A 113858-nucleotide genomic window follows, 5' to 3' on the forward strand; every position below is an offset into this window, starting at 1 on the left:
GCCACGCGCAGGATTCCTTCGTGGTCACCGCCGGTGACCTTCCCGACCTCGACGGCGCGGTGGACATCTCGAATGAAGAGGGCACGGGCATGGAGCGCCTTGAAGACGTCGTCCAGCAGCACGTGCTTGCCGTCCTCACGCGGTGCGGAGGCAACAAGGTTCGCGCCGCCGAGATCCTCGGCATCAGCCGCTCGACGCTCTACCGCATGCTCGAATCCCGCGGCGGAACCGGCCTCCTCGAGTACGAAACCCCCTAGCGCCAGTCGAACGCAGTAGACTGGAACGCTACGGGAGCCCTACGTTTTGATCACCTCTGGAACCAGCAGCATCGCCGCACGCCTCGCACGACACACTGCGCTCGCACTCTGCGCGATCACCCTCACCGGCCTCGCGCCCGCCCAGCCTCCCGCGCCTGCGGCAGCGGCGTCTCCTGCCGCACGCGCCGCCGCGCTCGACAGGATCTTCTCCGACTACTGGCAGGAGAGGATGAAGCACGAGCCCGAGTTTGCCTCCACACTCGGCGACAAGCGCTACAACGACCAGCTCTCCGACCTCTCGCCCGCCGCCGTCAACGCATCGCTGCAGCGCGGGCAGGTGTTTATTCAGAGGATCTCCGAGATCGATACCGCCGGCCTGCCAGAGCAGACCCGCCTCTCAGCCGAACTTCTCCTGCGCACGCTCATCGACGACCAGGAAGGCGCACGCTTCAAAGAGTGGGAGATGCCGCTCGATCAGTTCGGCGGCTATCACCTCCAGCTCCCAATGCTCGTCGCGCAGCTCCCCTTCGACACGGTGAAGGACTACGACGACTACATCACCCGCCTGAAGAAGGTTCCCGCGCAGTTCTCGCAACTGATGACGGATCTTCAACTCGGCGTCGACGAAGGCCGCGTCCCGCCGAAGTACATCATCGAAAAGGTCGCGGTGCAGATCCAGTCCATCGCCGGTCAGACCGCCGAGGCGAGCCCCTTCTCCGGTCCACTCAAAAAGTTTCCCGCCGCAATCGGCCCCGAAGACCGCAAGCGCATCTCCGCTGACCTCTTGGACGCCGTCTCGACCTCCGTCCTGCCCAGCTATCAGCGGCTTGGAAAGTTTGTGGCCGCTGCCTACCTTCCCGCGGGCCGCAAGGATCCCGGCGTCTGGGCTCTCCCCGATGGCGATGCCTACTACGCGTTCCGCATCCGCCAGAGCACCACGATGCAGAAGAACGCCGAGCAGATCCACCAGATCGGCCTCGATGAGGTGAAGCGCGACGAGACCGAGATGCTCGCCATCGCGAAGAAGCTTGGGTTCGCAGATCTCAAGAGCTTTGGCGCGGCCCTGAAAGCCAATCCGAAGGAGCATCCTACGAGTGGCGAAGCTCTCCTGGCGACCTACCGCGCCTACCTCGGCGCGATGCAGGTGAAGCTACCCGACCTCTTCGGACGTCTTCCTAAAGCTCCGCTCGAAGTCGTTCGCGTCCCGGAGTACGCCGAGAAGGACCAGGCGCCCGCATATTACGAGCAGGGTACGCCCGACGGCAAACGGCCGGGCCGCATCAACATCAACCTCTACCATGCCACCGACCGTTCGCTTGCCTCGGTCGAGGCCATTGCCTATCACGAGGGCATCCCCGGCCACCACCTGCAGATCTCCCTCGCGCAGGAGATGACCGGCGTTCCCGAGTTCCGCAAGCAGAGCTACTACACCGCTTACACCGAGGGTTGGGGTCTCTACAGCGAGCGCCTCGGCAAGGAGATCGGGTTTTACCAGGATCCGTACAGCGACTATGGCCGCCTCGAGGCCGATATTTGGCGCGCCATCCGCCTCGTCGTCGATACCGGCGTTCACTCCAAGCATTGGACCCGCCAACAGATGGTGGACTTCTTCCACGATCACTCCTCGATCGACGAGACCAGCGTGCAATCCGAGGTTGATCGGTACGTAGTGATGCCCGGGCAGGCACTCGGCTACAAGATGGGCCAGCTTAAGATCCTCGAAGTTCGCGCCAAGGCTGAGAAAGCGCTCGGTCCGAAGTTCCGGATACAGGACTTCCATGATGTCGTCCTCGGAGACGGAGCGCTCCCGATGGACACCCTCGAACAGGTCGTCGACGCATGGATCGCGCGCGGCGGAGGCCCACGCAACCCGGCCAGCTAACCTCCCATTCTGGTAGCGTTATGGCATGAGCGAGACCGTAATTGAAGCAGCCGTGCCAGCCCCTGTAATGCCTGGTATGCGTGTAGCCGTGTTGGGCGCGGGAAAGATGGGCGGCATCCTCCTGCAGGCGTTCCTGAAGAACAATCTCCTGGCCGCCGACCAGATCGTCGCCACCGTGCAGCATCCGGAGCGGGCACAGGCCCTCTCGGCGCAATTCGGCGTCGAGGTCGGCATCGACAACCTCGCGGCGGCGGAGCAGGCGGACGTCATCCTGCTCGGCGTGAAGCCGATCCAGGTCCCGGCTCTCGTCAACCTGATTCGCCCGGCGCTGACCCCGCAGAAGCTCCTGATCTCGATTGCCGCCTCGGTCAAAACCCGCAGCATCGAAGATGCCGCCGGATGCGATCTCGGCGTCATCCGCGCCATGCCGAACACCCCTGCCATGATCTCCGCCGCGGTCACCGCGCTCTGCGCCGGACGCTTCACCACGCCCGAGCAGATGGCCATCGCGATGCGCATCTTCCAGACTGTCGGCCGCGCCGTCGTCGTCGACGAGAAGCACATGGACGCCGTTACTGGCCTCTCCGGCTCCGGCCCGGCATTCCTCTACATCATCATCGAGGCACTGGCTGAGGCGGGCGTGAACGTCGGCCTCCCGCGCGACGTCGCCACGCTCCTCGCCGCGCAGACCACCCTCGGGTCGGCACGCATGGTGCTCGAGACCGGCTATCACCCCGCGCTCCTCAAGGACGCTGTCACAACCCCGGCCGGATGCACCGTCGACGGAATCCTCGAGCTCGAAGAGGGTGGCCTCCGGGTCACGCTGATCAAGGCCGTCAAACGCGCCACGCAGCGTGCAAAGGAACTCGCAAACGGCTAAGACGACGCCATGCGGGAGCCTATAATTTCCGCATGGCGACCTCAGCAGCGGCGATCCCTCTCGGCAGACCATCGACAGGCACAGCCTCGAAGGGCCTCGTGCGCTTCGCGTGGGCCGTCGTCGGCTACAACGTCCTCGTGATTCTCTGGGGAGCGCTCGTCCGTGCCACAGGATCCGGCGCAGGCTGCGGAAACCACTGGCCGCTATGCAACGGGCAGGTCATCCCTCTCGCGCCGCGCATCGACACCGTCATCGAGTTCACCCACCGCATGATGGTCAGCGGAGCCACCTTCGCCATCCTCGGCCTCCTCGCCTGGACCTTCTACGCAACCGTCAAGGGCTCCGCCGCCCGTGTGATGGCAGTCGTCTCGACCATCCTTCTTTTCAACGAGGCCTTTCTCGGCGCGCTCCTGGTCAAGCTCGGCTACGTAACCGGCAACCAGTCCGTTGGACGCGTCGTCCTGCTCTCGATCCACCTGAGCAACACCCTTATCCTCCTGGCCGCCCTCACCGTTACCGCTGTCGTTCTCGGCACGGGCCAGATGTGGAGTTCCCTCCGCAATGGCCGCAACAGCATCATTGTCCTCTTCGGCATCCTCGCCACGCTGATCGTCGGCGTCAGCGGCTCACTCGCGGCCCTCGGCGACACACTCTTCCCCTCCACCTCGCTCAGCGCCGCCATGGCCCAGGACTTCGCCACCGGATCGCCTTGGCTCCTGCGCGTACGATGGGTTCACCCCGCAAGCGCCGTCCTCGCCGGAGCCTTCGTCATCTGGCTCGTCGCCAAAGCATGGACCACCCGTCGCATCCCTGCCCTCTGGGTCGTCGGCCTCCTGGCCTTCCAGTTCGGGCTCGGCCTCCTGGACATGCTTCTCCTCGCCCCCGTCTGGATGCAGATTATCCATCTCCTCGGAGCCGACCTTTACTGGGTCGCAATAGTCATGATGGCGACGGGCTGGGTCTGGCCTGCGTCTCCCGCGCGACAGGCAATCTGACACACATCGTCAAAGAGCCCTGTACCCTCCGTGGTCCATCGCGCTCGCTCGGTCCATCCACACGCCGTCAAACGCTACACTGAAGCTAGCGCCAGGAAAGAACGGCCGACCTCTCTGATGACCATGCCCCTACTCTTCGCCCTCGTTCTGTTGCAGGATACCGACGCAACCGCCGCACCGCCTGCCGCCGCCGCATCCTCAAACGCCCTGCTGGAGATGGTGCATAACAGCGGCCCCGTCGCGTTCGCTGTCCTGATCCTTCTGGCCTTCGCGAGCCTCTTCTCCTGGACCATCATGATCTCCAAGTGGCGCAGCTTCGGAGCCGCCCGCAGGCGCAGCTCCGGCTTCCTCCGCGCCTTCCGCAAGTCGGGCCGCCTCTCCGAGATCTCCGCCATCGCCGACCAGTTCAAGCCCAGCCCGCTTGTCTCCGTCTTCTCCGAGATTCACGACGAGTACGCCCGCCAGAACAACGGCCGTGGCCTCCCCCGCAATCCCATCGCCCTCGAACGCGCCGCCGCCACTGCCTCGAGCGAAGCCCTCACCGCGATGGAACAGCGCATGACCTGGCTTGCCACCATCGCCGCCATCGCGCCGTTCATAGGCCTCTTCGGCACCGTCTGGGGCATCATCGACGCCTTTCACGGCCTCGGTACCGCCGGAGCCGCGACCCTGCGCGCCGTCGCCCCTGGCATCTCGGAAGCCCTCATCACCACCGCCGCCGGTCTTCTCGTCGCCATCCCCGCTGTCGTCGGCTACAACCAGCTCACCGCGCAGCTTCGAGACTTCGGCTCACGTATGGACGACTTCGGCCGCGAACTCCTGAACGCCATCGAAAACGCCGCCATGCTCTCGAATCCGAACGAAGACGCACGGCCAGCCGAGCCGCGCCGCAGGGGTTTTTAGCATGGCCTTCTCCGCCAAGGGCCGCACCCAGACCGCGCTCGCCGAGATCAACATCACGCCTCTGGTGGACGTCGTGCTCGTCCTCCTGCTCATCTTCATGCTCACCGCGCCCGTGCTCCAGTCTGGCGTCGAAGTGGCCATTCCGAAGACCCGCACCGTCAACCAGCTCACCGAGGAGCGGCTCGTCGTCACCATCGACAAGGAGCAGAACGTCTTCCTGCAGGACAAGCCCGTCAACGTCCACGAGCTTCCCGCGCGCCTCCGCTCCGGCCTCAAAGCAGACGAGGACCCCGCCAAGAAGGTCATCTATCTCCGCGCCGACGAGCGTGTTCCCTTCGGCGCCTTCGCCTCCGTCATGGACGCGGTCAAGCAGGCCGGCATCACCAACATCAGCATCGTTACCCAGCCCCTGAAGCAGTAAGCATGGCGACGCAACCCTCCAACTGGTCCCGCAGCAGCCCCATCCCCCGGCCCAACACCGGCGTCGATCTCGCGTGGTCGATCGTCCTGCACGCCGCGATCGCCGGAGTGCTCGTCGGCTATGCCTACCTGCACATTCCGCACGGCAAGACATGGGGCGACTCAAGCCCCACTGCTGGTGCCATCCAGGCCACCATGGTGGCCACGCTTCCTCTCCCCCCGAAGCAGCCGGTGAAGGAAGACAACGTCCTCGCCTCCGAGACGCCGAGCCCTGCCCCGGTTGTCGAGAAGGAAAAGACGATCCCGCCGCCGAACCCGAAGGACATCCCGGTCGTCGTCAAGACGCCACCGAAGACCAAGCCCGTCAAGGTCGCCGAAAAGCAGGCTGACCCCATCAAGCATCCTGAACTGAAGCCCCCGCCGCCGACCAAGGCCACCACGGGTGAGACCTCCGGCATGCGCATCGCGCAGGCGACCATTCAACTCAAGAACGGCACCGCCAGCGTCACCGTCCAGGACCGCAGCTTCGGAGCCCGCTTCGCCTATTACGTCGAAGCCGTCAACCGCCGCGTCTCGCAGAACTGGTACACGCAGGAGGCCGACCCACGCGCCTCGCAGGGCAAACGAACCACCGTCCTGTTCGACATCGACCGCGAAGGCACCCCATCGAACGTCCGCGTCGAGAACCGCAGCGGCTCTCCGTCGCTCGATACCTCCGCCGTCCGCGCCGTGCAGCGTGTGGACGGTTTCGGTCCCCTGCCCCAGGGCGACCACATCACCGTCGAGTTCTCCTTCGACTACAAGCAGTAGCCTTCTGAACCAAGCCCGATACTCACACCAACATTGATCCCCGTGCAGCGCATCCACCACCCTTTGCGTCTACGATAGGTAAGCATGCAGAATCCGGTACGTGTCGCCTCCCCCGTGAAGTTCTTCCTGGCCATCGTCCTCACCCTAGCCGCGACCACAGCGGCCCACTCACAGGATTGGTTCAAGACCGAGACCTCGACCGGCGCCGGAAGCATCCGGCTCGCGGCAGCGAACTTCAAGCCGCAGTCCGGCGACCAGCAGACGGCAGACTACAAGCGCACCTTCGACTCGGTCCTCTACGCTGACCTGGCCAGCGCGGGCATCTTCGACCTCGTCTCGAAGTCCCTGATGCCTACCAGCACCCCAGGCGCTCCCGGTGAGATCCAGCTCGCCACGTGGGCCGCCGCGCCTGCATCCGCCGCGATGGTGGCCTTCGGCGGCATCGCCACCCAGGGCGACCACCTCGTCGTCAACGGCTTCCTCTTCGACGCCAAGAACACGCAGTACCCGCAGGTCCTCGCCAAGCAATACAACGAGGCCGCGAGCGACGACTCGGCCCGCCAGATCGCCCACCGCTTCGCCGACGAGATCATCCTGCGCCTCGGCGGAGGCATCAACGGCATCGCAGAGACCAAGATCTACTACGTCCACGTCGGCGGAGGCTCGAAGGAAATTTGGGAGATGGATTACGACGGCGCTAACCAGCACGCCGTCACAAAGCTCGGAGCCATCTCGCTCTCGCCCCGTGTCTCGCCGGACAACAGCCGCGTGGCTTTCTCCTCGCTCGGCAAAGACGGCTTCCAGATCAGGATGTACTCTCTCCTGCTTAGCCGCGTCGTCGCCTTTCCGGCAGCTGGTGGAACCAACCTCTCGCCCGCATGGAGCCCGAACGGCCACGACGTAGCCTTCTCCTCCTCGCGCTCGGGTGACCCCGAGATCTGGATCGCCGATGCAAGCGGATCGCAGCCACGCCGCATCACCAGCTTCAAGGGTCCCGACGTCTCCCCTGTATTCAACCCACGTACCGGATCGCAGATCGCCTGGATCAGTGGCCGCACCGGCCTCCCCCAGCTCTACATCATGGATGTCGACGGCTCGAACGTGCAGCGCATGACCGACGGTGGCTATGCCACGTCCCCCTCCTGGAGCCCCAACGGCCAGTTCCTCACCTTCGCCTGGAACCGCAAGTACGGTCCCGGAGCACCCGGCGGACAAGACATCTACGTGATGGAAGTCGCGACAAAGAAGTGGATCCAGCTCACCCACGATAGTGGCCGCTGCGACTTTCCGTCCTGGTCGCCCGACGGGCGCCACATTGTCTACGCCAACTCGACCGACGGCCGCGCCGAGCACTCCAAGGTCTACTCCATGCTGGCGGACGGAACCCAGCAGCGCGCCCTCAGCACCTCTGGCGGAGATATGCCTAATTGGAGCTGGAAGTAAGTCTTCCGCCCTACCGCCTTCGTGAATCAACCATTTAGAATCGTCACTGACAAGACCGCGGTCCGCCCGGTTGGATCCATGAGCCCCAGGAGACTATGAACGCCACCCATCCCTCGCACCGCACTCTGCTGAACCTCGCCGCCACCGCCGTCGCCGTCGCCGGCCTCACCTTCACCACCGGCTGCCATAAGAAGTCCACCGCACCGCCTCCCTCCTCGTATACCCCCACTGTCACGGCTCCCGCCCCCACCGCAACCATCACCGCGGATCCTGCGGCGATCGATCTCGGCCAGTCGACGGCCCTCAACTGGCGCAGCCAGAACGCCACCTCCGTCACCATCGACGGTCTTGGCCCCGTGCCCGTCAACGGCACCCAGATGGTCACGCCGTCGAACTCGACCAACTTCCATCTCACCGCCAAGAGCGATGACGGTCAGACCACCGAAGCCAACGTTCGCGTCACCGTCCGCACCGCCGCCGCACCTGCGCCCATGGGCGACAACGGAGCCGGCAACATGGGCACCGACGCTGCCTTCCACCAGAATGTGCAGGACGCCTTCTTCGACTACGACAGCTACGAGCTTCGTCCGGATGCCGTCACCGCATCGGCGCACGCTGCCTCCTACCTGACCTCTCACCCCGCCATCCGCGTCCTCGTGGCCGGCTATTCGGATGAGCGTGGATCGGCCGAGTACAACCTAGCCCTCGGCGAAAACCGCGCTAACGCCGCACGCACCGCGCTGATCAACGCCGGCGTCTCCGCAAGCCGCATCCGCATCGTCAGCTACGGCAAGGAGAAGCAGTTCTGCACCGAGTCCGACGAGAGCTGCTGGCAGCAGAACCGCCGCGCACAGTTCACCATCGACCGCTAACCGAATCTGGCACGCGCCCCGTCAAACCGTAACCTAAGTTCCGCCCGGCAGATCATCGCCGGGCGACTTTGATCGAAACCACAATTTCTGCGCATTCGGATATCGAAAGACAGGCACACGCCCATGATCCTCAAGTCCGCTCGTCTCGCCGCCGTCGCGATCCTCGGAATCGGCATCGGCCTCACCGTGCTCCCCACCCCGGCTTTCGCCGTGAACAAGGATATGGTCCAGCTCCAGACCCAGATCCAGCAGCTTCAGGACGCCGTCGCCCGCCTTCAGCAGTCGAACGACGAGCGCATGGGTGTGCTCAAGGATCTCGTCCAGCAGTCCGCCGACTCCGTCAACCGCATGAGCCTCAACATGGACGCACTCCAGAAGCAGATGCGCACCCAGGAAGAAGCCCAGGGCACGAAGCTCGACCAGGTCTCGACCCAGGTCCAGGCGCTCAATGACTCGCTGGACGAGATGAAGGCGCGCATCGCCCACCTCGATAAGGCTTTGCAGGACATCCAGAACCAGCAGCAGGCCATCTCCGCGCAGGGCGCCGCACCTGCTGGCGGATCTGCCCCGGTAACTGCGGCCCCAGCGACCCAGCCGGATAACACCACGCCGCCCCCATCCGACCTCGCTCCTCCACCTCCTAGCCGTCGCGGAGGCAAGCCAAACGCCCGCATTCCTTTGGGCGGCAACCCCGCACCCGCCGCAAGCTCGGCTCCACCCGTCTCCGACCTCTACAAAACCGCCCTCGGCGACTACATGGCCGCCAAGTACCCCCTCGCTTCGGCCGAGTTCAACGACGTGATCCACGCCTACCCGGAAGAATCCCTCTCCGGAAACTCCTGGTACTATCTCGGCGAAATCGACTATCGCGCCGGCCATTACCCCGCTGCGGTCAAGGACTATGACCATGTCCTCGAGCAGTTCCCCGGCAACCCCAAGATACCCGCCGCCCAGCTTCATAAGGGCCAGGCCCTCATCGTCCAGAAGCAGAACGAAGCCGGCATCCGCGAGTTCAAATCGCTGATTGCCCGCTACCCCAACTCGCCCGAGGCCACCCAGGCCCGGAGCAGGCTCAACGGGATGGGCGTCAGGCGCTAGTCAGAGAATCCCCGTCCGCGAAGTCATAAGTAAACTCGTACCGATGTGCCCCACCCTCGATCTGGATCGTCATCTCCCCGTAAAGCCCCTGTAACTCCCCCGTCCCCGAATCCGGCACGACGCGAATCGAAAGTCCCGGCTTCCCGCGATCCATCGTCCCGTTGTGCTGCAGCACGAACGAGCCGTGCCGCCCGCCAAGCTCACCCACAACGCGCTCCATCGCAACGTAGCCTGCCGACCCCTTCGTTTCGGTCATCGCACTCAGCATCTGGCCTTTGCTCGTCGCGGTCAGCTTCCCATGGAACTGCTTGTCCAGCGACATACGCCCAAGCGAAGGATCACCAACACCCTCCACCTCTTTCTGAGGTACGACTTTCACTTCAAAACTCCCAATCGCCTGCGGCATCCCGATCCTCTTTTCGCCCAAGAATGAGAGACGCTAGTATGGCACCCCAAGCGCCCTCTCGGCTTTGAACGCCCGCATATACCAGTCGAACTCCTTGAAGAACTTCCCGGACTTTTCGGCAAGCTCCTGCGTCAGCGGCACGCCAGCCTCGCTCAAGGCCGTTCCCACCGACGGGATCGGCTGCAGCGAGGGAATCGTCGGCATCCCCACCTCGGCAAGCAGCGACCGGAGCCCCATCGCTCCACGCACTCCGCCAAACGGCGTCGCCGAATAGCAGACGATTGCCGACGGCTTGAAGAAGTAATCCTGTAAGAAGTAGTCGATCAGGTTGATCAGCGCCGGAGGCGCCGTGTGGTTGTACTCCGCGCTCACGATACAGAACCCATCCACCCGCGCATAGAGATCCGCCAGCGGCTTCAGCTTGGCCTTCAGAGCCGAATCCTCTGCCGAGTCGCTATCCTTCACTTCCTTCCACATATTTGCCAGTAACGGAAGCTCCACCTTCGCCGGGTCCACCACCACGACCTCATGACCCGCCTTCGTCAACTCAGCCTTGACCCACTTGGCAACCCGTTCGCCCATCCGCTCCGGCCGTACCGATCCAAGCAACACCGCAACAACCATGACCTCACCTCAGGCTGGTCAGATGCGCGCCTCGCGACGAAAGCTGCTAGGTCATACAGAAGTGAGACAAAGCAAGGGCACAGGCGAAGCTGTGCCCTTGCCCGCAATCGATATTCGACTAGCGCTTCTTGGCTGGAGCCTTTGCAGCCTTCGCCGCAACCTTCACTGGAGCTTTGGCAGCAACAGCCTTTGCAGCCACTGCCTTTGCCGCTACGGCCTTCGCTGGAATGGCCTTCACCCCAACCGTTCCCTTCGAAGCCGACGCCGGCGCCTTCGCTGCAACCTTCTTTGCCGCGGCTGGAGCCACCGGCTCCTTCTTCTTCACCACAGGGACCTCAGGCTCAGGTTCCGGATCTGGAGCGGCCTTGGCCTTCCCCTTCGCCGCCGCCTTGGCAGGCTTCGCGGGTGGTGCTTCCTCTTCCTCGTCGTCGTCCTCGTCATCTGAGTCGCTATCGAGGTCGTCGTCGTCACTCATGTCGCCCAGGGCCTCGCCAACGAGATCCGGCACATCCGGAAGCTCGATAGCATCCTCAGCGTCGTCGTCATCGTCGTCATCATCCGCCCCGGAGCCCTGGTTCTCTTCGAGTTCATCGTCATCCTCATCCTCGGAGACGGCGGCTTTCTTGCCCCTGCCCTTCGCGCCCTTGGCATCCTTCTTGGTTGCGCGCGCTCGCTTCAGGTTCACCGGCGGAGGCGGCGCGGGAGGAGAATACGGCTCGAGGAATGCCTTCATCTCCTCGGCCGTACCCAGCCTGCCATCCATCAGCTCGAAGAACAGCTTTTCGACAAGTTCTTTATATTCTGGCAGTTCCGGAGTAATCCGCATCTCGAGCATGAGCGTGTACGGAATCGTCTGCCGCACCTGCTGCCACTCCCCGAAGAAGCTCTTGAACTTCGCCTGGATTGCGGTGCTCTTGCTCGTGTACGCGACGTACAGCACAACATCCGCCTTCGCCGACGTGATCAGCTTGTAAGCCGCCGAGGGAGCCGCCGAACTCTTCCCGCCAAGCTGCGTCGCAAACTCCTTGCCCTCCGCCTCAAGCCCGTCAATCTCCGCCACGAAGCCCGGACGCGGGAAGCTTGCCTTCAGCGCCTCGACTTCTTTCGCGTTCATCTTCGCTGTCAGCAGCGGAAAGTTCACGGCAGACGGATCAGGATGAACGCTCTGCAACTGCAACTGCGTCTGGATCTCCCGAACCTTGTCCAGCTCCGCGACGTTCGCTTTGGCTGAATTCCAGGCCGGAGAGACGATCTGCATCCAGCCTTCGCTTTCGAGGCGCTTCATCACGCGCAGCGGATCTTCCTCGTGAACGATCTCCTCGGCTTCATACCCGCGCGACCAGTCCTGCATCGCGCTGATGTAGCCCTCTTCCTTGCCGGTGTCGTACCGTGTCTGCGTCTTTTCCTCGAGCGTCCAGCCGAGACGCGCCGCGAACCGGGCCGCCCGGATCATCCGGACAGGATCCTCGATAAACCCATAGTTGCTAGCCAGCCGAAGCTGTTGGTTCTCGATGTCCGCCACGCCATTCAGCGGATCCATCAGGAGCCCATAGGATCCTTCGTTCAGCGACAAGGCCATCGCGTTCGCCGTGAAGTCCCGGCGACGCAGATCGTCCAGAATGGTCGACGCCTTCAGCACCGGCTTACCAGGCTTCGGGTGGGTCGCTGTCATCGTCGCCGCAACCTCGACCCGGACACCACCAGGAAACGTCAGGTAAAGTGCCTGCGCCGTGTCATGCGACCCAGTTACGACCGCTCCGGCGGTCTCAAGCTCTTTCCGCAATTTCAGCGCATTGCCCTGCACCGCGAAATCCAGGTCACGCACCGGTGACCCGCTGGTCAGATCGCGAACCGCGCCGCCAACCAGAAATAGTGTGAGCCCCTTGGCCCGCACAATTTCGCGCAGCGAGCTAAGTGCATTCTTTTGTGCTGTCGAGAGTCGATTCTCGAGCAGGTAGATATAATCGGCCATGGGTTCTGCTTCGCTCCTGCCCTTGCTTTCTGGGCTCCGCCTATCGCCTAAATGCTGACGAATCAAGCCTTTACGCGGACTTTTTCGACCGGCGCAAAACTCGAATGTATCATAGAATGCGTTGTCTGACTACTCCGCGACGCACTGTTTCTGATGCACCGAACTGCACCGCAGTCACACAACGACCCCAGTCTCATGGCCTCATCCCGCAAGAAAGTTATTGTTCGCCTCCTCTCGGGCGACCTCCTCCACGGCTACCTCCCCGCCGCCGCCTTTGTGCGTCACGAGCCGCCCGCCGCCGCGCTGCTCGACCTCCTCGATCTCGCCGGTCGCATCCTGCCTCTCGCATTGCAGGACATCAAGCTCATCCACTACGTCCGCGATTTTAATCTCGACGACACCCGCAACCCCGAGCGCCTCACCCGCACCGCCTTCCTCGCCCGCCCACGCAACGAGGGCCTCTGGCTCTGCATCACCTTCGCAGCTGGAGATCAGCTTGAGGGCCTCGCCCCCCTCGACGTTACCCTCCTCGACGGCCTCGTCGAAGACTCCGGACTCTTCCTCACCCCACCCGACGACCGCACAAACACCCACCGCGTCTTCGTCCCACGCCCGGCGATCGCAGCGCTCCAGCTCCTCGCCGTCGTCACCACCCCATCCCGCAAGGTTGCGAAGCCCTCCGCCGACCCTCAGCCCAACCTCTTCCCCGAGACTCCCTAGCCCGGCAGCTAAAATCACCCCATGAACCTGTCCGACCTGGCCCGCCACCTCGACGCCACCCTCCACGGCGACCCCACCGCCAATATCACCGGCATCGCCGGTATCGAGGACGCGGGCCCCGGCCATCTCACCTTCGTTGCCAACCCGAAGTACGCCTCCCTCGCCCGCACCACCAAAGCCTCCGCCATCCTCGTCGAGCCCGAGTTTCCCGAGATCGCCACCTCGACCCTCCGCCTCGCGAACCCCTACCTCGCCTTCGCCCGCGCCATCGAACTCTTCTACACCCCACCCGCCTACGCCCCAGGCATCCACCCCACCGCCGTCATCGACCCCACCGCCGTCATCGGGGCCAACGCCCACATCGGCCCCTACGCCGTCATCTCCGCGAACGTCATCCTCGGCGACGACGCCATCATCCTCGCCCACGCCGTCCTCTACCCCGGCGTCCGCGCAGGCTCGCACCTCTTCCTCCACGCCCACGCCATCGTCCGCGAGCACTGCGTCCTCGGCGACCACATCACCATCCAGAACGGAGCAATCGTTGGTGCCGATGGCTTCGGCTTCGCCCGCCAGCACGGCCCCAACCAGCTTCCCGGCGGTCCCTGGTACAAGATCGTCCAATCCGGCCCCGCCGTCCTCGAGGACAACGTCGAAATCCAGGCCAACGCCTGCATCGACCGCGCCAGCATCGGTGAGACCCGCATCCAGGCCGGGGCAAAGATCGACAACCTCGTCCAGGTAGGCCACGGCTCGAACGTCGGCCCCGCGACATTACTCTGCGCCCAGGTCGGCCTGGCCGGATCGACCACCATCGGAAAAAACGTTATCCTCGCCGGCCAGGTCGGCGTCGCCGGTCACTGCACCATAGGCGACGGAGCCATCGCCACCGCGCAATCCGGCATCCCCAACGACGTCGCCCCCGGCAAAACCGTCAGCGGCTACCCCGCTATTGACAACCGCCAGTGGCTCCGCTCCGTAGCCATCTTCAACAAGCTCCCCGACATCATCCGCGAGCTCAAGCGCCGCCCGACCAACGAATGAACCGGCCATCTGCTCCCCACCCCCTACTCCCTCCCTCACCCCGCCCTGCTACCCTAACCGAATGCGTCTCCTGCCCCACCTGGCCCTGGCCGCTCTCTTGCTCCCGCTCGCCGGCTGCCACTCCGCCTACATCGAAGCCGACGTGATGAACCACACCACGCAGCCCATCCAGCTCCTCGAAGTCGACTACCCGAGCGCCAGCTTCGGCACCCAGAACCTCGCGCCCGGCGCCATCTATCACTACCGCTTCAAGGTCCTCGGCTCCGGCCCCACCAAGCTCCTCTACACCGACGCTTCGCACAAGGACCACACCTCATCCGGCCCTGCCTTCAAAGAAGGCGACGAGGGCCGCCTCACCATCGACCTCACCGAATCCGGCCCCACCTGGAAGTTTCAGACCCACACAAACCCATAATTCGCGAACGTTCTTTCGGTAAACTCACCCTTATGGCACGCGGTTTCTTCATCACCTTCGAGGGCCTCGACGGCTCCGGCAAGACCACCCAGCTCCGCCGTCTTGCCACCTACCTCACCACCGCCGGTCATACGGTCGTCACCATGCGCAATCCCGGCTCAACCTCCCTCGGCGACCGCATCCGCACCATCCTGCTCGACTCCCGCTCCGAAGCCGCTCTCGGTCCCATCGACCCAATCGCCGAACTCACCCTCATGTTTGCCGACCGCGCCCAATCGATCGCCGAGGTCATCCAGCCCGCGCTCGCCGCCGGGGCCATCGTCCTCTGCGACCGCTTTACCGACTCCTCTGAGGCCTACCAGGGCGGAGGCCGCCAGCTCGGCGCCGAGCGCGTCCTCGCCCTCCACGCTGCCGTCTGCGACAACCTCCAGCCCGACCTCACCCTGCTCCTTCTGCCATCCCTCCACACCTCGCTCGCCCGGGCCCGCCGCCGCAATCAGCGCTCTCTCGCCGTCACAGGCACCGACGAAAACCGCTTCGAGCGCGAGTCAGACGAGTTCTACACCCGCATCCACACCGCCTACATGGCCATCGCCGTCCGCGCACCCGACCGCGTTCTCACCCTCACCGACGACTCCTCGATCGACATCATCGAGCTCCAGATTCGCGCCGCCGTCGAAGCCCGCCTCGAAGCCCAGGCACCCTTGCTCCAGCCCGAGGAGACCCGGTAAACCCGATGAGCCAGCAAGCCACGTTAGCCGACCGCGAACTCGTTCTCGTCCGCACCCTCAACGCCCCACGCGCCAGTGTCTACCGCGCCTGGACTGAGCCCGCTCTTCTGAAGCAGTGGTTCGCACCCCTGCCCTACACCACGCCTCTCGCCGAACTGGATGTCCGCGCCGCCGGCTCCTCTGTCATCACCATGCGCGGCCCCGACGGCACGGACTTCCCCAACCGCGGCGTCTATCTCGAGGTCATCCCCAACCAGCGCCTCGTCTTCACCGACGCTTACACCACTGCCTGGGAACCGTCCGAAAAGCCCTTCATGACGGTCACCATCACGCTCGAAGACGACGGCGACAAGACGATCTACACCGCCCGTGTTCTGCACTGGTCCACAGCCGACCGCGACATGCACGAGAAGATGGGCTTCCACAAAGGCTGGGGCCAGTGCGCCGACCAGCTCGAAGCCGTAGCCGCGAAGCTCTGACGGCAAGCGCCTCAGTTGTTGATCCCGCCATCACCCGCCCCCGTCCTCACCACGTCATGAACTGTAAGGGTTCGTCGCTTGCGTCTCCACCAGCGATCTCCCATCGTCTAAACGAGAGGCTTATCCGTACCCGCCCATGACCACTCCCCCCGTAGTCGAACTCGACCCGAAGCTCGCCCCGCCAGACGAGGCCGAGTGGAACATCCCCCCCGGCCTCCGCTACTCCCTCCCCATGTACGCCTTCAAACCGTGGGTCCGCATCGGCCACCCCATCCTGCTCTTCGAGTACCTCCATAAGACCTTCGGCAACATCGCCTGCTACCGCCTCTTCAACACCTACATCATCTTCGTCAACGAACCCGAGTACATCCGCGAGATCCTCATCAACCAGGCTCCCTCCTTCATCAAGGAGCGCACCCTCAAGCGCATGAAGATCCTCCTCGGCGAAGGCCTCATCACCTCCGACGACCCCATCCACATGCGCCAGCGTCGCATCGCCGCCCCGGCCTTCCATCGCCAGCGCATCGCCGCCTACGGAGAGCGCATCTCCGCCTCCGCCGCCGCCCAGCGTGACCGCTGGCAGCCCGGCCAGGCCCTCGACATCGCCGCCGCCATGATGGACCTCTCGCTTGAAATCGTCGCTCGCACCCTCTTCGACACCGAGGTCACCGACGAGATCCGCAGCATCAACGACGAGGTCAACACCATCATGGGCCTCTACAACTACCTCATCGGCCTCCCCGCCCTCGAGTCCTACCTGAACTGGCCAGTCCCCGGCGTCATGAAGTTCCGCCGCTCCCGCAACCGCCTCAACGCCACCGTCGACCGCCTCATCGCCGCCCACAAGAAGGCCGGCGTCGATAAGGGCGATCTCCTCTCCATGCTCCTCAGCAGCCGCGACGAAGAAGCCGACGCATCCGGCGAGCACACCGGCATGTCCGACACCCAGGTCCGCGACGAAGTCCTCACCATCTTCCTCGCAGGCTACGAGACCGTGGCCAACGCCCTCACCTGGACCTTTTACCTCCTCAGCCAAAACCCCGAAGCCGAAGCCCGCCTCCACGCCGAACTCGACGCCGTGCTCGGCACAGCCGACGGCACCCATCGCCTCCCCACCCTCGCCGACTACCCGCAACTCCGCTACACCGAGCAGGTCTTCGCCGAAGCCATGCGCCTCTACCCCCCCGCCTGGGCCATGGGCCGCATGTCGACCAAGCCGGTCACCCTCGGCCCCTGGCGCATCCCACCCGGAGCCCACTTCTTCTTCTCCCAGTACATCGTCCACCGCAGCGCCGAGTTCTTCCCCGACCCCCTCCGCTTCGACCCCGACCGCCACTCCCCCGAGAACAAGGCCGGCCGCCATAAATTCGCCTACTTCCCCTTCGGCGGAGGAGGCCGCCAATGCATCGGCGAAGCCTTCGCCTGGATGGAGGGCATCTTCTCCATCGCCACCCTCGCCAGCCGCTGGCGCATGACCTACCTCGGCACCGAACCGCCCATCCCTCAGGCCAAGATCACCCTCCGCCCCCGCGACCCCCTCATGATGCGCCTCATCCCACGCACTTAGGTTCTTACTACCACTATCCTTACCCCCTGAACCGAACCCGTCGCCCGAAATTGCCGAGAATTAAGCCTTTCGGGAAACGTCGGTGCCTATGTTCGATAAGCAGAGGTATGGTGGGCCTAAACGGCCAAACAAGCAAAGAAACCCAACACCAACATGGGTATCGAAACCTAACCTGTCTGCTGATCGCAACTCCCGAGTGACAATAGAAGCCTCTGGCCACGCAGGCACCGAGCATGTTATTTACGATGGCGATCGACGACGAAAGACTCGTCCCTAGTAACTTGGAGACTGGAGCGGCAATGACATCAAAGCGAATTTGGATAGGCCTGTTGGCCGGAATTCTACTTAGCCACATATTGCACGCGCAGTCAGTGGACAAAATCGATGCCGGCCTGAAGAGCCAAATCGACCGCATCGCCGAAGGTGTGCTGAAGCAGCGCGGCGTTCCCTCAGCCTCGGTCGCGGTAGTAAAGGGCGGCAAACTCGTCTACACGCACGCCTACGGTCTGGCCCACATCGATCCCAACACACCCGCGACACCGGACATGCGCTACTCCATCGGGTCCGTCTCGAAGCAGTTCACGGCGGCGGCGATCCTGCTGTTACAGGAACAGGGAAAACTGAAGCTCGACGACGCAGTAGGCAAGTACGTCCCGTCCCTGACGCGAGGAAACGAAGTAACGGTCCGCCAGATCCTCAGCCATACCTCGGGATACCAGGACTACTGGCCGGAAGACTACCTGATGACCCCGATGATGAAGCCGGAGACAGCGCAGCAGATTCTCGACACCTGGGCGAAGAAGCCGCTGGACTTCGATCCGGGGACAAAGTGGCAGTATTCCAACACCAACTATGTGATCGCCGGTCTCATCGTGGAGAAGGTGAGCGGCCAGCGGCTCATGGAGTTTCTTGGCCGGCATATCTTTCATCCACTCGGCATGAAATCCGTATGGGATTCGGATGAAGCAAAGCTGACCTCGACCGACGCCACGCCCTATATCCGCCACGCACTCGGTCCTCTTCGCCTGGCCCCTAAGGAAGGCCGCGGATGGATGTTTGCCGCGGGAGAGCTCGCAATGACGGCCCATGATCTGGCCCTGTGGGACGAGAGCCTGATCGCCCAATCGCTGCTGAAGCCGGAGAGCTACAAGCAGATGTTTACCGAGGTCAAACTCAAGGATGGCAGCGGCACGCAGTACGGACTTGGTGTGGACGTCAAGATGCGGGACGGGCATCGCTCCATCGAGCATGGTGGCGAGGTAACCGGCTTTGTCTCGGATAACGAGGTCCTCGTCGATGACGGTGTCGCCGTCGTCGTACTCACCAACCACATGGCCGGTGGAGCGGAGACGATTGCGCAGCTTACGGCGGCGACGGTTGCCGGGACTGGGGTGCAGTCCGACGCGGAAAAGCAGACCCTGGCGATCTATCGCGGGCTGCAACAGGGAAAGATCGATCGCTCCCTGCTCGCTCCAAATCTGAACGACTACTTCTCCGAGCAGACCGTGGCGGACTTCAAAGACAGCCTCGGGCCCTTGGGAGAGTCGCTGACGTTCAGGAAACAAGGCGAGCAACTGCGCGGCGGGATGACGTTTCGCTCGTTCCAACTGGTGTATCCGGACAGGCGGCTCTACTTGTCGACCTACACCTATCCGGATGGGAAGCTGGAGCAGTTCCTGGTCGATCCCGCCAACTAAGGCAACCTTGCTTACGGGCGGTTTCCTCCCGTCGCTATCGTCTCGATTGCGGAATGCGACCCAGCCGCGGATCGTGGCTCAGGATGAGGTCACATGCGCGAAGAGCTTCCTTCTCGAAGTCCGCGCCATCAGCCGGAATGAGAAGCCAGTGACCTATCTTGCCGCCCAGACCCTGGATAGCGCGAAGCGAAGGTAAATCTTGGCGAAGCTTCTTGTCCATTGGGTCGGTGCCTTCGGAAAGGACGAGCCACACGCCGTTGTCCAAAGGATGTTTCGCACGATCCAGCAGCATCAGGAAGAGGTGGTCGCCGACATAGACCGCCCATCCCGAAAACATCCGGCGCACCTCGGGATGCAACGCCTCAAGGGCCTCCAGAACAAACGGATGTGGCGGTCTCTGCTTGGGCTTGGGCTCGGAAAGACGCGGCATCTTGGTCCTCATACAGCGATTCTTACATTGCTCTATCCCGGGCGGTAGGTCGGGAAAAGCAGGCAATGGTGCCGAAACAACCTCGGAGATGTTCGATACTAAGAGGGTCATGGTTACAGTCGCGGCTTTTTATCGGTTCATCGCAATAGAGGATCCTGCGGCATTGCAGGCGGAGCTGAGGTCGGCTTTCACTGAGGAGGAGCTGCGTGGCACCCTGCTGATCGCTCCGGAGGGAATCAACGGAACCCTCGCTGCTTCTTCCGAAGTGATCGAGCGTCTGCTGACCCTGCTCGCGGAACGCACTGGCTTGGAGCGGCCAGCGGTCAAGTTTTCAAGGGCGGCGGAGAATCCATTCGGCCGGCTCAAGTTCAAGGTCAAACAGGAGATCCTGGCATTCCGCCGCGCGGTGGTGGACCCGTCGAAGGCGGGAACGTATGTCGCGCCGAAGGACTGGAACGCGCTCATCGCCGACCCGGAGGTCCTTGTACTCGATACGCGCAACACGTACGAGACGGAAGTTGGCACATTTCGTGGTGCCGTCGACCCGAAGATCGAGACGTTCTCCGAGTTTGCAACCTACGCCCGGAACGAACTCGACCCGGCCAGGCATACGAAAGTAGCAATGTTCTGCACGGGCGGAATCCGCTGTGAGAAGGCCTCGGCGTTCCTGTTACAGGAGGGATTCGCCGAGGTGTACCACCTGGAGGGCGGAATCCTGCGCTACCTGGAAGAGATTCCAGTCGAAGAGAGTACGTGGATCGGGGAGTGTTTCGTCTTCGATCGGCGTCGCGAGGTCGGGAGCGAAGATCTGGGCCTGGACCAGGCCGACGCGCATCTGGCTAGCCCTACCGATCCGTCCGCATCCGTTCCTTCACACTCTTAGCCAGAAGCTCCACCGCCTCGGCTTTCCGCACCACATCCAGCGACAGCTCATTCTTATTGCTCTTCTCGACGCTGACCTTCAACTCCGCCGCCATCTTCACCAGCTTCTCAGTGTCCTCCAGGAGCTTCTTCTGCTTCTCGGACATCGGAGGCTTCTCCCCAACCGCCCGCGTCGCCAGCCCCGCCGCCGGAGCCTGCACGCCCGCCGGCGCAGCCGCCTGCCCCAATCCGGCAGCCGCCAACCCCGCCATCATCAGCCCCACCAGCCACGCATGCCGAATCATCGCGACCCCTTCATCCGGTCCTTCACATTCCGCGCCAGCTTCTCAATCGATTCCGCCTTGCGAAACGTATCCTCCCGCGATGGGTCTGCGCTCCCGCTGACGCTCGCCTGCAGCTCCGCCGCCGACTGCAGAATCTGATCCGCCTCCTTCATCATCATCTTCTGCCGCTCCGAAATGATCATCTTCGCGCGTTTCTCTTCCATCGCCTGACGCCCCGCCGTATCGAACCCATAATCGGATGAAGACGCGCCCCCGCGGCCGGAGGCGTCCGAAGCCGAGGGCAACGAGCTTCCCGGCATAATGGATCCGGAAGAAGCGCCTCCACCGTTATTCCTCTGCAGACCAAACCCCGCCCGCCCAACCCCCACCCCAAGCAGGCAAACGAGCAACCCCAAGCAAGACCCCAGACCGACCCGACCCGACCGTCCCATGCCCCTTACCCTCGCCTTCGTGTTCCCTTCCGTCCCCCATCCAACACAACCGTCGACCACATCCCAGACACCCGGTGCCAAGGCATCCTGCTACCCTTTAGGCCTACTCACGCATCCATCAGGAAGCACCTAAAACAAGATTCGAGCTCCGCTCGGACAGATCGAGATACGTCATGATGCTCCTTTCCCTATTTATCCCGCAAGATGAACCCGTCATTCGCACCATTGAACGCGACTGGCACCAGGACATTCTCGTCATGCTCCGCGACCGCCTCCCCAAGGTGGTCGTCGCCCTCATCTTCCTCTTCATCCTTCAGCGCGTCGTGCATTTCTTCGTCAAGCGCATGCAGCATCTCGCCGACCGCAACACCAGCAACCTCCATCGCGCCGCCCAGCTCCGCACCGTGGCCTCCATCGTCCGAGCCACCTCCTACGGCATCCTTGGAGTCTTTGCCTTCCTGCAGATTCTCGTCCTCTTCAACATCTCCTATACCGGCCTTCTCGCTCCCGCAGCCACCCTCGGTGTCGGCATCGGCCTCGGTGCGCAAAGCCTCTTCAAGGACATCATCAACGGCGTATTCATCCTCATCGAAGACCAGTACAACGTCGGCGAAGTCGTTAAGATCGCCGCCCTCCAAGGCACCGTCGAAAGCCTCACCCTCCGTGCCACCACCCTCCGCGACGGCGACGGAACCGTCTACATCGTCCCCAACTCCCAGGTCGCCACCGTCGCCAACCTCTCCCGCGACTACTCCGTCGCCACTCTCAGCATCTCCGTCGACGCCTCCGCCAACCCCGACAACGTCATGGAGGTCCTCAACCGCCTCGCCGAAGCCATCAAATCCGACGCCGCCTTCGCCAGCGTCATCCTCTCCAATCCGGCCGTCCTCGGCGTCAACGACATCAAGGGCCGCGAGGTCATCTACCCCATCAACTTCCGCGTACGCGCCAACCAGAAAGACGGCGTCCTCCGCGAACTACGCCGTCGCATCATCCTCGAGTTCGAAAAGCAAGGCATCCCTCTCGGTGTCTCCGCCGACATGCTCGTCATGCAGCGCAAGGTCGACCCCACCGCCCCACCCGCACCCCCATCCATCGGTGTCTGATGAACAAACATCGATGCCTCCCGAAACCACCAGGAGGCATCGATGCTAAACCGCAAGCCTACTGCTCCAGCGGTGCAGAAGCCCCCCAAAGCGCAGTCGACCCAGCCACCGCGCTCGAAGCCCCCCACAGCGCCGTCGACCCGTTGACGTCTGAAGCGCCCCAGAGCGCGGTCGCCGCCTCAGGCGTCCCGGCGCCCCATAGAGCCGTCGCGCCCCAGAGAGCCGTGAAGGCCTCCGGATCGTCCGCGCCCCAAAGTGCAGTCGCCCCCCACAGGGCCGTCGAAGCCCCGTTGGGCACATCGAACGCGTCCGCTCCATAGACATTGCTCGCACCCCAAAGAGCTGTAGCCCCCCAAAGCGCCGTCTGGTCCGTCACCAGCGTCACCCCGTTCGAGGGGTCATACGTCGCGACAGGAGACATCGCCGTCCCCGCCGGCACGGTCGCCGCATTCGCCAACGCATCCGTCAGCGTAGCCGCCACATCCAGGTACCCCGCGCCAATCGTGAACGGATCGTAGTGCGCGTTGTACGTCGTCCCCGACGCCGGATCGGTCACGCTGCTGCTCTGCGGAAAGTAGCTCTTGTTCGAGTCCCGCATCAGCAATGCCTTCACCTGGTCAGGATGCAGCGATGGCTGCGCCTGCAGCAGAAGCGCCACCGCCCCACTCGCAACCCCCGTCGCCATGCTCGTGCCGCTCAACGGAAAGTAAGTCGTGGATGCCTTCTTCACATCTCCATTCGTCATGTAAAACGAGTTCAGCGTGACGAACGTCGGGTTATTCACCGCAAGCGGATCGTTCGGGAATTGAAGACTCGTCACCAGATTCCCCGGCGCGACGATATCCGGCTTCGTGAAGTGATCGATGAACGTCGGCCCCTTCGAGCTGTAGCTCGCGATCAGGTCGTCGGTCATCGCCGCCGTCGCCATCGTCCGCATCGCCCCAACCGTCAGCACGTAAGGATCGTTGCCCGGGGCCTCGACTGTCCCATAGCCCTCTGGATTGAGCGCAAGATCGCGGCCGTTGTTCCCCGCGGCCGCGACAACCACAATCCCCGCCTTCCACGCCTGCTCGACAGCCAGGCAAAGTGGGTCCTGCGCATAGCTCTCCCAGATCGGACGTCCCAGCGAGAGATTGATCACCCGGATATTGAACATGTTCTTCAACGCAATCGCCCGCTCGATCGCCGCAATCACCGACGAGTCGCTTCCCGAGCCCGTCGCATCCAGCACCTTCAGGTTGATCAGGTTGGCATTCGGGGCCGCCCCGGAGAACGTGCGGTAATACTTCTTCCCCGTCGAGTCCGTCCCGTTCCCCGCGATCAGCCCGGCGACATGCGTCCCGTGGCCATATTCATCGAACACGCTCGAATCACCCGGCACAAAGCTCTGGCTGTAAAGGATGCGGTACCCCACCGTCAGCCCGCCGACCTTCCCGGTCAGATCGTCCACCGGGTTGATCCCGCTGTCGATCACCGCGACGCCGATGCCCGTTCCGTCATACCCCTTCGCCCACACCAGCGGAGCATTGATCGGCTCGGTCGTATACTCAGCGGCTGTCACCGACACCTGCCGCGCACTCAGGCGTCGATCACGCGACACGTAGGCGACGTTTGGGTCGTTCGTTAGATCCTCAAGAGCGGTGGCCGGTACATTGGCACTGACGGCATGGATGGAGTGCAACGTCTTGCTGAGCAGTCCGCCTCGGGCCGTGATCGCACTGCCTTGCGTCGTAGTGGGATCCTGCACATAGCGGATGATGACGGGAACCGTCGAACCTGGCGCGGATTCGGTCAGATCCTTGGAGAGTTTCGGGTTATGCGGGGCCGGGGGAGCAGCAAAAGCGTGGACCTGCAGGCAGGCGAAAAGACCCAGCGTAGGGCTGAGGAAGCGAAACAAGTGCTTCATGGGGTGAGACTCCCGAATGTTGGTAAACGCACGTCTCTGCGTGCTTCCTGAACATCATGCAGGCTAACGAACGCGCCCACCATCTCTCCAGATCTCCTCCTGACCTTCTCAGGGGGCTATGCCTCTTGTCTGGCATAGCCTACTCCCGCGGAGGAATCTCTGCGTCTGGAAACACCACCCTATTCCCCGAATTAAAAAATAACTACGCATCAAAAGTTGTACTGAACACACCGGACCTCCTGCCGATACACGGCAATTCGACCTTGTTCGATCGAGATAGGTCCGAAGCACAACGCAATCTATCCCCGGGGTCCACTACCGGACACCATCCTCCGTATCCGGACAGACGCCCCGCCCAACGAAGGAAGCCGGAACGGCTTTGCTTGAACTTGAGTACGTTTCATTGGCCAACAACATGCAAAGGATGTGCCATGACCGCTCTGTTTCGTGACCTGAGAATCGCCGTCCGTCACCTCCTCAAAGCTCCGGGCTTTACCGCGACCGCCGTCCTCATGCTCGCGTTCGGTATCGGCGCCACCACGGCCATCTTCTCGATCGTCGAAGGCGTTCTCCTCCGTCCGCTTCCCTTCGCCGAACCCGGCCGGCTCATGGTCCTCTCCGACATCATCGAAGGGACCCATGTCAGCGCATCCAATGAGGTCGGCGTCACCGCGCCCGACATTGTCGACTATGCCGGAGGTACCCATAGCTTTGCCGCGCTTGGCGGTTACAACGAAACCACCTTCGAGCTCTCCGCTGGAGCTGACCCAGCCGTCGTCCACGGAGCCTGGCTCACTCCCGGCGTCTTCCCCACCCTCGCCGTCCAGCCCATCCTGGGCCGCGTCTTTACCCAACAGGAGGACGAGCAGCACCAGCAGGTCGCCGTCCTCAGTTACTCCACCTGGCAGAGCCGCTTCCACGCCAGTACAAACATCATCGGCCAGAAGATCCTCCTCGACCGTAAGCCCTACGTCGTCATCGGCGTCATGCCTCGCACCTTCGAGTTTCCCCTCGCCACCGGCCACCTCAACCGCACCGAAGTCTGGGTTCCCACCAGCTTCACCGCCCAGCAGCTTAAGAACAACATCGGCAACTGGAGCTACCACATGGTCGGCCGGCTCAAACCCGGTGTCACCCCGGCGCAAGCCACTACCGACGCCACCGCGACCGCAGCCGAAATCATGCGGAGCTATCCCGCCTTCCTGTCCAGCTTCCACATCCACCCGGTCGTCCGTCCTCTTCAGGAGGAGACCATCGAAGAGGCCCGCCCGCTCATCCGCACGCTCTTCTTCGCCGTAGCCGTCGTCCTCCTCATCGCCTGCGCCAACCTCGCCGGTCTTCTCCTCGTCCGCGCCATCCGCCGCCGCCGCGAGATGGCCGTCCGCCTCGCCCTCGGAGCCACGGCCGCAACCCTCCTCCGCCAGGCCATGCTCGAAAGCCTTGTCCTCAGCATCGCCGGAGGTCTTCTCGGTCTCACCCTCGCCTCGGCGGCCCTGCGCGCCGGCATAGCTTTCCTCCCCGAATCCCTGCCCCGTATCGGTGAAATTGCCCTTGACGGCCATGTGGTCGCGTTCGCCCTCACGCTCGCCATCCTGACCGGCATCCTCTGTGGGATCGCCCCCGCCTTCTCCGCGGCAAACGCAAGCGTCAATGAAGCTCTGAAGGAAGGTGGTCGCACCGGAACCTCCGGGGGCAGCCATGCCCGCCTCCGCTCCACCCTCGTGGTCGCCGAGATCGCTATCGCCATGGTCCTCTTGGCCGCCTCCGGGCTCCTCCTCCGCAGCTTTGAGCGCATGCGCGCCAGGTAGACCTCGGCTTCCGTCCCGACCATACGCTCACTGCCTCGTTCAACCTCCCGGAAAAGCAGTACGCCACCCAGGCAGCCGTCGACTCTTTCAACCGCGAACTCCAGCGCCGCCTCCTCGCAACTCCCGGAGTCACCAACGCCGGCATCTCCAACTACCTGCCCGCCTCAGGCGACGGAGGAAGCACTCAGGGCTTTCTGCCCGAAGGCTACGTAGCTCCCCAGGGCACAACCCTCGACCTCGCCACGAGCGTCCGCGTCGAGGGCGACTACTTCCGAGCCATGGGTATCCCGCTCCTTCGCGGACGCTTCCTCAACCAGGACGACCGCCTCGACTCTCAGCTCGTGGTCGTCATCAACCATCGCATCGCCGAGCAGTCCTGGCCGGGGCAGAACCCTGTCGGCAAGCGTCTCCGCATTGGCTCCGAGAGCATGAAGACCCCATGGCTGACCGTGGTCGGCGAAGTCGCCGACGCGAAAAACGCGGGCCCCGACGAGCCAACGAAACAGCAGTTCTACATTCCCCTCTCGCAGGAAGAGCCCAGCAAAGGACAGCGGAAGACCGCCGGCGACGTAGACGGAAACTTTGGCTACATCGCGATCCGCACCTCCATCCCACCCGAGCAAATGGAGAACGTCCTCCGCGCCGCCGTCCGCGAGATCGACCCGCAGCTTCCCCTCGACCAGGTCCAGACCATGGAGCATGTCGTAGCCGCCAGCGAAGCCCCCCGCTCCTTCAACACGGCCCTCATCTCCGCCTTCGCCGCCGCCGCCGTGCTCCTCGCCATCCTCGGCATCTACAGCGTCATCGCCTTCTCGGTAGCCCTCCGCATGCAGGAGATCGCGATCCGCATGGCGCTCGGTTCCCAACGAGTCGGCATCGTCCGGCTCATCCTCAGCTCCGGAGCAAAGCTGGCCGTCATCGGCTGCGCCATCGGCCTCGTCGGAGCCCTCTTCGCCTCCCGCCTCTTAGGCTCGATGCTCTTCGAAGTAAGCGCCTTCGACCCCCTCGTCCTCACCGCCGCCACCCTCTCCGTTCTCCTCCTCGCTCTGGGCGCAACCTTCCTCCCCGCCCGCCGCGCCGCCGCCATGGACCCAATCACCACCCTCCGAGCCGAATAGCCGGCCCATCGCGGGTAGCAGTCACGGCTGCCGTGGCACCTAAGGCTGAGGTCGCAGTTGTCCTTGCCGTTCTGCTTGTAATTCCCGAAGGGAATCTGCGTCTGCCGTTGCCGTACTGGTTGTCATTCCCGAAGGGAATCTGCGTTTGCCGTTGCCGTTCTGGTTGTCATTCCCGAAGGGAATCTGCGTTTGTCTTTGCTTTTGCTGTTGCTTCCCTCCCACCATCACCCCAAAAAAGCTGTCAAGCCCCTAAACCCCGTATCCCAAACAAAACAAAGCGAAAAGTCGGTGTCCTTTTAGTTATGGCCAATCCGCTACAATTAAAGCCAGAGGAAAGAAAACAAACCGGAGCCCAATCCGCTCACGGTCTTTCCTACCCTCCGGAGCCGCTAAGTCCTTTATCAACTAATATTTAGGACTTAACCTCTTTGGAATGAGAGACTTACAGCAGGCAATCTGCCGCATCTCGTTGACAACAATCGACTTACACCCCGGCAGTGGGGAGGGGGGGGGGCACCCGTCCAAACACCTACTTCTTGACGCCCGGAGCACCACTCAAACTCTCAAGCTTTCGCAACCCCGGAAAAACCCCCATCCAGATCAGCGCGATCACGATACTCCCGACTCCACCAACAATCGTCGCCGGAACGATCCCGAACCACGAAGCCGTTACGCCAGACTCGAACTCGCCAAGCTGATTCGAGGTCCCGATAAACAGCGAATTCACCGCGCTCACCCGCCCACGCATCTCGTCCGGAGTCTCAAGCTGCACCAGCGACGACCGCACCACAACGCTCACAACATCAGCCGCTCCAAGCACCGCAAGAATCCCCATCGAGAGCCAGACCGACCGCGAGAGCGCAAACGAGATAGTCGCCAGCCCAAAGACAATCACAGCGGCAAACATCCTCTTCCCCGCCTGCCGCCGAATAGGATGATGAGCAAGAATCACGGAAGTAGTCAGCGCCCCAAGCGCAGGCGAAAGCCGCAAAAGTCCGAGTCCCCACGGTCCCGTGTGCAGAATATCGCGCGCATAAGCCGGAAGAAGCGCTGTCGCTCCACCAAGTAAAACGACGAAGAGATCCAGCGAAATCGCTCCAAGAATATTCTTCCGCGCACGAATGTAATGGATCCCCGAGAACAGCGAGTTCGCCGTCACCGGACCTTTCCCCGACGCTCTTCGCTTAGTCCGAATCGTCGACGACAGAACCGAAGCTGTCCCGAACAGGCAAGCGCAAAGCGCGTACGGCACATGCGCTCCAAGCGCATAAAGCAGCCCACCAAGCGCCGGTCCAACGATCGAAGCCGTCTGATTCGCCGAAGCCGACCACGCGATCGCCGTAGGAACCATCGACTCATCCACCAGCCCCGGAACCATCGCCTGTGTCGAAGGACTCTCAAACGCTCTCGAAGCCCCGATCGCCGCAACCGCGCAGTAGATCCCAACCGGATGCAGCCACCCAAAGTAGCTCGTCACAGCCAGCGTAGCGACGGTTGTCCCCTCGATCACCTGGCAGATGCTGACGATCGTCTTCCGGTCGAACCGATCCGCGACATGTCCCACCACAAGCGTCAGCAGGAGCATCGGCGTGAACTGCACCAACCCAACCATTCCAAGCGCGAACGTACTATGCGTTAGAGCGTAGAGCTGCCACCCAACTGCGACCGCCACCATCTGGAACGACAATGTCGAACAGATCCGCGCGAACCAGAACCGCGCGTACGATTTCTCTTTGAAGATAGATCTCGGACCCAACTGCCGCGGCGATTCAGCCATCTCTCTAGGCTACCGGATCGATCGGGCTAAAGCGTGCGATTGAGCTGCTCCATCAGTTCCTCAGCGCCAGAAACCGGAGGCTGACAAACGTTTCCACTGCAGACCACAGCGAAGCTTCCAGCCATCGGTGGCAGAAACGGCAATGTCTGGGCGAGCGCAGGAGGCAGTGCATCAAGCTGATCCTTCCGCAGTCGGACAACGCTCTTGTTCACTGCGAACCGAGAAAGCGCAACTGACTCCAGCCGTCGCGCATCCTCGTCATCCCCGATCACGCAGACTTGAATCGGATCCTGTACCAACCTCTGCAACGCAAGTCCATAGCTCGCGGCGAACAGCCCAAAGTGCTCGACAACCCCTGCGAAGTTCTCGATCGTAGCCTGAGCCTTCGCCGCATACTCTTCCTTGCCGGTAAGAGACTCCATGCGAAGCAGAAGCGCAGCCGCAACCGAATTGCCCGCTGGAGTCGGCGAATCCTGCAAAGGCTTCCTCCGCGTCGAAAGCGCTCCAAGCACGCGCTCGCCATCCTTCGGAGCCTGGGTATCGAAGAACGCGTCTCCGCTGTGGTCATAGAAGCGATCCAGAGCAGCGCGCAGGATCGCCTCCGAGACATCGAAGTACCGCATCTCCCCAGTCAATTCCCAAGCATCAAGCGCCGCGTGGCCAAGGAACACATAGTCCTCAAGGGTCCCGGCAACACGCTTCGAGCCTTCCACGCCCTCTCCATAAGCCACAACATGTGCCATCGCGCCATCCACCCAGGCCGAAGCAAGCACACGATCGAGCGTCTTAAGCGCGAACGCAGTCGCCTCATCCGCGTGCAGCACTCGACCCACAAGTAGGTAAGCCGAGATGCACATCCCGTTCCAGCCGACGTAAACCGTCTTATCGACGTACGGAGTCGGACGAAGCTTCCTAGCCGCGTACATCTTCGCCTTCGCTGATGCCAGCAGCGTCTCCGCATCTCCAACAGTCACGCCAGCGGCCCTCGCCGCAGCCGCAAGTGTCTCGGTGACATGAAGCACATTCTTGGCAACATTATGGTGCATGTCGCCAATCTCACCAATGTCATAGAACGACGCAGCGACGGCAAGCTCTCCTGCAGTCAGGACCTCGGCAGCCTCATCCCGTGTCCAGGTAAAGTAATCGCCGTCGTCGTCCAGGGAGAAGTCCGCATCCTGCGAAGCATAGAAGCCGCCAAGATCCCGATCGGTCAGCCACTCGTCCATCCATCGCATGATGTCACGCGCCACGCGATCACATTCAGGCTCTGCGAAGGTTTGGAAGCCATGAACGTAGTTCTTCAGGAGTTCGCTGTTGTCGTACGCCATCTTTTCGAAGTGCGGCACGATCCACTGCTCATCGACCGAGTAGCGGTGAAATCCACCCGCGAGGTGGTCGTAGATACCGCCCTTGGACATCTTGTCCAAGGTAACCATCACGGCAGTCTTCGCCCGCGCAACTAATCCCGCGTTCGCCGAAGTGCGCGAGGATAGGTCAATCAGGAGATCGATGGCTCCGGAATGCGGGAACTTCGGTTGCGAGCCAAATCCCCCGCTGCGTCCATCGAACTGCTGCAGGGCCGAGAGAACAAGCTTCTCGACCAACTCAAGTCCCGGATCTCCGGATCTACCCGAGAACGATTCGTTGTGCTCAATCGCCGACACCGCGCTTCCAGCAGACTCCTCCACCTCGCTCCGGCGATTCTGGAACGCCTCCGCCATCGTGAGCAGTACACGCCGAAAGCTCGGCCGTCCGTGACGATCCTGCGGAGGAAAGTACGTTCCACCAAAGAACGGCTTACCCTCAGAAGTGAGAAATGCCGTAAGCGGCCAACCACCCTGCCCGCTGATCGCCGCGACCGCAGCCTGATAACGTGTGTCCACATCCGGCCGTTCGTCCCGGTCCACCTTTACCGCGACAAAGTGCTCATTGATGAGTTCGGCGGTCGCTGCATCCTCGTAGCTCTCGCGGTCCATGACGTGGCACCAGTGACACCAGACAGCACCAATGTCGAGCAGAATCGCCTTATCCTCGCGCAGCGCACGGTCGAAGGCTTTCTCGCCCCACTCCATCCAATCCACGGGCTGGTGCATCGCGGACCGAAGATACGCCGACGCTGCCCCGGACAGCAGATTCTTCCTTGATCCAAGGGGACCAGTCACTACCTCTACGTCATCGTGCCGCTGCTTATTGCTCATCCATACAAGTTTAGATCACGGCGAAGGGATCGCCCTGCCACAAAAGGGGAACGGACGAGAGCCGTCGGGCACCATCGTGTGGACAAAATAGAAAAGGAGCCCGTCTGGGCTCCTCGGAAACAGCGCGGTTGGAGCTGTCTATCTGGAAACGTTTATGATGCCTGACTCAGAGGCCAGAGACGTTCCCATCGAAGGTGTAGGAGAGACGAGAGCTTCGGGGCTTGGAGGCGCGCCGCCGGGTCCGAGCCCGAGCTTGATAATCGCCCGTGAATCTGGAACAAGTTTGGTCTGCCAGCCGTTGTCTCCCTGCATCTTCTCGAGCGCGGCCTGCGTATTCGAATCCCACTTACCAGAGGGTTCCCCGGTCATGTAACCCTGCTTGATCAGGGCGGTCTGGATCTGGGTCGTACGCTCCGGATCAATCGCCCGCTGGCTCACGGGCTTCGCCGTCGGACGAGCGGCTGCCGCGCGCTTTCGGAAAAGACGCGGAGAGGTCGGACCCCGGCGCAGATGCGACGCGGCGAAAGACGGAAGAGCAGAGATTAGGAGCAAGGCGGAGAAGATGAGGGTACGACCAAACCGCATAGATGAGGGCCTCGAGAAGTGGTTCCTCTTTAATCTAGGACGCCGCTCATGACAGACTACGCCGGAAAAATATCGCAGACAAGCAACCCCAGTGCCAGAAGAGTAACACTTTTGTCGGACACGAACTCGAAAGAGGAATGGACATTTCTGGAAATTTGGCCTTACCATGTTCCCGTCGCAAGCCAACTCACGAATGCCAGCGAGATTACAAAGGCGCGGACAATGTCCGCGCCTTTGTCTGCTTGTACAGCGAGCGTTACGGCAGCGTTCCACCGACGAAGCTACTTCCACGGCTCGGGCTGTTGGCGTATCGGACTACAAATACTACGTCCGCACCAGACTGGAGTCCGTTGACGACGTTCCTGTACGACGTCTCGTCGGTGATTGGCTTACGGTTGATCTCCGTGATGACGGCACCCTTACCCAAACCGTTCTCGTCCGCAAACGAACCTGGACGTACATCGGTCACGATCACGCCGCCTGAGATGCCGAGCTTCTTTGCCATGGGCGCAGGAACTGCAGCAACTTTGATCCCCAGTTTGTTCTGCCCGGCATCGGACTCCTGCGGTGAGCCGCCATTGTCATCGTCGGCAGAAGCGACATCGGAGGTTAGTTTGGCTCGATCACCGATCTGCACGCCTGCCGTGCGCTCTTTGCCATCGCGCAGGTAGCCAAGCTGTACGGTCGACCCAACCCTGCGGCTGGAGATATCGGCTACGAGGTCGTCACCATCCTTGATGCTACGCCCGTCAACCGAAACGATCACGTCCTGAGGCTGGAGGCCTGCCTTCGCCGCTCCGCCTCCAGGCGTGATGACCGAGACCATAACGCCATTCTTGAACCCGTACACACGACCGACCGCTGAGGATTGCCCAGCCTGGAACTGGATGCCGATCGATCCGCGAATGACCTTGTGTTCCGGCCCAATGAGCATGTTGTACACACTGGCGACGGTGTTCGAGGGCATCGCAAAGCCAACCCCTTGAGATCCCATCGATTGCGTATAGATTGCGGTGTTCATACCAACGACATTGCCTGTCATATCGACCAGAGGTCCGCCCGAGTTACCAGGGTTAATCGCCGCATCGGTCTGGATGAAGCGCTGGAACTGATTCGTCGCAACGCCCGAAGCGCTTGGGCCTTCATCGATGCTGCGGTTCTTCGCGGAGACAATGCCGGCGGACACGGTCTGCGATAGGCCGAACGGGCTGCCAATCGCCAGCACCCAATCGCCGACCTGGGCTCCGTCGGAGTTGCCGAGCTTGACCGTCGGAAGGCTTTCCTTCGATTCGATCTTGATGACTGCTATGTCGGTCTCTTTATCGGTGCCGATCACCTTCGCCGGACGCCCAGGTTCGTTCTCCGGATCACCTGCGAGCTTGACGAAGATCTTATCGGCTTTATCGACGACGTGATTATTCGTAATGATGTAACCGCGCGAATCAACGATGTACCCGGAACCTAGGGCACGACGCTCACCGCCGCCAGGACCGTCGGAGTCATCATCTCCTCCGCCGCCGCCCTGCCCGCCAAAAAAGCGGTTGAAGAAGTCCTGCATGTCGCCCTGCTGCTGGCTGTCATCGTCACCGCCGCCTGGCTGTCCGCGCCGACGGCCCTTCTTTGGAGTAGCGCTCTGCTTCGGCAGCGACTCCGTGTTGATGTTCACGACGGCAGGGCCAACCTGCTTCACAATCTGCGAGAAACCGTTTGAGAGCGTAACCGGAGAAGGGATCACCAGGGCACGGGCGTCGGATGAATCGACGTTCTGCTGCTCCTTGCCGCTTACGTTCCGCGTCAGGACAGAACCCGCGAGGATACCGACAGAGAGAGTCACCAGCAGCGTAAAGCTGGTCGTGAGGGGATGGTTGCGGGTCCGTTCAAGGAATCCCGGCTTATCGGAGTTCGATCTTTCCATGAATATCAGTCTAACCTCGTTGAATCGATACGATATGCGCGCAGGCTGCAGGCGGGTGATTCCACACGCGACCCCAGTGGCTGAACATTCGTTCTTGCCATCTGATTAGACGCGTTCTGCCAGCAAAAGTGGTATGAAATACGCGGCTTTGCGGATCAGAGGCGGCCTGCGGTCAGCGGCCGGGTCCGGTGTTGGTGGCATCGAAGACGACCTCTCCGTTGACGACCGTCTTGAGGACACGCGTCCCAAGAAGATCGCGGGGCATCACCGCAGTGATGTCGCGGTCGAGCACGATGAAGTCGGCGAAATATCCGGGTTCGAGCCTTCCGCGCACCCTCTCCGCGAAGTCCGCGTAGGCTGAAGCCTGGGTGTAGGCGTAAAGAGCCTGGTTGAGCGTCAATGCCTGTTCCGGGTGAAAGGTCTTTGTGCCGGCTTCGTTCTTGCGCGTGACCGCCGAGTAGAGTCCCCGAAATGGGTTGATCGATTCCACGGGGTAGTCCGTCCCGAACGCCAGGGTCACTCCTTGGTCGAGAAAGCTCTTCCACGCGTAGGCGTAGGCCGACCGCTTCGGACCAAGTCGCGCCGATGCCCAGTTCATATCGGTCAGCAGGTGCGACGGCTGCATCGAGGCGATCACGTGCTCAGTTGCAAAGCGGGCGAAGTCCCCCGGCAGAAGCACCTGCGCGTGCTCGATACGAAAGCGGGGAGCGTAGGGGGTGCTTGGGCTGGGGGCTACGACCATCGAGGAGGCGGGATCGGACCCAGGTTTGCCCGAGCGAGAGGTGTCCGGCGCAACTGCCACCTGTTCCGAGGTTCCGAGTGCATCTAGCGCGATCCCGTTGGCACGGTCGCCAATGGCATGAAATCCAAGCTGAAAACCGGCGGCGGCACGTTCGGAGGACATTTGGTTCAGCTTCGTCTGGTCGAAACGTGGAATACCTGAGTTCCCAGGATCGTCAGCATACGGCTCTACCATCGCCGCCGTACGGGACCCCAGCGAGCCATCCATAAAGCCCTTCAGCATACCAAGATGGAGCAGAGGGTCGTTCGCTGGGTGGCTGGCCCTGCGGCTTTCGAGCGTTGCAAGCGGAAGGGTGAAGTCCAGCCACTCGGAGAACCGTATCTTCAGCGTTCCGGACCGCTCCATCGATTCGAGGACGAGGAAGTCTTCCCACTCGGAAAAATCCTGAACGCTCGTTACCCCGTGGGAAAGTACGTCGACGATGGCGACGTCAAGAGCCTTGTGCCTCTCCTCGGAAGACGGAGGCGGGATCTTCGTCAGGACAAGATTCGTGGCTGCCGTCTCACGCAGGATTCCGGTTGGCTCACCCTTCGCGTCGCGGTCGATCTTCGCGCCCTTTGGGTCGGCCGTTTCGGCAGTAATCCCAGCCGCCGCAAGCGCGGCTGTATTCGCCACGGCCATGTGTCCGTCCGTACGCCAGAGAAAGCATGGCCGACCACCGGTGACACGATCCAGAGCCTGACGAGTTGGCAACTGCTTCCCCGGCCACAGGGTGTGGTCCCAACCTCCGCCCCGAAGCCAAGATCCCGCCGTCCTGGTCGCCGCATACTTTTCCACAACCTGCAGCATGGCCGCGAGCGATGGCACGGCATCCAGATCGATCGAAAGTTTCTGCTGTCCGGCGTCTGCCATGTGAACGTGAGCGTCGTTGAAGCCCGGCATCACGAACGCTCCATGTAGATCCATGACCCGGGTGTTCGGGCCCTTCCACTGCAGGACCTCGACGTCGTTCCCAATCGCCACGAGCTTCCCCCCGGAAATCGCAAGGGCGGTCACCTGACCCGGAGTCGACGCAGGATCGTCTGGGTGGAGGTGCGCTCCCGTCAGAACCATTCCATCCATATAAATGGTGTCGGCGGAACGCTGCTGCGAGAACGCAGGGATCGAAATGAGAGCGGGAAAAAGCACTGCAAGGAGCTTGGAGGTCACGGGTTGGAGTGTACCAAGATGCGCCTGCCGGATCCGCTAATCGTCGACACCAATCGTCGTCAGCGTGTCGAGCAGGGTAAGCAGAATTCTGCGAAGAGCTGTCTCCCTCCCCGAGGGGTCATACCACTCGGCAAGCGTGTGGATTCCCCCACCTGTCCCGCCCGTTCCAATGGCGATCGCGGGGATTCCCAGGGAGAGGGGAATATTCGCATCGGTAGATCCGATGCGATGCTCGGTTCGAAGAGCAAGATGCCGGTCGACAGCATGGAGCGTACGCAGCATCGGTGCACCATCCGGGAGAGCCGCGGCCGGACGATCTCCGATGATCTCGATCAGGATGGACGATGGCGCTCCACGAGCCTGCTCTTCGCCGAGTTGCAGCCTCATCGCCGTCTCAGTCGCGATCAGTTGAGCGGGATCGATCGAGCGAAGGTCCACGAGCGCTGTCGCCAATTCGGGAATGGAGTTGATACTTGTTCCACCGGAGATGTGACCGACGTTCAAGGTTGTGCGTGGCACATCTGGCAGAACCACCTTCGAGAGCCCGGTCAGCGCGCGTGCGAGATCGAGAATTGGGTTAGATACCCCGGCGTCGTTCCAGCTGTGGCCTCCTGGTCCGGAAGCGGTCAGGCGGAATCTCCGACTCCCGAGCGCCCGAGTAACGACCGCAGCCGTTCCCGCTCCTTCAAGCGCCACGGCCGCCCGGATTCTGTTCCGGTACGCGCCATCCAGGAAGAGATGGCGCATACCCCTGAGGTCCCCTTCGCCTTCTTCGCCCACATTTGCCGCGAAGAGAATTCCTGATGGCGGGTCGATTCCCGCATAGCGGAGCGCCGCAATCAACCCGAGAAGGGCCGTTAGCCCCGCCCCGTTATCGCAGACTCCAGGCGCCAATACTCGATTTCCGTCTACAGACGGCTCCGTCAGTGTTCCCCCCGGAAATACGGTGTCAAGGTGAGCCGAGACTAGAAGAAGTGGTCCGGACGGATTTACCGTCGCCGGCTCGAGTTCGCCAAGCGCATTGCCCGCCTCGTCCAGATGAACGTTCGTCAAGCCCAAGTCGCGGAAGCGCTCCAGAAACCACGACGCGCGCTCCCCCTCTCCAAAGGGCGGCGCTGGGATAGCGACGATCTCCATCAGCCATTTGCGGAGCTGGGGCTGGTGCAGATGCAGCCAGTGAAATGCCCGGTGAACGGCGAGGGTCGAAGCAAGGCGGCTGATCCGAAGCTGCGCGTGAGCGGCGGTTGGCATCGTCAGTAGTCGACCTCAACGAGAAACAACCCGCGAGCCGGAGCGGTCGGGCCGGCGGTTCGGCGATCGCGTGCGGCGAGGATAGAAGGCATTTCACTCGCACGGAGCCGTCCCACCCCGATCTCGACAAACGTCCCTACCAAATTTCGTACCATGTGATGCAAAAATCCCGACCCTGTCACGCGGTAGCGAAGGAGGGGTTCATCCGCATGGAGCGTCCATTCCGATGCTAGGACTGTCCTGATATTGGGTGTCGGCAGACAAGATCCCTTCCGATTCAGCCTCCCCTGCTCACCCTCTTGCGGTTCTGATTCTCGCGCCGTTCGGCAGCTTTCGTCCGGATCGACCGCCGCAAAGCTGGTGAAGTCATGCGTGCCGAGCACGTGCGCCGCCGCTTCGCTCATCGCCCCGACGTCCAGCCGATAAGGACAAGCCCAGACGTACGGAGCAAGCATGGGAGAGCAGATCGTCTCCGCCGCCGATATACGCGGCACGATGCGGTACTCGTAGGTCTTTCGAACCGCGCTGTGCCGGGCATGAAATCGAGGCGGTGCCGCCTCGAGCGAAAGCAGACGAATCGAGGGAGGGAGTGCGCGGTTCAGAGCATGATGCAGGTTCGGAGCCGGAATGGGCGCCGTAAGTTCAAAGCTCGCGACCTGCCCAAGCGCGTGAACGCCCGCGTCAGTACGGCCTGAGCCCTGCGGGAGGACGATCTCTCCGCTGATCCTCTGAAGCGCGGCGGCGAGCGTTCCTTGGACCGTATGCCGCCCCGGTTGCACCTGCCAGCCGTGAAAGGGCGTTCCGTCGTAACTGATCGTGGCTTTCCAGAGTGTCATGGAGAATTTCAAACGTGCCGAACCCGAATCAATCGACCACGTTGGTTGATATACTCCAGTATCCACGAAAGAGGATACGAATCGGCAGGACAAGAGGACAGGTCCAAGTCTGACTGCTGAAGCCTAGCCTTCAGAAAGACTCACAAAGACCGGTGCGCGGTTTCAGGGAACGAAGCGTGAGATGGATGCGTATGCCTATCCATCGGGAAGCTGGAAGCGGCACTGGACCGGCCACCGGTGAGCTAAGTGCCGGATTTGCGACACTTGGAGTCCTTTCGGCTCATCCAGTCGTCTAGTGGGCATACCCGCAGGATGGCAGGAGTGGCGACGTCTGTATATCGCACGAAGTTTTGCGAACGAAGCACATGAAGCAGGAGAGAGCGCAAGTGAGATTAAGGGATTTGCAGGCGGCGGCGAGTGTATCGGTGATTCTGATGGGTTCAGTGACGCAGCCGGGCCTCGCCCAGGTCCAGAAGCAAACGATCAAGGCGCCTGCGGGCGACGCGGTTGCCGCAGGGCAGCAGGACCTCCCCACAGCACCCACGCCAAAGCAGACCGAGCCGCTCTATATGCGCGATACACCGAATGACTATACCCAGCCGCGCCACCAGAGTCTCCTGCATCCCTTAAACGCGTATAAGCCCGAGGATTTCCCTCTTCCGCGGCTGAGCAACACCCCGCGACTCGGCGACCTTCTGAGAGATGGCACTCTTTACCTAAGCCTCTCCGACGCGGTCACGCTCTCACTCGAAAATAACTTCGATATTGCCATCGCACGGATCAACCTTGACATCGCCGATACCGACGTTCTGAGAACCCGGGCCGGAGGCACCTTCCGCGGCGTCTCAACCGGACTCGTAACGGGCACACTTGGAGGTACTACGACCACCATCACCGGTGGCGGCGGCCCGGGCGGGACAACAAGCGCATCCGGCGGCAGCGGCACCGGCTCTTCGGGGTTGGTCCTGAGCGAAAACGGAAACGGCCCGGCACCAGAGCTTCTTGATCCAGCCCTCACCGGCACCGTCGGTTATGAGTCCTCAAAGACTGTTCAGAGTACGACCTTTATTACCGGCACGAGCACCCTCAACCAGAACACGAGCACATATAACGTCGGCTACCAGCAGGGTTTTCAGACCGGCACTCTGCTTAATGTCACCTTTAACAACAGCCGCGTGACCACGAACAGCGAGCGTTCAAGCTACAGCCCGCTGCTCCAGACCAACTTCCGTGCCCAGGCGACCCAGCATCTGCTTCAGGGCTTCGGTACGTGGATCAATGGGCGCTTCATGATTCAGGCGAAGAATAATCGCCGCATCACCGACTCTGCCTTCCGCCAACAGATCATCTACACCGTCACCCAGGTAGAAAGCATCTACTGGGCGCTCGTCAGTGCCTATGAAGACGTTCAGGCCAAGGAGCGAGCCCTTGACCAGTCCACGAAGCTGACCGCCGATAACAGGCGCCAGCTTGAGATTGGCACCCTAGCCCCGCTCGATGTCGTGAACTCCGACAGCGCCGTGGCAACTGACAAGCAAGCCCTCATTGCTTCCAAGTCAAACCTTCAGTACCAGCAACTTCTGATGAAGCAGGCCATCGCTCGGAATCTCGACGATAAGATCATCGCCGCCGCCCCGGTCATTCCTACCGACCGTGTCGGACTCGATCGCCTGGCCGAAGAGGATATGACGGTCGAGGATTTGGTGCAGCAGGCCTATGTCAACAATCCCCAGATCGAGCAAGCGGTGCTCACCATGAAGAATAACGAGATCACGATCCGCGCTCTCAAAAACGGTCTTCTTCCCACCGTGGACGCCGTCGCCTTCTATGCGAGCTCGGGCCTTGGTGGAAGCCAAAGCGCCTTGCTCAATTGCGGAACGACCACCGGCCCGTTCGTCGCCTGCCCTCCGGGAACTGTGCCAAACTCGAACTACGGCGGCGTGTTCCAAAACACCTTCAACAATAGCTCGCCCGACTACGGGGCCTCGGTCAATATCAACATCCCCCTCCGTAACCGTATCGCCCAGGCCGATCAAGCCCGCTCGCAAATGGAATATCGTCAAACCCAGATGCGTCTGCAGCAGCTTTACACGCAGATTCGCATCCAGGTAATTAACGGTCAATACGCCCTGACCAATGACCGCGCCCAGGTCGTGGCAGCACAGTCGACTCGTGACTTCAACGCTCAAAGCCTCGACGCTGAGCAAAAGAAGTACAAGCTCGGCGCTTCGACCACAGCGAACGTGTTGCAGCAGGAGCGTAATCTCGCCGCCGCCGAAAATAACCTTATCTCGGCAACGGCGGCCTACGCTCGTGACCGCTCGAACCTGCGTCAGATCCTCTCGAACACCCTCGACGAATACGGCATCGACCTCGTCGACACTGCGAAGGGTGAAGTCAACAAAAACCCAAGCATTCCAGGCCTCACCGCACCCAAGCCTCCGGCGGCACCAAAGCCTATCTCGGTAACGCCAGACACGGCTGCTCCGGGCGTCCCTGCCACGACCGCACCAGCCCCTCGGTAATATGCGCACTTACAAGAGCCCGGACCTCGCGTCCGGGCTCTTCGCTTTTCGGACGAGTCTCTAATTCTGTAGTCCGACCGTGAAGATCGTGTCGAAAACATCTTCGCTACTCGCCGGAACCATACCCACCCTACTCTGCGCGCCAGCTTCGAGCCATGTTCTCAGCCAGTAGTACCGATGTAAACGTACAAGGCGCGAAGCCACGGGTTGATGATCGATTAGTATTTCAGCGATCTTCTGGCTCATCTCATCCGTATCCCTCATCGTCTCCCGGGTAGCCTCGATGAACTCGCAATCGAGCAGCCGCTCATGAGCATGGGTGAACATCTCGGTTCCCATGATGCCACTCTCCACATGAAGTTCGCTCATTTGCTCCAGCGAGAAGGCCGCCGAAGCATCGAGACGATCCCGGAAACCAAGGTAAAGCCTGCGCGATCCTTCAGCCCGAAGCGGCAGAAGACCGAACTCTTCGACCAGTAATCGCGGCATTACGAGAGCCATGCTCCGCGGCGTGAAGCCATCCAGCGACAACACCCGGCAGTTCCATTGCAGACCAAGCCCTCTCGTTATCGTCTCGAGAGAGACTCCGCATTCATGCTGCAGCCACTCACCGATCTTTCCAGCGCCCGCGCTCTTCTGCGCATCGATTGCTCTGCGAAGCTGCGGATGCGTGATCCAGCCTTGCTCGAGCATCACCAACCCAAGGGGCAGCCTATGCCGATGCGGTGATTCCTGCGGCGTCGCCGCGACGCCACTTCCAAGTTCGCGTCCCGTGGCATTTCGAACCAGAGCCTCAAGGCAGCCTGCCCCACACGCCCACTGCCCTTCGAAGATCGGACGGCGCTTGTTCCTCCAGGGCTTCGTCCAACCCGAGGCACACATTGGGTTCGCACATCCCTTTCGAGGAGTCTCGGTGGCCGGAACAGAAGAAAAGCCGACGAAGTTCCTGCTCAATGAAGGAGGGTACAAGTCCTCAAACCACGCACTTTCATCCTGTGACACAACCTCCACCATTCGCTTTTCCAATCCAAGCCGAGCCCCTAGGAACGACATGCCACACTCTCCAGCCGCAGTTGCGGCGCTGCCACTTCTGTAACCCTCAGCGCAAAATTTCCGTTCGACACTACCACCTGCCCGCGCGCGACGATCCTATTTCCGACCACAAGGTCCACCGGCTGCGATTCGTGTCGATCTAACTCCACCACGTCACCGCAGGCATGTTGCAGCACCTCCCGTAGCGTCATCTCTCGGGACCCGAACTGCAATATTGCCTCCAGCTCAATGTCCGCAAGCAACCCAGATCCTGTATCGGCGCCCATGCCATAACCTCCGCCCATCAGCGCCTCTTCCTCTTCAACTTAGTCATGACTGCGCCCGGTCCCGCCAGCTCAGCGAGTTGCGACCGAAGCCGGAGTACAGCTGAAGAATGAATTTGCGACACGCGCGACTCCACCACACCCAACGTCAGACCGATCTCCTTCATCGTCAGCTCTTCATAGTAGTAAAGCGTCAGAACCATGCGCTCCTTCTCGGGAAGCTCGTCGATGCCATCGGCGAGTCTCTGCTTCATCTCCCCTTGGAGGCAGCGGAACAGTGGACCATCCTCCGGCGCGCCAGGAATGTAGGCCAGTTCTTCGTCACCCGAGTCCTCCGACCGCTCCATGTGCAAGCTGCCGATCTCCAGCCCTTTCAACTCGCCGAGAAGCTGTTGGTACTCATTCAACGAGAGTGACATCGCACCAGCGATCTCCGCTTCCTGTGGCGCGCGTCCAAGCCGGTGCGTGGCCTCGCGAATTGCCTCTTCCACTGCCCTTCCCTTGCGGCGCAGCTCTCGCGGACTCCAATCCAGTGTGCGCAACGAATCCAGAATTGCACCGCGAATGCGGAACTGCGCATAGCTCTTAAACTGCACCTTCTTCGTGTGATCGAACTTCGAAAACGCATCGATCAATCCAACGACTCCGGCCGAGATCAGGTCCTCAAGTTCCACATGCTGTGGCAGACGCTCATGTATCCTCCGGGCGAGGAAGCGAACCGTCGGAAGATGCTCCATGAGCATCTGATCGCGCTCTGCGCTGGACATACGCTCCGCGCCGCCTTGATCTTCGTAGCCCGATCCAAAGCCCGCAAGTGGCAGAGTCGTCGCCGTAAGATCCAGCACATCTTCCGCAAACAGTGGACCGCCCGGCATGCTGCTCTCCGCGGAATCCGGAACACCGTGCATCTGCGCTCCATGTACAACGTCCATCGTCGACTCTCCTTTGCCCGCAGCCGCACGTTTACGGACCTGCTATCCGACCGTGCCGATACTCCGTACCCGGACCTCGGGGGGAATCTCGATCGGAGCCAATACCGTCACCTTTGGCAGGTATGGCTCCAGCCATCGGCGCACGTGATAGCGTGCTGGACTTGGGCAAAGAAGCACGGGCATCGCCGTGGCGGAACCACCGCCGGTTAGCCGTTTCACAGAATCAACCAGCCTCCGAAGGAAGTCCGCCGGCATCCCTCCTGAACGCGCACCTTCACCCAGGAGCAGAGCCGCGCCCGCAGGGTCGAAGGTAGTCATTAGATCTGCCTCGAGCCCTTGTTCGAGCGTGAACACGCGCAGCCCTCCCTCGGCGTCGAGCAGCGGATGAACCAAGGCGCGGCCAAGTGACTGCCTCACCCGCTCCACCAGGTGAATGACGTTCTTCGACTCGGCAGCGGCCTCCACTAGAACCTCAAGCACCGAGCCCAGGTCCCGGATCGATACCTGCTCCCGTAGCAACTGCTGCAGAACCTTCTGCACTTCACCGAGCGACATCAGCTTCGGCACAAGCTCTTCGACAAGCTTCGGGTACCCCTCGCTCATGCTGTCGAGTAGCCTCTTCGTCTCCTGCCGCGCAAGTAACTCATGCGCGTGCCTTCTGATCAGCTCGCCGAGATGTGTCCCAATCACCGTAGTCTGATCGACCACGGAATACCCCGCGGCCAGAGCCTGTTCCTCCAGCCCCGGCTGAATCCATCGCGCCATGACGCCAAAGGCCGGTTCCTTTGTCTCCACACCCGGCATCGGTCTCGCCTTCGGGTCCGCGTTTACCGCGAGTAGGCAGTTCCCCTCGGTCTGCCAACGCGCAATTTCGACTCCCCGCAGGCTCACGCAGTACTCTCGCGGCTTCAGCCGAAGATTATCCGTGATATGCACGGGAGGCACGATGAACCCAAGCTCTGTTGCCAGGTGTCTGCGTAGCGAGCGCACGCGATTCAACATCTGCCCGCCCTGTTTCTCATCCACCAGCGGAATCAACTGAAAGCCTATCTCAAGCGTCAGCTCATCCATCTTCAGGAGGCTCGCGAGATTCTCTCCTTTGGCCGCCTCTTCTACCTTCCCCTTGGCGCTTAGTCCAAGCGGTATTTCTACGTCTGAATGAATCGCGTCCGCAGGCAGACGCCTCGCAATCAAAGCCACGCCTCCGGCCATCAGAATGAAGGAAAGCTTCGGTAGACCAGGAATCAACGCCAGCGTGAGCAGCACGCCACAAGCGATCCAAAGCGTGTTCCGTCCCTTGAGGAGTTGCGTCCCCAACTCCGAATCGAGCGTGCCCGCCGACGACGCGCGAGTCAGTACCATGCCACCCGCAATCGATACCAGCAGACTCGGAATCATCGTCACCAGTCCGTCACCAACGGTCAGGATCGTGTACGTCTTTACCGCCGTCATCAGGTCGGTGCCCTGTTGCAATGTACCAATCGCAAGCCCTGCAACGATATTGATGACGGTGATGAGGATCGTCGCCATCGAATCGCGCTGATTGAATCGAGCCGCGCCATCCATCGCGCCGTAGAACTCAGCCTCCCGTGCAATTGCCTCTCGTCGTTTCCTCGCGCCCTGCTCATCGATCAGCCCCGCATTCATATCCGCGTCGATCGCCATCTGCTTACCCGGCAGTGCATCGAGCGTGAATCGCGCCGTCACCTCGGCAGTTCTCACCGCGCCATGACTCACCACAAGAAACTGGATCGCGATCAGCGCGAGGAACAAGACAAATCCGACAACGTAATTCCCACCCACGACGAATTGCCCAAAGGCCTCAATCACCGATCCAGCAGCATGCGTCCCCTCATGACCATGCAGGAGAATCCTGCGGCTCGAAGCAAGGTTCAACGAAAGCCGGAACATCGTCAGTAGGAGCAGAAGCGTCGGAAATACTGAGAAATCCACCGCCTTACGAATCTGCACCGCCGTCAGGAACACAATGACAGATGCCGTGATCGATGCGGCCAGAAGCAGATCCAGCACGAAGCTCGGCACCGGAATCAACATCACAAATACCATCGCGATGGCCGCGACAGGCAGGAGGAATACCTGCAGCTTTCCGGACCCCGATTTACTCTTCGCACCCAATGTCATCGTCGCTGCTGCACTCACATGCCACCCCCAAAGTCACGCATCGCCACCGCCGTCTTGTATTGCGCTCTCTGCTCCCTCTCCCGCTGCTCGTCCCGTTCGCGCCGTTCGCGATCCTGCCGAATCCGGTCTTCCACCTTTTGCCGGTAGAGGTAAGCCAGAATCCCCGCGACGGCCGAGTACAACTCAAATGGAATTGACTGCCCAGGCTCGACCATCTTGTACAGACTTCTCGCCAGTGGCGGATTCTCGATCAATGGAATACCCGCCCAAAGAGCCTCCTCGCGAATCTCTTTCGCATGCAGGTCTCTGCCCTTCGCAAGCACCGTAGGCGCGGACAAGGTATCGAACGAAAACTCCAACGCCACGGCGTAATGCGTCGGGTTCGTAATCACTACGCTCGCCCGCGAGATATCCGCTTTCACTCGACGCTTTCGCATCGCATGTTGAAGCTGACGGACACGGTTCTTCACCTGCGGATTGCCCATCGCCTCCTTCATCTCTTCGCGCGTCTCCTGCTTGCTCATCATGAGACGCTTGTTCCACGCCAGGTACTCCACGATGAAGTCCAAGCCACTCCACGCAAGCGTCACCCATGCCGCATCGACAGCGAGTCCGTAGGCCGCCGCGAACGTCGACGGCAAACGCATCACGGCCATGACGGGCATCGGTAAAATCAACGACTTCAGCACACCCCAACCAAAGACCACCATCACTGCAGCAGGAACAAGCGATTTCACCAGTCGTGTAAAAGACCGCAAGCTGAATAGGTTCACGATGTTCGTAACCGGGTTCAACCGATCGAACTTCAACTCGAGCGCATTTGGATGAATGCTTAGCCCCCCGCTTTGCGCAACTCCCACACCAAGCGCCCCAAGAAAGCTAGCAGCCATCACCATTCCAACAGGCAGGAGCGCGGGTGCGAGCATCGTCCGCATGGCATGCGTCCACTTCTGCTCATCACTTGCAGCCATTGAACCTGTCCTGAGACACTCCTGAAAAACCGAACCCCATCTCGCGACGAAGCCTTTTGCCATCGCACCTAGCACAAGCACACCGCCAAGCAGGGATACGGCCGACAGCAGTTCGCGGCTTCGGACCCGATCGCCTTTCTCCCGCGCCTTCTGCTTTCGTTGTGGCGTTGCTTTCTCTGTTTGCTGATCGCTCAAGCTCGCACCAACATCCTTCCGGCCGCATCCAGAAGCGAGGTAAAGTGCCGTTCGATCCAGCCTGGCCAGACCGCGAGCGATCCGATCAGCACGCCATACGAGATCAGTGTTTTCACAGGAATACCCACCACCTGCGTTGGCAACTGCGGAGCAAGCTTCCCAATCAATCCAATCGTCACCTCAACCGACAGGGCCGCTGCGATCACAGGCGACGCAAGCTGCATACCTGCTAGAAAGATTCCACCCCCCATCCTGACCATTGCGACGCCTGTAGCCGCTTCGATAACGCCTCGTCCCACAGGCACGACCACAAAGCTCCTGACGACTGCGGCAAGCAGTGTACGATCGAGCCCGGCGCCCACAATCACCAGAATTCCAAGCCAGTCGAGCATCTGCCCAAGCACCGGCGTCTCGATTCTCGTATTCGGATCGAGGAGATTGACTAGCGAAAAGCTGAACTCCATCCCAAGCATGGTCCCGGCAAACATCAGGCTCTCGTTCAAGAGCGACAGCGAAAGCCCAAAGACCAACCCAACCCCAAGCTCACCAAGTAGCGCTCCCACATCGAGCATCGCATGTGCATCCGGGACGGACGCTACAGCAGGGGCCAGCAGAATCGTGATCGCGAAAGCCAGGCCGGCCTTCACCCTCGTCGGGATCGCCGCCGAATTGAAGATTGGGGCAAAGACAAACAACCCGCTGATTCGAACCATCACAAGCACACCTGCGGCGAGAAACTGCGGCCAATCCTGAATGACATTCGCCCCGTTCGGCGTGGGATAGACGAGCGTCATCGCGTCAGCCCATGTACCGGTGAAGGTCAGTCCAGAGCCGCGAAGTGTAGCTCACGAGTCGGTGCATACTCCAGGGCATCACCATCATGGCGACGGCGAATACGGCCACAAGTCGTGGGACTGCAGTGAGTGTCTGCTCCTGCACACCGGTGAGCGTCTGCACAAGACTGACGGTTAGACTAACCAATGCAGCCGAGATCAGGAGAGGCGCGCTGAGCATTAGCGCTTCCACCAGAAGTCTCCGCATAATCTCAACCGCCTGGTCTGGTCCCATAATCTCCTCAGAAGCTCTTCAGTAACTGATCCGCGAGTAAGTTCCATCCGTCTACCATCACGAACAAAAGAATCTTGACCGGTGTTGAAATGACCACCGGCGGCAGTTGCATCATTCCGATCGAGGTTGTAACGCTCGCGATCACAAAATCAATCAGTAGAAAGGGAAGAAACAAGACGGCGCCTATCTCGAACCCTGCTTTCAATTCGCTCAGCATGTAGGCCGGAACAACGACTTGGAACGGAAGCTCTTCCTTCGTCCTCGGTCTCTCCGCCATGCCCGCCGAAGCAAAGATGGCAAGATCCTTCTCGCGTGCATACTTCAGCAGGTATTTCTTGACCGGAGCGATCCCTCGTTCAAGCGCGACTTCGCCCGAAATCTCTCCCGCTCGATAGGGAGCCGTGGCAGTCTTCTCCACCTCGACGAGCACAGGCTGCATCAGGAACCATGTCATCATCAACGCGAGGCCCATCAATACCTGATTGGAGGGAGCCGTCTGCGTGCCAAGCGCCTGGCGCAGAAAGTGAAAGACAACGAGCAGCCGAACCATCGGCGTCATGGCCAAAAGCAACGCCGGAATCATCGTCAACAGAGTGAGCCCGATCACAATCGACCAAGGGACACTGCCGTTCACTCCCATAGCTTGCGCAATAGAAGACTGCAGACCCGCGACACCATTACCCATCGGGGCACTACCCCCGATGGCATGTCTTACTAGCGGCGCGGCAACATCGTAGGTAGAAGCATGCGCAACACCACAAGACCCGGAAAGACCGATGCCGAGCATCATGACTGCTGGTAGGCCTGAACTCGGCACAGAACTCGGACTAGATCTTAGAGACACACATCCTCCAGCGCCGTCTTCGAGCTGTCTCCAACGCACACGATCGTCTCAACCGAATCGGACCCCATGCCGACCAGATACCGTTCTCCAGCGCAGGAGATCAACGCCACCTGCCTCCCGCCGCCGAGATTAAGTGTCTCCAAAACCTTGAGCGACCTCCGCTCGCTGCCCGCGATCCGATGATGGATCAATCCAAGCAGCCAGCCAGCGACTCCTTCGATCCTGCGTCCCGTGAGAGGAAGAGCAGCCTGGCTAACATGCTCAGCGTTCTCAAGCGGTCCATCGTCCTGACGGCGATCCCGTTGTCCTCCTCGCACCAGTTCCATGGTCCCGCCCTCTGGTCTCCCCATCTGCATCTCCGTCCGAATTGGTAACGCACTCCACAGCACGCTCAACGTTGCACGAGGAATTCTGAGAAAAACAGATCTGTCACCTTGAGCGTAGGATTGTGCGCCGCCAACGCGACCCGGAGTTTGTCCTTAAGAGCCTCTTTCCCTTCGGGTTCCAGCAGGCCATCCGCAGTTTGCTGTCCGAGCACCGTCAGTACGGTATCTCGCACCGCCGTCTCAGCCTCGGATGGCCCCTTGGGCACGCCCTTCTCCACTTTCTCCTCCTTTGGCTTCTCACCTTTCACGGGCTCGTCATCCATCACACGAAGCGTCAGACCTAACCTCAGGTAGGCCCGACCTCCAGGATCGGCAAGATTGACTAGAATTGGTTCCAGGGCAATCGCATGAGTCTTGGGAGCGACCGCCTCGTGCGCTTCTACCTTCGTGATCGCCGCGGAACCGCCGCCGATCTTTCCGGTCTTCAGCATGTAGAACATGGCGCCACCCACAGTGCCTGCCCCGATCACAACCGACACGACCATCGCGGCGATCAAGGGTACAAGCGGAAGCTTCGCTGCCGCAGGTGCCTCTACCGTCGCCTCACCCGCACCTACATCCGTTGAAGAAGCCATAGTGTCCTAAATCAGTGCACCCTTGCTGCCATAAAAAAAAAAGATGGATTAGGCAATCTTCATCTCGCGTGCATGCAAAAGACCGAAGCCGGCGGATAGACATCCTCTCGCTGAGCTTCGGTCTCCTAAAAGCGATCACATCACTTTGAACTAGCGAACCATCGAGATCGCGTCCTCGGTAACTTGATCGAAGGTAGTCACAGTCTTCGAGTTAGCCTGGAACGCCCTCTGCGCCACGATAAGATCGGAGAACTCGGTCGAGATATCCACATTCGACTCCTCCAAGGTCTCATCCTCGATCGTTCCTCGACTTCCCACACCTGCAGCCGCGAAGGTTGCGACACCTGAAGCGGCTGACGTCTGGAAGTTGTTGTCTCCGACCCTAGTCAGTCCATCCTCATTGGGAACCGCCGCAATTGCTAGTTGACCTACCTGCTGGACTTGCCCGTTGCTGAAGGTGGCCGAGATGGCTCCGGCGCTATCAACCGAGAAGCTCTGATAAGTTCCACTCGAATATCCGTCCTGCGAGCTCGAAGTCGCCGTGGAAGTGGACGCCGACTCCGAGATCAGCGGGGCTCCCGTCGAGCCGTAGAGCTGCCAGTTAAAGCTTAGATTCGACGCGCCGTCCGTCAATCCCGGGAAGGTGATCCCTGAGATATTGGTCGTCGGACTCGTCAGGACGCCGGATGAGTCAAAGGTCAATGTCCCAGTGTTATTCGTCGGCGTGCCAGTGGCATCTCCTGACGGCAACGTCACACTATAGCCCCAGGTATTCGCGGAGTTCTTCGTAAAACTTACAGACGCAATATGGCTCTGTCCGAGCGAATCATACATCGTCACCGTCGTATTGAAGGAAGTCCCAACCGCAGCCGATGAGTTGAGATTGGTATCCACCGAGAAAGTCGAAGTCGCCTTTGCCGTCCCGGTTCCATTGATCGGAAGAGAGATCGGCGTGAGGCTCCCACTCGCGTTGACCGTACCATTCGACGCCGCGAATCCCATCACGGACTGCCCATCAGTGGTGATCAGGTTGCCAGCCTTATCGAGTTGAAAGTTGCCGGCCCTCGTGAGCGACTGGATCTGCCCGTCCTGCACGACAAAGAAGCCATCTCCAGCCAACGCCATATCCGCTGCGTCGCTCGTCGTCTCGAGGCTTCCCTGCAGAAAGCTGCTTTGCGTCCCGGAGACCTTGACGCCAGCACCAACCTGCAACTGATCGTTCGCACCGTTGCTGCCAATTTGTTGATAGAACAAGTCCTCGAAGGTCGTCGTCTGCTTCTTGAAAGCAGTCGTGTTGAGGTTCGCAAGATTATTGCCGATCGTATTGAGCGCTGTGGAGTCTGCCTCTAGACCGGTAAGTGGGATGGAAAACGATGGCATGTCATTTCTCCTGGAACGTGGTGCCGGTTAGTGGATCAAAAAAGGTTCAGGCCAAGCGACCTCATAGAAAGCAGAAGGAAGAAATCACATGGTTTCAGGTGGCTGCGTGTTCTGAATCTGGGAGACCGGAGCCGCCTGCACTGATCCCGTCGTAGTTGTAGTTCCCGATGTGATCGAAGTGATTCCCTGGTTGATCGAAATCAGTTGCTGCAGGCTGTTCACACCCACGAGTTGCTCGATGTACGCATTAGGATCAGTTGGTTGGGTTGGATCCTGATTCTGCAGCTCGGTCACGAGAAGCGTGAGAAAGTCGTTCGCGGTAATGGTCGCGTCACCCGTGGTAGCAGTACTGGTGGAACTGCTTGTTGCACTGTGAGCCTTTACGCTATTGGATCCCTCGGCCATTATGGTCTGGGCGGCCGTCGCATGCCGCTTCGGTGCAAGCGCGGTCGCGACGACCGAGGCGGAGTCTTGAAAGGCTGTACTCTGTGCGTTCCCAATATCGAAAACACTCATCTTCGTTTCCTCCTCGTGATAGGAACTAAATCGCCCGGAAACGGGCACCGTTGCTGCGGTCTGTAGCTCTCAAGCCATCACATTTAACCAGTTGCCGCCATCGACAAGACCTCCCGTCGCATAGCCATCCCCCGGGGACCAGCCCGCATCGTCAAGTTCCTGATTCGCTTGCCCCACGCGTGCTTCGCGTCCCCCGTCAGGAAGTATGCGTTCTGGGTAAGCCGCTGGATGCTCCCGTTGGCTCTGGTGCTGTGCCCCGGCGCCCGTCATGGCTCCGCTACTATCCCCCAGGGCCTGCGCAATCGTTCCACCTGGCGCCAGCTTCACGGAATCCGGATTTCCGCCTATCCCCTGGATGTGCCCAAGCTGCACGCTTACAGGAACATGCTCACCCTCGAGATAGGCGGACAGGTCAGGCAGGTCCCGGCGTAGCGCTTCCTGGCCGCTAGCTGTTGGAGAGGAGATGGAAGCCCTTATCGCCCCTCCTTCACCCACTTCTGCACGAATCTTTACCCAGCCGTGGCTCCCTCCCGGGACTCCGACCTCGAGCACCGTCGGCGTAGCTTGTAACGTCCTGTGTTGCATGCTGGATAAGTTTCCACTTGATACCACCGCATCATTCCGAACGACACTCGCGGACGGCGCCGCTGTCAGAGAAGTGGATCCACTCCCAGGAAGTACCGGCGCCGATGAGGCTGGCGTTTGATTCGCGGTTTCCCCCCAGGTCACGGGGGCACGGCTCTCGAAGTCGTCCACGTCGACTGCCTTCTTCTCCTCTGTCGAGGCCTGCATAGCGTGCATCGGAGCTACTCGCCCCTCCTTCCCAATGGATGACGCGTCATCTAGGACGCCGGTCCCGACGGCAGCCGGCATGCTCGCACCCAAGGTCGCTCCTGTGATCTTCCGAGCGCTGCTCACTCCCGAGACAAGTGGCCCCTTGATGAGCTTTGTGGCGAAATTTGCGATCCTACTAGACATATCCGAGGAAACAGACGCCTCAGTCGTTGACTCAGTCAATTGCGCAACCTTGCTCCTCCCCTTAGATAGAGGCACGTCTTCCGCCTCACCCAGGGAACCTGGTGCGAGGGCATCGCTGGGAACGGAAGTCGATGACGAAGTTCCATCTCCGACCACATTCCCACGCTCCCCGCCCTTTCCTACGATTTGCGTAATCGCCGTCGAAGAACTGGCCTTGCTCAGAGACCTCTCGTGTTGATCCACCTCAGGAATCGCTGAGGCCGTGGCAAGTGCTACAGTTTGCTGAGCAGTATTCAACACGTTCGTAGAGGAGAGGGTCCGATTGGCGGCTCCTACCTCGACGCTCCCAGCCACCATGGCGCTTGCATCGATGCTCCCGGCTTTGCTCTTCGTCTCCTTGCTATCCGTGCTCTCACCATGTCTCGTCCCAGCTTTGCTTGCGTTTCCATTCAGCCCGTTCGTTCCCTCCTGCTTCGCAGCTAAAGCCTCAGGCCCAAGAATCGCCGTAGTTATGCCACTCTTCATCCCACCGATCTGATGGAGACCTACAGGACTCGTAGCCGCGGCAGCATGGCTGACACTCTGCTGGTCGACTGCGATCTCGGTTCGTTCCCTCGTGGTCTCGTCCATCGCGGAACCGCTTGGACGGTTGAACGCAGTACTGACCAACGGATCAATTGAAGGAGGAGAAAGAAGCGCGTCTGCGACAGGCCCCGCTCTTCTGGCAGGCGTATTTACAGATCCAGCGGCCTTACTTTTCTCCAAAGTAGAGGCCTTCTTGTCGCTTCCATAATCTACTCCTGTGACCGCACGAGCCTCCGATTTCCGCGAGGTCATCCTGGACTCAACGATCGAGAATTCCTCTGGGGACGAGGCGAAAGGAACGTCTGGGGAGTTGGAGGATAGAGGCTCGGAAGTAACCTCAGCGGGCTTCTCCGAAGGAAGAGCCAAACTAACTATCTTGTTCGCGCTACCGCTCACACGGGAATCGATGGAAAAGCCATTCCGCCCTTTAGTCCGTGCGATGTTAGCTTCGTTCAGGAACTCGGATACATCCCTCTTCGTTGGCGAGAGAGGCGCAGTTGCTCTCGAGGAAAACGTGAGAACGCCCTCCGCTGCCGAGGCGACGTCGTCAGTCGCAACCCCCGCAAACTCCTTTCTTCCAGGCGGAGGAGATAGCGGCTTCTTCATACCCATAGCTTCGTTGTCTGTTCGAGCCTCACCATCATCGCGTCGTGCGTTTGGAGTCAGTCCGGACTCCGACCTCGCCGACACACCTGCATGCTCAAGGGAGTCAGAGAACAAGAGCTCTCTCGACACATCTCTCGTTGCTCCTGAGGACGATGCTGTCTCAAGGCTAACCGGCAGGCGCATCGCTATACTCAGCATTCGCATCCTCGTCCTCTACTGGGAGAGAGGCACACACCCTGCCAAACGGTGCTCTCCAAAACACCCTTTACATTAGGAGACCTTTACCTGGCAGCGACCTATCGAACATCTCGCACCATCCTCCAGCGCATTCTCGCTAAGTATCGATCGTCGGCTTCCGCCTGCGTCCTCCGCATCTCTGCCGCTTCCGCCTGTTGCCTCATGGCGTCGACGAGCTGCTCTATCTGCTCCGTTTTGACACGGCTCTCAAGGAACTCTGTTAGGGCCGCGTCCCTAGAGGTTGTCCGCGCAACCCGCAAACCTTCCACCTTGTTCATCCGGGAGGTGGCTACAGTCGCTTGGGTCGTGATCAACATCCACTCCGCACGATCGCCTGCTGCAATCGCCTCCCGTCCCGCGTCACGTGCAGCGGCGGCAATCGCTCGTTGAACGGAGAGGGCGTTCTCTGCTTGACTCAGCGCCTCGCTTGCCTGCTTCAGGGAAATGGAGCGCATCTGCTCCACTGCATCGTAGAGATTTGCAATTCTCTTAAGTGAGCCGATCCGCCTCGCCTTCATCACAGTGGCATCCCTAACAGGCCGGCTACACTCTCGCTCATCGTCATACGCTCACCCGTTCTCTGCTGAAGATAAGTGCGAAGCAACGGCATGGCGCGTATCGCACGATCGAGGTCGAGATCCATACCTGGCTTGTAAGCACCTATCCTCACGAGGTCTTCTGAACGAGCATGCACTGCGAGTAGCCTCCGCGCAGCAGCCGCCTTATTGCTGTGCTCCCGCGTGGTGACTGAAGGCATCAGACGGCTTAGAGAATCCAGAACATTGACAGGCGGATACCAGCCTTCCGAAGCGAGCGCTCGGGATAGAACGATATGTCCATCGAGCAGAGATCTCACCGAATCAACGATTGGGTCTTGTTGATCGTCACCTTCCATCAGCACGGTATAGAAGGCGGTAATACTTCCACGCTGAAAGTTGCCAGCGCGCTCCACCAGCTTCGCGAGCCGAGTGAACACGCTGGGCGTGTAGCCTTTGCTTGCAGGGGGCTCGCCGGCAGCAAGTCCGAGCTCGCGAGCTGCCATCGCATAGCGGGTCAAGGAGTCCAACACAAGCAGCACGTGCTTGCCTTGCGCCGCAAAGGACTCCGCCACCGACGTAGCCGCCATCGCTGCCCTCATCCTCAGCAATGGGCTCTCGTCGGACGTCGCGCACAGCACCACGGACCGACGCATTCCATCCACGCCAAGGGAGTCTTCAACAAACTCCCGCACTTCGCGTCCGCGTTCTCCAACCAGCCCGACCACGGTGATGTCCGCCTCCGTGTTCCGCGTCATCATGCCGATCAAAGTGCTCTTGCCCACTCCGGAGCCGCCAAAGATGCCCACGCGCTGGCCCCGTCCGACCGTCAACAATCCATCTAGGACGCGCAACCCAGTGGCGAGGGGTGCCTGGATCGGAACTCTCTGCATGGGGCGTGGAACCGAACCATCGAGTGGCCACGTACCTTCAACCCGCGGTGCCGCAAGAGCATCGAGTGGCTGCCCAAGCGCGTTCAAGATGCGACCTTGCATCTGTTCGCCCACCCCGATTGAAGGAGGAACGCCCAGTGCAAGCACGGCGTCACCGTATTGCACACCGCTGGTCGCGGCCAGAGGCATCGACAGCACACGGCGGCCACGAAAGCCGATAACTTCTGCACGATGGCGCGATCCACTTGCATCCATGATCTCGCAACACTCCCCCACGGAGCACATCGGGCCCTCCGACTCGACGGTCTGTCCATTCGCCTCTACAACGCGTCCCGTCCAACGCCACGCAGGTCGCGCCGCAAGTTGTTCGAAGTAAGCGCCAAGCTTACCGCGCTCCGCTGAGATTTCACCTAAGGCTGAGCTCAAGCTGGCCTCTTCTGCAGCAGATCGAAGAATCCTTTCTCTATCTCCTCCAACTGAACTGCCATCCCAAGTTCGATCTTGCCGACCCGTGTCTCGATCGCGCACTCGAGCCCCACCAGGTGCTCGTCGCCCACCACCGCGACAGTACGATCGGGACTTTCTCCGAAGAGTTCCCGCCATGCGCTCGCCGTTCCCATTGGCACTCGGAGTACCGTGCCCGACTCACCTGCCAGTTTCTCGAGTGCCAGACGCACCGAAGCCGCGAGCAAAAGCGGATCCATACGGGCTTCGCGATGCAGCACCCTTTCCGCTATTCCCAATGCCAGCCGTACTACCTCTCCCTCAACTTCGCCAAAGTAGCGTTCCCGTTCAAGGCCGAACTGAAGGCAGCTCTGTACGACGGCCTCTCGCTCCATCGAAATCTGTTCCCGTAGCTCCTCCTCCCACTCGAGCCTGGCTGCGGCCCTAGCCTCTGCGCGCGCAGACTCCATTTGCGAGGGAACGCCGCGAAGCTGATTCCGCAGACTATCGAGCTGAGCCATCTCTTCCTGCACTCTAGCCGTCTCTCGCAGCACATCGACGCCGGCTTTCTCAAGGTGCTCGCGCCTGCGCTCAACCGACTCAAAGACAAGCGGCGTCACCCCCCTGCGCTCGACAAATTCCGTCGATGGCTTCGCGCCATCGGGCAGGGGCATCTTCCCGTCTGGCCCGGACTGCTGTGTGTTAAACATCTTCCACCTCCAACCGCAAGACCATCCTGCCTTCGCTCTCGAGCTTCCGAGCGAGGTTCAGGAACTCCTGCTGCGCCGCGTTTACATCCTTGCTGCGAACAGGCCCCATGACTTCCATGTCTTCCTTCAGCATTTCCACGGCGCGGGAGCTCATCGCCTTGAAGAGATGTGCCTGGATGTTGTCTTTGGCGCCCTTCAGCGATAGCGCAAGTACCTTCTTGTCCGCCGCACCAACCAACTCGCGAATACTCTGTGGGGGAACGGTCAATAGGTCATCGAATGTAAACATCAGCGTTCTAATCCCGATTGCCACCTGAGGTTCGCTCGTCTCGATCTCTTCGAGGATCACCTTGCTTGCATCCTGATCCAGGAGGTTCAGAAGGTCCGCCACCACCTTAAAGCCTGAGTACGATCGCTTCGGAGTAGTCCCAAGCGCCTCCATCCTGCGGTGCAGCACAAGCGCAACCTGCTGAGCCATCTCCGGCGAGAACTGCCTCATCTCCGCAAGCCGCCTCACCGCATCCACACGCATCTCGTTTCGAAGATGCATCAACACCTTCGACCCGCGCTTCGCGTCGAGATGCGCCAGCACGAGCGCCACTGTCTGAGGATGCTCATTCTCAAGAAACTTACTCAACTGCTGGGGGTCCATCTTCTGAAGGATTTTAAGATCACCTGCGGACCGATCCTTGATCAGGCGAACTTGGTCGAGCAGTTCGTCCGCACGCTTTTGCCCGAATGCCTCGGTCAGCAGCTTCTTCGCATAATCCGGTCCACCCTTGCCGATATACTGTTGCGTTTCGAGCAGCCCATAGAACTCGGTGATAACTTGCGTCGTCTCGACAGAAGACACTTCGTGCAAACGCATGATCTCGTCCGTCACGCGCTGTACATTACTTTCCGAGAGGCTCTGAAACATCTTCTTCGCCAACTCATCCCCAAGCGTCACCATGAGGATCGCAGCCTTGCGCAATCCCGGGATGTTCGCCGGCGCAAAGCCTGCCTCCTGCGGCAGAAGCATCGGACCCGGTACCGCACTTTGAGCTGTCGCCATTACTCGCTCCCATCCGGTGCGCCGATCCATGCTTCGAGCAGACGTGTGCTCTGCGCCGGCTCTCGCGCAATCTGATCCGACACGTGATCGAACATCGCCTGCGCCTGCTTCGACGATCGTTTCCGTTCCGGCAGAAGCGACTCATTCGAGCCCGCGGGCAATTCCCCGCCTCCGGTCGGCACGCCAAGTCCACCCACGCCCTGGGCACTCGTGCCCGTCTGCCCCGCCGTGCCAAGACTAGACCCCGACGCCAGCAGCACCGGCGCACGAATTGCCGCCGTAACTTCCTTTGCCACCGGCCGCAATACAAACATCACCACGCCGAACGCAACCAGCCCCATCATTCCTGTCCGCAACAACGCGGGCTCTGTGTGCAGGAAGCCAGTTGCCCCATCCATGAAGCGCGTCATGATCGGTGGCGTCGCCTCTGGAGAATTGGAGCTAAAGCTCACGTTCGACATCACGACATCATCCCCGCGCTTCTCATCGAAACCCACCGCAGCTTGAGCCAGCCCTTCGAAACGCTTCATCTCTTCAGCCGTCCGAGGCTTCCAGACCGGGTGCTCCGCCTTGCCCGTCCCATCCATCACCTGCCGGTCATTCACCACCACCGCTGCCGTTACCCGACGCACACGCCCCGGTCCAAGCTCCGAATGCACCACGTGCCGCGTGACTCCGTACGTCCCTTGCTCTTCCTTCGAACTCTGATTGCCTCCACCAGCCTGCGGATACACCGGCAACTGCTCCTTCAACAACGGCGGAGTCCCCGCTGCCGTGGCAGCGCCCGCAGCCTGCAGCGACCCCGGGGCCGATGCCGCGGGCGTGTTACTCGCCGTACCAGGAACTCCAGCAGCAGGAGCCTTTCCCGTCGCGATCTGCTCGCTCTTTCGCATCGTCAGTGTCGCGGACTGCGTCGGGTCATAGACCTCATCCGTCCGATCCATGCTTCCTTCGTCATAACTCACATTGACGGTCGCACGCACATTGTCCCTCCCGGCAATCGGCTCGAGCATCGCTACAAGCTTCGCTTCGAGCGCCTGCTCCACATCCGCCTCGGCCGCACTTCCCCTCCCCTTGGCTTGCAGGTTCACCCGACCCTCAGCGTCCACCAGCGTCACCCCATCTGGATTCAGATTTTCGACCGCTCCGGCTACAAGGCTGCGGATTGCATCCGCCTGATCCTGACTCAACGAAGCCTTCCTAAGCCTGAGCACCACCGACGCCTTCGCACCCTTGTCCTGCGCCGTGAACAACGACGCCTGGGGCAGCACCAAATGCACCCGGGCCGATCGCACCACGCCAAGCGACCCGATCGTATGCTCCAACTCCCCCTCGAGCGCTCGCTGGTAGTTCACATGCTCATCAAACTCACTGCCCACCCAGTTCGGCTTATCGAATAACTCAAAGCCCAGCCGCCCCGTCTGCGGCATACCTTTCGCCGCCACCTCCATCCGTGCCTTGTCCAGCATGTCCGAAGGAACCTGGACGCCACTTCCATCCGGCGTCGTCTCAAACGGAATCCCCGCCGCTCCGAGTTCCTGTGACACCGTCTGCACATCTCTCGGATCCAGACCTGAAAAGAGCACACGCCAGTCCGCTCGCTGAAAGTACCACGCCAGTCCCGCACATCCTGCGGCAACGAAGAGCAGCCCACCCAACAGCCACGTTCGCCTCTTCTGCGGGATCGCCGCAACGTGCCCTTGCAGTTGCGTCATCACCGAACGCGCCTGCGCTACGATTCCCGCCCCAGGCACCCCAGCATCGGTCTTCACCAGCCCGGTGCGGTTACCCTCTCCCGCCGATCCGGCTTGCTTCGCATCCGCCATAGCCCCTCATCCAAAATCCGGCTCACACGTTAGAACTGCATCGTCATCATCTGCTGATAGGCAGCCACCGCCTTGTTTCTCACCTGGAGCGCAAGCTGGAAAGCCATGTCCGCTTTCTGCCCGGCAATCATCGCGTCATGGACCTCGACACCGCTGCCGTTCAGCAGTCCAGTGATCGCATCGCTCGCCTTCTGATCCAGCGTGGCCGTCTGGTCGACCATCGACCGCAACATCCCGCCAAACGGCGGGCCGCCCGCCGCCCCTGACGTCGCAGACGCCATCCCCGCCGCACTCGCCACGCTCTTGAGCGCATCCGAAACACCAGCCGCTCCAACCACCATCACACCCTCCTAGATCGCTTCGTGCGCCTTACTTCAGAAGATCCAGCGAAGCGGTGATCATGCCCTTCTCCGCCTGCACTGCCGTGGCATTCATCCCATACGACCTTGTAGCCCCCATCAGATCCACCATCTCCGTCAGCGGATTGATGTCGGGATACGCCACATAGCCGTCCGGCCCTGCGTCCGGATGACCCGGGTCATATCTCTGGAGCGGAACGCTCTCATCCTGCATCACCCCTGCCACCGAAACCCCACCAGCTGCCGCGTTCGAGCTCATGATCGAAGGAAAACCCGAACCAACATGACTCCCAAGAACACTCCCAAAACTCCCATTTCCATCTGCGGCAAAGACAACGTGATGCCGCCGATACGGTCCGCCATCCTCGGTTCGCGTCGTCTCCGCGTTTGCCATGTTTGAAGCGACCACCTCGGCACGAACCCGCTCCGCCTTCAACGCCGAACCACTCACGTCCATCAAGCCAAAAAGATTCATATCCTGTCCTGTACCTACCGGCTGTTAGCATCCGCATGGATAGCTGCCATCACGTTGGCGTACTCGCGCTTCAACAACGCCACCCCCGTCTTGAATTGCAATTGTGACTTCGCCAGTTGCATGGATTCCCGGTCCATCGACACATTGTTTCCATCCGGCCGGGCCACCAGCCCATCCACATCCGCGGCCTTCTCCAGGGCTGTCGTTGCTCCCGTCGGATCCTGCGCACTCAACTCCCGCGCAAACTCCGCGTCGAAGTCGAAGCCCTGGGTCTTATATCCCGGCGTATCGACGTTCGCCATGTTGCCTGCCGTCAGCTTGAGCTGGTCGCTCGCCAGGTCAAGGTACAGTCCAAGCGCATCACTCAAAGGCGTCGTAACCTGCATCTGCTGTCCTCCGTGCAACAGGACTCAAGCATTCCTTTAACCAAGAAAGAGCGCCCTCGGATGAGAGCGCTCTTATCGACTTCGTCCACGTATCAAAGCTACCGTCGTCGCCTGATCCGAATATCCGCCTCGTCGATCACTTGCCGATCCCCCGCAAGGATCGCCCCGCGCTCCAGCACATGCATCAATTCCCTTACGTTTCCCGGCCACGCATACTCCACGAGCATCTCTATCGCTCTCGCGGAGATACGTTTTCGTGGCGCATCCTTCCCCATAGCATCGAGAAAGAACTCCACCAGGGCCGGGATATCTTCCGCTCTCTCCCGCAGCGCAGGAACAGTCAGCGGAAACACCGCGAGCCGGTGGTAGAGGTCGAGCCGAAATGTTCCCTCATCAGCCCTCTTCTCCAGCATCTGGTGCGTCGCCGCGATCACCCGCACATCGACCCGCATCACCTCGTTATCTCCGACCCTCTGAAGCTCCCCACACTCCAGAAACCGCAGCATCTTCGCCTGCAGACCAAGTGGCATCTCGCCGATCTCATCCAAGAATAGCGTCCCCCCATGCGCCGCCTCAATCCGGCCGGTTCGCGACTGCACCGCACCCGTAAACGCACCACGAGTATGCCCAAACAGCTCCGCCTCCAGCAGCGACTCCGGAATCGCCGCGCAATTCAAAACCGTAAAACTCTTCAACGCCCGCGCACTCATCCGATGGACAGCCTTCGCAACGACCTCTTTCCCCGTCCCCGTCTCTCCTTCAATCAAAACCGTCGCAGTACGCGGAGCCACGAGTCGGATCATCATCCCTAAGTCCTGCATCACCATGCTTTCCCCCACCAGCTCCGGCAGCCCGGCAGTCGCCCCACCGCCAGACACTCGCGTCTCCCTTATAGGAGGGACGACAGTCAGCCCATGCGCTTCCTCGAGCTCTACCCGCTCAACCACTCCACCAGTGTCCCGCGCCTCGCGCAGGGCATGCAGCAGTTCATTGCGCCTCGGGCTTCTTACGCCTCCAGGCTCCGCCGCGCCATCCACCCGCAGCAGATCGACCGCTGGGAACATCGATCGCACCAGCCCGGCGAACTCGCCCGCCTCAAGATCCGGCAGCCAGGTATCCATCAACAGTGCCTCCGGCCTGGCCATGTCCATCTGCGCCATGGCCTCAGCCCCCCCATTCGCCTCCCGCACCTGCCATCGCAGCCCGGTGAGGCTCACCCGCAACCTCGCACGCAATGAAGAATCCGCGCTCGCTACCACAACTGTCCGCACTCCGCCCGGAGCCCCGCTGGCATTCGTACCTGCGTTCATCCGTGTTTCTCCCTCCAGCCCTCATCAGGCCGGATCATTCCCTGCGACTCAGCGTTCCAACGCGCTTCGCACAAGCTCACGCATGGCGCTCACGCCACGCAGCAGCCGTCCACACTCCCTCAACCCCTCTCGAACGGCCTCTTGGTAAGCCGCAGGCGTCCCTTGCAACTCGCCGATCTCCAACCTGCAGTGCAGAGCTGTCAGCGGCTGGCATAGCTCATGCAGCACCTCAGCGATCTCCAAAAGCTCCCCAGACCGGCCTGGCGCACCAACATCCCGGCCCACGTCACTCCGCACGCTCTCCTGCCCGAGCCGCTCAGGCAACAATGCGCACCCCTGGAAGCCATGGGGACGGCCTACCGACTGTATCGATCGCAGGAGACGCGCGTCGTTCGCCCATCTCGTCTCGTGCCGGTTCCTTCTTCCCCACACTTCCGGGCCGGAGGTCCACTCCGGACCCGATCTGGTACCCCTCACCGCGTACCGTCTCGATCACCGTCACCGTCGCCGCATCCGAGAGCGCCGGGCATGCTGCAGAAAGCTTCTTGCGCAAGTAGTTCACATACACATCCACCACATTCGTCCCCGCATCCGGAGACATCTGCCAGACCTCACGCAGCAACTCGCTCCGTCCGCAACACCTGCCCTGCCGTTGCATCAGAAATTCGAGCAGCGCAAACTCCTTCGTCGTCAGCTCCACCACCGCCCCAGCCCTCGTTACCTTCCGCTCCATGCGATTCAAGACAAGGTCGCCGGACCGCAGAAGCGGATCGGCAAACTGTTCTCTCCGTCGCAGCAGAGCCCTGCAACGAGCCGTCAGTTCGTGCAGCGAGAAAGGCTTCATCAGCAGGTCGTCCGCCCCGAGGTTCAGGCATTGAACCCGCTCCTCCACTTGCGCCCGCCCCGTGAGCACAATCACCGCCATGGCCGTATACAACCCCTGCATGCCTCGAAGCACATCCATGCCATCTCTTTTCGGCAGCCCAAGGTCCAGAACCATCAAATCCGGCCTCTCGGATGCCACGTGTTCGAGCGCCGCATCTCCATCTCCAACCCGGGCCACCTCATGCCCATCCATCGCAAGACCCTTTTGCAGAAACAGCCCCAAAGCAGCATCATCTTCGACCACAAGTACCCGCATCTGTCTCACTTCTTGGCCTCATTTCTCTGTATCCCGCTCTGCCCATCGAAACGTCCGGCAACGACAAAAGGCGACTTCCACCTTGGAGATCAGAATCTATTCGGAAAGACTTCGGTCATCCATACAATCTGGTTATTACGATTACTCCCTGGCAGATAGAGAGCAAGGAACGATTACCTTGGTTCCGATAAACCAGGGACCGAAACAGAACAACGATCGGCCAATCCCAAAATGGGCTGCGGGCCTGTATGCAACTTTGGTCCCGCCTAACGCAAGAAAGTTCTCTGGTTCGCTTTTTATTCGCTACAATCATTCGCATGGCGATCACGCGGCGGCAAAAAGAGGTCATCGACTTTCTCTCCGGATTCACCCAGAAGAACGGCTACTCCCCGTCATACGAGGAGATCGCTTCCGGCCTCGGCCTGAACTCGCTCGCAACCGTGCATAAACACGTCACCAACCTCCAGAACAAGGGCCTCCTGCAGCGAGCCCACAACCGCTCCCGATCCATCGACGTCCTCCCCACCCGCACCAGCAAGAAAGGCTTTGAGCGCCTCCCGCTCCTCGGGCGCATCGCTGCGGGCCGACCCGTCGAAGCCATCGAAACCGCCGAATCTATCTCCCTCGGCGACATCATCGGTAACCGCGAAGTCTTCGCCCTCGAGGTCCGTGGAGACTCTATGCGCGACGAACACATCGTCAGCGGCGACTACGTCCTCGTCGAGCGCACCCGCACCGCACGGGAAGGTGAGATCATCGTCGCTCTGATCGACGGTGCCGACGCCACCCTCAAGCGCTTCTATCGTGAAGGCAGCATGATCCGTCTCCAGCCCTCGAACAATGAGATGGCCCCCATTTACGCCCCCGCCGCCAGCGTCAGCATCCAGGGCAAGGTCCTCGGAGTACTCCGCAAGTACGCCTGAGTTTTCACGGAACTGCCTGGCCATACTCTGCGTATCACCCCTTGTCGCCACTCGAAGGGGTAAACGCACCATGAACAACAAGAAGCGCTCGAAGCTCTGGATTTGGATTCCGGTCGTCGTCGTCGCCGTAGGCGGCCTCGCGGTCACTGCCATCGCTCGCGGCAGCAAGACCAAGCTCGAGCCCTCCCAGATCGCCAAGGTCGAGCGCGGAGACGTTGCCCACTCCGTCGTCGCGACCGGCAAGGTGCAGCCCGTCACCAAGGTTGAGGTCAAATCCAAGGCATCAGGCATCGTAACCAAGCTCTTCGTCGACGTTAACGCCCACGTCACCAAGGGCCAGGTGCTCGCCCAGCTCGACCAGCAGGAGATACTCGATCAGGTCGCCGCCCAGAAGGCCCAGCTCGCCGCCGCTGAGTCGAATGCCCACGCCGCCGATGCAGCCATCACCTTCGACCGGGTCAATGCCGAAGCCCCCGACCTTCCGATGTTCAAGCACACTTACGATCGCGCCCGGGAGATGTCCTCCGCCGGCGTTGTCTCCCAGCAGGCCCTGGACGACGCTCAGCAGAAGTACCTCTCCGCCGCCAACACCCGCGACAAAGCCCTCGCACAAATCACGGTCGACATCGCCAAGCTCCGCCAGGCTCAGGCGCAGGTCGCCCAGGCGCAGGCCTCCCTCAAGCAGCTCGAAGAGCAGCTCGGCTACACCACCATCATCTCCCCCATGGACGGCACCGTGCTCTCCCGTGACGTGGAGGTCGGCGACGCCGTCAGCTCCATCCTGGTCCTCGGCTCGACCGCTACCCTCGTCATGACTGTCGGTGACACCAGCCAGGTCTACGTTCAGGGCAAAGTCGACGAGGCCGGCATCGGCAAGATCTACCTCAACCAGCCGGCCCGCATCAAGGTGGAAAGCTTCCGTGACCACACCTTCCTCGGTCGCGTCACTCAGATCACGCCGCTCGGTGTGGAAAAGGACAACGTCACCACCTTCGACACTCGCATCTCCATCGAGAACCCCGGCGGCGAACTCAAGGCCAACATGACCGCGAACGCGGAAATCCTCCTTGAAGAACATAAGGGCGTCCTCACCGTCCCCGAGCAGGCTGTCCTCTACGATAAGGACCGCAAAGCCACCATCGAAGTCCCGGATCCCAACGAGAAAACCGGCCGCCGCAAGCTCCCCGTCATCGCCGGCCTCTCCAACGGCACCCGCACCGAGATCATCTCCGGCCTCAAGCAGGACGACCCCGTCGTCCTCCAGCAATAACAGCAGTAATCTGAAAAGCACGACGCATCCAACGAATCACACATCGAGGCCGCACGAAGGAGCATCATGAAAATCCAGACCATCGCCCTGACCCTAACCCTGGCCTCCACCAGCGCCTTCGCTGCAGACCGCAACTTCGACCGCACCGTCCCCACCGGCAACGCACCCAACGTCTCCGTATCCACCGGCTCCGGCTACGTTCACATCCATCCCGGCAACGACAACCAGGTCCACGTCACCGGCCACATCCACTCCAGCAATGGCGGCTGGTTTTCAAGTTCGAATGACATCGATCACCGTCTGCAAGAGATCGCCGACAACCCACCCATCCACCAGAACGGCAACGACCTCATCATCGGCGAGCGCCAGACCCGCGATCTCTTCCGCAACATCTCCATCGACTATGAGATCACCCTCCCCCGCAACTCCATCCTCAGCACCTTCACTGGCTCCGGCGACATTGAAACCCAGGACGTAGCCCAGAGCGTCCGCGCCGAAACCGGCTCCGGCTCCCTCCGCATCCGCGGCGTCCACGGCTCCGCCAGCCTCCACTCCGGTTCCGGCGACATCGAGCTCGAGCAGTCCGCCCAGGGCGACACGAAGCTTGAAACCGGCTCTGGCAGCATCCGCGCTCACGGTGTCAATGGCGGCCTCCAGGCCGAATCCGGCTCCGGCGACATCGAGATCTACGGCCGCCCCGCCACCGACTGGCGTCTCCAGACCGGCTCCGGCTCCATCCGCCTCACCCTCGGCAACGATGCCCGCTTCAACGTCAACGCCAGCACCGGCTCCGGAAGCATCCGCGTCCAGCAGTCGGTCAGCCAGATGGCGAACAATAACGGCCACCACCTGACCGCCTCCGTCAACGGCGGAGGCCCCAACCTACGCGCCAGCACCGGCTCCGGCGATATCGAAATCAAGTAACACCCGGTACCTTCCTCTCAGGATCCGATCAACTCTCGTATCCTGAGAGGAATGACTGTTACGGCCAATCCCCGCCTCCTGATCTTCGACCTCGATGGCACCCTGATCGACTCCCGTCAGGATCTCTGCAACTCGGTCAACGCCACCCTCGCTCACCTCGGCCGCTCCGCCCTCCCCGACGCCGTCATAGCCAGCTACATCGGCGACGGAGCTTCGATGCTCATCCGCCGCGCCCTCGGCGATCCGGATCAGGTAGAAGAATCTCATCTCAACCAGGCGATCTCCTTCTTTCTCGACTACTATCGCATCCACAAGCTCGACTTCACCTACGTCTACCCCGGCGTCCTCGAAGCCCTCGCATCGATCCGTGGCGCCCACCCCACGGTCCCCATGGCCGTCCTCACGAACAAGCCCGTCCACCCCTCGCGAGACATCTGCGCCCACTTCGGCCTCGATCGTTTCTTCTTCCAGAATTACGGCGGGAACTCCTTCCACACCAAGAAGCCCGACCCACACGGCATTCAAACCTTGATCGCCGAAGCCAACGCTTTAGCCCCCAATGCCGAACCCATCACCCCGGCGCAGACTGTTATGATCGGCGACTCGGACGTCGACATTCTCACCGCCCGCAATGCCGGCGCTCGCTCCCTTGGCTGCACCTTCGGACTCTCGCCACACGCCCTGGCCGCCGCTCAACCTGAAGCAACAGTCGATTCACCCACCGAGTGGCCCGCCACCCTCTTCGCCTAGGCAGTCGCTGTCTTCAGCAGGCGCATCGGCTGCCGTCGCCAGTACGTGAGCGACCGCCACGCCCACTCCATCGGCCCGTACTGAAAGTACTGCAGCCAAAGTGTACTCCACGTCAGGTTCAACGCCCACACACCAAGTACTACGAAGTAAAGCTGGTAGTACTCCAGTCTCGAATACCACTTCAACGGACTCCAGACGAACAGGATCTGGCAGCACGTACTCGTCAGCAGGTAGTTACTCAGCGCCATCTGCCCAACCGCCGCGATCCGCCGCGTCAGCCATCCCATCGCGCCAGACTTAACCACTAGGAGCACGAGAGCCGCAGTCCCAAGCGTCCCACCTGCACGACCGATGTCGTACGGCAGAAAGAGCCCATACTCTGTCTCGAAGAGATCGAAGTGGCTCTTCCACGCAATCCAACACCCCGCAAATACGAGCGGCCATGCGATCCCAAGCCCGACAACCGCGAACGTCACATACGTCTTCGTCTTCAGCTTGGCCGTCAGGAAGCCATTCCGAAACATCCCCATTCCAAGCAGCATGAACCCAAGCACATCACCAAACCCGAGATAGTAATCCCGCGTCTGCGTATCGAATACCTCTCTCGCCTTGTACCTCTGCTCCGACAGGTATCCTCCCCAGACCCGTCTCTCATCCTTCAGCAACTTTTCTTTCGGCGGCCGCACTGAGTCATGCCAGTTATGCCAGGCTGTGATCGCCTCGGCCTGATCCGGTGTCAGCCCTTTCCCGGCTCGGTAAGCCGCATCCGCTTGCTGCGCTCTCTTTTCGAGAAGCCGCGCATCGACGATTCGTCCAGACCCGATGATCCCGTTCACCAGGAGCACGATCGCTGCCGTCCAGATCAGCGTCTTCGCCTTGAGCTTTCGGCAGGGATAAAGAAACAGGAGCGCCGTCATCCCGTAGAAATAAAGAATGTCCCCATCCCAGATGAGGTAAGCGTGCAGCACGCCGAAGACGACCAGCCACATGTTCCGCCTGAGGTAGATATCTGCCACGCGATCCCCGCCGCCACGTGCCTCCGCCCGCGAAGTCAACAGGATCACCCCCGCCCCGAACAGCATGGAGAACAACCCACGCATCTTTCCTTCCGCGAGCACCCAGCGCAGGAACCAGATGATCGTGTTCACGCGCCAATGTGGTCCATCGAACACAGGCAGTGCAGTGGAAACTGGGATTGTGTAAGCCCAGCCGGGAAGACCGAAACTCGTAATGTTCATCACGAGGATGCCCATGAGAGCGAAGCCCCGGAGGACATCCATGCTGCTGATGCGCTCCTGCTGCGTCACTGGCCGAAGCGTATCGACGTGAGGCGGACCCGCAAGCTCTTCCTCGGCACCTAACCCGACCACCCTTCGGTCGAACTCGAGGCTACTTTCACTTTCAGCTACAGCCAATGCCATCTCCATCCGTCAACCCCAGCGAAACAGTGTTCAAACAATCGGGCCCAGATCCTGGAAAGTGCAACATAGGTGCCTTTGGAGATCGCATCGTTCTCGTATCGTTCGGTCGCACATCACATATCAACGGTCAATCCCGTCACGGAAACATAGCACCTCTTCGCCATCTCAGCTAAATAAAAATTCCTTGGTCCTAAGTTCTCTTACCGTGTCTCTTAACTTGGCTGCCTTCTCAAACTCGAACTTCTTAGCCGCCTCGCGCATATCCGATTCCAGCTTCGAGATGTAAGCATCTAATTCAGCTTGGGTTGAGAATTCCGGCATACCTTCCGCCTCATCCGTCAGGTCGGCATAGTCCGCCTTGAGGATCCCCGCAAGCCCCATCTCAAGTGGACGAATGATCGAGGCAGGTGTAATCCCATTCTCTTCGTTGTACGCAATCTGCTTCTCTCGCCGACGGTCCGTCTCGTTGATCGCCCGCTGCATCGAGTCCGTCATCTTGTCCGCATAGAGAATCGCCCGGCCCTCGACATGACGCGCTGCACGGCCGATCGTCTGAATCAACGATCCCTGGGAGCGCAGGAAGCCTTCCTTATCCGCATCTAGAATCGCGACAAGCGAAACCTCAGGCAGATCTAGCCCCTCGCGCAACAGGTTGATCCCGATCAGCACGTCGTACTCACCCTTTCGCAGGTCACGAAGCAGCTTGATTCTCTCAAGCGTCTCGATCTCTGAGTGCATATATCTGCAGCGCACTCCAACTTCGGTGTAATAATTCGCGAGATCTTCGGACATTCTCTTGGTCAATGTGGTTACCAATACGCGCTGATCTTTGCTCGTGCGATCCCTTATCTCGGCAAGCAGGTCATCGATCTGTCCCTTAACCGGACGTATCTCTACCTGTGGATCGATCAACCCGGTAGGCCGGATAATCTGCTCAACGACAACACCCGCTGACTTAGTCAGCTCATACGGACCAGGTGTAGCCGAGACATAGATAATCTGCCCCGTTCTTCCTTCAAACTCCTCAAAACGAAGGGGTCTATTGTCCATCGCGCTCGGCAGCCTAAACCCATAATCGACTAAGTTCTGCTTACGGCTTCTATCTCCATGCCACATGCCATGTAACTGTGGAACCGTCACGTGCGACTCGTCGATGAACAAGAGAAAGTCCCGTGGAAAGTAGTCAAGCAACGTCGGCGGCGGCTCTCCCGCAAGCCGTCCGGAGAAGTGCCGGGAGTAATTCTCAATCCCATGGCAGTAACCAACCGACTTGATCATCTCGAGGTCATACCGGGTCCTCTGATGGATCCTCTGGCTCTCAACAAGCCTTCCCTGCCCCTCGAGTTCCTTCTCCCACCACTCCATCTCGGCCAGGATCGAATCGCTCGCCGTCTTCTTCCTCTCCGGCTGCACCACGTAGTGCGACTTCGGGTAGATCGGCAGACGCGAGTACTTCTGCTTCACCGTCCCGAACAGCGGATCGATCTGCGACAGCGAGTCGATCTCATCCCCGAACAGCTCGATCCGGTAAGCGGACTCGTCATACGTCGGATACACCTCGATGATGTCGCCACGCACCCGAAACGTCCCGCGCCGAAAGTCCACATCATTCCGTTCGTAAAGAATCTCGACCAGCCGCCGCGTAATATCTTCCCGCTTGATCTTCTGCCCACGCTCCAGCAGGAGGAGCATGCCGTAGTAAGCCTCCGGCGACCCTAGACCATAAATACAGCTCACCGAGCTGACAATGATCGCGTCCCGCCGTTCGAACAGGCTGCGCGTAGCCGAGAGCCTCAGCTTATCCAGCTCTTCATTGATCGTCGCTTCCTTCTCAATGAAGAGATCGCCCGAAGGGATGTAAGCTTCCGGCTGGTAGTAGTCGTAGTACGAGACGAAGTACTCCACCGCGTTGTTCGGAAAGAATGTCTTGAACTCGTGATAAAGCTGCGCCGCCAGCGTCTTGTTGTGCGCCAGGATCAGCGCCGGACGGTTCAACTCCTCGATAATCTTCGCCATGGTGAACGTCTTGCCCGAGCCCGTTACCCCGAGGAGCACCTGTTCCTTCTCCCCTGCATTGATCCCCGAAACCAGTTCCCCGATCGCCCGCGGCTGATCGCCCTGCGGTTTGTACGTGGTCGTTAGCTGAAAGTCCATCCTTATAGGATAGTTTATTCACGGAGGAAACAAGCGATGAGTGCAGGAACCCAACTCTGGCTGATGCGTCACGGCGAAACCGAGTGGAGTCTCAGCGGCGCCCACACCAGCCGGACCGACATCCCCCTGACCGAGAACGGACGCGAGAAGGCCAAGGAACTCGGAGCCTTCCTCAGAGACACCAAGTTCGTCGCCGTCTTCACCAGCCCCATGGCCCGCGCCAAGGAGACCTGCCGCATCGCCGGCCTCATCGAAAACGCCCACGTCGACGAGGGCCTCATGGAATGGGACTACGGCGTCTACGAAGGCAAGAGCACGCCCGAGATTCGAAAAACCGAGCCCGATTTCTCCATCTGGACAGCCCACATCACGGACGGAGAGCCTGTCGACCACGTGGGCGAGCGCGCCGACGGCGTCATCGCCCGCGCCCTCGAGGCCGCAGGAACCGCCGGAGGCGGCAATGTCGCCCTCTTCGCCCACGGACACATCCTTCGCATCCTTGCCGCCCGCTGGATCGGCCTTTCCGCCGGCGGAGGCGAGTTCCTCGGCCTCGGAACCGGAAGCGTCAGCGTTCTCGGATACGAGCGCACCACCCGCGTCATCCAGCACTGGAACCGCGGCTTCGGCGGCTAACCCGAATCCCCCTACCTCCGCGGCTTCTTACCCCGTTCCCACGGCCGCGGAGTCACAGGGTCATCCTGCCACTTCACCCGCCGCCCCACCAGGAACATCCCCAGCCCGAACAGAAACATCACCGCGCCCCACGTCATGTTGAGGTTCACCCCGAGCGACTTCCCATAAATCTCGCTCCCGCGCGTGAAAAGCCCGTAGAGCCCCATGATCCCGCCCGTCAGCAGGAAGAGCAGCCCAAGCGGAATCCGTATATCCAGTCCCATCCCAATCTCCTAAGCGAACACCAGGTTGAGCGCCGCAAGCAGCGCCAGCACCCCGATGCCGAGCGTTACCGGCTTCTCATACCACTCCAGATGCCCCTCGACCGGCCTCGGTGTCAGCGAATAAACCAGCCCAACCAGCTCCGACTCTGGCCTCGGCTCCGTCACCAGGCTCACCGCAATCGTCACGATCATGTTCACCGAAAAGGCAAAGATAGCCGTCCAGAAGTTCTGCGCCATATCACTCGGGTAGATATGCACCAGGTGCAGCCACGCTCCATGCAAACCCGGCGCATCCTCCACAGGTAGCGTCAACCCATGGTGGGCCAGGGCCGCAGCAGTCCCCGCCAGCAACCCGGCAAACGCCCCGTGCCCCGTCGTCCTCTTCCAGAACATCCCCAGCAGAAACGTGGCAAATAGCGGCGCATTCACCAGTGAAAAGATCAACTGCAGCGCATCCATGATGTTATTGAAGCTCGTTGCCGCATAGGCCGCTCCAATCGACAGCACAATGCCCCCGATGGTCGCCATCCGTCCCATCCACAGGTAGTGCGCATCCGTCCCTCGCTTGTTGATGTATGACTGATAAATGTCGTAAGTCCAGACCGTATTGAACGCCGTGACATTCCCCGCCATCCCCGACATGAAGCTGGCAAGTAAAGCCGTCAATCCAAGCCCCAGGATCCCCGTAGGAAAGTAGTGCAGCAGCATCGCCGGAATCGCCAGGTCGTAGTTATAGATCGGCTGCCCTTTCCCATCGACCACCGGCTTCCCGCTCACCGGATCCATCTTCTCCGGAATCAGCCCCAGGTAGTGCTTCTCCGGCACCGCCCCCGCATCCACTCCCGCCGTCATCGGCGAAGTTGTCTCATGCAGCCCCGGCGTCGCATGCGACGTCACCGTCACCGCGATCAGCCCCGGCAAAATCACGAGAAATGGAAAGAACATTTTAGGAATCGCCGCAATCAGCGGAACCCGTCGCGCCGACTCTTCCGAATCCGCAGCCATCGCCCGCTGCACCACCAGGAAGTCCGTGCACCAGTATCCGAAGCTCAGGACAAACCCGAGCCCCATCACCATGCTCACCCACTCCACCCCAAGCGAGTTCGTCGAAGCATGCCGCATCCCCCGCCACGAGTGCGTCATCGTCGCCGGAAGCTTCTGTTGAATCCCATGCCACCCACCCACGTTCCGCAGCCCGATCCAAACCAATGGCGCAAACCCTGCCACGATCAAGAAGAACTGCAGAACCTCGTTATAGATCGCGCTCGTCAACCCGCCCAGGAAGATGTACGCCAGCACGATCACCGCCGACAGCACAACAGACACATGGAAGATGTATTTATCCGGCATCAACCCATGAAAGAGCCCAAGCGTCTGGATCAGCAGCGCCATCGCATACATGGAGATGCCCGAGCTGAACACCGTCATCACCGCAAACGAGAACGCATTCACCGCCCGCGTCTTTTCATCGAATCGCATTCTTAGGAACTCAGGCACCGACCGCGCCTTCGAACCGTAATAAAACGGCATCATGAAGATCCCGACGAACACCATCGCCGGAACCGCGCCGATCCAGTAAAAGTGGCTCGTGATGATCCCGTACTTCGCCCCCGACGCGCCCATCCCGATGACTTCCTGCGCCCCCAGGTTCGCCGACAGGAACGCAAGCCCACACACCCACGCCGGAATCGACCGGCCCGCGAGAAAAAAGTCGTGGCTGGTCCTCATATAGCGTTTCAGGGCAAAACCAATTCCCAAAACGAACACGAAGTACACCAGCATGATCAGCCAATCGATAAAGCCAAGATTCACGTCTGCCTGCTAAATCATAGAGTTACGAGAGCACTGCGGCTCCCATCCTGCGAGTGAGACTACTTGAGTTGACCCAGCCAGTCCAGAACGAACCAACCATCCACTGTGCGTTCCGGACAAGCAGCCAGAAAGCACCTTTCTGCATCAGAGTTACAAAGCCGAACTTTAGGTGTATTCCTTCCGCAGTCGCGGCACTCGAACCAGAGATGTGAAAGGCACGATGAGCGCAGCCGTACTGCTAATTGATGACAACGCCATTCAGGCCGCCACGCGGCAGACCATTCTGAAGCGGGCTGACTACTTTGTCATCGCTGCCCTGAACCCAGTCCGGGCGCTCGAGCAATTTCAGCGAAACGAATTCCCCGAGGAGATCCGCCTCGTGATCACTGACCACATCATGCCGGGCATGAGCGGTGCCGAGTTCGTCCGTGAACTTCGCAAGAGCCATCCCGACCTGCCTGTGTTGGTCATCAGCGGTCTCGAGGAAGCGGAAGATGCCTACGAAGGCCTCAACATCACCTTCCGCCTCAAGCCTCTTGTTCCCGATCTCCTCCTCGCCACCGTGCATGACCTCCTCAAAAAAAACTAGGCTCCATCTGTGCGGTAAGCAGCGGAACATTGCCCTTTATCTCTCTCGTTGAGAGAATAGGGTGCGAGTGAACCCATGCCAACGCATCCCATGCCGGAGTTCGGCAGCTTTTCTCTCCTTCTTGCTCTTACTCTGAGCGTCTACACCCTCGCCGCTGGCGCCCTGGCCCTGCGACGCCCGTCTCTCGCCACAGGCGACCAGACCTCAAGCCGCCTAGGCGAAACCGCGCGCCGCGCCGGGATCAGCACCTTCGTCGTGATGACCTGCGCCGCCTTCGCTCTCGCCTGGGCCGCCTTCACAAACGACTTCTCTGTCTCCTACATCCTCGCCCACACCAACCGAGACCTGCACCCGGCCTATAAGTTCTCCGCCCTCTGGTCCGGTCAGGAAGGCTCCTTGCTCCTCTGGGCCTGGCTCCTCAGCGCCTACGGCTTCGTCCTTCGCATCCGTCATCGCGTCGACGTCCGCCTCTCCGCCTATGCCTCAACCATCCTCTCCGGCGTCCAGGTCTTCTTCCTTCTCCTCCTGAACTTCGCCGCACCACCCTTCGCTATTCAGCCCGGCCCCTTGGCCCAGGACGGCCACGGCCTCAATCCCCTTCTCCAGTACCCCGAGATGGTCATCCATCCGCCGATGCTCTATCTCGGCTACGTCGGCTTCTCGGTTCCCTTCGCCTTCGCCCTCGGCGCATTGATGATGCGCTACCCCGGCGAAAAGTGGATCCACATCACCCGCCGCTGGACCATGGTCACCTGGCTCTTCCTCACCTGCGGTATCTTCCTCGGAGCCCACTGGGCCTACTCCGTCCTCGGCTGGGGAGGCTACTGGGGCTGGGACCCCGTCGAAAACGCCTCCCTCATGCCCTGGCTCACCGGAACCGCCTTCCTGCACTCCGTCATGATGCAGGAGAAGCGCGGCATGATGAAGAACTGGAACGTCTGGCTCATCTTCTCGACCTTCCTCCTCACCATCCTCGGAACCCTCCTCACCCGCTCCGGTCTAGTCAGTTCTGTCCACGCCTTCGCCCAGTCCTCCATCGGCGAGTGGTTCTACGGCTTCATCCTGATCGTCCTAGCCGTCTGCCTCTTCACCTTCTTCAAGAACCGCGACCATCTCGTCAGCGAGAACCGCCTCGAATCCCTCGTCTCCCGCGAGTCCAGCTTCCTCTTCAACAACCTCATCCTCCTCGTCGCCTGCTTCACCGTCCTCTGGGGAACCCTCTTCCCTGTTCTCTCCGAGTACGTTAAGGGTGAAAAAGCAACCGTCGGCGCGCCCTTCTATAACCGCGTCAACATCCCCATCGGTCTATTCCTTCTCTTCCTCACCGGTCTCGGCCCCCTGCTCGCTTGGCGTTCGACCTCTATCCGCGCAATCCGCCGCAACTTCGTCCTCCCCGGCATCGCCATGGCCGTCACCCTCGTCGGCCTCATGATCGCCGGCATCCGCCCCTGGAACGATGGCGACGACATGCACGCGACGATCTTCTCGCTCATGGCCTTCACCCTCAGCGCCGGTGTCGTCACCGCCATCTCGTCCGAGTTCCTCCGCGGCATGGCCGTGGTCCGCACCCAGACCGGCAAGAACCTCTTCGCCTCAGCCGTAACCCTTACCCATCGCAACACCCGTCGTTACGGCGGCTATCTCGTCCACTTCGGCATCGTGGTCATGTTCATCGGGATCGCCGGCGGAGCCTTCAACCAGTCGAAGGAGCAGGAGATGGGCTTTGGCGACACCATGCTCATCGGTCCTTACCGCATTGTCTGCCAGAGCTTCACCCAGGATTCGAACCCCAACTACGACACCGAGTTCGCCATCCTCGACGCCTACAAAGGCAAGTCCCACATCACCCGCCTCAACCCCGAGAAGCGTTTCTACAACGCCAGCCAGACCTACGCGACGATGGTGGCCAACCACTCCACCCTCGAAAATGACCTCTACGTCATCTACGAGGGCAAGAACCCCGACACCGACAAGCCCATCATCAAGGTCTTCATCAACCCCCTCATCGCCTGGATCTGGATCGGCGTCGCCATCGTAGTCGCCGGAACCTTCCTCGCCCTCGTCCCCGCCCTCAAGCCCGGTGCCACCCGCACCCGCCAAGTCCCTGAGTCCCAAACCCCCGAGGTCCTCCATGCTTAGTACGTCCGCTGGAGCTCGCCTCACAGCCCTGCTCGCCAACGCCAAGCCGTTCGTCTCAAGCGACAAGCCGTCAGAACGCGGCACTTTGGTTGTCATTCCCGAAGGGAATCTGCGTCTTCCGTTGCGGTTGTCGTTGCCTGTTCTCACCAAACGTCGCTGGACCAGTGTCGCCGTTTTGCTGACCCTGACCATAGCCCTCCTCGGAGCAGCCGCCACCCCGGAAGCCCGCTTTAACAAACTCGGCCACGAGATGATCTGCACCTGCGGCTGCACCCAGATCCTACTCGAGTGCAATCACGTGGGCTGCCCCGTCTCCCCGGTGATGATCGACGAGCTCCACACCCAGCTCAACCCCGGCGGCCCTGACAACCTGATCCTCAACTGGTTCGCCGCAAAATACGGGGCCACCGTTCTCGCCGCCCCCATGCGCGGAGGCTTCGACGACGTAGCCTGGATCACCCCCCTCGCCGTCTTCTTCTTCGCCACGGTCGGCGTCGCCTTCCTCATCCGCGTCTGGAAGCTTCGCGGCGGAACTCCCGCTACCCCCGCCGGGACCCAGCCACTCAACGACGCCCTCCGCGCCCAGATTCGCCGGGAGACTGAATACTAATGGGCATCATCGCCGGCATCATCCTCACCCTCCTCCTCTTCGCCTTCATCTTCTGGCCCGACAAGAACCCCTTCCGTCAGGCCGACAAGACTCGCCTCGACTACCTCCGCGAGCGCAAAGACGTCATCTACGAGAACCTCCGCGACCTGAACTTCGAGTACCTCGCCGGTAAATACCCCGAACAGGACTACGCTGAGCAGCGCGCCTCTCTCGAAGACGAAGCCGCCCGCGTCATCGCCGAGATGGACCACCTCTCGACCCGCCTCCCCGTCCGCGCCTAAAACCCCATCGAGCCCTTCTGTCATCCCCGAGGGGATTCTCTGTCGGCACTTGCCTTACTCCGCTTCCCGACCACAAAACAGGGGTGCCCCATCTTCGCCGACAGTCTCATCGTCGGCTAAGGTGGGAACGCAAGCAGCCAAACATCCGCACCCTTGAAGCTGTCCTCCTGGTGTCATTCCCGAAGCGCGTCCCCCAAAAAATACACTTGCCCCGTCACCCGCGCCCTTATACTCTGGCCGCGGCCAAATAGGCCGGAAAGACAATACGCTGAGCCCGGCTGATTTTTGAAGAGGATTCGGAAACCAAACCTGCCTTCGCGAGAGTCTTTCGCAAGTCCAATCCAAAAGGAGAACGACAATGGCAGATCCGAAAGTACCGGCAGAAGACCCGACAACCTCACCCGAAGAGATCGAACTCACCGACGAAGAACTCAGCAAGGTCGCCGGCGGCAGGACGAGCGACCCATGTGAGGGCGGGCAGTTCCACTCGAAGTAAACGAAGCGACTTCTCCAACCTGTGCGCGGCGAGTGGTTGCGCGGAACCTGAGAATCCTCGCCACCCTCCCGCGACCATCCTTTGCAAAGGGAAGGCTCATGAAACTCTACGACTGGACTCAGGTCGAAGAAGAGCAGGTGAATCCACTGGCCACACGCCAGATGATCCACAGCGACACCATGACCGTTATCCGTCGCCGTCTTCTCAAAGGCTCCGTCAGCGGCCTCCACCGGCATCTCGACGAGCAGATCAGCATGATCGAGCATGGGAGCATCCTCTTCCTCGTCGAAGACAGTCCCCAGGCAGTCCACGCGGGACAAACCTTCATTATTCCCTCGAACGCCCTCCACTCCGTCGAAGCCCTCGAGGATTCGATCGTTCTCGATCTCTTCGCCGCCCCCCAGCCTGTTACGACATCACCGGCGAAAGTCTGATCCGCCTTGCAGTAAAATCAGGCGTGCGCCTCTTACCCTCAATAGCCCTCCTCTGCCTCACCACCTCTGCGTTTGCCGCCTCCACCCTCTCCGGCGTCGTCACCAACAAGACGACCAACAAGCCCTCGCCCGGCGACGAAGTCACCCTCATCCGTCTCCAGCAGGGCATGCAGGAAGCCGCTCACACCAAGACCGATGCCAAGGGCCAGTTCAAGCTCGACGTAGCCGACGACGGCGTCCATCTCGTCCGCGTCACCCACGATAAGGCCAATTACTTCCGCCCCGTCCAGCCCGGGGCCGACTCTGTCGAGGTCGAGGTCTACAACGCCGCCGCCAAGGTTGAAGGCGTAACCGGCGAGGCCGACGTCCTACGCATCCAGTCCGACCCCGGCGGCTCCGGCCTCCGCATCGTAGAAAACTTCTTCGTCAAGAACGACTCCACCCCCCCGCGCACCCAGTTCAGCGACCGCCCCTTCGAGTTCTACCTCCCCGCCGGAGCCGTCGTGCAGGGCTCAGCCGCCCTCGGCCCCGGAGGCATGCCCGTCCAGGCCGCCCCCGTCCCCCTCGGCGACACCCCCAACCACTACGCCTTCGTCTTCCCCGTCCGCCCCGGCGAGACCCGCTTTCAGATCACCTACAGCCTCCCCTACTCCGGCTCCTTCCAGTTCTCGCCGAGGCCCACCCTCCCCACCGACACCGTCGCCATCATGATGCCCAAGAGCATGTCCTTCAAGGGCGGCACCCCCAATCCCTACACCGCCGTCACCGAGGAGACCGAGGCCCAGACCTACGTCGCCCGCAACGTCCAGCCCTCGCAGCCCCTTGAGTTCACCATCTCCGGCACCGGCCAGCTCCCTCGCGACACTGCCGCCGCGACCCCCGGAGCCAACGGTGGCGCAGCCGAACCCGGCAGCGCAGCCGCCAACGCCGCCCAGAGCGGAAACACCACCGCCACCGACACCCGCCCCGGCGGCGGCCTCGGCGTTCCCGTCGACCCCGAAGGCACCAACGATCCCTGGGCCAAGTACAAGTGGTGGATCCTCGGAGGCCTAGCCCTTCTCCTCGCAGGCGGCGCAGGCGTCATGCTGAAAGGTTCGTCAAACACACCCGCAGCCCCCACGACCCCGCAGCAGCCTGCCTACGTCCCACCCGCCGCGGCCCCCACCACCGGCGGAAGCCTGCTTGCGGCCTTGAAAGAAGAACTCTTCGCGCTCGAAACCGACCACGTCCAGGGCCGCCTCACGGACACGCAGTACGGCGAACAGAAAGCCGCCCTCGAAGTAGTCCTCAAGCGCGCTCTCACCCGCACCGAAGCCGCCTGAACGCACCCGGGGTGCGGACCTAGTTCCGCATCCCGGCCATCAAACGATCAATCTCTGCCTTCTCCGCCCCGCTGATCATCGCAAACGGCAGCCTCGGGCGTCCCCCAAAGTATCCATTCAAATCACACGCGTACTTCAGCCCCGGCACACCCAGCCCTTCGACATACTGCGCCGCAAGCACCAACCTCTCCTGCTTCTCCTCCGCGAGCCCCTGGTCCCCATCCTTCCACCCCGCCAGCACCTCGAAGCAGGCCTGCGGGGCGCAAGCAGCCAGCCTCGGCACCGCCCCCACCGCCCCCGCTCTCAGCCCTTCTAAAATCCCCAAAGTCTCCCCACCCAGCACCTGGAACCCCGTCTCCCGCGTCCTCGTCTTCAACGCCGGCCCGCTCACCGGGGCCGCCACGGCAACCGCAGTCCCCCCCTGCAAGCTCTCGACCCCCACAAACGTTGCCGACCCCAAAACCGGAGCCGCCGCTTTAGCCACCATACGCCCGGTAACCGCCGCAAACACCGCCGTCACCGTAGACGCATGCTTCACTCCAGCCGTAGCCGTCCTAATCTCCGCAACCCGGCCACCCCCATCCACAATCCCGATCACCCTCGGATGCCGCGCAACCTCAGCAATCACTCCAAGCCCCAACTCCCTTCCCTCAGCCGAAGTTAGCACCACCGGCAACGCCGCCCGATCCGCGATCGCCTGAAAATAAGTCAGCGTCTCCCGCTCCCGCCCTACCAGCAAGCCCGGCAGCCCGATCACCACGCCGTCATAACCAAGCCCCGCCGCCGTGTCGATCACTTCCAGCGCCCCAAAAACGCTGTCCCGAGCCACACCAGCCAGCATCACCTTCTCCGCCGCCGCGACGTCCACAGCCGCGGCCAGCGCCTCCTGCGTCTCCGCATCGCTCAGCGAGGTAGCCTCGCCATTCACCCCAACCACAATCATCCCGGCCGCAGGTGTCCTCGAGTAGCGGTCTACATTGTGCTCGAGCTTACGCAGGTTAAGTCGTCCATCCGGGTAGAACGGGGTGGTCAGCGGTACATGAATTCCATCAAGCAGCATCCCTCCATTCTAAGCCGACGCTCTTCAAGTACTGGCGAAATCCTCTCCCCGCAGCGATACTCTAAGGATCATGAAGAGCGCCTTGATGAACGATGAAGTCGACCTCTCGCAGGGCAAATCCGTCGGCGACCTCGGCCACGAAGCTCTCTGGCTCATCCTGCACACGCTCATCGCCATAGCGATCTTTGCCGTCGTCATCGGCATCATGACCCTCTTCCAGCCCAATCCCGACTCCTCTTCGCCCAAGCTCCTCGCGACGCTCCTCTGCTTCCTCGTCCCCATGATCGGCGGCTACATCGTAGCCCGCATCCGCAAGGACGTCGTAGCATCCTGGGTCTGGCTATCGGCTCTCTTCCTCTTCGCCGTCGTCTGTGTGTGGGTCCTCGACCTGCCCACCGGCATTGGCCTCTGCGAAAAATGCGGTCCCGTCCGCAAACTCACCCGAACCTTCTTCGAATTCAATAACGGCTCCGGCCTCATGGGCGGAGACGGCGTCCTCGTCGGCACCTGGCTGCCCCTCTCGATCATCGCCTACTCCCTCGGTGCCCGGTTCGCCCTTCGGCCGAACAACTAAGCCAGCAGACCGCCACAGTAAACTGGCCGCATGATCCGGCCTGTAACCCTTCTGCCCTTCCTCCTGCTCACTGTCTGCGCCCACGGCCAGACGAGTCCCGCACCGGAAGCTGCCGCCTATTCGAACTGCCCCCGAAGCTCGGTCACCTCACTCGCCCAGTGCATCCTCACACAGGTCACCTTCGCCTCAGCCCCAGGCATCGACGGCCGCACACCGAATCTCCTCCGCTATAACGAGATGAACACCTTCGGCCCCGGCGTCAGCCTCGGCAACAATGGGGGCTGGCGCGTCGATAAACTCCAGTACGACATCTTCAACGTCGGCAACCGCGGCATCAGCCAGGCCCGCAGCCTCTTCCTCAGGAAGCACGCCGCCGGTGACGTCATGGGAACCTACGATTACGTCTACTCCGACGGCGGCTCGACCGCCCTCTCCGACGAGGCCATCAAGGGCGAAGCCGTCGACATGGGCGAGATCACCGGCTACTTCCACGGCTCCATCGCCGCCACCACCGGAACCGGCGACACCCAGCCGAAACTCTCCTTCATCTCCGGCAACAACTGGACCACCGACGGCGCGCCCCTCCTCGATATCACCAAAGGCACAACGGCCGGACGCATCACCGGCCCCAGCACCCCCTTAGCCGGAAGCCTTTACCTCAACACCTTCCCCGTCGACAATCCGCTCCCCCTCACCACTGCCTGGGGAGTCTGCAACCAGCCCATTCCCCAGAACCACCTCGTGCAGGTCAACACCCCGTTCACCTGCAACCTCACCCTGAAAAAGGGGCAGTTCCAGCCCGGCGGACAGGTTTGTATCACCGGCCCAAACTATCCCGAACTCGCCCCCATCATCAGCGTCGGAACCGTCCTTGAGGGCTTCCAAAGCATCACCATAGCAGCCCGAAACCCGAACCCTAGGGGCGCGAACATCTTCCAGGGCGGCATCTGCGGCCAATACATCAGCTTCGACGCGAATCTGGCGGCCAGTGGATACCGCTCCTCCTACTACGCATTCGGCGCCCTCGACGCCAAACACCTCATCTACGGGATGAACATCCGCGGCAACCTGCTCGGGAATACCCTGCCCATGTCTGGAAGCGAGGCGGAACAGTTCGGCGTCGAGGGCCTCAATGGCTATCACCTTTACCCCGGCTGCGAGGTCATCACCAATCAAAGCCTCGGCGCCAACCCAATCTGCGAACCCAACTCAATCCCGTGGTCAGTCGGCGACCTCGTCGAGGCTCCCCACAACGTCGCCGTGAACGTCGTCGGCCGATCGCTCGATGTTCAGCAACACACGCCGTCGAACGGGACCCTCAGCTCGGGAGATCTCCTTGAATTTCACGGTCTCGGAACAGTCGGCCAAACCTTCATGGCGCACGTAACCTTCAACGGCAATCCACCAACCTTCTACAAGCCATACGGCGGCCTCTTCATGGCCTCGGATCTTCATCGCATCCAGGGCTACTTCGACACCGGACTCCACTTCGGCTACGCCCCCGGAGCCGTCGTACGCATCGGCGGAAACGCGGACGGATCGAAGTCGATCATGACCCTCTTTGCCCTTCCCGGCGGAGACATCCGCTGGGACCCAGCGACCAGCACCCTTCTCGTCGACAACATCAAGGCGACCAACCTGTCCACACGCAGCGCCCCTCTACCCCGCACACCCGAAAAGCCACCCATGAGCCTGCGCGGAACAACGAACCGGATCGGCGGCATCCCACTCGCAACCGGCAACTGCTCCGTAGGAACCGCAACAATCTCCGGCGCAACCACCTCGATGGTTCCCGTAACAGTCGCCTCCGAAACCGGAGCTCCTGGCTTCAGCCCATCCGGAGCCTTCCAGGTCAACGCGCAGGTAACAGCCCCCAACACGGTAAGCGTCCACGTCTGCGCCCTGATCTCAGGCACCCCAAGGCCATCAACCTACATCGTGGCCCTTCAATAGCAACGAACCAAGGTGCCCCACCTTCGCCGAAGCCTTACCGTCGGCGAAAGCGGGAATCCAGAAATCCCTGGAGGCTCGGCCGCCACGGCCGTTGCCCCTTTGGTTGTCATTCCCGAAGGGAATCTGCGTTTACCTTTGCGAGCCGAAACAAGGCAGATAACTACTGCAACCGCCGAATCCAGATATTCCGGAAGCTAATTGGCTCACTCTTATCTCCATGCGCCTGCAGCTTGATCGGGGCCGTATCGTACTTCTTGTAGAACGGATGGCCCACGTAGAGCGTCTCCCCCAGCAACTGGAAGTGGTTCTCGACAATAATCCCGTTGAAGAGCACCGTAGCAAACGCCGGAGTCTTCACCGACCCATCCTCGTTAAACGTAGGCGCGGTCCAGACAATATCGTATGTCTGCCACTCCCCCGGCTTGCGATTCGGGTTCGCCAGCGGAATCGCCTGCTTGTAGATGCTTCCCGCCTGCCCGTTCACATAGGTCTTGTTGTTGTAGTTGTCCAAGACTTGCAGCTCGTACCCCGCATCTCCCGGCCCGGTCGAAGCGAGGAACACGCCGCTGTTCCCTCTCGCCTGGTCGCTCCCCGTGATGTTCGTCGGAATCTTCCACTCGACATGAAGCTGGTAGTTCTTGAACGTCTCCTTCGTCTCGATATTGCCAACTCCCGGTGCCTTGCTTACAGTCATCGCGCCATCGGCAACGGTCCATTGCGCCGGAGCCTTGTCCTTGGCCGATACCCAGTGATCCAGGTTCGTCCCATCGAACAGAACGATCGCATCAGACGGAGGAGCCGAATCCGTGGCGCCCGGAGTCACAACCGGCGGAACCGGCTCATAGACCTCCGTATCCTGGTGCTTCATGGCCGGAGCCCCGGAAGCCACAGGCTGTTGCGCGGTGAGAGAAGAAGTGGTCAACCCAACCAGGGTCACGAACGGTAGAAGAGCGGAAGAGAGTGTCCTCATGATTGCGATGAGGATACACCGAAGCACCCCGGTCCGGACAAGATGGGGCACCACACCGCCCCGGAAGCGGCACACCACCTCACGCCCCTGGTACAGGCTATGCCCCCGTCGAGGTATCACAGATCGTACGGAACAGACGATGAAGTCTATGTAGCAGAAAGCAGGACAGCACGCAGAGGCTGCCTGCCAGGATTCACCCTGAACCACTCCATTGCTCCACCTAAAAGGCGACCCGCAAGGGTCGCCTTTCCTTCATGAGAAGCAGTGCGGTTGCCGTGGTCGTTTGGTTGGGAATCCGCGTCTATCATCGCTGTTGTCCTGATCGTCCCAGCCCGGACAATCGGGTGCCCATCTTCGGCGCAGCTTCACCGCGCCTAAGGTGGGACCGTTAGAAACTCAAGCACCACACCCTTGTCGTTGCCTCCCCCTGGTTGTCAATCCCGAAGGGAATCTGCGTCTGTCGTTGCCTTTCGGTCGGAGCACACCCTACCGCCCAACCTTCACATAGCTCCAGCCCATCTCCTGCTTCCGAACGAGTTCAACCACCCCAGAAGGCACGCTCGTCACCCCCGGCATCAGATCCGCCTTGGCGATATGGTGCATCCGCATGGCGTTCTCACAAGCTACAAAGTGAACCCCAATCTTCTCGAGATCCGCAAGGTCCGAGGCCGTCGAAGCTCCCTTCTTCAGTACATCGATTCCCGGACCATACGCCAGCACCTCGACCTCCGCCGACTCCGGCTTCACTCCCGCAATAAAGTGATCCGCAAGCACCATGGCCGTGCGCCAGTCATCCTGGTCCGGAGACGTCACCACGAAGACCACGTGATGACCGTGGGCAGGAGCCTGTGCAAAAGCGCCAGCGCAAAGAGATGTGTAGAAAAGGAGGGCAGAAGCAATCCGCTTGATCATGCCCGATTCTTTCACGCTCAACGCAAAAAGGCCCGTCGCTCTCGACGGGCCTTTCTCAGCCAATCACCCTTTTTAGCGGTGACCGCCGCCACCGTGTTCCCCGCCGCCGTGGAAGCCACCAACTGCGCCAGGCGCGTGCTCACCTCCGCCATCATGTCCCGGATTGCCGATGTGCCCCTGCCCATCACGACCTTCGTTAGCATGAAAGTGATTGAAGGGCTGTTCTCCACGTTCAGGCCGTGGTCCAGCATAACCGTGACGTGGGTCATACCGATTGTCAACGTGTCCATAGAAGCCGTGCCCTCCATGGAACCAGGGGCCAGCGCCGATGAAAAGTCCACCGTTGAACCAGTCCGGACCATAGTAGCCATAGGGTGAGCAGTCATAAGGAGCGTAGTCGTAGTAACCGTAAGGGCAAACAGGAGGTGCCCCGATGTTCACGGAGATCTGGGCAGGTGCCACGTGAGCCCCGCTCAGCAGAGCGGCGGTGAGAGCAGATGAAGCAAGATACTTCCAGTGCAACATGGTTCCTCCTCGTTCAATCAGTCCATTAGACCCATTCGGCCCCCGGAGAGTTGTGTCTGCTAACCAACGCTCGGCAAACCGGCAAACACCGCGCAACGGACCAGCAACGAACCACGAAGCTACCAGCCCGCTACCATCACAAATCAACCAGTTTTGACAAGATTCTTCATCAGAATGGGCGCGTCTGGGTCCGCTTCAACCACCACGTCCCGCCCAAGCGCCTGCAGAAACCTTTCCACCTGCAAGAAGACCTCACCCAGAAACCCTTCCGGATGGATCAGTCGAAGCTTCCCTTCCCTTGCCAGATCCCCACGCACCGCAAAACACCTCTCGGGACGGTACACACACGATGCCAGGTCTGTAATGCTCAAAACCTCCGTAGGAGTCAGAAAAACACACCTCGGAGGCGCCATTCGGTCAAGAAGACTAAAGATCTCCAACTTCGACTCAAGCTCATCCGGAACGAAGTCGATCGCCAGATCCGCTCGCGCAACCGCATCTTCCACCGTCGACGCAACCGAAAGCGTTCCGACCGCCTCAACCTCAAGCGAAAAATACTCATCCTGGGCCCGCCGCAGATTCGCCGGCATCACGTCTTCCAGAACAACATCAAAGCCAGCGGCCGCACAGACCAACGCAAAGCGGCGACCCGTCCGTCCCGCCCCGATTACAGCGATCTTTTTAATCCCGGGGCCGGACGAGACAGGGTTTTGCACTACTTTTCCTTGACTTCGAGAGACTTTACGACACTATCGTAGCTCGGGTCCGCTGCCTTGATGTGATCCGAGACACGCTGACGCTCCTCCTCGGTCAACGAGGGAAGCACCACGAGAATACGGCGGAGAGTTACGGAAATATCGTCAACATAGTTCATCGTGCGGATTGCTTCACCGGAAAGAGGCATTCGTACTCCTGATCAAGATCGATTTGCTCTTTCCAGTCTAAATCTCCGCGTGTCGATGTGCCGTATGCCTAAATCGCCGCCCCAAGCTCCACCCGAAGATGGGCCTCATCCGTCGGCTTCCCTGCCTCAGCCCCTTCGGTAGGCGAAATATACCCGTCCCGGTCGGTCATTTCCATCAGGGCAGCCATTTGAGTCGCAAAATCCGGGTGTAGAGCCGTCGGTTTATACCGCCACGTCCAATTTCCCCCCAAAGCGGCAGGGGTATTCATCCGGGCCTCGCTCCCCAAGTGCAGAATATCCTGGAGCGGAAAGATACAGAGATTCGACACCGAACTCGCAGCGGACTTGATCATCGCCCAATTAATCTCGGCCGGATGATTGATTTTGTGCAGATAAACCTGAACATTCGCCCGTTCCGTGTCGTTCGCATCGTCCAGCCACCAGCCCAGCGTCGTGTTGTTGTCATGCGTTCCCGTGTATGCGACTGAGTTCGGAACATACCGATGCGGCAGGTAAACGTGCCCGCCGCGTTCCGCGAATCCAAACTGGAGAATTCTCATCCCAGGCATCCCGAACCGTTCGCGCAACTCGTCGACTTCCGGCGTGATCACACCAAGATCCTCCGCGATGAATGGCAAAGTCCCAAAAACCTCTTTCAACCGCATAAAAAGTTCCTGCCCGGGCGCTTTAACCCACTGCCCGTTGATCGCAGTCTCTTCCTTCGCATCGATGGACCAGAACGCCTCAAACCCGCGGAAATGATCGAGCCGGATCACGTCATAGAGTGCAAGCGCGCGCCGGATACGCGCGACCCACCAATCAAACCCCCGTTCCCGCAACGTCCCCCACTTGTAGAGCGGATTTCCCCATCTTTGCCCCGTCGCCGAAAAATAATCCGGAGGGACACCCGAAACCCGAATCGGATTGCGCTGCTCATCCAGCTCGAAAATATCCGGGTTAGTCCATACATCCGCGCTGTCGTAATTCACGAAAATCGCAACGTCGCCAAGAACCTGAATGCGCCGATCTGCACAATAAGCTCTCAAAGCTGTCCATTGTTCGCTAAAAAAGTACTGGACCACCTGCTCGACTGCCAATTCCGTCCCATGATCGTTCAGAAGAGCAGTAAGCGCATCGTGCTTACGCTGTGCATGCTCCACGGGCCAATCGTTCCAACTCGCGTATCCATACATGCGCCGCAGAACATTGAACATGGCGTAATCGGGCAACCACGAGATGTTGTCCTGGCAGAACTTCTGGAACTTCAGTTTTTCCTCGTCCGAGGCACTCTGAAGGAATTTCGAGGCCGCCTCTTTAATAAGCGGAATCTTTTTCTCTTGTACCCCGGCAAAATCGGCCGGGCCATCAGCTCCTGGTAGATCGTTCAACTTTTCCCAGGCAATCCATCCATCCTGCGCGAGTTTTTCGAGACTAATCAGAATAGGATTGCCTGCGAACGCAGACAAAGCCGAGTAGGGAGAGCTGCCGTAGCCGGTCGGGCTTAGTGGCAGAACCTGCCACATTCTCTGTTTCGCGGCAGCAAGAAAGTCGACAAAAGCATAAGCCGCAGGTCCAAAGTCGCCCACGCCTCCATGGGACGGCAAAGACGTGACATGCAACAAGACTCCCGACTGTCGTTCCAGACCTTCCATTGCCATAATCTTCGATCTCCCTGCTTCCAACCGCCTGAGGCGGCGCTTCTTTGGTCTGATGCCGAATCAGTCAAATCCGTACCTTACTCCCCAACGATGAAAGGCCTGTCATCCACCGAGTGCGGGGAACGACAGGCCCTGTTTCTTGCTGCTTACGCGCTTAGCTGCCGAACGGCGTCGTCGGGGCGGCTGGCTTCTTGGTGTACTTCACGGCGCCCTTCTTTTCGTAGAGATCGCTCAGCGTTCCGAGATACACCCTGAAGATCTCCTCATGCTGATCGTTCAGGAGCTGATCCCGAGTTGCCGAAAAATTCTTTGTAATATCCTCTGGGCTGGGTTCCTGCTTGTCGATCACGCTGAGCACTACGCCCACGCGACCCTCGTTGATGGGCCCAGAGATCGCGCCCTTCGCCAGCGTAAACGCCACCGCACCCTGGCCGCTCATCGAGCCGAGATCCGGCACCTGGCCATCCTTGCCCACCAGATCGCTCGTCTTTACCGGGATATTCATCTCCGCCGCCGCCTTGCGGAGATCGTTCAGCACCTTCGCGCGGTCGTCGAGTTTGTTGAGTTGCGCACTCAGGAGTTGAGGGATCTGTTGCTCGCGATAATCTGCGGCGATCTTTCCCTTGTAGGCGTCAAACTCAGGGGCGTGAGCTGGCTTCACGTCGACTACCTGGAAAACAGCGTAGCCATCGCCGGTCGCAACCGACTGCGGAGCCGCGCCTTTGGTGGCAGTGAACGCCTGGGTCAGGAGCGCGCTTCCGTCGGCAAGCCCGGCAACCACACCGTCCTTCGCCACGTAATCCGTTGTGTTGGCATGCAGTCCGTGGGCGGCGGCGGCCTTATCGATACCGTTCTTCTGGGCTTCGCTCGCAAGCTGTTGCGCGAAGCTTTGCTCGGCCGCGCCAAACTTCGTCTGTTCGATTACAGGAAGGATTTCAGGCTTTACCTCGTCCAACGGACGAAGATGAGCGGTTTTCTTCTCTTCTGTCTGAATAATGTGATACCCAAACTGGGTCTTTACCAGGCCTGAGGTCTGTCCGGGCTGAAGGTCGAAGGCCGTCTTGTCGAACTCCGGAACTGTCTTGCCGCGATCAAGCCATCCAAGCTCACCGCCTTGTCCCTTGCTTCCAGGATCGTCCGAGTTCTTGGAAGCGAGATCGGCGAAGTTCCCCCCGGCCTTGATCTGCTTCAGAATGTCCTCTGCCTTGGCCTTCGCAGCAGCATCGGTCTTCGCGTCAGAGCCAGCCGGCACAGCAATGAGAATGTGCCGCACTTTGACCTGCTCCTTCACCTGGAACTGATCTTTGTGCTGGTTGTAATAGGCCTGCAGATCCGCATCCGTCACCTGAGGCTTGCCACCCGGCAAGTTGGAGGCGTCGAAGCTGAAATAGCTCAACTTGCGGGTCTCGGGCATAGCGGTCGCATACTTTGAAGCGTTGCTCTTAAAGAAACTCTGAAGCTCGGCGTCTGTCGGGTTGATCCCCTTGGCAAGATCCTCGGCCGAGATGACGGCATAGTCGAACTTGACTTTGGTTCCGGAGACCCGGTACGCCTCGCGCACCGCATTGTCCGAGACGGTGACACCGCCAGTAATCAAAGCCTGCAGGCGGTTCAACTCCATATCCTGTTTTACCTGCGATTCGAAGTCCGAACGCGTGGTTCCGAAGGCGTTTTGGACGAAATCCATGTACTTGTCGTCGCCAATATACTGCCCATTCGGAAAGATGTACTGAGCGAAGGCACCCGTCTGCAACTCCCGCTTAAGGTCCGCGTCGCTGACCTGCAGGTTCATGCGGTCTGCTTCGTGTTTCAGTATGGCACGCTGCACCAGGATCTGCCCTGCGCGCTGCTCCATATATGGAAGGAGGAATGGAGGCAGCTTTTGCTGTGCCAGTTGGCGCTGCGCTAGCGCCGTGACCTCGGTCTGCTTTACCGGAGCAGACTCGCTCGTGATCCGACCGAGCGTGCTTGGATCATGCACCGTCGCGTAGACGTCGGAGCCTGCGGAGTCGGTATTATCGAAAATTCCCGGAACGAGCGTGATCACCATAGTGACCACGGCAAAGCCAATAATGACGGCAAACACTATCTTGGTAAGGCGATTGTCCTGCTGCAGAATGCGAATCATGCTTGGCTAAAGACCTTCACTTCGAGCGGCCGGATGGGCCGCGTGCCCGGGATTTTGCGTGACCTGACACGTTCGTGCAACACGCGCCACGCCGATTGCAGGGCAAGCGATAAGTATAAATCAGTCCCATGTCTGGACATTCCGTCCTATGACCAGGAAAACGAAAAAGACCCGGCGGTCCAGCCGGGTCCTTCCGCTCGCACTTTGGTTCCTGATTTAGTACCGATAGTAGCCATACGGACCGTAATAGTACCTCGGGTAGTAGCCGGGTCCGTAGTAGTAAGGTGGCGGAGGAGGATAGTGGCGAACCATCTGCGGTCCACCTGCCGGAACGCCGTAGCCAAGCCTCTGCATCTCAACCTGCGACACGGTGGTGACCGTAGCGGGCTGAGTCAGACGGAAGCTTAGAACAGCCTCTGACGGAATGAATACGTTCCCCCGACCGGACGCAGCTGAGGTGCCGAGTCCAACAGCTCCTCCTACGCCCGCGCCGATTGCGGCTCCAGCGCCACCTCCGGCAACTGCTCCGAAGATCGCACCCAAAGCACCGAGACCGACGGCGCTGTTGACCGTCTGAACCGTCTTGTCGCCTCCACGTGCAGCGAAGACGTCGGACGAAATCGGATAGGTTTGGCCACTGAGCGTGACACGATCAAGACGCAAACCAAGTTCCCCTCGCCCCTTCAGTGCTCCAGAACTCTCCGCATCGATAACAGTTCCTTGCACGCTTGCTCCGCGCGGAATGGCTACCTGCCCGTTCGCCACGATGTCATTGACGACCATCGCATCAAACGGCGTTCCGGCTTGGATCGTTTTCGAGTTGAGGTGCTGGTTGACCCGAACCTGAAGGAGCGTCCCGCTCGGGACGGTTACGACCTGACCGCCCTGCTGACCGCCCCCGGCTCCATATCCCTGGGGACCCTGCTGGTTGTATCCATACTGCGGTGCGCCGCCCTGTAAAGGGTGGCCATTCTGGTCCGGGTACCCGTAGCCGGAGTGCCCGGTCTGTGGTGAACCGTAGGGAGATTGCCCGTAACCAGGTTGCCCATAGCCCTGTTGGCTATTGGGAGACGCCCCCTGCTGCTGTTGATTAGACGCCGGAGGTGCACCACCTTGCGCCTGCTGTCCATTCAAAGGCCTGCCATAGGGGTCTGTGTTAGGTCCATTGGGCGGTGGAACGTCCTGATCACCTGCTGCCTGTTGATCGCCATTCGCCGGAGCATAGGTCCCGTCTGACTGAAGCACCCCCTGCGGATTTCCGGCTCCTGCTAGCGCTTCCTGTCCCCTTTGCAACTGCTGATCCTGAGCCTGGCTCGGACCGCCGAGAGTCAACTCATCGACGACCTTCTGCACTCCTGGAGCGTTCGCGGCAAGCTGCTCCGCTTTATCACGCATACCTTCGGTGCCGACCGTCCCGCTTAAGGTCACCGTCCCATAGACCGTCGTTGTACTAATGCTCTGTGCAGCTAGCTCCGGTGCGCTCGCCAGCGCCTTAAGCACACTCGCCTCAACCTGAGCATCCGGAACGGTGCTGGTCTTCGTTTGGGCAATAGCTGCCGCTGCTGCCGACAGCGCCCCCGCCAGCACAAGTGCCGGAAAACCAAACCTTCTGACGCAACTGTCCAACCTCATCGCCAATCCTCCGGTTACGGCCAAGACCCGACGCAAATGGTCAACCGCACTGAACTCTGAAACCCAGCGGTAGCAAAAAAGTTACGGCGTCTTCGCCCAGCGAACGTGCTGCAACGAGCTACCGGCTCATTGACTTTGAGTCTCAAAACGCGGTATCTTCTGAATGCGGGGTGGAGCAGCCCGGTAGCTCGTTGGGCTCATAACCCAAAGGTCGTAGGTTCAAATCCTACCCCCGCAACCACTTAGCGAAACTTCCAACCCGGAATAACCCGGTGTAAGAGCAGCAACATTTGCTCCGCCGGGTTTTCGCACGTTTGGACGCTCACCTTCATGGGTTATGCGCTCCTCAAAATCCTGCTAACGACTGCTGCGTTTGCCTCGCGCTTTGCTTCCATCAGCGCGTTGCCGTACACGTTCATCGTGGTCGAGATTTGGGAGTGCCGCATAAGCTTCTGCTGCACTCCCATCGGTGCTCCTGTTTCGTCCAGCCAGGACCTGTAGGTATGCCGGAAGGTGTGCCACCCGATGCTGCCGTACTTGCCGGCACCATCCCACCGCTCATCGTGCAGCGGAAGGCGCTTCCCGTTCGGAACGGGAAAGTCGGTCTTGCACCACTCACCTGCGACGGCCCCACAGTTCGGGCAATCCACGAGACAGCAACCAGCAGGACGGATGTAGTCCTGTCCGATCGGCGACGCGTGGAAGTGCCGCCCGGTCATAGGGCTGACAAAGAGCAGGTCAGACTCGATGATCCCAGCGCCCTCATCTCCCAACATGGCCAGCGCCTCCCTCTCGGCTTCGCGAATGAAGTCGAGCAAGATGGCAGCGAGATCCGGGTCAAGGGGCAGTTCGTCCTCCGAGTATTCCGTTTTGACCAGCTTTAGGCGACCATGGACGACTGCTCGAACGATCTGCATACTGAGCTTCCCGAAGTGGATGTCGGGCTTTTCGAGAGCCAAGACTTCCTCAACGCGAAGACCCGAGCATTGCGCGAGCAGCGCCATCATGCGGTAAGGCTGCGGAATCAGCGGAAGAAGCAAAAAGAACTGCTCAACGGTAAGGATCACCGGTCGTTTCCGCCGTTTGCTGATGCCCTTGATTTCGACAAACTCCATTGGATTCCGTTGCCATTCGACCATCTCCCACAGCATGGCTTTCTCATACAGGCGATGTATGACGGCCTTGATGTGACCTTTAGTTTTGGGCGCGGCTTCCAGGTTTCGTAGCCACTCCTGGACATTCATCGGCTTCAGACGAGTGATACGAGTGGTTCCCCACTTCGCACGCACGCGCTTGATGACGCTCAGATAGGAACTGGCTGTCGAAAAGCTCAGCTCGCCTACGTTGTCGCAGGATTCACCGGGTCGAACTTTCTTGATTTCAAGAAGGCGTTCTTCCTCAATGAAGCGATCCAACAACGTATCGAAGGTGGGCTCAAGCAGGGCTAACGTCGGGTTGTCAGTGTTGAGTTTGAGCACAAAGGTTTCCAAGTGCCGCTCGACCGCGGTCTGCGTTGGAAACTGTTCTGTGCTGAAGTACATGGACTTTTCCTTGCCGGTTTGAGGGTCCGCGTAACGATACTCCCAAGCCGACTTGTTGTTGGCTCGCGGCACCCGCCGCAAATAGCCACGTTGGTAGCGTTGCCGTGTGAATTTCAAGGATGTTGCTCCTGTCTAGTCACGTCGGCCCGATCGGTTGTATTCAATTTTAGGCCAGCTTCAAGCCAGTTATTCAGCGAACTGAGCCGAAATCTCCAGCGTTTCCCGACCTTGAAGGCGGGGACTTCGTGCTGCCGGGCCTTGCCCTCAAGGGTCTTCCAGTGCATGCCCAGGACGGTAGCCGCTTCATGGAGATCGAGCAGCGGCTCAAAGGCTGGAGTAAGAGTGCGTGAATGCGGTTTCGCGGCTGAGAGCATACAACCTCACTTTGAAGAACCCCAAGGAGGGACGGAGATAACGTACATGCTCTGAAGATGTCCGAAGACGCGTTTCAGAGTCCAATTCATCGAAGAGGGTTACTTATCAATGACGCTGATAACCACACACCGGCTCACCTTTTCCACAGCACCATCATCAAAATCCAGTAGCTTAACGATGGGACGCGCCTGCGCGCCGATACGTTGAAAGAACCGACTGCCCAGTCCTCGTCCTATCCCCATTTCGCGGAGTTCATGGGGTGCGGCATGGCAAAGAACGACACGAAACTAATGGAGTCGGTGATCGCCCTCGCGGAGGAGTTGCACTTTGGGCGGGCGGCCCGACGACTGCGCATTAGTCAGCCGATGCTGACAAAGAACATCCAAGATTTAGAAGCCTTGGTCGGCGGCCCTTTGTTTCTCCGTGACCGCAAACGCGTCGCACTCAGCGACGCGGGACGCGCTTATGTGCAACAGGCACGGCTCTCCATTCTCTATGGCGAGCGATCAGTCCAAGCTGCCCGAGCGGTAATGCAGAATATTGATGAAATCTTTCATGTGGGACGAACGCCCTATGCTGACCCGTTCCTAGTCTCGACGCTGCTGTCGGTCCAACTTGCTCTTTTCCCACGGCTGAAGGTCGAGTTGATCAGCAGATTCTCGATGAACCTTGTCGACGATCTTCTGGCGGGGGTGATCGATCTAGCCATTGCAAATGATCCACCTGAATCACCCCTGCTTACCTGTGTTCAGATTGCAGACCTGCCCTTTTACATCGCGATGTCGAAGAGAGAACGACTGGCTCAGTATCCATCGGTATCGCTCGATCAGATGGGAGGACGTCACTGGGTTCTTTTCGATCGGCAATTGCATCCGCCTGTCTATGACGCGATCATTCATGCGGCGTCCGAGCGTGGAATCCGTCCTCTGAGTATTCAGCATGTCACGGCCCCGGAGGAAGCGTTTCCATTCGTTGCGGACGGTTCGGCCGTCGCTTTTGTAGTGAAGGCTGGTGCTTTGCTCATGGCGCGCAGCGGAGTGACCGTGCGCCCGCTCAACGAGTCGAGTTTAAGACTCAAAACATGCCTGGTTTGCCGTGCAGATGATAACTCGAAGATCGCCAGCGAGTTCGTCCGCGCATACATGCGCAAAATGCCGGACAGGAAGAAACATCAACAACTGCCACTTCCCATTTCAGCGTAATGCATTACTCGACTGAAGTCGGCTTCTTACGAGGCACTTGGTCGATGACTTGTATTTCGATCTGCCCGGACCAATCGCAGCTTGGACAGCTAACGATTCCGGTTGTGATTGCTCTCAAGTCCAATTCCGCGAGATTGATGATTTGCCCGCAGTTCGGGCAGACGTGGACGCTCTCCCAATGATTCCTTTGATCGCAATCGGGTTCCTCGGGCGTCATTGGCACCTTCTCCAGAGAAGCTGTCGTCCGTCCCGGTGTTTCCTGGGGCGAACCTTTTAGCTCGCTTAGGCGAACGGGCCGATCACGTATAGCGGCGAGAATGGGTAAAGTCCATTCCCCTTGGAGAAGCTGGAGAACTCGTCCAGCGCGTCGCAGTTCGATGGCCTGTGCTTCTTGCATTCCTCGGATCTCAGAGGCTTGATCACTCCGGCCTGCGAACATTCATTTGTCCCACAAAGGATTTCCTGCAAGTTTGCCGGTCAGAACGGGCTTCTTCGCGTTTCCTTCGGGCAGTTGGTCATGAAGAACGACATTCAGCAATGACTTATTGACTCTTATCCGGCCGTTGTAATCTAGGAAGCCGAGCTTCCTAAAGCGATTCATGAAGAAGCTCACACGGGCCCGCGTGCTTCCTATTATCTGGGCCAACGCTTCCTGCGAGATTTTCGGTATGAGCATATGAGGTTCACCCGGTTTCCCAAACTCGGCCATTAGCAACAGGACTCTTGCGAGCCTCTTTTCGCTAGAATTGAACAATTGATCGACGAGATCTGCCTGGATTCGCATGCTTCTTGAGAGCACGAAGGCGAGAAAGTGTTCGGAAAATGCCGGCTGCTCGTGTATCACACGGACCATTTCGTCGCGACTGATCTTGAGGACCGTGCACGCTGTAATCGCCGTAGCAGTTGCTAGACGAGTCCCCCTCACAGCTGCGACTGATTCTTCTCCAACGAAATCTCCCATTGAAAGAAGCGTAATGGTGGCCTGTTTCCCAGCCTCGGAAACCACCGTTAGCTTTGCTCGTCCACTCTGAACATAGAAGACCGCATCGGCATCATCGCCCTGAGAAAACATAACGGCTTTTGCCTTCAGGTGAAGGACCTTTCGTCCAATTCCAGCTTTCGCAAGGAATGCGAGCGGATGAAATTTTTCGCCTCGAACTTCAGTCATTCAGGTCTCCTATCCGGCCCGTCATGCGCAATTACTTCGGAAACTCCCGCGAGGTCCCTTAATCTCACTCAAATCCAGAGCGCCATGTTGCGGCTGGGCCCATGCGCTCATAAACGACTATCAGACCGCGCTTAAGTGCGGCTTCCGCAAACACGCGAAGAAATGTCAAGAAACAGCGATTTTTCCTGAGTAGCAACAAGATCTCCGAATGCTTGAGGTGCAGAACTCGACCTCAATTTCCGCCCTAGATGTATCGAAAAGGACAACTTCTCATATTCAAACGGAGGATAATCATTTCCACGCCGCCGGACGGACCGGTGCAGGAGACTCATCGATGCCGATTACATCCAAGGTCGAGGAAGTTCCACTTGAAACGAAGGCACTGTTCCCCTGCCCCATAAACTCCTCGAAGAGCCCGCCCTTGATAGAAATCTTGCTGCTAGAAGGGGATTTTGGGGTCCCGTCCAAGTCTGCAAAACTCCTGATGGACCCACGATATCGGGTTACTACGGTTTGCAATCAAAGTGATCTTTTCGTTCTACGTACCACGATCGGGATTTCAGTAGCCATCATCAATGATCGTATGGGTGCAGCGGCGCTCGATATTGCGGCGCGAGCCATAAGGCTGGCGTGGCCGTTGGCGCGAATACTCGTATTAGGAAAAGCGCAAATCGTCCTAGAGGACTATCTCTATGATGAAGCGATTGAGCATCGATTCGTTGGGTCAGACCTCTGTGTAAGTCTGGAGAGACTTTCCCATTCGTCTATGAACCGGGGACCTGATGGAGGATTGTTCATCTTGCGTAGAGGAACGACTGCAACAGATGCTAGGCCTCCAAGAGGAAGTTGAGGTTCATTGAAATCGACCGCTGTGCTTCAAAGGCCGCTTCAGACACAGGTGAATGATTGCTGCGCCAGCCTCATTCTGGCCGCGGAGGTCGAGTGCGGTGCATTCATGTTCGCGGCAAAACAGCTATTCGGCGAAGAAATGGCGCTCCGCAGCGGAGGACTTTGGGTAGAAACACTGGAGGCAGACTCTAGCTTTATTTGCCAGAATCATCGTCCGCGGGAGGTGACGACCCTGGCAGCCTCTAGGCTTACCGATCTTGTGACCGCCATGCGCCGGCCTCCCGACTCGACACTCAGAGCCGTGGGCAAGCCGGCCAACAGTCCAGCTCCTTTGAACTGACGCCCAGTGGAAACCGCAGAGCCCTGCTGTTTTCTCTCCGGCACATACCGCAGACTCTCGGACAAGCGATACGGGTACGGCTTTTTCGTCACTCAAGAGTGATTGGCGAGTCCGGCATGTTGCTCCGTACGGCAAACTGACGTGGAGAGTCGCTAACTCGGCGTGCGATTGCTAGTGAGAGATCTATACTCAGAAGGGGTTTGCGAGAAGTGGCGACGGAAGGAACTTGCAAAGTGGGACGCGCTTCCGAATCCGCAGGTCAAAGCGATATCAAGCGTGCTCTTGTCGGTCTCGCGAAGCATTGATTTGGCGGCTTCCATTCTCAGGTGCAGCACGTGCCGGTGGGGCGTCGTTCCCACTGCCCTTTTAAACAATGCGGCGAAGTGAAATGTACTGATCCCGGCCTCGTTAGAAAGCACGCGGAGGTCCAGGCGGTCATACAGGTGTGCGTTGATATATTCCAGTACTCTTATAAGGCGGTAGTCAGAGATGGGATCGCGGACCAGCGACTGGCGCCATTCAACGCTTTTCGAAGGACCAATTAGCAGATGCGCAGCAATCCACTGTGCAGCAGCCTGAGCGTAAAACTCTGGAGCGCCAGCGCGAACAGCCGAGATCACAGCAGCGCTCAAGTTGGCAAGGTGGGGATCATCAAGGAACGGTATTTCCAGAGTTCGATCAAGTCGGTGACTCCCCGCCCGTTGCAGCTCAATAGCGGCGGAGGATAGTACTTGTTGTGGGAGGTAAAGGGTGCGTACCTCGATTCGAGGCTGATCTCTCGAATTCCAACGAAATGGCCGCGAGCTCCCCGGCGGCTCTATGTATCCGCTGCCAGGTGGGTATGAACGAGTAGTCCACATGCTGCCACTCCGAGACTCCAACTTGTATACATGATTGCGCAAAAGCCCGATCCGCAGATCGGGTACCCTCATCGTAGTGATCTCATCGATGCCGGTGTATTCGGCCTCTCGGGCCAGGAGTGAGGACCACTGCACGGAATCACTCGAAACAGTGACGGGGCCTTTCGCGAAGGCTTGCCGAGTAGCTCCTGCCCAAGTCCTCATGTCTTCCTCCTCCAGTCAGTAAGTCTCTACTCTCGGCTTCATAAGCCCTCTTGCGCGGCAGATCCCACTGGCGGTATGTATATATCAGACCGCCAGCACAACGCGTACTCAGTGAATGCTGAGCGACACGTTTCTTTCCTGTATCGCCTCTTCCGATCCGGGCAGAAACTCAGGACCAATGGGCTGTAGGTCTCAGAACATCCAGCCTGGGAGTGTCTAAACGACAGATCAAACCGTGGTGCGCAAGTTGGAGACGAGTTCAGATCCTGCGGAAGTTGCCAGGTCGGGACGACCGATAGCTTCTAGTAGGTACATACCTTCAATGGAGGCCAAAAAAAGAGCCGCCGATGCGGCGTGATTGCCCTTTGGTTCCACCTCAAGGCGGCTCGTCACCCATGCGAGGAATCCGTCAGCGATCTGACCCACAACTTGAACGTGAGGTTGAAGCCCACGTGCCGCGGCCGAGGCAAGTTCAAGCCAAAGAGGCATGAATGGCCGGAAACTGCGCGAGGTCAGGATAGGCCAAACCTCTTTCATTAGACCTCGAAAAGACCAAGGCTTTCCGGAAGGAAGGGCTTCATCAAGCTGTGCGAGCATGCGCTCCGCGATACGGTGCAACGTAACGGAGAGGATTTCGTCCTTGTCAGCGAAGTAGTAGAGCAACATCCGATCGCTCGTTCCCGCAGCGGCGGCGAGGGGCCGAAGCGTTGCGGCAGCAAGGCCTTCGCAGAGAAGATGATCTGCCATGCGCTCGATCGCGGCGTCTCGGCTGCTTTTTCGGGTCCTCATCTCATTAAATGTAGCATGTGCTACATTCTTCTGCTAGCATGTAGCAGGCGTTACATTTGAAGTGAGGTCAAAGCGCTGATCTGAAAGGAGCATCAATGGCTGCGTATCTCGTCGCCTTCGTAACCGCACACGGCCTGGACTGGTTCTCCGCATACCAGGCCAACGTTCCCCCCATTGTTCGAAAGCACGGCGGCAGGTACTTGGCAGTTCCCAAGTCCATTCCCAACGCGGTAGAAATTTTAGAAGGTATGGCGTCGGCCCCTGGTGCAATTGTTCTCTTTTCCTTTCCTTCTATGCCCGCGATCAAAGCTTTCTTGGCGGATCCCAACTATGCGCCTTACCGGAATGCGCGCATTGCAGCTACCGAAAGCACCTTCTTCGCGTTCGAAAATGATGACGGCGCATCACAGTTCCTCGGGCAGTGATTCACAGCGTGCTTATTGCATGCTTCGTATGCAGTGCTCTGAATCTCGGTTACGCCGAGTAGTCTCATTTTGTTTACCTACTGGGCCGGGTCGATCCGGCCCGGGTGTTCGTGCGCCTCGGAACAGGCAGGTAGCCTGCGAAGAAGTCAGCGTGAATGCGTATCGTGAGCGAGGCGAGCCGCACTCCTCTCTTGAAATAGGTACTCAGCCAGCCGGAGCGCACGTGATGAGAGAAATTCAGTCAAACTTAGTCTTGGTGAACTCTTCGGACATCATCCATAATCGCTCGCCGCTCTCGTCGTCGAGGCCTGGTTTACCGACCTTCGCTTGCACCGGCGGGCCTTTCAGGCCACCACCTGGTCCATAGTACCCGGCAGGTTCGACCTGCGCAGTCGCTGCGTAGACGACCAATAAAGCTCCGGAAGCGGCATCCTGTCCCATCCGGTCGAGAATTCTACTCAGTATTCCGAAGGGGCCCCACTACCCCGGGCCGTTTGCAATCAGATCGGTCCTGGCATAGCCAGGGTGAGCAGCGAGAGCCAGCAGATGCCAACCGGCAACATCACTCCTACGCTGTAACGCGCGGGTAAACAAGATATTTGCCAACTTCGATTGTTGATTGGCATTGTAGGGCTTGAATGATCTTCTTTCAAATTGCAAATCGTCGAAAAACAGCCTTCCCGATGAGTGTGCCCCAGAGGAGACTGTAACCACACGCGGTTGTTGAACTCTTAGTAATGTGGGGAGCAGTTGGGCGGTCAGCGCGAAGTGTCCGAGATGGTTGACACCGAATTGCAGCTCAAATCAGTCCGTTGTAAGCGTTCTGACCTTCGGCGTCATCACACCAGCGTTGTTGATAAGAACACTTACTCGCAAGTTCGACCGCTACTGGATCTCAGGAAACGGACGACATCAGGAGGCTTGTCGCAGATACACGGCGTAAGCTGCTAGTCGTCCTTGAGCAGCGAATCGAGCAGGACATTCGCAAGAGAATGGTGACACCAAGTACTGACACGTTCGCAGTTGCCGCTCATGTGATGGCGACTCAACTGGCGCTTTCTGTCCTTGCACGCGATGGCCTTACAAGATCCCAGCTCTTTGGCATAATCGAGGAGTCTCTCCGCGGTTGGCCTTCTAACGTGGCTTCTAGCTAGATCGCAACACCGCCTGCGACCTCGATACGCTGCGCATTGATCCAGTGATTGTCTTCTGAGAGAAGCGAAGCGATCATCGGACCAAGATCTTCGGGAAGACCAGCGCGGCCTAGTGCTGTATTCTCGGCAATCATCTTGTTGACAGCAGGATTGTCCCGAACGATGCCGCCGCTGAAGTCGGTTTCGACAGGCCCAGGAGCAACGACATTCACGGCAATCCTGCGCGGACCTAGTTCCTTTGCCAAATGCCTCGACAGCACTTCAACCGCTCCTTTCATTGAGGCGTAGATTGCTCCTCCGGGCGAGGCAGTGCGAGTCCGCACTGTCGATAAATTGACGATGCGTCCGCCGTCGTTGATCAGGGGAAGAAGCTTCTGTGTCAGGAAGAACACGCCCTTGAAGTGTACGTTTAGCACGCTGTCAAACTCTTCCTCAGTAGCCCTATCGAATGGCATATTGCGATGATTATTGCCGGCGTTGTTGACCAGAAAGTCGAAACGAGATTGACCGAGGCCAGATAAGGCATTCTCTACATCTTTGACAAAAGCGCCGAACGCTCCGATGTTCCCCGCGTCGAGTTGTAGAGCAACGGCCTGCGCGCCGATCGCACTTACCTCCGCGAGCACAGCTTCGGCATCTTCGCGATGAGTGTTGAACGTGAAAATAATATCGACGCCTCGATTAGCGAGATTCACGACAGTGTTGCGGCCAATGCCGCGGCTGCCTCCTGTCACGACTGCGATTTTTCTCGAAACGGATGTATTTGTGTGCTCTGGCATCTTCGGTTTCTCCTTTGGTTCTGTTCTCACCGCATCTAGCTAAACTCGCTCGCGCAACTAGTCAGTCATTTATGTAGATCAAGAAATTACTTCAATACTCGCCACAAGGCGTCGAAACCCAACTGGCAGTGTTTCTCTGCGTTCGGGGGGTCTTGTAGCATGAAATCCATAGTCGTCTCAGCTAGCGAGTTCATGACCGAAACGACGAAACTCATAGAAGCTTCGTGCATCGGGCCGGCAACCCTGCACCGTTCCAAAAGGTCCGCTATGCCGGTCATTGACTTGTGGCCAAGGGCGCGGGTTTCGGGCGTGATCTCTTCAGAAACGTTCAGTTGCGCAAGGGCACGTCTCTTATCAGGGTCCGAGACCACCCACTGCATCCAGTTCGACCAGATGGAAAAAAGCTGCTTGCGCAAGGAAGCTTTTCCCGGATGGTTTTTCAAGGCAGCAGAGGCCATTTCTGCCTTCAACTCCAGATAAAGCTCGTTAAAGAGAACTCGTTTCGTCTTGAAATAAGTGAACAGTGAACCGCTGGAGACACCGGCTTCGCGAGCGATTACAGCGGTTTGAGCCCCAAGACCCTGAGTGACGATGACACGCGTCGCTGCTCTCATAAGCGCACTACGTTTCTCGTCGCTAAGCGGCCTTGCCATCGTTCCCATAGTATACATGAGTGACTGGGCAGTCAAGTATCCAGACCAACCAGTTTCGCCGTATACCCGGAGAGGCCGATCGGTTCCCGATCCGGTTGAGTGATGGTGGAGACGTCACCATCACACTTAGTGGCCTTCGTGCAGGTGACCTCTCCGTCTGGGCCGGTCAATCATGTGCAAAATGCACGCATCATAATAAAGGTGCGTTCCATTTTCTTGCAAAACGGGGCAGACGGATGTCGTCAGACGAAGTCCGAAATTCACATATCAAAGCTCGCTTCCCAAATTTGCATCGCTCTCTCCTTGACATCGTCGGCGCAATGAACCGGCCCCAAATCGATGAAACAATGCTGGCAATGGCAGGATTGGACCTCGAACCTGCGCTGTTCACGCCCCTTGTGTTGGTCGCCAAACTGGGTCCGATCGGCGTCGTGCGACTCGCGGATCGCGTGGGAAGGGACTACACCACGGTGAGCCGTCAAGTGGCGCGATTGGAGGAACTTGGCTTAGTCAAGCGTCGTGTGAGCACAGCAGATCGGCGGACGCGTGAAGCCATAATCACCCGCAAGGGAAAAACGGCCACGGATGCCGTTGATGCCGCGCGCGAAGAGATCGCGCTGACGCTCTTCAAGGGATGGCCCCGCCGCGATTTCGATGAACTCGTTCGCTTGATGCGGATGCTTGCCGACCGACTGAACGAGACACCGGGTGGACACGCGCGCTAGCCGTGTGGGCGAGCGATCCTCAAGATCAGGTCTTGCATCTATGTGTAAAGTACACACAATGTACTCCAGGAGGAATCATGTCGAACACACAGACGCTCATAGCTCAGGCCTATTCTGCCTTCAATCGTCGGGATATTGATGGTGCCCTTTTGCTTATGAGCGATAACGTTAGCTGGCCCAAAGCGTCCGAAGGAGGCCGTGTCGTCGGAAAAGAAGAGATTCGGTCGTACTGGACTCGTCAGTGGAAAGAGTTTGATCCTCGGGTGGAACCAATGGAGATCATCGACCAAACCGGCGGCGTAACGGAGGTTAGAGTTCATCAGCTCGTGAAGAGCCTCGGTGGCGATGTCCTCTTCGACGGCGAGGTGTGGCACGTTTATACGATCGCGAACGGTCTTATCGAACGAATGGAATTGAAGGATAGCGGATCGGGCCCGGACCCAACCCCCTCTGCAGCATTCTCCAGACACTAGCAGTACAAGGGTACTGATCCCATGGTGTCCAGGTGACTTTTGGGGTCAATCGTCGAAGAAGTGGCTCCCTTTGCCCACGCTGCAATGACTTCTTGGAGATAGAGCGATTGCGCTTTGTCTCTGTCCGTGGCGTCATGGGCCCATCGTTTGCCTGCCTTGTCCGATGGCTGCGACGATGTTAGGGTAAGCAGCGCATCGGCAGAGATTACCGCTCATGAACTCCTGAATTGCGACCGGCGAGTCCGCATGACCTTCTTTCACACAGGAGATTGCCGACATAATCTGGCCGGGCGTGCAGTAACCGCATTGAAAGGCATCGTGGTCGATGAAGGCCTGCTGCATGGGGTGCAAGCCTCCATCGTCACCGGTGATACCTTCAATTGTTCTAAGGTCCCGACCTTGCACAGCCACTGCGAGCAAAAGACAGGAGAGTACCCGCTGGCCGTCGAGATGAACGGTGCAAGCGCCACACTGGCCATGGTCGCAACCCTTCTTCGTTCCCGTAAGACCGACCTGTTCGCGCAGCGCATCGAGCACTGTCGTTCGATCGTCATGGACGATCTCGTGGTCTTGCCCATTGATCCGAAGCACATATCCCTCCGACTTTTGCGGGGCAAGAGGATGGTCGTCGAAAGTTGGGGTACTGCCGGCGGGAGAGGCACTGGCCACGACCGCAGCGCCGACGATGAGACCCGTGGTGCCGAGAAAGGTGCGGCGGGTTACTGCAGGTGCGTATTGCGGCTTGTCTTTGGATTCGTCCAGCATGAATACCTCAGAAGAGAAAGGACGTGCTTGTTTCAAATCAGGTTAGGAAGCTCCAAGTATCTTGTCGGGGGTGACGGGTAGGCTCCGTAGCCGCTTTCCGGTCGCGTTGAAAATCGCATTGGTGATCGCTGGCGGTACGCCGTTACATCCCATTTCGCCGACACCATGCGCGCCTAACTGGCTGATATAGGGATCAGGAATGCCGAGGACTTCGACCGTGATTTCGGGAGTGTCCCCGCAGCTTGGAACGTGGTAGTCGGCTAGGTTTCTCACTACCGGCATTCCAGATACTGGATCGAATACCGTTTCCTCCATAAGCGTCTGACCAAGCCCGAAGATCATTCCCCCCATTAACTGGGAATGAGCTGTGCGCGGGTTCATTAATCGGCCACAGTCATAGACGCCGCAGAGACGAGCAACTCGCACCACCCCGGTCTGCGCATCAACCCGGACCTCAGCGAACACTGCACCGAAGGAGTAGAAAGCAAACTTCTTGGTCTCGTCGCCCGGCGCGGCGTCAGAGCCTGCCGAAATGTGCGGCAGACCGGCACGCCGCAAAGCCTCGGCGTAAGAATCTCCGATTTCAGGCTGACCCCGAATGCTCAACCGGCCATTGTTCGCATCGATCGCGGAAGCCGCGATCCCGAACAGCGGCGACCCCGCTGTGCGCGCGGAGACAGCCTTCAGAGCCTCTACCGCGTTCCTTGCTGCTTCAAAGACCGCCGGACCTACACTGGCAGTAGTCAACGATCCATGAGTCGGCGGGGCAGTGGGGAAATCAGTATCTCCAAGATCGAACTGGACATGGTCGACCGGTAGCCTCAGGCCGTCTGCAGCGATCTGAGCAAAGATCGTGTAGGTACCATTCCCGAGTTCGTGAGTCGCGCTACATACCAGCGCCCGTCCATCGCTGAAGATCGTCGCGCGTGCGCTCGCCGGAACGCGGGAGGCCGGATGCATGCAAGTTGAAAAACCGTAGCCGACGAAGTCGTTGCCTACCCTCTTCGTTCCGGTTCTTGACGCACGTGCCTCCCACCCGAATAGCTTTCGGCCACGCTCATAGCATTCGCGCAGGTGCTTGTTGGAAAAGGGCAGACCGGTATCCGGATCCGTCTCTGCATAATTGGCCAGACGGAGTTCTACAGGATCCATACCCAGTTCGCAGGCAAGTTCGTCAAGTGCACTCTCGAGCGCCCAGCCGCCCATCAGAAAACCGGGTCCACGCATCACTGCGGGCGATGGCAAGTTTAGGTACGAGAGCCGGTTGGAAAAGCCAAGTTGCGGAACGTCGTACATCATCTTCGTCATGCGTCCGCCAAATTCCGTGTAACCGCAGACCTGTGACGTATGTGTCTGTGAGTCGTGCTGCAGGGCCTTCAGCCGTCCCTTACCATCCGCTCCGATGGATACAGTCTGATGCAGCGCTGGGCGATGACCTCCAATCGAAAAGACTTGTTGTCGTCTCCACTCGATCCTGACGGGACGCTTCGCAACGCGTGCGGCGAGTGCAACGAGCATGGGGTTGTGGAAGCTCCAGGCTTTTGATCCGAACGCCCCACCGATGAACTTGGAGACGACCCTGACATTACTTTCCGGAAGACCGAATGACTGGGCGATGACGCCTCGGAGCATGTCCACGGAGCGCGTCGCGTCGTAAAGCGTGAGCGTATCTGCACCGTCTGTCTCGTTCCACACCGCAATGCTCGCCAACAGTTCGATGGGATTATGGTGATAAACCGGCGTTTCATATTCACGAGTTAGGGAGATGGGTGCTGCTTCGATCGCAGCCTTTACCTCTTCTCCGCCCTTCTGCATCTTCTCGGCACCCGCAAACAATGGTGGAAAGGGCATACGGCGCGCGTGATCCATATCCAGTTCCGGCACCTTCTCATCGTAGGTAACCCGCACGAGAGTGGCACCATATCGCGCTTGTTCCGAGGTTTCGGCGATTACTACCGCGATGGACTGCGCACCGTAGTAAACAGTCGCGTCCTGAAGCGGCTGGCGCGCTTCACCAAGACCCCCATCTCCGGTGAGTTGAAAGCCGCCGCCCTGCTGCGGGTACGCTGCCAGACGCGGAGCGTTCTCATGCGTTACCACCGCGATCACGCCGGGGGCGGCGAGCGCGTCGGCAGTATAAATGGAAAGGATCGTGCCGCATGCGATCGTACTATCGACCACCGAACCGTAAGCGAGCCCCTGCACGTTCCACTCGGCGGCATAGGTCGCGGTGCCCGTCACCTTCTTGCGGCCATCGGCGCGAGGGATATCCCGTCCGACCTCCCTGAAAATGGGTGCACCGTCCATCGTCGTACGTCTGTCGGCCGGCGGGGACGAAGTCTTAGAGACGGTGGCTTGTGCCTTCTTAGCGCCCCTGACCCCGGCGATTCCGCCAACACTTGCGGCGAAAACAGTACCGGCCTTGCCTTGTAACCTTTCTAACCCTGTCGCTTCGAGCAGCGCCCTCTCGACGAGTGCACGGCCAAGCCCAGGTTTGTACTTATTCATGGCATATGTGTGGCTGCCCTCAAGCGCTTTCGCCGCGACCTCGTGGAAGAGCTGACGGTTGGGTTCAGCACCGGCCAGCAATTTCTCAGCTTCCCGCGCACGCCATGGCTTGAGGGCCACGCCACCTAGCGCGATGCGCCCTGCCACCACGCGGCCCCGGTCCATATCAAGCGCAACCGCGCAAGTCACGAGTCCATAGGCATACGAAGCGCGGTCCCGCACCTTCAAATAATGAGAGTGTCCGCGGAAGGCGGGCAGATCGATACGAATGATCATGTCGCCTTGCAGAAGATTGCTGTCAAGCTCCGGCCTGTGGTACGGGAGACGATACAGATCTTCAAAAGCGATCTCGCGCCTGCCATCTCCGCCCTCCAAGACGATGACTGCGTCGTGAGCCGCCAAAGCGACGGCCAGATCGGAAGGATGCGTAGCTATGCAAGTATTCGCGCTTGTTGCACCCTGGTCATTCTGGCCGAAAATGGCGTGGATCCTGTTGTACCCCTTCACCGCGGCACAGCCAGAGCCCGGGTCGCGCTTGTTACAAGCCTGTGCTGTGTCTCGCAGGTAAGGACACCGGGTGCGTTGCAGCAGGTTTCCTGCCATGCTTGCCATGTTGCGAATCTGTTGCGAAGCTCCTGAGTGAAGCGCCTCGGCTACCCCGGGATAGGTGCCTGAAAGGAGTGGATGGTCGGACGCCGTCGCATTCTTGACATTCGCTCCAATTCGGAGCCCTCCTCCCGGTGCCGTCACTATGCCTGACAGCGGTAGCCGCGAGATGTCCACGAGCTTCGTCGGTCGCTGAACATGCTCTTTGAGCAAGTCGACTTGGCTCGTTCCGCCTGCAAGGAACTGCGCTCCGGGATCTCCCGACACTACTGCAACGGCTGAGGCGACATCAGTTGCACGCTCGTAGACGAATGGCCTCATCTGACTGGCCAATCGTTGGCAGACTTGCGAACGCCGCCTGTCGCAGACAGCGAGAGGTCGTCAATTAGTCTGTGCAAACGTATTGCGTGCTGAAAATCAGGAATGTTATATGTGCCAGAGTTGATGTCGTCGCGGAGACCGGCGTAAACACCGGCTACATTCAGCACTATGTCCGGCATAGAACTCAGCTCACCTTCGTCCACTGTCTGCTGTTCGCCGTTAAGGATTAATTGCAGCGTACCGGACTGGAACCCCCTTATGGCCCCGCCGCGCAGCTCGACCTCTCCGTTAGTGCCAGTGATCTGAAACGAGAAAGGCACTTGGTCCGCTGGTCTCCCCCCTGCAACTTCAATCGCGAGCACACCCGCCTTTTTTAGTTGCGCTTGCACGAGGATGTGGTCGGGCGTAATCCTTTGGTAGGGCGTTGGCGGATCGCCAACTTCGATGTGCGGATATTGCGTACTCGTGAGTGCCGATGCGCAGTCGAGACCGCCCAGAACAGCTATGGCTGCGTCGACGGTATGAGCGCCCTGAATCGTGACCAGCGTCACACCATTGGCGGGATCTTCCGAGAAGGCCATGGGCGCTCCCGTTGTCTTGCCGAAAGCGATCGTGCTGGAGATAACGCGAGCGCTCAGGACGGTACCGATTGTGCCGGACTCTAGGAGGCTCCGTGCTTGCCGGAGTTCCGGGTTGCACCGTGTTTGCAAACCGATCGCCACATGCAGACCGGCGGCAGTTGCCGCTGCAGCAAGTTCTTCCGTTTCCCCGAGATTTTTACCAAGTGGCCACTCGCAGTAGATGTGCTTTCCAGCCTTAATGGCACTGAGCACCAAGTCCCGGTGATCGGGGACTTTCACGCAGATAGAAACGATATCGATACCAGGATCGTGTATGAGCTCCCCAGAATCCGCGTACGCGGCCCTTGCCCCAAAGGCCTGAGCGGCGGCATCTGATTTTGCCTGGCTGCCGGAAGCGACAGCCCTCAACTCAAGCCCTTGGAGCTTCTGAACAGCAGGAATATGTGAATCACGTGCCCAACCACGGTCCGCGCTGGCCCCGATAATTCCGACCTGTAGCCGTCTTTGCATAATGGTTTTCTCCGTAAGCGTCATTACCGACGGGCATGGGCGCACTGTGAACGATGATCGTTCTGCTGCCAATTGAATACTGTATTGAAAAGCACACAAAGTGCCGTCAAAAGTTATGACACCCCGGTCGAACGGCAACTGCGTCGCCGTCTTGTGCCACCGGTAGTAGGAAACGATCAAGAACGAGAAAGAGCCCCAGCGGAACCGAGTTCATCTACTATGTGGCCGGTAAAACGCGCCTGACTTGGGGTTTACGGTTTCGCGATCTGGCCGACAGCTTGCTCGATCTGGCCGAAGGCGACAACTTCACTCGCCAAGTGGTCGGAGTAGCCGCACAATGCGGAATGCCCCTAAACAGGGCACATCGAATTGCATGCGTGTGCTCTTTAGGCTCTAGTTCTTCTTACCCTCTTGAGTGAGCCGAAGTAACGAATCCGGTGCTCGCAATCGGGCCACGGGTCAGAAGCTAGTTCTTCGCTTTGAAAGGATCTTCTGAGCAATTCGTGGGGAGCGCCTTACACTTGGCAGCGCTCGATCTACCAATTCATTCCCGTACTCCTCCGTCAAAGCAGGGTGACGAAGCAGTAACCGAAGATAGATCGGTGCAACTATCGCATCGAGTAGAAGCTCCGCGTCTGTCCCAGCTACAAATTCGCCCGACGCGATTCCGCGCTCTATGCCGGCTATGGTTGATGCTCTTCTCGGGCGGATGTGGTTCTCGTAGAGTTCCTTGAGGATCAACGGATCTGCCTGTCCCTCAGCAATCAGGTCCGCGACAACCTTTCCGAACAACCCATGGCATTCAGCGATGAGGCGCTTCACCCTCGTACGCAGGGCCTCTTCCTCCGTGGCAGTTTCTGGGAGTTCGATGATGACGTTGAACCGCTCCTGGAACATGGCGAGGATCAATGCGGCCTTGGAGGGCCACCATTTATAAAGCGTCGGCTTTCCAACCCCCGCTCGCTTTGCGACGGCCTCCATGGTCAGTTCACGAGCGGGAAATTCTTTCAGCAAACCAGCGACGGCTTCCATGATCGCCGCATGAGAGGCCGCTGCTTCACTCCGTGGTCTCCCCATAGGGGCCGGCATGGACTTCGAACTCGGCATGAATCAAACTTAGCAGAACGGAAAGTAAAACTAAATGCATCCTCTGCCTTTCCTTTACGTCTAGTAAAGTACGAGTACTGAAGTTCACACGATTACAGGAGGAACACCAATGCAGACTCTTCAGAAGGATCAGACTACCGCACCATGGTTGGTGGAGCATCCACTGAGCGCGGACGACCAAGCTGCGATGGACGCGATGCGCGTTATCGTCGACCCCAACAAAGGCAAGCTTCAGGGGATCGCAGCCCGAGATCCCTTCGACTCCATCATGGAGCACGTCTCTGCGCCTGCCGGCGTAGTCTACGAGGCGAACCAAATCGGGGGCGTTTCGGGGTGGTGGTGCCGCCCCGAAGGCGCACGGCCCGGCGAAGCGATCATGCACATCCATGGCGGATGGTTCAACTGGGGCTCCGCACAGGCGTTTCGGCACTTGGCAGGCCATATTGCCATCAGCGCCGGAGTAGTCGTCTTCTTGCCTGACTACCGCCTTGCTCCGGAGCACCCTTTTCCTGCCGCCGCTGAAGACATCCGGGCTTGCTACGCGGGTCTGATCGCGCATGGCTTTTCGAAGGTCGGCGTCACGGGTGATTCCGCCGGCGGCAATCTGGCGCTTGAACTGCTTGTGCATCTTGCAACAGACCCCGCAACCGGCAGTGCAGCGCTCATTGGTGGAGTGGCGCTTTCGCCGGTGACCGATCTGACCCTCTCTGGAGACAGTTGGTCGACCCGCGCTGTTGACGATCCATACTTCACGAAGCCACAAGCCGCCGAACTCGTGCGTTCCTATCTGGATGGCCACAGTCCGGAAGACCCCCTCGTCTCACCCCTGTTTGCCGATCTCAAGGGGTTGGCTCCTATCCGGGTGCATGTCGGCACCGCCGAAGTCTTACTGGATGATTCGGTCCGGTTTGTCGAGCGCGCGATCACCGCCGGTGTGGATGCTCGGCTTGATGTATGGGAGGGAATGGCTCATGGGCACTTGGGGGCGGTCGGACGCCTCGCAGCATCCGCCGAGACCCTCCAACTTATCGGTCATTTTCTGTCCGGAAAGTTCACCAACGCAGAAGCATAATAGTAGAACTTGGCCCCAAAATTCTGGCGGAACTCGCCGAGGTGTTCTGCGCATCGGCAACTTCTGCTTCCGGCTATCGAGGAAGGTGAATGACGGGAGGTCTCAGCTTGATAAGTGCTTTGGCCTGAAATCGACAGTCAAGACTTTCACCCTTGGCATTGAGTCGACGCAAGACGATCTCGCGTCAGGAACCTGAGTTGTCGAAATAGCGCATACGGTCGAGATCTTCCAGAAGCCCCGGCCCGGCCGATGTCCAACCGAGTCGCTCCCGAGTCCAAGCGCTCGATGCGGAAAGATCCATGCCTACGTACCCGCCGATACGACCAAATCGGGCTTGTGCCTCTTCCGATGAAATAGAGGTGATCGGAACTCTAAGGCCGCGGCCAATGGCGGCTGCAATATCCTTAAGGTGAATTCCTTCTTCGCTGACCGCATGGTAAGTGGAGGCTTCCCCTTTTTCGAGGGCGAGTCTATAAAGACGGGCAACGTCTGTGACATGCGCGGCCGGCCAACGGTTAGATCCCTCATTCACGTATGCGGAGGCTCCCGTTTTGCGCGCTACACCGATGAGGGTTGTGATGAGGCCCTGTTTGACTGTGTTGTGAACTTGGGGTAGCCGCACGATCGTGGCGTTGATGCCCTGTTGACGCAATGAACGTACGGCCTGTTCGGGACCGCGAGGTGATGTTGAGACGGCGGGCGCATCGACATCCTCTGTGATCGGACGAATCAGTGATGCGAGACCAAGTCCTGAACTGACAATGAGAGGACGATCAGAGCCTGCAAGCGAAACCCCCAAAGCCGCGATCGCCAGCCTCTCAGTCTCGCTACTTTCTTCAAAGTTGGCGAAATCCAAGTCGAAGGCACAGTGAATCACTCCGTCAGCCTTGCTTGCACCCTCACTGAGGGCTTGGACGTCTTCGAGAGTTCCCATAAGGACCTCAGCTCCAGCTGAGAGGAGAGCTCTTGCACTTGTCTCCGAACGGGCGAGGCCCAGGACCTGATGCCCAGAATTGATAAGCTCCGGAATGATCGCTGAGCCGATGAGTCCCGTGCCGCCAGTAAGAAATACACGCATTGAAATCCCCTTACATTCGTGAATCCAGACGCCCTTGCGTCTCGTGGTTGACTCGCCTTCGGTTCGAAAGTCCCAATGTGATCAACTCAATGATTACTCTTCTATACCTACATCATGTAATGAGTGCTAGGTTTAGGGAAGACGGCACATTCACCTCAGTAACGGAGCTGGAAGTAACCAATGAAAAAGCCCAACAAAGACGCGGTTGGAGGCCCTGTCGCTCTCACGTGTAGAAGTGAGGAAACGGGGCCACTTCGCGATCTTCTTGCGAAAATCGGAGACAAATGGAGCATTCTGCTCATGGTTTCGCTTTCGAGGAGGCCGGGCTATCGCGCGCGCTTTTCAGAACTCCAACGCTTGATAGATGGGATCTCGCAACGGATGCTCACAACTACGTTGCGCCAATTGGAGCGAGACGGCCTCCTGTCACGTCATGTGTTTGCGGAGGTTCCCCCAAGAGTGGAGTATGAACTTACTCCTCTGGGTCTCAGCCTTTTGGAACCGATGAGGACCTTAGTGCATTGGATTGGAAGCAATTGGGACGTCATCAAGGAAGCCAGGGTCGGCTTTGATCATCGCATTCGATGATTCAAGTACGAGTTTTCTCCACAATCAACCATCTTGATAAACGGTCTCCGCGGAATGAACCGCACTGGATAGATGACAAATCGCCGATGCACTCATTGACAACCGAACACAATAACCGGTCGTGGCGAGTGGTGTAGTGGGCTAGGTGGCGTAGCTGATTGATCTAGGTCGCCGGGCAAAGGAGGCCATGGATATGACAGAGTATGGAAAGCATGGAAAGCCATGAAGCCCGCTTCCCACCCTTCCCACGCTCTTCGGAAATCCCGTCGGGATTCCCACATCCCACGGCCTCGACGACTGGAGATAAATATCTTCTCGCGCCCCTCAACTTGAACCATCGCCACCGCAAGGGGCTTGTAACGGAGGTCTCAGGTCCACAAGGTAACGCAAGTCCCGGTACACTCGCCCCTTAGCGAGGTTTGGCTTCCGAACGCGTGCGCGTCAGCGCACTGGATTGTCAGGCAGGGCGTTGCGGGAGGGAACGTCCCGCTGAGGAGGGTGGCGGAAAACACTGGAGCGGCTGGAGCCAGGGAGGAGGAACTCCTCCCCCAAACCGTCCCTCAAGCCCTGAAGACACTCGTTAGCAGCCAGTCTGTATTGAAGCAAAGCTCCAGCTACCTTCCGGGTTCGATGAGCCTGGAAATGTGCTTCGGCCTCTTCTCGCCAGTTGAGATCGCCATTGATAGACACAACCCGACTTGTCGAGACTCACTAAGGGTAATCCGGCATCGCAACCTATCCCCGTTCCAGCAATCTCATGCGATGCATATGTTGATGAGGCGGCGTGCCGAACATTCGTTGATACTCGCGGCTGAATTGTGATGGTGAACCGTAACCCACTGCATAGCCGGCAGAAGCCGCATCTTTGCTTTCCGAAAGCATGATTTGTTGAGCTTTTTGTAAACGAATCTGCTTCTGATATTGCAGTGGGCTCATCGCGGTCAACGCCTTAAACTGCCTGTGAAGAGATGCCGGACTCATGCTCGCCAGCCGCGCCAGAGCATCGATATGCAACGGCCTCGCATAGTTATGGCGAATACAATCGATGACTTTGAGCACCTGTGGTTGCCGGCTTTCGGTCAGGGCAATCTGGCGCACGAAAGCAGATTGTTGTCCGGTAAGAAGACGATAGTAAATCTCGCGCAGGATCAGGGGGGCAAGTGGAGCGACATCAGAAGGAGACTCCAGCAGGCGGAGGAGTCTCACAAATCCCTCCAGCAATTGGGGGGAGCGAGAGCCTACGGCGATCCCGCGATGCAGGCCCCTCTCTTCGCTCCCCTTCGGCAAGTCCAACGCCACTTCTGCTAACAGCTCAAGGTCAAGGACGAGCGCCACAGCCAGATAGGGGTTCTCCGGTGTGGCGTCCGTTATCCGCGCTGAAACGGGTAGATCGACAGAACTGACGAGATATTTGCCTGTGTCATAGTCAAGGGTCGAATTTCCTACCACTACCTGCTTGCTCCCTTGCGCAATGATGCAGACCATTGGCGCATAGAGCCCGGCAATCATGCAAGGCGAAGTCGCCGAGGAACGCGCTAGAGTCAGGCCGGGAAGCTGTGTCGATCGGAACGGTTCTGTAGCCTGCCGCATTAGCAGGAGGCGGAGTTCTGACAATAGGCGCTGTCCTCGTTCGTTCGCTTCCAAAGAACTCATTGGTTCAGAAGCTGTATGCAAGTGCCCGCCTCGATTGAGAGTATCGTGCAAGAATCGTGTCGTTTCAGACTACCGCTTTCCCGGCTTTACCGCCTACCTTGAAGCAAGCAGCAGGGGAGGAAGTGAGCTTTGACACAGAAGTCCGGGATGGGATCAATGCGCACACATAACGACGATACGGAGCCTGCGTCACTGCCCAGCCAGACCGTAATCGTCACCGGCGGTAACTCCGGTCTGGGATACGGCTGCGCGAGCGCACTGCTCCTCGCGTCGCCGTCGTGGCACGTGATTATTGCCTGCCGCGACCCGGGGAGGGCACAGAAGGCGGTTGAAAAGCTGCGTGACTCGGCGCGACCCGGGTCAAGAGTAGAGACGATGGAGCTTGATCTGGCATCGCTTGCCTCGGTGCGGTCGTTCGCAGCTAAGCTGAAGGACAGGCTGAAGGCGGGGGAACTGCCTCCCCTGCACGGTCTCGTCTGCAATGCCGCTGTGCAAGGCGCACGGACGTTCACCGCTGATGGCTTCGAGTCGACCTTCGGCGTGAGCCATCTTGGTCATTACCTTCTCGTCAATCTGATGCTGCCGTTGATGGAGAAGCCAGCGCGAATTGCTGTTGTCGCCAGTGGCGTCCATGATCCCGCAGAGCTAGCAAAGGTGCCCGCCAGCATAGGTGTCCCGGTGCCTGCATGGAATACGCCAAAGGCTCTTGCGAGGGGCGAACTTGGTCCGGAAGCGGCAAACGATAACGCAGCAGCGGATCGTGGCCGTAGATACTCAACCACAAAGCTTGCGAACGTCTATTTCACCTATGCCCTGGAGCGTCGGCTACCCGAAGGCATCACCGTAAACGCGTTCGATCCCGGATTGATGCCGGGGACCGGGCTTGCTCGTGAATATCCGGCGGTCCTCCGGTTCGCGTGGCACAGCATCCTGCCGAGAGTGATCCCGCTGTTGCGATTGGTCCTGCTGAAGAACATTCACAGGGCGGAAGAGTCGGGAAAGGCGCTAGCGCGCCTCATCGTCGATCCTGCACTGGTCTCAACGAATGGGAAGTATTTCGAGGGGCTGCGTGAAATCCCTTCGTCGGTGGAGTCATACGACAAGGATCGCGCAGA

General features: G+C 59.7%; 108 protein-coding genes and 1 tRNA gene (2 of these 109 cut by a window edge). 45 read left to right on the top strand and 64 right to left on the bottom strand.

Annotated features, from left to right (window positions below):
- From GRAN_RS16160 to GRAN_RS16205, 10 genes are all read left to right on the top strand, one after another.
- On the top strand, positions 1-257 hold the 3' end of the coding sequence (locus tag GRAN_RS16160) for a sigma-54-dependent transcriptional regulator (protein WP_128914002.1). 664 nt of this gene lie to the left of the window's left edge; only the last 257 of its 921 coding nucleotides appear in the window; its start codon lies beyond the left edge, outside the window; its stop codon occupies positions 255-257.
- A 46-nt stretch (positions 258-303) separates the two neighbouring features.
- Positions 304-2139, top strand: coding sequence for a DUF885 domain-containing protein (locus GRAN_RS16165; protein ID WP_241654710.1), 1836 nt, complete (start codon positions 304-306; stop codon positions 2137-2139).
- A 25-nt stretch (positions 2140-2164) separates the two neighbouring features.
- Entirely contained in the window at positions 2165-3019 is an 855-nt protein-coding gene (gene proC, locus GRAN_RS16170) for a pyrroline-5-carboxylate reductase (protein ID WP_128914003.1), read from the top strand.
- A gap of 32 nt (positions 3020-3051) precedes the next feature.
- Positions 3052-4014 (top strand): COX15/CtaA family protein, encoded by a 963-nt coding sequence (locus GRAN_RS16175; RefSeq protein WP_128914004.1) that lies wholly within the window; start codon positions 3052-3054, stop codon positions 4012-4014.
- Positions 4015-4137: 123 nt separating this feature from the next.
- Positions 4138-4917 (top strand): MotA/TolQ/ExbB proton channel family protein, encoded by a 780-nt coding sequence (locus GRAN_RS16180; protein WP_128914237.1) that lies wholly within the window; start codon positions 4138-4140, stop codon positions 4915-4917.
- A 1-nt stretch (position 4918) separates the two neighbouring features.
- Entirely contained in the window at positions 4919-5338 is a 420-nt protein-coding gene (locus tag GRAN_RS16185) for an ExbD/TolR family protein (protein WP_128914005.1), read from the top strand.
- A 2-nt stretch (positions 5339-5340) separates the two neighbouring features.
- Entirely contained in the window at positions 5341-6147 is an 807-nt protein-coding gene (locus GRAN_RS16190; RefSeq protein ID WP_128914006.1) for a TonB family protein, read from the top strand.
- An 84-nt stretch (positions 6148-6231) separates the two neighbouring features.
- Entirely contained in the window at positions 6232-7590 is a 1359-nt protein-coding gene (tolB, locus tag GRAN_RS16195) for a Tol-Pal system beta propeller repeat protein TolB (RefSeq protein WP_128914007.1), read from the top strand.
- Between the two features lie 95 nt (positions 7591-7685).
- Entirely contained in the window at positions 7686-8462 is a 777-nt protein-coding gene (locus GRAN_RS16200; protein WP_128914008.1) for an OmpA family protein, read from the top strand.
- Positions 8463-8585: 123 nt separating this feature from the next.
- The gene (locus GRAN_RS16205; RefSeq protein ID WP_128914009.1) at positions 8586-9560 is read left to right on the top strand and encodes a tetratricopeptide repeat protein; all 975 of its coding nucleotides are present in this window, start codon (positions 8586-8588) and stop codon (positions 9558-9560) included.
- Here the strand turns inward: GRAN_RS16205 and GRAN_RS16210 are convergent.
- The 3 genes from GRAN_RS16210 to GRAN_RS16220 all read right to left on the bottom strand — a co-directional run bounded on the left by GRAN_RS16210 (position 9550) and on the right by GRAN_RS16220 (position 12562).
- Entirely contained in the window at positions 9550-9966 is a 417-nt protein-coding gene (locus GRAN_RS16210) for a DUF3224 domain-containing protein (RefSeq protein ID WP_128914010.1), read from the bottom strand. The two genes, GRAN_RS16205 and GRAN_RS16210, sit on opposite strands and share 11 nt — an antisense overlap.
- 33 nt (positions 9967-9999) lie before the next feature.
- Complete coding sequence (locus GRAN_RS16215; protein WP_128914011.1) at positions 10000-10590, bottom strand: NADPH-dependent FMN reductase; 591 nt, start codon at positions 10588-10590, stop codon at positions 10000-10002.
- Positions 10591-10708: 118 nt separating this feature from the next.
- Complete coding sequence (locus tag GRAN_RS16220; RefSeq protein ID WP_128914012.1) at positions 10709-12562, bottom strand: tRNA nucleotidyltransferase/poly(A) polymerase family protein; 1854 nt, start codon at positions 12560-12562, stop codon at positions 10709-10711.
- 195 nt (positions 12563-12757) lie between these two features.
- Here GRAN_RS16220 and GRAN_RS16225 point away from each other — a divergent pair, with 195 nt between their 5' ends.
- The 7 genes from GRAN_RS16225 to GRAN_RS16255 all read left to right on the top strand — a co-directional run bounded on the left by GRAN_RS16225 (position 12758) and on the right by GRAN_RS16255 (position 19212).
- Positions 12758-13282, top strand: a complete 525-nt coding sequence (locus GRAN_RS16225) for a DUF6982 domain-containing protein (protein WP_128914013.1) — start codon at positions 12758-12760, stop codon at positions 13280-13282.
- A 21-nt stretch (positions 13283-13303) separates the two neighbouring features.
- The gene (lpxD, locus tag GRAN_RS16230; protein WP_128914014.1) at positions 13304-14323 is read left to right on the top strand and encodes a UDP-3-O-(3-hydroxymyristoyl)glucosamine N-acyltransferase; all 1020 of its coding nucleotides are present in this window, start codon (positions 13304-13306) and stop codon (positions 14321-14323) included.
- Positions 14324-14384: 61 nt separating this feature from the next.
- Positions 14385-14738, top strand: a complete 354-nt coding sequence (locus tag GRAN_RS16235; RefSeq protein WP_128914015.1) for a hypothetical protein — start codon at positions 14385-14387, stop codon at positions 14736-14738.
- 32 nt (positions 14739-14770) lie between these two features.
- On the top strand, positions 14771-15469 hold the full coding sequence (gene tmk, locus GRAN_RS16240; protein ID WP_128914016.1) for a dTMP kinase: 699 nt from the start codon (positions 14771-14773) through the stop codon (positions 15467-15469).
- 5 nt (positions 15470-15474) lie between these two features.
- Positions 15475-15948: an SRPBCC family protein gene (locus GRAN_RS16245; protein WP_128914017.1), complete on the top strand. Its 474-nt coding sequence runs from the start codon at positions 15475-15477 to the stop codon at positions 15946-15948.
- Between the two features lie 136 nt (positions 15949-16084).
- Positions 16085-17515 carry a cytochrome P450 gene (locus tag GRAN_RS16250; RefSeq protein WP_128914018.1) on the top strand — a complete coding sequence of 477 codons (1431 nt, stop codon included), beginning with the start codon at positions 16085-16087 and terminating at the stop codon, positions 17513-17515.
- Positions 17516-17886: 371 nt separating this feature from the next.
- Positions 17887-19212, top strand: coding sequence for a serine hydrolase domain-containing protein (locus GRAN_RS16255; RefSeq protein ID WP_241654711.1), 1326 nt, complete (start codon positions 17887-17889; stop codon positions 19210-19212).
- Positions 19213-19246: 34 nt separating this feature from the next.
- On the opposite strand, the gene GRAN_RS16260 is transcribed toward GRAN_RS16255, so the two are convergent.
- Positions 19247-19570 carry a hypothetical protein gene (locus GRAN_RS16260; protein WP_128914020.1) on the bottom strand — a complete coding sequence of 108 codons (324 nt, stop codon included), beginning with the start codon at positions 19568-19570 and terminating at the stop codon, positions 19247-19249.
- A gap of 181 nt (positions 19571-19751) precedes the next feature.
- On the opposite strand from GRAN_RS16260, the gene trhO reads away from it, so the two are divergent.
- Positions 19752-20525 carry an oxygen-dependent tRNA uridine(34) hydroxylase TrhO gene (trhO, locus tag GRAN_RS16265; protein ID WP_128914021.1) on the top strand — a complete coding sequence of 258 codons (774 nt, stop codon included), beginning with the start codon at positions 19752-19754 and terminating at the stop codon, positions 20523-20525.
- Here the strand turns inward: trhO and GRAN_RS16270 are convergent.
- Positions 20488-20808: a hypothetical protein gene (locus GRAN_RS16270; protein WP_128914022.1), complete on the bottom strand. Its 321-nt coding sequence runs from the start codon at positions 20806-20808 to the stop codon at positions 20488-20490. The two genes, trhO and GRAN_RS16270, sit on opposite strands and share 38 nt — an antisense overlap.
- Positions 20805-21203: a hypothetical protein gene (locus tag GRAN_RS16275; RefSeq protein WP_128914023.1), complete on the bottom strand. Its 399-nt coding sequence runs from the start codon at positions 21201-21203 to the stop codon at positions 20805-20807. The genes GRAN_RS16270 and GRAN_RS16275 overlap by 4 nt, the downstream gene beginning before the upstream one ends.
- A gap of 209 nt (positions 21204-21412) precedes the next feature.
- Here GRAN_RS16275 and GRAN_RS16280 point away from each other — a divergent pair, with 209 nt between their 5' ends.
- Positions 21413-22345, top strand: a complete 933-nt coding sequence (locus GRAN_RS16280; RefSeq protein WP_241654714.1) for a mechanosensitive ion channel family protein — start codon at positions 21413-21415, stop codon at positions 22343-22345.
- A gap of 58 nt (positions 22346-22403) precedes the next feature.
- Here GRAN_RS16280 and GRAN_RS16285 read toward each other — a convergent pair whose 3' ends face one another.
- Positions 22404-24251 carry a S8 family peptidase gene (locus GRAN_RS16285; RefSeq protein ID WP_128914024.1) on the bottom strand — a complete coding sequence of 616 codons (1848 nt, stop codon included), beginning with the start codon at positions 24249-24251 and terminating at the stop codon, positions 22404-22406.
- 431 nt (positions 24252-24682) lie between these two features.
- On the opposite strand from GRAN_RS16285, the gene GRAN_RS26350 reads away from it, so the two are divergent.
- Positions 24683-26059: an ABC transporter permease gene (locus GRAN_RS26350; protein ID WP_241654717.1), complete on the top strand. Its 1377-nt coding sequence runs from the start codon at positions 24683-24685 to the stop codon at positions 26057-26059.
- Positions 26060-26337: 278 nt separating this feature from the next.
- A complete protein-coding gene (locus GRAN_RS26355; RefSeq protein WP_338323445.1) occupies positions 26338-27177 on the top strand; it encodes an FtsX-like permease family protein in 840 nt (279 codons plus the stop codon).
- 529 nt (positions 27178-27706) lie between these two features.
- Here the strand turns inward: GRAN_RS26355 and GRAN_RS16295 are convergent.
- The 7 genes from GRAN_RS16295 to GRAN_RS16325 all read right to left on the bottom strand — a co-directional run bounded on the left by GRAN_RS16295 (position 27707) and on the right by GRAN_RS16325 (position 37690).
- A complete protein-coding gene (locus GRAN_RS16295) occupies positions 27707-28954 on the bottom strand; it encodes an MFS transporter (protein ID WP_128914025.1) in 1248 nt (415 codons plus the stop codon).
- 26 nt (positions 28955-28980) lie between these two features.
- The gene (locus GRAN_RS16300) at positions 28981-31152 is read right to left on the bottom strand and encodes a thioredoxin domain-containing protein (RefSeq protein WP_128914026.1); all 2172 of its coding nucleotides are present in this window, start codon (positions 31150-31152) and stop codon (positions 28981-28983) included.
- 138 nt (positions 31153-31290) lie between these two features.
- Complete coding sequence (locus GRAN_RS16305) at positions 31291-31737, bottom strand: peptidoglycan-binding domain-containing protein (protein WP_128914027.1); 447 nt, start codon at positions 31735-31737, stop codon at positions 31291-31293.
- A gap of 256 nt (positions 31738-31993) precedes the next feature.
- Positions 31994-33652, bottom strand: a complete 1659-nt coding sequence (locus GRAN_RS16310; RefSeq protein ID WP_128914028.1) for a trypsin-like peptidase domain-containing protein — start codon at positions 33650-33652, stop codon at positions 31994-31996.
- Between the two features lie 172 nt (positions 33653-33824).
- Positions 33825-35603, bottom strand: coding sequence for an amidohydrolase (locus GRAN_RS16315; RefSeq protein ID WP_241654722.1), 1779 nt, complete (start codon positions 35601-35603; stop codon positions 33825-33827).
- 36 nt (positions 35604-35639) lie between these two features.
- Complete coding sequence (locus GRAN_RS16320; protein ID WP_128914029.1) at positions 35640-36854, bottom strand: M20/M25/M40 family metallo-hydrolase; 1215 nt, start codon at positions 36852-36854, stop codon at positions 35640-35642.
- 2 nt (positions 36855-36856) lie between these two features.
- Positions 36857-37690, bottom strand: coding sequence for a tRNA pseudouridine synthase A (locus GRAN_RS16325; RefSeq protein ID WP_128914030.1), 834 nt, complete (start codon positions 37688-37690; stop codon positions 36857-36859).
- A gap of 386 nt (positions 37691-38076) precedes the next feature.
- On the opposite strand from GRAN_RS16325, the gene GRAN_RS16330 reads away from it, so the two are divergent.
- Positions 38077-40215 (top strand): TolC family protein, encoded by a 2139-nt coding sequence (locus tag GRAN_RS16330; RefSeq protein WP_338323446.1) that lies wholly within the window; start codon positions 38077-38079, stop codon positions 40213-40215.
- Positions 40216-40275: 60 nt separating this feature from the next.
- Here GRAN_RS16330 and GRAN_RS16335 read toward each other — a convergent pair whose 3' ends face one another.
- The 23 genes from GRAN_RS16335 to GRAN_RS16445 all read right to left on the bottom strand — a co-directional run bounded on the left by GRAN_RS16335 (position 40276) and on the right by GRAN_RS16445 (position 62080).
- Entirely contained in the window at positions 40276-41097 is an 822-nt protein-coding gene (locus GRAN_RS16335) for a hypothetical protein (protein WP_128914032.1), read from the bottom strand.
- A 158-nt stretch (positions 41098-41255) separates the two neighbouring features.
- Positions 41256-41534: a FliM/FliN family flagellar motor switch protein gene (locus tag GRAN_RS16340; protein WP_241654727.1), complete on the bottom strand. Its 279-nt coding sequence runs from the start codon at positions 41532-41534 to the stop codon at positions 41256-41258.
- Positions 41535-41551: 17 nt separating this feature from the next.
- Positions 41552-42463 (bottom strand): sigma-70 family RNA polymerase sigma factor, encoded by a 912-nt coding sequence (locus tag GRAN_RS16345; RefSeq protein ID WP_128914034.1) that lies wholly within the window; start codon positions 42461-42463, stop codon positions 41552-41554.
- 42 nt (positions 42464-42505) lie between these two features.
- The gene (gene flhA, locus GRAN_RS16350; protein WP_128914240.1) at positions 42506-44605 is read right to left on the bottom strand and encodes a flagellar biosynthesis protein FlhA; all 2100 of its coding nucleotides are present in this window, start codon (positions 44603-44605) and stop codon (positions 42506-42508) included.
- Between the two features lie 14 nt (positions 44606-44619).
- The gene (locus GRAN_RS16355; protein WP_128914035.1) at positions 44620-45771 is read right to left on the bottom strand and encodes an EscU/YscU/HrcU family type III secretion system export apparatus switch protein; all 1152 of its coding nucleotides are present in this window, start codon (positions 45769-45771) and stop codon (positions 44620-44622) included.
- Positions 45768-46565: a flagellar biosynthetic protein FliR gene (locus GRAN_RS16360; RefSeq protein WP_128914036.1), complete on the bottom strand. Its 798-nt coding sequence runs from the start codon at positions 46563-46565 to the stop codon at positions 45768-45770. Before GRAN_RS16360 ends, GRAN_RS16355 begins: the two co-directional genes overlap by 4 nt.
- Before the next feature lie 4 nt (positions 46566-46569).
- Positions 46570-46839 carry a flagellar biosynthetic protein FliQ gene (locus tag GRAN_RS16365; protein ID WP_128914037.1) on the bottom strand — a complete coding sequence of 90 codons (270 nt, stop codon included), beginning with the start codon at positions 46837-46839 and terminating at the stop codon, positions 46570-46572.
- Between the two features lie 7 nt (positions 46840-46846).
- Entirely contained in the window at positions 46847-47629 is a 783-nt protein-coding gene (fliP, locus tag GRAN_RS16370; RefSeq protein WP_241654735.1) for a flagellar type III secretion system pore protein FliP, read from the bottom strand.
- Positions 47630-47673: 44 nt separating this feature from the next.
- Positions 47674-48033 (bottom strand): flagellar biosynthetic protein FliO, encoded by a 360-nt coding sequence (locus GRAN_RS16375; RefSeq protein WP_161571003.1) that lies wholly within the window; start codon positions 48031-48033, stop codon positions 47674-47676.
- Between the two features lie 41 nt (positions 48034-48074).
- Positions 48075-48566: a flagellar basal body-associated FliL family protein gene (locus GRAN_RS16380; RefSeq protein ID WP_161571004.1), complete on the bottom strand. Its 492-nt coding sequence runs from the start codon at positions 48564-48566 to the stop codon at positions 48075-48077.
- A gap of 228 nt (positions 48567-48794) precedes the next feature.
- A complete protein-coding gene (locus GRAN_RS16385; protein ID WP_128914040.1) occupies positions 48795-50024 on the bottom strand; it encodes a flagellar hook protein FlgE in 1230 nt (409 codons plus the stop codon).
- Between the two features lie 84 nt (positions 50025-50108).
- Positions 50109-50540 carry a flagellar hook assembly protein FlgD gene (locus tag GRAN_RS16390; RefSeq protein ID WP_128914041.1) on the bottom strand — a complete coding sequence of 144 codons (432 nt, stop codon included), beginning with the start codon at positions 50538-50540 and terminating at the stop codon, positions 50109-50111.
- A 69-nt stretch (positions 50541-50609) separates the two neighbouring features.
- The gene (locus tag GRAN_RS16395; RefSeq protein WP_128914042.1) at positions 50610-52148 is read right to left on the bottom strand and encodes a hypothetical protein; all 1539 of its coding nucleotides are present in this window, start codon (positions 52146-52148) and stop codon (positions 50610-50612) included.
- 857 nt (positions 52149-53005) lie between these two features.
- Complete coding sequence (locus GRAN_RS16400) at positions 53006-53401, bottom strand: hypothetical protein (RefSeq protein ID WP_128914043.1); 396 nt, start codon at positions 53399-53401, stop codon at positions 53006-53008.
- 62 nt (positions 53402-53463) lie between these two features.
- Complete coding sequence (locus GRAN_RS16405; protein ID WP_128914044.1) at positions 53464-54801, bottom strand: FliI/YscN family ATPase; 1338 nt, start codon at positions 54799-54801, stop codon at positions 53464-53466.
- Positions 54798-55529: a FliH/SctL family protein gene (locus GRAN_RS16410; RefSeq protein WP_128914045.1), complete on the bottom strand. Its 732-nt coding sequence runs from the start codon at positions 55527-55529 to the stop codon at positions 54798-54800. Before GRAN_RS16410 ends, GRAN_RS16405 begins: the two co-directional genes overlap by 4 nt.
- Entirely contained in the window at positions 55522-56583 is a 1062-nt protein-coding gene (fliG, locus tag GRAN_RS16415) for a flagellar motor switch protein FliG (RefSeq protein ID WP_128914046.1), read from the bottom strand. Before fliG ends, GRAN_RS16410 begins: the two co-directional genes overlap by 8 nt.
- The gene (fliF, locus tag GRAN_RS16420; protein ID WP_128914047.1) at positions 56583-58409 is read right to left on the bottom strand and encodes a flagellar basal-body MS-ring/collar protein FliF; all 1827 of its coding nucleotides are present in this window, start codon (positions 58407-58409) and stop codon (positions 56583-56585) included. The genes fliG and fliF overlap by 1 nt, the downstream gene beginning before the upstream one ends.
- Before the next feature lie 29 nt (positions 58410-58438).
- Entirely contained in the window at positions 58439-58750 is a 312-nt protein-coding gene (gene fliE / locus GRAN_RS16425) for a flagellar hook-basal body complex protein FliE (RefSeq protein ID WP_128914048.1), read from the bottom strand.
- Positions 58751-58778: 28 nt separating this feature from the next.
- Positions 58779-59243, bottom strand: coding sequence for a flagellar basal body rod protein FlgC (flgC, locus tag GRAN_RS16430; protein WP_128914049.1), 465 nt, complete (start codon positions 59241-59243; stop codon positions 58779-58781).
- A 14-nt stretch (positions 59244-59257) separates the two neighbouring features.
- Positions 59258-59629 carry a flagellar basal body rod protein FlgB gene (gene flgB / locus GRAN_RS16435; RefSeq protein ID WP_128914050.1) on the bottom strand — a complete coding sequence of 124 codons (372 nt, stop codon included), beginning with the start codon at positions 59627-59629 and terminating at the stop codon, positions 59258-59260.
- A gap of 98 nt (positions 59630-59727) precedes the next feature.
- Positions 59728-60939 carry a sigma-54-dependent transcriptional regulator gene (locus GRAN_RS16440; protein ID WP_128914051.1) on the bottom strand — a complete coding sequence of 404 codons (1212 nt, stop codon included), beginning with the start codon at positions 60937-60939 and terminating at the stop codon, positions 59728-59730.
- 316 nt (positions 60940-61255) lie between these two features.
- Positions 61256-62080, bottom strand: coding sequence for a response regulator transcription factor (locus GRAN_RS16445; RefSeq protein WP_128914052.1), 825 nt, complete (start codon positions 62078-62080; stop codon positions 61256-61258).
- A gap of 317 nt (positions 62081-62397) precedes the next feature.
- Here GRAN_RS16445 and lexA point away from each other — a divergent pair, with 317 nt between their 5' ends.
- From lexA to GRAN_RS16465, 4 genes are all read left to right on the top strand, one after another.
- Positions 62398-63003 (top strand): transcriptional repressor LexA, encoded by a 606-nt coding sequence (lexA, locus tag GRAN_RS16450; RefSeq protein ID WP_128914053.1) that lies wholly within the window; start codon positions 62398-62400, stop codon positions 63001-63003.
- A 70-nt stretch (positions 63004-63073) separates the two neighbouring features.
- Positions 63074-64273, top strand: coding sequence for an efflux RND transporter periplasmic adaptor subunit (locus GRAN_RS16455; protein ID WP_128914054.1), 1200 nt, complete (start codon positions 63074-63076; stop codon positions 64271-64273).
- Positions 64274-64339: 66 nt separating this feature from the next.
- The gene (locus GRAN_RS16460) at positions 64340-65197 is read left to right on the top strand and encodes a DUF4097 family beta strand repeat-containing protein (RefSeq protein ID WP_128914055.1); all 858 of its coding nucleotides are present in this window, start codon (positions 64340-64342) and stop codon (positions 65195-65197) included.
- A gap of 51 nt (positions 65198-65248) precedes the next feature.
- A complete protein-coding gene (locus GRAN_RS16465; protein WP_128914056.1) occupies positions 65249-65947 on the top strand; it encodes an HAD family hydrolase in 699 nt (232 codons plus the stop codon).
- Here the strand turns inward: GRAN_RS16465 and GRAN_RS16470 are convergent.
- Together GRAN_RS16470 and uvrB are read right to left on the bottom strand one after the other, a co-directional pair.
- Positions 65944-67362, bottom strand: a complete 1419-nt coding sequence (locus GRAN_RS16470) for a DUF418 domain-containing protein (protein ID WP_161571005.1) — start codon at positions 67360-67362, stop codon at positions 65944-65946. The genes GRAN_RS16465 and GRAN_RS16470 overlap by 4 nt on opposite strands.
- A 171-nt stretch (positions 67363-67533) precedes the next feature.
- Positions 67534-69522, bottom strand: a complete 1989-nt coding sequence (gene uvrB / locus GRAN_RS16475) for an excinuclease ABC subunit UvrB (protein WP_128914058.1) — start codon at positions 69520-69522, stop codon at positions 67534-67536.
- Between the two features lie 36 nt (positions 69523-69558).
- Here uvrB and GRAN_RS16480 point away from each other — a divergent pair, with 36 nt between their 5' ends.
- Positions 69559-70155: a histidine phosphatase family protein gene (locus GRAN_RS16480; RefSeq protein ID WP_128914059.1), complete on the top strand. Its 597-nt coding sequence runs from the start codon at positions 69559-69561 to the stop codon at positions 70153-70155.
- A gap of 11 nt (positions 70156-70166) precedes the next feature.
- Here the strand turns inward: GRAN_RS16480 and GRAN_RS16485 are convergent, their stop codons facing one another.
- Positions 70167-70418 carry a hypothetical protein gene (locus GRAN_RS16485; RefSeq protein ID WP_128914060.1) on the bottom strand — a complete coding sequence of 84 codons (252 nt, stop codon included), beginning with the start codon at positions 70416-70418 and terminating at the stop codon, positions 70167-70169.
- 9 nt (positions 70419-70427) lie between these two features.
- Positions 70428-72230, bottom strand: coding sequence for a sodium:solute symporter family protein (locus GRAN_RS16490; RefSeq protein WP_192898024.1), 1803 nt, complete (start codon positions 72228-72230; stop codon positions 70428-70430).
- A gap of 220 nt (positions 72231-72450) precedes the next feature.
- Between GRAN_RS16490 and GRAN_RS16495 the strand changes: the two genes are divergently transcribed.
- The 7 genes from GRAN_RS16495 (at position 72451) to GRAN_RS16520 (ending at position 78101) form a co-directional block, all read left to right on the top strand.
- Positions 72451-72819, top strand: a complete 369-nt coding sequence (locus tag GRAN_RS16495) for a response regulator (RefSeq protein ID WP_128914061.1) — start codon at positions 72451-72453, stop codon at positions 72817-72819.
- Positions 72820-72894: 75 nt separating this feature from the next.
- The gene (locus GRAN_RS16500; protein ID WP_241654746.1) at positions 72895-74958 is read left to right on the top strand and encodes a heme lyase CcmF/NrfE family subunit; all 2064 of its coding nucleotides are present in this window, start codon (positions 72895-72897) and stop codon (positions 74956-74958) included.
- Positions 74951-75568 carry a cytochrome c-type biogenesis protein gene (locus GRAN_RS16505; RefSeq protein ID WP_128914062.1) on the top strand — a complete coding sequence of 206 codons (618 nt, stop codon included), beginning with the start codon at positions 74951-74953 and terminating at the stop codon, positions 75566-75568. Before GRAN_RS16500 ends, GRAN_RS16505 begins: the two co-directional genes overlap by 8 nt.
- Positions 75568-75849: a hypothetical protein gene (locus GRAN_RS16510; RefSeq protein ID WP_128914063.1), complete on the top strand. Its 282-nt coding sequence runs from the start codon at positions 75568-75570 to the stop codon at positions 75847-75849. The genes GRAN_RS16505 and GRAN_RS16510 overlap by 1 nt, the downstream gene beginning before the upstream one ends.
- Positions 75850-76207: 358 nt before the next feature.
- Complete coding sequence (locus GRAN_RS25545) at positions 76208-76345, top strand: hypothetical protein (RefSeq protein ID WP_161571006.1); 138 nt, start codon at positions 76208-76210, stop codon at positions 76343-76345.
- 98 nt (positions 76346-76443) lie between these two features.
- Positions 76444-76779, top strand: coding sequence for a cupin domain-containing protein (locus GRAN_RS16515; RefSeq protein ID WP_128914064.1), 336 nt, complete (start codon positions 76444-76446; stop codon positions 76777-76779).
- Between the two features lie 23 nt (positions 76780-76802).
- Positions 76803-78101 carry a peptidase associated/transthyretin-like domain-containing protein gene (locus GRAN_RS16520; RefSeq protein ID WP_128914065.1) on the top strand — a complete coding sequence of 433 codons (1299 nt, stop codon included), beginning with the start codon at positions 76803-76805 and terminating at the stop codon, positions 78099-78101.
- Between the two features lie 19 nt (positions 78102-78120).
- Here the strand turns inward: GRAN_RS16520 and GRAN_RS16525 are convergent, their stop codons facing one another.
- Entirely contained in the window at positions 78121-79161 is a 1041-nt protein-coding gene (locus tag GRAN_RS16525) for a dihydrodipicolinate synthase family protein (RefSeq protein WP_128914066.1), read from the bottom strand.
- A gap of 85 nt (positions 79162-79246) precedes the next feature.
- Between GRAN_RS16525 and GRAN_RS16530 the strand changes: the two genes are divergently transcribed.
- Positions 79247-79735 carry a DUF1129 domain-containing protein gene (locus GRAN_RS16530; protein ID WP_128914067.1) on the top strand — a complete coding sequence of 163 codons (489 nt, stop codon included), beginning with the start codon at positions 79247-79249 and terminating at the stop codon, positions 79733-79735.
- A 30-nt stretch (positions 79736-79765) separates the two neighbouring features.
- Entirely contained in the window at positions 79766-81688 is a 1923-nt protein-coding gene (locus GRAN_RS16535; RefSeq protein ID WP_128914068.1) for a hypothetical protein, read from the top strand.
- Positions 81689-81848: 160 nt separating this feature from the next.
- Here the strand turns inward: GRAN_RS16535 and GRAN_RS16540 are convergent, their stop codons facing one another.
- The 8 genes from GRAN_RS16540 to GRAN_RS16575 form a co-directional block, all read right to left on the bottom strand.
- Complete coding sequence (locus GRAN_RS16540; RefSeq protein ID WP_128914069.1) at positions 81849-82658, bottom strand: 3-keto-disaccharide hydrolase; 810 nt, start codon at positions 82656-82658, stop codon at positions 81849-81851.
- A 486-nt stretch (positions 82659-83144) separates the two neighbouring features.
- Positions 83145-83570, bottom strand: a complete 426-nt coding sequence (locus GRAN_RS16545; RefSeq protein WP_128914070.1) for a DsrE family protein — start codon at positions 83568-83570, stop codon at positions 83145-83147.
- Positions 83571-83642: 72 nt separating this feature from the next.
- Positions 83643-84095: a hypothetical protein gene (locus GRAN_RS16550; protein WP_128914071.1), complete on the bottom strand. Its 453-nt coding sequence runs from the start codon at positions 84093-84095 to the stop codon at positions 83643-83645.
- A gap of 143 nt (positions 84096-84238) precedes the next feature.
- Positions 84239-84811 carry a 3-hydroxyacyl-CoA dehydrogenase NAD-binding domain-containing protein gene (locus tag GRAN_RS16555; protein WP_241654748.1) on the bottom strand — a complete coding sequence of 191 codons (573 nt, stop codon included), beginning with the start codon at positions 84809-84811 and terminating at the stop codon, positions 84239-84241.
- The gene (locus GRAN_RS16560) at positions 84811-84999 is read right to left on the bottom strand and encodes a hypothetical protein (RefSeq protein WP_128914072.1); all 189 of its coding nucleotides are present in this window, start codon (positions 84997-84999) and stop codon (positions 84811-84813) included. Before GRAN_RS16560 ends, GRAN_RS16555 begins: the two co-directional genes overlap by 1 nt.
- Before the next feature lie 68 nt (positions 85000-85067).
- Positions 85068-86657, bottom strand: coding sequence for a 4-alpha-glucanotransferase (gene malQ, locus GRAN_RS16565; RefSeq protein ID WP_128914073.1), 1590 nt, complete (start codon positions 86655-86657; stop codon positions 85068-85070).
- A 154-nt stretch (positions 86658-86811) separates the two neighbouring features.
- A complete protein-coding gene (locus GRAN_RS16570; protein WP_128914074.1) occupies positions 86812-88785 on the bottom strand; it encodes a peptidylprolyl isomerase in 1974 nt (657 codons plus the stop codon).
- A 216-nt stretch (positions 88786-89001) separates the two neighbouring features.
- Positions 89002-90417, bottom strand: coding sequence for a BON domain-containing protein (locus GRAN_RS16575; RefSeq protein ID WP_128914075.1), 1416 nt, complete (start codon positions 90415-90417; stop codon positions 89002-89004).
- A 164-nt stretch (positions 90418-90581) separates the two neighbouring features.
- On the opposite strand from GRAN_RS16575, the gene GRAN_RS16580 reads away from it, so the two are divergent.
- Positions 90582-90658 (top strand) — tRNA-Met (locus GRAN_RS16580).
- 94 nt (positions 90659-90752) lie between these two features.
- Here the strand turns inward: GRAN_RS16580 and GRAN_RS16585 are convergent.
- On the bottom strand, positions 90753-92075 hold the full coding sequence (locus GRAN_RS16585) for a tyrosine-type recombinase/integrase (RefSeq protein ID WP_128914076.1): 1323 nt from the start codon (positions 92073-92075) through the stop codon (positions 90753-90755).
- Positions 92072-92332: a helix-turn-helix domain-containing protein gene (locus tag GRAN_RS27055; RefSeq protein WP_128914077.1), complete on the bottom strand. Its 261-nt coding sequence runs from the start codon at positions 92330-92332 to the stop codon at positions 92072-92074. The genes GRAN_RS16585 and GRAN_RS27055 overlap by 4 nt, the downstream gene beginning before the upstream one ends.
- A 267-nt stretch (positions 92333-92599) precedes the next feature.
- On the opposite strand from GRAN_RS27055, the gene GRAN_RS16595 reads away from it, so the two are divergent.
- A complete protein-coding gene (locus tag GRAN_RS16595) occupies positions 92600-93535 on the top strand; it encodes a LysR family transcriptional regulator (RefSeq protein WP_161571007.1) in 936 nt (311 codons plus the stop codon).
- Between the two features lie 439 nt (positions 93536-93974).
- Here GRAN_RS16595 and GRAN_RS16600 read toward each other — a convergent pair whose 3' ends face one another.
- Positions 93975-94703 carry a Crp/Fnr family transcriptional regulator gene (locus GRAN_RS16600; protein ID WP_128914079.1) on the bottom strand — a complete coding sequence of 243 codons (729 nt, stop codon included), beginning with the start codon at positions 94701-94703 and terminating at the stop codon, positions 93975-93977.
- 208 nt (positions 94704-94911) lie between these two features.
- Between GRAN_RS16600 and GRAN_RS16605 the strand changes: the two genes are divergently transcribed.
- Complete coding sequence (locus GRAN_RS16605) at positions 94912-95553, top strand: hypothetical protein (protein WP_128914080.1); 642 nt, start codon at positions 94912-94914, stop codon at positions 95551-95553.
- Positions 95554-96044: 491 nt separating this feature from the next.
- On the opposite strand, the gene GRAN_RS27060 is transcribed toward GRAN_RS16605, so the two are convergent.
- Positions 96045-96956 carry a helix-turn-helix domain-containing protein gene (locus tag GRAN_RS27060; protein ID WP_128914081.1) on the bottom strand — a complete coding sequence of 304 codons (912 nt, stop codon included), beginning with the start codon at positions 96954-96956 and terminating at the stop codon, positions 96045-96047.
- Between the two features lie 228 nt (positions 96957-97184).
- The gene (locus tag GRAN_RS16615) at positions 97185-97745 is read right to left on the bottom strand and encodes a TetR family transcriptional regulator (protein ID WP_128914082.1); all 561 of its coding nucleotides are present in this window, start codon (positions 97743-97745) and stop codon (positions 97185-97187) included.
- Between the two features lie 95 nt (positions 97746-97840).
- Between GRAN_RS16615 and GRAN_RS16620 the strand changes: the two genes are divergently transcribed.
- Positions 97841-98170, top strand: a complete 330-nt coding sequence (locus GRAN_RS16620) for a DUF1330 domain-containing protein (protein WP_128914083.1) — start codon at positions 97841-97843, stop codon at positions 98168-98170.
- A 237-nt stretch (positions 98171-98407) separates the two neighbouring features.
- Here GRAN_RS16620 and GRAN_RS16625 read toward each other — a convergent pair whose 3' ends face one another.
- From GRAN_RS16625 to GRAN_RS16635, 3 genes are all read right to left on the bottom strand, one after another.
- Entirely contained in the window at positions 98408-98611 is a 204-nt protein-coding gene (locus GRAN_RS16625; protein WP_128914084.1) for a hypothetical protein, read from the bottom strand.
- A 709-nt stretch (positions 98612-99320) separates the two neighbouring features.
- Positions 99321-100103, bottom strand: a complete 783-nt coding sequence (locus GRAN_RS16630; protein WP_128914085.1) for an SDR family NAD(P)-dependent oxidoreductase — start codon at positions 100101-100103, stop codon at positions 99321-99323.
- Positions 100104-100189: 86 nt separating this feature from the next.
- Positions 100190-100717 carry a TetR/AcrR family transcriptional regulator gene (locus GRAN_RS16635; RefSeq protein WP_241654757.1) on the bottom strand — a complete coding sequence of 176 codons (528 nt, stop codon included), beginning with the start codon at positions 100715-100717 and terminating at the stop codon, positions 100190-100192.
- A gap of 275 nt (positions 100718-100992) precedes the next feature.
- Between GRAN_RS16635 and GRAN_RS16640 the strand changes: the two genes are divergently transcribed.
- Entirely contained in the window at positions 100993-101481 is a 489-nt protein-coding gene (locus tag GRAN_RS16640; protein ID WP_128914087.1) for a MarR family winged helix-turn-helix transcriptional regulator, read from the top strand.
- Between the two features lie 77 nt (positions 101482-101558).
- Positions 101559-101954: a nuclear transport factor 2 family protein gene (locus GRAN_RS16645; RefSeq protein ID WP_128914088.1), complete on the top strand. Its 396-nt coding sequence runs from the start codon at positions 101559-101561 to the stop codon at positions 101952-101954.
- Between the two features lie 132 nt (positions 101955-102086).
- Here the strand turns inward: GRAN_RS16645 and GRAN_RS16650 are convergent, their stop codons facing one another.
- The 4 genes from GRAN_RS16650 to GRAN_RS16665 form a co-directional block, all read right to left on the bottom strand.
- Positions 102087-102719, bottom strand: a complete 633-nt coding sequence (locus tag GRAN_RS16650) for a (2Fe-2S)-binding protein (RefSeq protein WP_128914089.1) — start codon at positions 102717-102719, stop codon at positions 102087-102089.
- A 42-nt stretch (positions 102720-102761) separates the two neighbouring features.
- Positions 102762-106154 carry a molybdopterin cofactor-binding domain-containing protein gene (locus GRAN_RS16655; RefSeq protein ID WP_128914090.1) on the bottom strand — a complete coding sequence of 1131 codons (3393 nt, stop codon included), beginning with the start codon at positions 106152-106154 and terminating at the stop codon, positions 102762-102764.
- The gene (locus GRAN_RS16660) at positions 106151-107425 is read right to left on the bottom strand and encodes a Gfo/Idh/MocA family protein (RefSeq protein ID WP_128914091.1); all 1275 of its coding nucleotides are present in this window, start codon (positions 107423-107425) and stop codon (positions 106151-106153) included. Before GRAN_RS16660 ends, GRAN_RS16655 begins: the two co-directional genes overlap by 4 nt.
- Positions 107426-107704: 279 nt before the next feature.
- Positions 107705-108277: a TetR/AcrR family transcriptional regulator gene (locus tag GRAN_RS16665; protein WP_241654759.1), complete on the bottom strand. Its 573-nt coding sequence runs from the start codon at positions 108275-108277 to the stop codon at positions 107705-107707.
- Between the two features lie 184 nt (positions 108278-108461).
- On the opposite strand from GRAN_RS16665, the gene GRAN_RS16670 reads away from it, so the two are divergent.
- Entirely contained in the window at positions 108462-109424 is a 963-nt protein-coding gene (locus GRAN_RS16670; protein WP_128914093.1) for an alpha/beta hydrolase, read from the top strand.
- Between the two features lie 184 nt (positions 109425-109608).
- Here GRAN_RS16670 and GRAN_RS16675 read toward each other — a convergent pair whose 3' ends face one another.
- Complete coding sequence (locus tag GRAN_RS16675) at positions 109609-110502, bottom strand: SDR family oxidoreductase (protein ID WP_128914094.1); 894 nt, start codon at positions 110500-110502, stop codon at positions 109609-109611.
- Between the two features lie 180 nt (positions 110503-110682).
- Here GRAN_RS16675 and GRAN_RS16680 point away from each other — a divergent pair, with 180 nt between their 5' ends.
- The gene (locus GRAN_RS16680) at positions 110683-111090 is read left to right on the top strand and encodes a winged helix-turn-helix transcriptional regulator (RefSeq protein ID WP_128914095.1); all 408 of its coding nucleotides are present in this window, start codon (positions 110683-110685) and stop codon (positions 111088-111090) included.
- A 735-nt stretch (positions 111091-111825) separates the two neighbouring features.
- Here GRAN_RS16680 and GRAN_RS16685 read toward each other — a convergent pair.
- Positions 111826-112743 (bottom strand): AraC family transcriptional regulator, encoded by a 918-nt coding sequence (locus tag GRAN_RS16685; protein WP_128914245.1) that lies wholly within the window; start codon positions 112741-112743, stop codon positions 111826-111828.
- 156 nt (positions 112744-112899) lie between these two features.
- Between GRAN_RS16685 and GRAN_RS16690 the strand changes: the two genes are divergently transcribed.
- Positions 112900-113858, top strand: the 5' portion of a protein-coding gene (locus GRAN_RS16690) for an SDR family NAD(P)-dependent oxidoreductase (RefSeq protein WP_206662779.1). It continues 52 nt past the right edge of the window; only the first 959 of its 1011 coding nucleotides appear in the window; its start codon is at positions 112900-112902; its stop codon lies beyond the right edge, outside the window.

It is taken from the genome of Granulicella sibirica (genome assembly GCF_004115155.1).
Lineage (GTDB): Bacteria > Acidobacteriota > Terriglobia > Terriglobales > Acidobacteriaceae > Edaphobacter > Edaphobacter sibiricus.

Excerpts from the sequence above, each read along its gene's own strand:
- proC (WP_128914003.1), top strand. The coding sequence starts at position 2,165 with ATGAGCGAGACCGTAATTGAAGCAGCCGTGCCAGCCCCTGTAATGCCT.
- GRAN_RS16175 (WP_128914004.1), top strand. The coding sequence starts at position 3,052 with ATGGCGACCTCAGCAGCGGCGATCCCTCTCGGCAGACCATCGACAGGC.
- GRAN_RS16180 (WP_128914237.1), top strand. The coding sequence starts at position 4,138 with ATGCCCCTACTCTTCGCCCTCGTTCTGTTGCAGGATACCGACGCAACC.
- GRAN_RS16185 (WP_128914005.1), top strand. The coding sequence starts at position 4,919 with ATGGCCTTCTCCGCCAAGGGCCGCACCCAGACCGCGCTCGCCGAGATC.
- GRAN_RS16190 (WP_128914006.1), top strand. The coding sequence starts at position 5,341 with ATGGCGACGCAACCCTCCAACTGGTCCCGCAGCAGCCCCATCCCCCGG.
- tolB (WP_128914007.1), top strand. The coding sequence starts at position 6,232 with ATGCAGAATCCGGTACGTGTCGCCTCCCCCGTGAAGTTCTTCCTGGCC.
- GRAN_RS16200 (WP_128914008.1), top strand. The coding sequence starts at position 7,686 with ATGAACGCCACCCATCCCTCGCACCGCACTCTGCTGAACCTCGCCGCC.
- GRAN_RS16205 (WP_128914009.1), top strand. The coding sequence starts at position 8,586 with ATGATCCTCAAGTCCGCTCGTCTCGCCGCCGTCGCGATCCTCGGAATC.
- GRAN_RS16210 (WP_128914010.1), bottom strand. The coding sequence starts at position 9,966 with ATGCCGCAGGCGATTGGGAGTTTTGAAGTGAAAGTCGTACCTCAGAAA.
- GRAN_RS16215 (WP_128914011.1), bottom strand. The coding sequence starts at position 10,590 with ATGGTTGTTGCGGTGTTGCTTGGATCGGTACGGCCGGAGCGGATGGGC.
- GRAN_RS16220 (WP_128914012.1), bottom strand. The coding sequence starts at position 12,562 with ATGGCCGATTATATCTACCTGCTCGAGAATCGACTCTCGACAGCACAA.
- GRAN_RS16225 (WP_128914013.1), top strand. The coding sequence starts at position 12,758 with ATGGCCTCATCCCGCAAGAAAGTTATTGTTCGCCTCCTCTCGGGCGAC.
- lpxD (WP_128914014.1), top strand. The coding sequence starts at position 13,304 with ATGAACCTGTCCGACCTGGCCCGCCACCTCGACGCCACCCTCCACGGC.
- GRAN_RS16235 (WP_128914015.1), top strand. The coding sequence starts at position 14,385 with ATGCGTCTCCTGCCCCACCTGGCCCTGGCCGCTCTCTTGCTCCCGCTC.
- tmk (WP_128914016.1), top strand. The coding sequence starts at position 14,771 with ATGGCACGCGGTTTCTTCATCACCTTCGAGGGCCTCGACGGCTCCGGC.
- GRAN_RS16245 (WP_128914017.1), top strand. The coding sequence starts at position 15,475 with ATGAGCCAGCAAGCCACGTTAGCCGACCGCGAACTCGTTCTCGTCCGC.
- GRAN_RS16250 (WP_128914018.1), top strand. The coding sequence starts at position 16,085 with ATGACCACTCCCCCCGTAGTCGAACTCGACCCGAAGCTCGCCCCGCCA.
- trhO (WP_128914021.1), top strand. The coding sequence starts at position 19,752 with ATGGTTACAGTCGCGGCTTTTTATCGGTTCATCGCAATAGAGGATCCT.
- GRAN_RS16270 (WP_128914022.1), bottom strand. The coding sequence starts at position 20,808 with ATGATTCGGCATGCGTGGCTGGTGGGGCTGATGATGGCGGGGTTGGCG.
- GRAN_RS16280 (WP_241654714.1), top strand. The coding sequence starts at position 21,413 with ATGATGCTCCTTTCCCTATTTATCCCGCAAGATGAACCCGTCATTCGC.
- GRAN_RS16285 (WP_128914024.1), bottom strand. The coding sequence starts at position 24,251 with ATGAAGCACTTGTTTCGCTTCCTCAGCCCTACGCTGGGTCTTTTCGCC.
- GRAN_RS26350 (WP_241654717.1), top strand. The coding sequence starts at position 24,683 with ATGACCGCTCTGTTTCGTGACCTGAGAATCGCCGTCCGTCACCTCCTC.
- GRAN_RS26355 (WP_338323445.1), top strand. The coding sequence starts at position 26,338 with ATGGGTATCCCGCTCCTTCGCGGACGCTTCCTCAACCAGGACGACCGC.
- GRAN_RS16295 (WP_128914025.1), bottom strand. The coding sequence starts at position 28,954 with ATGGCTGAATCGCCGCGGCAGTTGGGTCCGAGATCTATCTTCAAAGAG.
- GRAN_RS16300 (WP_128914026.1), bottom strand. The coding sequence starts at position 31,152 with ATGAGCAATAAGCAGCGGCACGATGACGTAGAGGTAGTGACTGGTCCC.
- GRAN_RS16305 (WP_128914027.1), bottom strand. The coding sequence starts at position 31,737 with ATGCGGTTTGGTCGTACCCTCATCTTCTCCGCCTTGCTCCTAATCTCT.
- GRAN_RS16310 (WP_128914028.1), bottom strand. The coding sequence starts at position 33,652 with ATGGAAAGATCGAACTCCGATAAGCCGGGATTCCTTGAACGGACCCGC.
- GRAN_RS16320 (WP_128914029.1), bottom strand. The coding sequence starts at position 36,854 with ATGCCAACCGCCGCTCACGCGCAGCTTCGGATCAGCCGCCTTGCTTCG.
- GRAN_RS16325 (WP_128914030.1), bottom strand. The coding sequence starts at position 37,690 with ATGACACTCTGGAAAGCCACGATCAGTTACGACGGAACGCCCTTTCAC.
- GRAN_RS16335 (WP_128914032.1), bottom strand. The coding sequence starts at position 41,097 with ATGTGTGCCTCGGGTTGGACGAAGCCCTGGAGGAACAAGCGCCGTCCG.
- GRAN_RS16340 (WP_241654727.1), bottom strand. The coding sequence starts at position 41,534 with ATGGGCGCCGATACAGGATCTGGGTTGCTTGCGGACATTGAGCTGGAG.
- GRAN_RS16345 (WP_128914034.1), bottom strand. The coding sequence starts at position 42,463 with ATGGACGTTGTACATGGAGCGCAGATGCACGGTGTTCCGGATTCCGCG.
- flhA (WP_128914240.1), bottom strand. The coding sequence starts at position 44,605 with ATGACATTGGGTGCGAAGAGTAAATCGGGGTCCGGAAAGCTGCAGGTA.
- GRAN_RS16360 (WP_128914036.1), bottom strand. The coding sequence starts at position 46,565 with ATGACGCTCGTCTATCCCACGCCGAACGGGGCGAATGTCATTCAGGAT.
- GRAN_RS16365 (WP_128914037.1), bottom strand. The coding sequence starts at position 46,839 with ATGGGACCAGACCAGGCGGTTGAGATTATGCGGAGACTTCTGGTGGAA.
- fliP (WP_241654735.1), bottom strand. The coding sequence starts at position 47,629 with ATGATGCTCGGCATCGGTCTTTCCGGGTCTTGTGGTGTTGCGCATGCT.
- GRAN_RS16375 (WP_161571003.1), bottom strand. The coding sequence starts at position 48,033 with ATGGGGAGACCAGAGGGCGGGACCATGGAACTGGTGCGAGGAGGACAA.
- GRAN_RS16385 (WP_128914040.1), bottom strand. The coding sequence starts at position 50,024 with ATGCCATCGTTTTCCATCCCACTTACCGGTCTAGAGGCAGACTCCACA.
- GRAN_RS16390 (WP_128914041.1), bottom strand. The coding sequence starts at position 50,540 with ATGAGTGTTTTCGATATTGGGAACGCACAGAGTACAGCCTTTCAAGAC.
- GRAN_RS16395 (WP_128914042.1), bottom strand. The coding sequence starts at position 52,148 with ATGGACGAGACCACGAGGGAACGAACCGAGATCGCAGTCGACCAGCAG.
- GRAN_RS16400 (WP_128914043.1), bottom strand. The coding sequence starts at position 53,401 with ATGCGCTCCATTTCCCTGAAGCAGGCAAGCGAGGCGCTGAGTCAAGCA.
- GRAN_RS16410 (WP_128914045.1), bottom strand. The coding sequence starts at position 55,529 with ATGTTTAACACACAGCAGTCCGGGCCAGACGGGAAGATGCCCCTGCCC.
- fliG (WP_128914046.1), bottom strand. The coding sequence starts at position 56,583 with ATGGCGACAGCTCAAAGTGCGGTACCGGGTCCGATGCTTCTGCCGCAG.
- fliF (WP_128914047.1), bottom strand. The coding sequence starts at position 58,409 with ATGGCGGATGCGAAGCAAGCCGGATCGGCGGGAGAGGGTAACCGCACC.
- fliE (WP_128914048.1), bottom strand. The coding sequence starts at position 58,750 with ATGGTGGTTGGAGCGGCTGGTGTTTCGGATGCGCTCAAGAGCGTGGCG.
- flgC (WP_128914049.1), bottom strand. The coding sequence starts at position 59,243 with ATGAATCTTTTTGGCTTGATGGACGTGAGTGGTTCGGCGTTGAAGGCG.
- flgB (WP_128914050.1), bottom strand. The coding sequence starts at position 59,629 with ATGCAGGTTACGACGCCTTTGAGTGATGCGCTTGGACTGTACCTTGAC.
- GRAN_RS16440 (WP_128914051.1), bottom strand. The coding sequence starts at position 60,939 with ATGAACGCAGGTACGAATGCCAGCGGGGCTCCGGGCGGAGTGCGGACA.
- GRAN_RS16445 (WP_128914052.1), bottom strand. The coding sequence starts at position 62,080 with ATGCGGGTACTTGTGGTCGAAGATGATGCTGCTTTGGGGCTGTTTCTG.
- lexA (WP_128914053.1), top strand. The coding sequence starts at position 62,398 with ATGGCGATCACGCGGCGGCAAAAAGAGGTCATCGACTTTCTCTCCGGA.
- GRAN_RS16455 (WP_128914054.1), top strand. The coding sequence starts at position 63,074 with ATGAACAACAAGAAGCGCTCGAAGCTCTGGATTTGGATTCCGGTCGTC.
- GRAN_RS16460 (WP_128914055.1), top strand. The coding sequence starts at position 64,340 with ATGAAAATCCAGACCATCGCCCTGACCCTAACCCTGGCCTCCACCAGC.
- GRAN_RS16465 (WP_128914056.1), top strand. The coding sequence starts at position 65,249 with ATGACTGTTACGGCCAATCCCCGCCTCCTGATCTTCGACCTCGATGGC.
- uvrB (WP_128914058.1), bottom strand. The coding sequence starts at position 69,522 with ATGGACTTTCAGCTAACGACCACGTACAAACCGCAGGGCGATCAGCCG.
- GRAN_RS16480 (WP_128914059.1), top strand. The coding sequence starts at position 69,559 with ATGAGTGCAGGAACCCAACTCTGGCTGATGCGTCACGGCGAAACCGAG.
- GRAN_RS16485 (WP_128914060.1), bottom strand. The coding sequence starts at position 70,418 with ATGGGACTGGATATACGGATTCCGCTTGGGCTGCTCTTCCTGCTGACG.
- GRAN_RS16495 (WP_128914061.1), top strand. The coding sequence starts at position 72,451 with ATGAGCGCAGCCGTACTGCTAATTGATGACAACGCCATTCAGGCCGCC.
- GRAN_RS16500 (WP_241654746.1), top strand. The coding sequence starts at position 72,895 with ATGCCAACGCATCCCATGCCGGAGTTCGGCAGCTTTTCTCTCCTTCTT.
- GRAN_RS16505 (WP_128914062.1), top strand. The coding sequence starts at position 74,951 with ATGCTTAGTACGTCCGCTGGAGCTCGCCTCACAGCCCTGCTCGCCAAC.
- GRAN_RS16510 (WP_128914063.1), top strand. The coding sequence starts at position 75,568 with ATGGGCATCATCGCCGGCATCATCCTCACCCTCCTCCTCTTCGCCTTC.
- GRAN_RS25545 (WP_161571006.1), top strand. The coding sequence starts at position 76,208 with ATGGCAGATCCGAAAGTACCGGCAGAAGACCCGACAACCTCACCCGAA.
- GRAN_RS16515 (WP_128914064.1), top strand. The coding sequence starts at position 76,444 with ATGAAACTCTACGACTGGACTCAGGTCGAAGAAGAGCAGGTGAATCCA.
- GRAN_RS16525 (WP_128914066.1), bottom strand. The coding sequence starts at position 79,161 with ATGCTGCTTGATGGAATTCATGTACCGCTGACCACCCCGTTCTACCCG.
- GRAN_RS16530 (WP_128914067.1), top strand. The coding sequence starts at position 79,247 with ATGAACGATGAAGTCGACCTCTCGCAGGGCAAATCCGTCGGCGACCTC.
- GRAN_RS16535 (WP_128914068.1), top strand. The coding sequence starts at position 79,766 with ATGATCCGGCCTGTAACCCTTCTGCCCTTCCTCCTGCTCACTGTCTGC.
- GRAN_RS16540 (WP_128914069.1), bottom strand. The coding sequence starts at position 82,658 with ATGAGGACACTCTCTTCCGCTCTTCTACCGTTCGTGACCCTGGTTGGG.
- GRAN_RS16545 (WP_128914070.1), bottom strand. The coding sequence starts at position 83,570 with ATGATCAAGCGGATTGCTTCTGCCCTCCTTTTCTACACATCTCTTTGC.
- GRAN_RS16550 (WP_128914071.1), bottom strand. The coding sequence starts at position 84,095 with ATGTTGCACTGGAAGTATCTTGCTTCATCTGCTCTCACCGCCGCTCTG.
- GRAN_RS16560 (WP_128914072.1), bottom strand. The coding sequence starts at position 84,999 with ATGCCTCTTTCCGGTGAAGCAATCCGCACGATGAACTATGTTGACGAT.
- malQ (WP_128914073.1), bottom strand. The coding sequence starts at position 86,657 with ATGGCAATGGAAGGTCTGGAACGACAGTCGGGAGTCTTGTTGCATGTC.
- GRAN_RS16570 (WP_128914074.1), bottom strand. The coding sequence starts at position 88,785 with ATGATTCGCATTCTGCAGCAGGACAATCGCCTTACCAAGATAGTGTTT.
- GRAN_RS16575 (WP_128914075.1), bottom strand. The coding sequence starts at position 90,417 with ATGAGGTTGGACAGTTGCGTCAGAAGGTTTGGTTTTCCGGCACTTGTG.
- GRAN_RS27055 (WP_128914077.1), bottom strand. The coding sequence starts at position 92,332 with ATGCTCTCAGCCGCGAAACCGCATTCACGCACTCTTACTCCAGCCTTT.
- GRAN_RS16595 (WP_161571007.1), top strand. The coding sequence starts at position 92,600 with ATGGCAAAGAACGACACGAAACTAATGGAGTCGGTGATCGCCCTCGCG.
- GRAN_RS16600 (WP_128914079.1), bottom strand. The coding sequence starts at position 94,703 with ATGACTGAAGTTCGAGGCGAAAAATTTCATCCGCTCGCATTCCTTGCG.
- GRAN_RS16605 (WP_128914080.1), top strand. The coding sequence starts at position 94,912 with ATGCTTGAGGTGCAGAACTCGACCTCAATTTCCGCCCTAGATGTATCG.
- GRAN_RS27060 (WP_128914081.1), bottom strand. The coding sequence starts at position 96,956 with ATGAGGACTTGGGCAGGAGCTACTCGGCAAGCCTTCGCGAAAGGCCCC.
- GRAN_RS16615 (WP_128914082.1), bottom strand. The coding sequence starts at position 97,745 with ATGAGGACCCGAAAAAGCAGCCGAGACGCCGCGATCGAGCGCATGGCA.
- GRAN_RS16620 (WP_128914083.1), top strand. The coding sequence starts at position 97,841 with ATGGCTGCGTATCTCGTCGCCTTCGTAACCGCACACGGCCTGGACTGG.
- GRAN_RS16625 (WP_128914084.1), bottom strand. The coding sequence starts at position 98,611 with ATGGGACAGGATGCCGCTTCCGGAGCTTTATTGGTCGTCTACGCAGCG.
- GRAN_RS16630 (WP_128914085.1), bottom strand. The coding sequence starts at position 100,103 with ATGCCAGAGCACACAAATACATCCGTTTCGAGAAAAATCGCAGTCGTG.
- GRAN_RS16635 (WP_241654757.1), bottom strand. The coding sequence starts at position 100,717 with ATGAGAGCAGCGACGCGTGTCATCGTCACTCAGGGTCTTGGGGCTCAA.
- GRAN_RS16640 (WP_128914087.1), top strand. The coding sequence starts at position 100,993 with ATGTCGTCAGACGAAGTCCGAAATTCACATATCAAAGCTCGCTTCCCA.
- GRAN_RS16645 (WP_128914088.1), top strand. The coding sequence starts at position 101,559 with ATGTCGAACACACAGACGCTCATAGCTCAGGCCTATTCTGCCTTCAAT.
- GRAN_RS16650 (WP_128914089.1), bottom strand. The coding sequence starts at position 102,719 with ATGCTGGACGAATCCAAAGACAAGCCGCAATACGCACCTGCAGTAACC.
- GRAN_RS16655 (WP_128914090.1), bottom strand. The coding sequence starts at position 106,154 with ATGAGGCCATTCGTCTACGAGCGTGCAACTGATGTCGCCTCAGCCGTT.
- GRAN_RS16665 (WP_241654759.1), bottom strand. The coding sequence starts at position 108,277 with ATGGAAGCCGTCGCTGGTTTGCTGAAAGAATTTCCCGCTCGTGAACTG.
- GRAN_RS16670 (WP_128914093.1), top strand. The coding sequence starts at position 108,462 with ATGCAGACTCTTCAGAAGGATCAGACTACCGCACCATGGTTGGTGGAG.
- GRAN_RS16675 (WP_128914094.1), bottom strand. The coding sequence starts at position 110,502 with ATGCGTGTATTTCTTACTGGCGGCACGGGACTCATCGGCTCAGCGATC.
- GRAN_RS16680 (WP_128914095.1), top strand. The coding sequence starts at position 110,683 with ATGAAAAAGCCCAACAAAGACGCGGTTGGAGGCCCTGTCGCTCTCACG.
- GRAN_RS16685 (WP_128914245.1), bottom strand. The coding sequence starts at position 112,743 with ATGAGTTCTTTGGAAGCGAACGAACGAGGACAGCGCCTATTGTCAGAA.